Here is a 113,012-nt window from a genome sequence, read left to right on the forward strand (position 1 = left end):
TCGGGGAGTCGGCAAACAGACTTTGATCCGGAGATGTCTGAATGGGGGAACCCAGCCATCATAAGATGGTTATCTTGTACTGAATACATAGGTGCAAGAGGCGAACCAGGGGAACTGAAACATCTAAGTACCCTGAGGAAAAGAAATCAACCGAGATTCCCTTAGTAGTGGCGAGCGAACGGGGACTAGCCCTTAAGCTTCTTTGATTTTAGCGGAACGCTCTGGAAAGTGCGGCCATAGTGGGTGATAGCCCTGTACGCGAAAGGATCTTAGAAGTGAAATCGAGTAGGACGGAGCACGAGAAACTTTGTCTGAATATGGGGGGACCATCCTCCAAGGCTAAATACTACTGACTGACCGATAGTGAACTAGTACCGTGAGGGAAAGGCGAAAAGAACCCCGGAGAGGGGAGTGAAATAGATCCTGAAACCGTATGCGTACAAGCAGTGGGAGCCCACTTTGTTGGGTGACTGCGTACCTTTTGTATAATGGGTCAGCGACTTATTTTCAGTGGCGAGCTTAACCGAATAGGGGAGGCGTAGCGAAAGCGAGTCTTAATAGGGCGTCTAGTCGCTGGGAATAGACCCGAAACCGGGCGATCTATCCATGGGCAGGTTGAAGGTTGGGTAACACTAACTGGAGGACCGAACCGACTACCGTTGAAAAGTTAGCGGATGACCTGTGGATCGGAGTGAAAGGCTAATCAAGCTCGGAGATAGCTGGTTCTCCTCGAAAGCTATTTAGGTAGCGCCTCATGTATCACTGTAGGGGGTAGAGCACTGTTTCGGCTAGGGGGTCATCCCGACTTACCAAACCGATGCAAACTCCGAATACCTACAAGTGCCGAGCATGGGAGACACACGGCGGGTGCTAACGTCCGTCGTGAAAAGGGAAACAACCCAGACCGTCAGCTAAGGTCCCAAAGTTATGGTTAAGTGGGAAACGATGTGGGAAGGCTTAGACAGCTAGGAGGTTGGCTTAGAAGCAGCCACCCTTTAAAGAAAGCGTAATAGCTCACTAGTCGAGTCGGCCTGCGCGGAAGATGTAACGGGGCTCAAACCATACACCGAAGCTACGGGTATCACGCAAGTGATGCGGTAGAGGAGCGTTCTGTAAGCCTGTGAAGGTGAGTTGAGAAGCTTGCTGGAGGTATCAGAAGTGCGAATGCTGACATGAGTAACGACAATGGGTGTGAAAAACACCCACGCCGAAAGACCAAGGTTTCCTGCGCAACGTTAATCGACGCAGGGTTAGTCGGTCCCTAAGGCGAGGCTGAAAAGCGTAGTCGATGGAAAACAGGTTAATATTCCTGTACTTCTGGTTATTGCGATGGAGGGACGGAGAAGGCTAGGCCAGCTTGGCGTTGGTTGTCCAAGTTTAAGGTGGTAGGCTGAGATCTTAGGTAAATCCGGGATCTCAAGGCCGAGAGCTGATGACGAGTTACCCTTTGGGTGACGAAGTGGTTGATGCCATGCTTCCAAGAAAAGCTTCTAAGCTTCAGGTAACCAGGAACCGTACCCCAAACCGACACAGGTGGTTGGGTAGAGAATACCAAGGCGCTTGAGAGAACTCGGGTGAAGGAACTAGGCAAAATGGCACCGTAACTTCGGGAGAAGGTGCGCCGGTGAGGGTGAAGCACTTGCTGCGTAAGCCCACGCCGGTCGAAGATACCAGGCCGCTGCGACTGTTTATTAAAAACACAGCACTCTGCAAACACGAAAGTGGACGTATAGGGTGTGACGCCTGCCCGGTGCCGGAAGGTTAATTGATGGGGTTAGCTAACGCGAAGCTCTTGATCGAAGCCCCGGTAAACGGCGGCCGTAACTATAACGGTCCTAAGGTAGCGAAATTCCTTGTCGGGTAAGTTCCGACCTGCACGAATGGCGTAACGATGGCGGCGCTGTCTCCACCCGAGACTCAGTGAAATTGAAATCGCTGTGAAGATGCAGTGTATCCGCGGCTAGACGGAAAGACCCCGTGAACCTTTACTATAGCTTTGCACTGGACTTTGAATTTGCTTGTGTAGGATAGGTGGGAGGCTTTGAAGCGTGGACGCCAGTTCGCGTGGAGCCAACCTTGAAATACCACCCTGGCAACTTTGAGGTTCTAACTCAGGTCCGTTATCCGGATCGAGGACAGTGTATGGTGGGTAGTTTGACTGGGGCGGTCTCCTCCTAAAGAGTAACGGAGGAGTACGAAGGTGCGCTCAGACCGGTCGGAAATCGGTCGTAGAGTATAAAGGCAAAAGCGCGCTTGACTGCGAGACAGACACGTCGAGCAGGTACGAAAGTAGGTCTTAGTGATCCGGTGGTTCTGTATGGAAGGGCCATCGCTCAACGGATAAAAGGTACTCCGGGGATAACAGGCTGATACCGCCCAAGAGTTCATATCGACGGCGGTGTTTGGCACCTCGATGTCGGCTCATCACATCCTGGGGCTGAAGCCGGTCCCAAGGGTATGGCTGTTCGCCATTTAAAGTGGTACGCGAGCTGGGTTTAGAACGTCGTGAGACAGTTCGGTCCCTATCTGCCGTGGACGTTTGAGATTTGAGAGGGGCTGCTCCTAGTACGAGAGGACCGGAGTGGACGAACCTCTGGTGTTCCGGTTGTCACGCCAGTGGCATTGCCGGGTAGCTATGTTCGGGAAAGATAACCGCTGAAAGCATCTAAGCGGGAAACTTGCCTCAAGATGAGATCTCACTGGGACCTTGAGTCCCCTGAAGGGCCGTCGAAGACTACGACGTTGATAGGCAGGGTGTGTAAGCGCTGTGAGGCGTTGAGCTAACCTGTACTAATTGCCCGTGAGGCTTGACCATATAACACCCAAGCAATTTGCTGATCCTGCATGCAGGGCACCAGATTGCGGTGTGTGAAGACGAAACGAACCGAAAGTTCGAATCTCACAAAAACACCGAAGCTATCACATACCCAATTTGCTGAAGCGAGGCCAACTGGCCACGATTCGGTACCCGAATTTCTTGACGACCATAGAGCATTGGAACCACCTGATCCCATCCCGAACTCAGCAGTGAAACGATGCATCGCCGATGGTAGTGTGGGGTTTCCCCATGTGAGAGTAGGTCATCGTCAAGATTAAATTCCGAAACCCCTATCTGCTGACGCAGGTAGGGGTTTTGTTTTGCCTGTAGAAAAGCAAGTTTGGTGTTTCTATGCAACTGCCTTGTGCATGGCTATCATGCGGGCCTCCTTATCAGGCGCAGTTCGTATGCTTACGTTGCTAAAACTTCTGAAGGACGGCCGCTTCCATTCAGGTCAGGCGCTGGGTGCGGGGTTGGGCATCAGCCGTAGCGCGGTGTGGAAGCAATTACAGCATCTGGAGGCGGAGCTAGGATTATCTGTCCATAAGGTCCGAGGCAGGGGGTATCAGTTGGCAAGACCGCTGTTGCTTTTGGATGCGGCCGAAATTGTCTCGAAAGAAGGGTTCGAGTGGCCTGTCCAAATACATGATTCCATCGACTCCACCAATGCCGAAGCTTTGCGCGCTATAGAGCGTGGTATGGCGGCGCCCTTCTTGGTCTTGGCCGAACGCCAGATAGCGGGTCGTGGTCGTCGAGGCCGTAAGTGGGTCAGTCCATTCGCTGACAACCTCTACTATAGCTTGGTGTTGCGCATCGAAGGCGGCATGCGGCAGATCGAAGGCCTGAGTCTCGTTGTCGGACTCGCCGTCATGCAGACATTGTGCGACCTGGGCGGCATGAATGCAGGGCTCAAATGGCCCAACGATGTCCTGGTTGGTGAGAAAAAAATCGCAGGTATTCTGCTTGAATTGGTGGGAGACCCGGCCGATGTTTGTCATGTTGTCCTGGGCGTAGGAATCAATGTGAATATGCGGTCGACTGATGAGGTTGATCAGCAATGGACGTCCATGAGTTTGGAAGCAGGTCGGGATTTTGATCGAAACGAGCTGGTGGCGCGCTTGAGCGCGAAGCTCCAGCACTATCTGACACTGCACCAGGTATCTGGGTTTGCAGCGATTCAGCAAGAGTGGGAGCACTTCCACTTGTGGCAGGGAAAGGCCGTTTCGTTGATTGCAGGTGCCAATCAAATTGACGGGGTGGTGATGGGTATCGACCGTCAGGGTGCGCTGCGCTTGAAGGTGGATGGTGTGGAGAAAATTTTTAGCGGCGGTGAGCTCAGTTTGAGGTTGCGTGATGATTCTTGAGCTCGATTGCGGCAATAGCTTTATCAAGTGGCGCGTCCTTCGCTCCGATGGCGTGACGCCTGTCGAAGGGGGCGTAGTCAGTTCTGACGATGACCTGCTGGCAAGCCTGAGTGATGCTGAGAAATTTCAGCTGGAAAAGTGCCGCCTTGTAAGTGTCAGAACCCCTGACGAAACTGATTCCCTGGTTGCCTCTCTCGTGGGTGCGTTTGGGGTGTCGGTGGCTCGTGCTGTGCCCGCTCGGGACATGGCGGGTGTGAAGAACGGTTACGAGGAATATGAGCGATTAGGTCTCGATCGATGGCTAGCCTTGCTTGGCGGCTTCCATCTCGCATCCGGGGCGTGCCTTGTACTTGATTTTGGCACGGCTGTTACGGCGGACTTCGTGGCGGCGGACGGTGAGCATCTGGGCGGATTTATTTGTCCTGGTATGCCTTTGATGCGTAATCAATTGCGTACCCATACGCGGCGAATTCGGTATGACGATACTGCTGCCGAGCGAGCTCACGAGAGTCTCGCGCCGGGTAGGGCGACGGTGGAGGCGGTTGAGCGTGGCTGTATGCTGATGCTCAGGGGATTTGTCCTGACGCAACTTGAATTGGCAAAGCAATATTGGGGAAAGGATTTCGAGGTGTTTTTAACGGGAGGGGACGCCGGGCTGGTTTCCGGGGTTGTTCCTGATGCCAAGGTCGCGCCTGACCTGGTCTTTGTTGGTTTGGCGATGGCCTGTCCTTTGTCTTGAGGTTTCTATGCGGTGGCTGTTTCTTTTGTTGCTGGTTTTGAATGGCTTCTACTACATCTGGCATCAGCAAGAGGCCCCGCTTCGTGCCAAGGACGTTACTCCGCTGAGTTTGTATCGCGGTTCGCAGCAGGATATTCATCTCTTGAGCGAGACGGCAGATTCGCTTGTCCGGCGAGACACAGGCAAAACGGGTGAAGCGCGCAAGACTTGTAGTTATCTGGGCGGTTCTTTGCGCCCGGAATCAGCCAGGCTACTGGAGCAGCGGTTGGCTTCGTTGGGGGTTGCAGCGCGTCCCGTCACGTTGGCCTCCCCAGACTCGCCGGAAAGTGGGGCATTCTGGCTTCAGATTCCCTCGGAAAGCGCGGGAAAATTGAGTGACACGACGATCCAAAACCTTTCCAAAGAATTCAATGAGTTAAAACATAAAATAATGCCCTGTGAAGGGGTTGCACCTGCTGGGTAGTTTGCATAGAATGGCGCCCGCTTCGCAGCGAAGACCCTTAAGGGGTAGCGATACGAAGCGTGGTCAACGCAGCTAACCTCAGGTTTTTAATGAGAAAATGCTTGACAGAAGGCTGGCATGATATAGAATGCCGGCTCGCTTAGGAGGGGTTCCCGAGCGGCCAAAGGGATCAGACTGTAAATCTGACGTCTACGACTTCGAAGGTTCGAATCCTTCCCCCTCCACCATTTTTAGCGTGAGCTGCAAGCTCCGCGGGTATAGTTTAGTGGTAGAACCTCAGCCTTCCAAGCTGATGATGCGGGTTCGATTCCCGCTACCCGCTCCAAGTTTGCAGGTTGTGCAAAGCGTTTTGCTCTTGTAGCTCAGTTGGTAGAGCACACCCTTGGTAAGGGTGAGGTCAGCGGTTCAAATCCGCTCAAGAGCTCCATATTACAAGGCAGATATGAAAATATCTGCCTTTGTTTTAATGGCTTGTTTGACTTGCTAAATTCTTCTCCTAGGGGTGATTTCGATGGCTAAGGAAAAGTTCGAACGTAATAAGCCGCACGTCAACGTTGGTACCATTGGTCACGTCGATCACGGTAAAACCACTCTGACTGCCGCTCTGACCCGTGTCTGTTCCGAAGTATTCGGTTCGGCGAAGGTTGACTTCGACAAGATCGACAGCGCCCCGGAAGAAAAAGCTCGCGGTATCACCATCAACACCGCTCACGTTGAATACGATTCGGCCGTGCGTCACTACGCACACGTTGACTGCCCAGGTCACGCCGACTACGTAAAAAACATGATCACCGGTGCTGCCCAGATGGACGGCGCGATCCTGGTTTGCTCGGCCGCTGATGGTCCGATGCCACAAACTCGTGAGCACATCCTGCTGTCCCGTCAGGTAGGCGTTCCGTACATCGTTGTCTTCCTGAACAAGGCTGACATGGTTGACGATGCCGAGCTGCTGGAGCTGGTTGAGATGGAAGTGCGCGATCTGCTGAGCACTTACGACTTCCCAGGTGATGACACTCCAATCATCATTGGTTCGGCTCTGATGGCTCTGAACGGCCAAGATGACAACGAAATGGGTACCACTGCGGTCAAGAAGCTAGTTGAGACTCTGGATAGCTACATCCCAGAGCCTGAGCGTGCTATCGACAAGCCGTTCCTGATGCCAATCGAAGACGTATTCTCGATCTCCGGTCGCGGCACTGTTGTGACTGGTCGTGTTGAGCGTGGCATCGTCCGTATCCAGGAAGAAGTTGAGATCGTTGGTTTGCGCGATACTCAGAAAACTACCTGCACTGGCGTTGAAATGTTCCGCAAGCTGCTCGATGAAGGTCGTGCAGGCGAGAACTGCGGCGTACTGCTGCGCGGCACCAAGCGTGACGACGTTGAGCGTGGCCAGGTTCTGGTCAAGCCAGGCACCGTCAAGCCGCACACCAAGTTCACCGCAGAAGTTTACGTTCTGAGCAAGGAAGAAGGCGGTCGTCATACACCGTTCTTCAAGGGCTACCGTCCACAGTTCTACTTCCGTACAACTGACGTGACTGGTAACTGCGAGCTGCCAGAAGGTGTTGAAATGGTAATGCCAGGTGACAACATCCAGATGACTGTCACTCTGATCAAGACCATCGCGATGGAAGACGGTCTGCGTTTCGCTATCCGTGAAGGCGGTCGTACCGTCGGCGCCGGCGTCGTAGCCAAAGTCATCGAGTAAACAGTTGTAATGTCTTTTTCGGGCCGGCATAATGGTCGGCCTGATTTTGTTTTAGGTCAGTAGCTCAATTGGCAGAGCGACGGTCTCCAAAACCGTAGGTTGGGGGTTCGATTCCCTCCTGACCTGCCAGATTCACTTGGTGTGTCTGGCTTTCTTTTCACAGGATCTTCATAGATGACTCCTAAAGCTGAAGCTCAAGGCTCTCGCTTCGATCTGCTCAAGTGGCTAGTAGTAGTCGCTTTGGTGGTTGTTGGCGTTGTTGGCAATCAGTATTTTTCTGCTTCGCCGATCCTGTACCGTGTACTTGCATTGCTTGCTATTGCTGCTGTTGCTGCCTTTGTAGGGTTGCAGACGGCCAAGGGTAAGTCGTTCTTTGTACTCGCTAAGGAAGCTCGCACCGAGATCCGTAAAGTCGTATGGCCGACTCGCCAAGAAACCACGCAGACCACGTTGATCGTTGTGGCTGTTGTTCTGGTAATGGCGTTGCTGTTGTGGGGGCTTGATTCCCTGCTCGGCTGGCTTGTTTCCTTGATTGTTGGCTAAGGGTGTCCCGTGGCTAAGCGTTGGTACGTTGTGCATGCTTACTCGGGTTACGAGAAGCATGTTATGCGCTCGTTGGTCGAGCGCGTAAAGCTGGCTGGCATGGAAGATGGCTTTGGCGAAATTCTGGTCCCCACTGAAGAAGTGGTTGAGATGCGTAATGGCCAGAAGCGCAAAAGTGAACGCAAGTTCTTTCCGGGCTACGTGCTGGTACAGATGGACATGAACGAAGGGACTTGGCACTTGGTCAAGGATACCCCTCGGGTGATGGGCTTCATTGGCGGTACCGCCGACAAGCCTGCGCCGATCACAGATAAAGAAGCAGAAGCGATTCTGCGTCGTGTCGCTGATGGTAGCGATAAGCCGAAGCCGAAAACACTGTTTGAGCCGGGTGAAGTTGTGCGCGTCACCGACGGTCCATTCGCTGATTTCAATGGCACGGTTGAAGAGGTTAACTACGAAAAGAGCCGGATCCAAGTGGCAGTGCTCATTTTCGGTCGCTCTACTCCGGTAGAGCTAGAGTTCAGCCAGGTCGAAAAGGTCTGATTGAACAGGCATCCCAACCCCGCAGCCCTAGGCTGTGGGGTTTTGTCGTCACTGGGATAAACGCGCAAGCAACCGGGGAGCCTTTCGAGGCGTTAGAACCCGTAATTGGAGTGCCTCATGGCCAAGAAGATTACCGCTTACATCAAGCTGCAAGTGAAGGCCGCTCAGGCTAACCCAAGCCCACCTGTTGGTCCTGCGCTGGGTCAGCACGGCGTGAACATCATGGAATTCTGCAAGGCTTTCAACGCCCGTACCCAGGGTCTTGAGCCAGGTCTGCCGACTCCAGTGATCATCACTGTCTACAGCGACCGTAGCTTCACTTTCGAAACAAAAAGCACCCCTGCTTCGGTTCTGCTGAAGAAGGCTGCAGGTTTGACCAGCGGTTCCGCTCGTCCAAACACCGTTAAGGTTGGCACCGTTACCCGTGCTCAGCTGGAAGAGATCGCGAAGACCAAAAACGCGGATCTGACTGCAGCTGATATGGATGCAGCCGTGCGTACTATCGCCGGTTCTGCTCGTAGCATGGGCCTTAACGTGGAGGGTGTGTAATGGCTAAGCTGACCAAGCGTCAAAAGGCTATCGCCGGCAAAATCGAAGCAGGCAAGGCCTACAACTTTGTAGACGCCGCCGCTCTGCTGGCCGAGCTGTCGACTGTCAAGTTCAGCGAGTCTTTCGACGTTGCTGTGAACCTGGGTGTTGACCCACGTAAATCCGACCAGGTCGTTCGTAGCGCTACCGTGCTGCCACACGGCACTGGCAAGACCGTACGTGTTGCCGTGTTCACCCAGGGCCCAGCAGCTGAAGCTGCTCTGGCTGCTGGTGCTGACCGTGTTGGCATGGACGACCTGGCTGCTGAAATGAAAGGCGGCGACCTGAACTACGACGTAGTGATCGCATCCCCGGATGCCATGCGCGTTGTAGGTCAGTTGGGTCAGATCCTCGGTCCACGTGGTCTGATGCCTAACCCTAAAGTCGGCACCGTAACGCCAGACGTAGCCACCGCGGTTAAAAACGCCAAGGCTGGTCAGGTTCGTTATCGCACCGACAAGAACGGCATTATCCACACTTCCGTTGGCAAGATCGGCTTTGACGCCGTCAAGCTGAAGGAAAACGTTGAAGCCCTGATCGCTGATCTGAAGCGTATCAAGCCAGCTTCTTCGAAAGGTATCTACGTCAAGCGCGTTACCCTGAGCACCACTATGGGCCCAGGTCTGGTTATCGATCAGAGCTCGCTCGACGCGTAAGACTCAGGTTGGCGCAAGCGATTGCGCCAATTGAAAAATTGGGGTCCCTGCCTGGCGGGGGCTGTCCAAGACCGTAGGCGACGCAAGTCTTAAACCACAAGCCTACGCAGATGGTGCTCCCGGTTCCTTACCGAATCAGACACCAAAACGACATTCGGTTTCGACCGAATGAAACGGTAACAAGCAGGAGTTAAACCCGTGGCAATTAATCTCGAAGACAAGAAGGCCATCGTCGCTGAAGTCAACGAGGCTGCCAAAGTCGCTCTGTCCGCTGTCGTGGCTGATGCCCGTGGCGTAACAGTAGGCGCAATGACCGGACTCCGTAAAGAGGCCCGTGAAGCTGGCGTTTACGTACGTGTCGTACGTAACACCTTGCTCAAGCGCGCTGTTGCTGACACTGAATACAGTGTTCTCAACGACGTGTTCACCGGCCCGACCCTGATCGCGTTCTCCAAGGATCATCCAGGCGCTGCTGCCCGTTTGTTCAAGGAATTCGCCAAGGGTCAGGATAAGTTCGAGATCAAGGCAGCTGCGTTCGAGGGCAAGTTCCTCGCAGCTAATCAGATCGATGTACTGGCAACACTGCCGACCCGCGACGAAGCCATTTCGCAGCTGATGAGCGTGATTCAAGGCGCTACCAGCAAGCTGGCTCGTACTCTGGCTGCAGTTCGCGAGCAAAAAGAAGCTGCCGCAGCCTAAGGCTGAGCACTTTCTCTCGCGCTTTTTTGTTTATTTCGATGGCCGCGTAGGCCGTCCCCCAATTCAGGAAATACAGTAATGTCTATCTCCCAAGACGATATCCTCAACGCCGTAGCTGAAATGTCGGTTCTGCAGGTTGTTGAGCTGATCAAAGCTTTCGAAGAAAAATTCGGCGTTTCCGCTGCCGCTGCTTCCGCTGGTCCAGCTGCTGCTGCCGCCGTTGTTGAAGAGCAAACCGAATTCAACGTCATGCTGACCGAAGCTGGCGAGAAGAAAGTAAACGTGATCAAGGCTGTACGTGAACTGACCGGTCTGGGCCTGAAAGAAGCCAAGGCTGTAGTTGACGGCGCGCCTGGCGTGGTACTGGAAGCTGTTTCGAAAGACGCAGCTGACAAAGCCAAAGCCACTCTGGAAGAAGCGGGCGCTAAAGTCGAGCTGAAGTAAGCATCGACTTTGCGTCTCCAGCCCGAGCGTTAAGCGACAGGCTGATGGCTGGTGGCTCTTGCCACCGGCCTTTTTCCGTTATTGGCAGCCGACTGGGTCGGTGCTGATCGCGAGCTGTAACCACCCGATGTGGTGGCGCAAACCATGGGGTTTGCACGATTTTCTGGCTGCTCCCGTCGGGAGGGGCCAAACAAGCAGGTGACCAAGCTGGGGAACGCTGATGGCTTACTCATATACTGAGAAAAAACGTATCCGCAAGGACTTTAGCAAGTTGCCGGACGTCATGGATGTGCCGTACCTCCTGGCCATCCAGCTGGATTCGTATCGTGAATTCTTGCAAGCGGGAGCGACTAAAGATCAGTTCCGCGACGTGGGCCTGCATGCGGCCTTCAAATCCGTTTTCCCGATCATCAGCTACTCCGGCAATGCTGCGCTGGAGTACGTCGGTTATCGCCTGGGCGAACCGGCATTTGATGTCAAAGAATGCGTATTGCGCGGTGTTACTTACGCCGTACCTTTGCGGGTAAAAGTGCGCCTGATCATTTTCGACAAAGAATCGTCGAACAAAGCGATCAAGGACATCAAAGAGCAAGAAGTCTACATGGGTGAAATCCCCCTGATGACTGAGAACGGTACCTTCGTAATCAACGGTACCGAGCGTGTAATCGTTTCCCAGCTGCACCGTTCTCCGGGCGTGTTCTTCGACCATGACCGTGGCAAGACGCACAGCTCCGGCAAACTGCTTTACTCCGCGCGCATCATTCCTTACCGCGGTTCGTGGCTGGACTTCGAGTTCGACCCGAAAGACTGCGTATTCGTGCGTATCGACCGTCGTCGCAAGCTGCCTGCATCGGTACTGCTGCGCGCGCTCGGCTATACCACCGAAGAAGTGCTGGACGCGTTCTACACCACCAACGTCTTCCATGTGCAAGGTGAAAACCTCAGCCTGGAACTGGTGCCTCAGCGCCTGCGCGGTGAAATCGCGGTCCTCGATATCCTCGATGACAAAGGCAAGGTTATTGTCGAGCAGGGTCGTCGAATCACCGCTCGCCACATCAACCAGCTGGAAAAAGCCGGGATCAAAGAGCTGCAGGTGCCTCTGGACTACGTCCTGGGTCGCACCACCGCCAAGGTCATCGTGCATCCAGCCACCGGCGAAATCCTGGCAGAGTGCAACACCGAGCTGAACACTGAGATCCTGGCAAAAATCGCCAAGGCCCAGGTCGTTCGCATCGAAACTCTCTACACCAACGATATCGACTGTGGCCCGTTCATCTCCGACACGCTGAAGATCGACTCCACCGGCAACCAGTTGGAAGCCCTGGTCGAAATCTATCGCATGATGCGTCCTGGCGAGCCGCCAACCAAGGACGCAGCCGAGACCCTGTTCAACAACCTGTTCTTCAGCCCTGAGCGCTATGACCTGTCTGCGGTCGGCCGGATGAAGTTCAACCGTCGTATCGGTCGTACAGAAATCGAAGGTTCGGGCGTACTGAACAAGGACGATATCGTTGCGGTATTGAAGACTCTCGTCGACATCCGTAACGGCAAAGGCATCGTCGATGACATCGACCACCTGGGTAACCGTCGTGTTCGCTGCGTAGGCGAGATGGCCGAGAACCAGTTCCGTGTTGGCCTGGTGCGTGTTGAGCGCGCGGTCAAGGAACGTCTGTCGATGGCTGAAAGCGAAGGCCTGATGCCGCAAGACCTGATCAACGCCAAGCCAGTGGCTGCGGCTGTGAAAGAGTTCTTCGGTTCGAGCCAGCTGTCCCAGTTCATGGACCAGAACAACCCGCTGTCCGAGATCACCCACAAGCGTCGTGTCTCCGCACTCGGCCCGGGCGGTCTGACCCGTGAGCGCGCAGGCTTTGAAGTTCGTGACGTACACCCGACTCACTACGGTCGTGTGTGCCCGATTGAAACGCCGGAAGGTCCGAACATCGGTCTGATCAACTCCCTGGCGGCCTACGCGCGCACCAACCAGTACGGCTTCCTCGAAAGCCCGTATCGCGTGGTGAAAGACGCTCTGGTCACCGACGAGATCGTCTTCCTGTCCGCCATCGAAGAAGCTGATCACGTGATCGCTCAGGCTTCGGCCACGATGAACGATAAGAAAATGCTGATCGACGAGCTGGTAGCTGTTCGTCACTTGAACGAGTTCACCGTCAAGGCGCCGGAAGACGTCACCTTGATGGACGTATCGCCGAAGCAGGTAGTTTCGGTTGCAGCGTCGCTGATCCCGTTCCTCGAGCACGACGACGCCAACCGTGCGTTGATGGGTTCGAACATGCAGCGTCAGGCTGTGCCTACCCTGCGTGCCGACAAGCCGCTGGTCGGTACCGGCATGGAGCGTAACGTTGCCCGTGACTCCGGCGTTTGCGTTGTGGCGCGTCGTGGTGGTGTGATCGATTCCGTCGACGCCAGCCGTATCGTGGTTCGTGTTGCTGATGACGAAGTAGAAACTGGCGAAGCCGGTGTCGACATCTACAACCTGACCAAGTACACCCGCTCCAACCAGAACACTTGCATCAACCAACGTCCGCTGGTGCGTAAAGGTGATCGGGTTCAGCGTAGCGACATCATGGCTGACGGCCCGTCCACCGACATGGGTGAGCTGGCGTTGGGTCAGAACATGCGCATCGCGTTCATGGCCTGGAACGGTTACAACTTTGAAGACTCCATCTGCCTGTCGGAACGAGTTGTTCAAGAAGACCGCTTTACCACGATCCACATTCAGGAACTGACCTGTGTGGCCCGTGACACCAAGCTTGGCCCAGAAGAAATCACTGCAGACATCCCGAACGTGGGTGAAGCTGCACTGAACAAACTGGACGAAGCCGGTATCGTTTATGTAGGTGCCGAAGTAGGCGCAGGCGACATCCTGGTGGGCAAGGTCACTCCGAAAGGCGAGACCCAGCTGACGCCGGAAGAAAAACTGCTGCGTGCCATCTTCGGTGAAAAAGCCAGCGACGTTAAAGACACCTCCCTGCGTGTGCCGACTGGCACCAAGGGTACCGTCATCGACGTACAGGTCTTCACTCGCGACGGTGTTGAGCGTGATGCTCGTGCACTGTCCATCGAGAAGACTCAGCTCGACGAGATCCGCAAGGACCTGAACGAAGAGTTCCGTATTGTCGAAGGCGCAACTTTCGAACGTCTGCGCTCCGCACTGGTTGGCCACAAAGCCGAAGGCGGCGCAGGCCTGAAGAAAGGTCAGGAAATCACCGACGAAGTTCTCGACGGTCTTGAGCATGGTCAGTGGTTCAAACTGCGCATGGCTGAAGATGCTCTGAACGAGCAGCTCGAGAAGGCCCAGGCCTACATCGTTGATCGCCGCCGTCTGCTGGACGACAAGTTCGAAGACAAGAAGCGCAAACTGCAGCAGGGCGATGACCTGGCTCCAGGCGTGCTGAAAATCGTCAAGGTTTACCTGGCAATCCGTCGCCGCATCCAGCCGGGCGACAAGATGGCCGGCCGTCACGGTAACAAGGGTGTGGTCTCCGTGATCATGCCGGTTGAAGACATGCCGCACGATGCCAATGGCACCCCGGTCGACGTGGTCCTCAACCCGTTGGGCGTACCTTCGCGTATGAACGTTGGTCAGATTCTCGAAACTCACCTGGGCCTCGCGGCCAAAGGTCTGGGCGAGAAGATCAACCGGATGATCGAAGAGCAGCGCAAGGTCGCTGATCTGCGTAAGTTCCTGAACGAGATCTACAACGAGATCGGCGGGCGCAACGAAGAACTGGACACTTTCTCCGACCAGGAAATCCTGGATCTGGCGAAGAACCTGCGCGGCGGCGTTCCAATGGCTACTCCGGTGTTCGACGGTGCCAAGGAAAGCGAAATCAAGGCCATGCTGAAACTGGCAGACCTGCCAGAAAGCGGCCAGATGCAGCTGTTCGATGGCCGTACCGGCAACAAATTCGAACGCCCGGTCACCGTTGGCTACATGTACATGCTGAAGCTGAACCACTTGGTAGACGACAAGATGCACGCTCGTTCTACCGGTTCTTACAGCCTGGTTACCCAGCAGCCGCTGGGTGGTAAGGCGCAGTTCGGTGGTCAGCGTTTCGGGGAGATGGAGGTCTGGGCACTGGAAGCGTACGGTGCTGCATACACTCTGCAAGAAATGCTCACAGTGAAGTCGGACGATGTGAACGGCCGGACCAAGATGTACAAAAACATCGTGGACGGCGATCACCGTATGGAGCCGGGCATGCCCGAGTCTTTCAACGTGTTGATCAAGGAAATTCGTTCCCTCGGCATCGATATCGATCTGGAAACCGAATAACACGTGACGCGAATCGAGAGCGGGGCTGTTTTGCCCGCTCTCTGCTCCGCCAGGAGGAAAGGCCTTGAAAGACCTACTGAATTTGCTGAAAAACCAGGGTCAAGTCGAAGAGTTCGACGCCATCCGTATCGGATTGGCCTCGCCTGAGATGATCCGTTCGTGGTCGTTCGGTGAAGTTAAAAAGCCGGAAACCATCAACTACCGTACGTTCAAACCTGAGCGTGACGGCCTGTTCTGCGCCAAGATCTTTGGCCCGGTAAAGGATTACGAGTGCCTGTGCGGTAAGTACAAGCGCTTGAAGCATCGTGGTGTGATCTGCGAGAAGTGCGGCGTTGAAGTCGCGCTGGCAAAAGTTCGTCGTGAGCGCATGGCCCACATCGAACTGGCTTCGCCGGTTGCCCACATCTGGTTCTTGAAATCGCTGCCGTCCCGTATCGGCCTGCTGATGGACATGACCCTGCGTGATATCGAACGCGTTCTCTACTTCGAGAGCTACGTCGTTATCGATCCAGGCATGACCACCCTTGAAAAGGGTCAGTTGCTCAACGACGAGCAGTACTTCGAAGCGCTGGAAGAATTCGGTGACGATTTCGACGCCCGCATGGGTGCCGAAGCTGTCCGCGAACTGCTGCACGCTATCGACCTTGAGCACGAGATTGGCCGTCTGCGCGAAGAAATTCCGCAAACCAACTCCGAAACCAAGATCAAGAAGCTGTCCAAGCGTCTGAAGTTGATGGAAGCCTTCCAGGGCTCCGGCAACCTGCCAGAGTGGATGGTGCTGACCGTTCTGCCGGTTCTGCCGCCAGACCTGCGTCCACTGGTCCCGCTCGATGGCGGTCGCTTCGCAACTTCCGACCTCAACGATCTGTATCGTCGAGTGATCAACCGTAACAACCGCTTGAAGCGCCTGCTCGATCTGTCCGCTCCGGACATCATCGTGCGCAACGAAAAGCGTATGTTGCAAGAAGCTGTGGATGCACTGCTGGACAACGGTCGTCGTGGCCGCGCTATCACCGGTTCCAACAAGCGTCCTCTGAAATCCCTGGCTGACATGATCAAGGGTAAGCAAGGTCGTTTCCGTCAGAACTTGCTCGGTAAGCGTGTTGACTACTCCGGTCGTTCGGTAATTACCGTAGGCCCGACCCTGCGTCTGCACCAGTGCGGTCTGCCTAAGAAAATGGCTCTGGAACTGTTCAAGCCGTTCATTTTCGGCAAGCTGGAAATGCGTGGTCTCGCGACCACCATCAAAGCCGCCAAGAAAATGGTCGAGCGCGAGCTGCCAGAGGTCTGGGACGTTCTTGCCGAAGTGATTCGCGAACACCCAGTGTTGCTCAACCGTGCACCGACCCTTCACCGTCTGGGTATCCAGGCGTTTGAACCGGTACTGATCGAAGGCAAGGCTATCCAGCTGCACCCGCTGGTCTGTGCTGCGTACAACGCCGACTTCGACGGCGACCAAATGGCCGTGCACGTGCCGCTGACGCTGGAAGCCCAGTTGGAAGCGCGCGCGTTGATGATGTCGACCAACAACATCCTGTCGCCAGCGAACGGTGAGCCGATCATCGTTCCGTCCCAGGACGTTGTATTGGGTCTGTACTACATGACCCGTGAAGCCATCAACGCCAAGGGCGAAGGTCGCGTATTCGCGGATCTGCAGGAAGTTGACCGTGTGTTCCGTGCCGGCGAAGCCGCACTGCATGCCAAGGTCAAGGTGCGGATCAACGAAACCGTAAACGACCGTGATGGAGGCAGCGTCAAGAACACTCGTATCGTCGACACCACCGTCGGCCGTGCGCTGTTGTTCCAGGTTGTCCCACCTGGCCTGTCGTTCGACGTCGTCAACCTGCCGATGAAGAAAAAAGCGATCTCCAAGCTGATCAACCAGTGCTACCGCGTGGTTGGTTTGAAAGAGACCGTAATCTTCGCTGACCAGTTGATGTACACCGGTTTCGCTTATTCGACCATCTCCGGCGTTTCCATCGGCGTTAACGACTTCGTTATCCCGGATGAAAAAGCCCGCATCATCGGTGCTGCCACCGAAGAAGTGAAAGAGATCGAGAGCCAGTACGCGTCCGGCCTGGTAACCCAGGGCGAGAAGTACAACAAGGTGATCGACCTCTGGTCCAAGGCGAACGACGAAGTGTCCAAGGCGATGATGGCCAACCTCTCGAAAGAGAAAGTCATCGACCGCCACGGTAACGAAGTCGATCAGGAATCCTTCAACTCGATGTACATGATGGCCGACTCGGGCGCACGGGGTTCTGCAGCGCAGATCCGTCAGCTCGCCGGTATGCGTGGCCTGATGGCCAAGCCGGACGGCTCCATCATCGAGACCCCGATTACCGCGAACTTCCGTGAAGGTTTGAGCGTACTTCAGTACTTCATCTCTACTCACGGTGCTCGTAAGGGTCTTGCGGATACCGCGTTGAAAACGGCGAACTCCGGTTACCTGACTCGTCGTCTGGTAGACGTTGCCCAGGATCTGGTCGTGACCGAGATCGACTGCGGCACAGAACATGGCCTGGTAATGACTCCGCACATCGAAGGCGGTGACGTTGTAGAGCCGTTGGGTGAGCGCGTATTGGGGCGTGTCATCGCCCGTGACGTATTCAAGCCGGGTACCGAGGACGTCATCGTTCCTGCCGGCACCCTGGTTGACGAGAAGTGGGTCGAATTCATCGAGCTCAACAGCATCGACGAAGTGATCGTGCGTTCGCCGATCAGCTGCGAAACCCGCTACGGTATTTGCGCCAAGTGCTACGGTCGCGACCTGGCTCGTGGTCACCAGGTGAACATCGGTGAAGCGGTCGGCGTTATCGCTGCCCAGTCCATCGGTGAGCCGGGTACCCAGCTGACCATGCGTACGTTCCACATCGGTGGTGCGGCAAGCCGGACCTCCGCAGCCGACAGTGTCCAGGTGAAGAATGGCGGTACCGTTCGCCTGCATAACCTGAAGCACGTTGAGCGCGTGGACGGTCACCTGGTGGCTGTGTCCCGTTCTGGTGAGCTGGCGATTGCCGACGACTTCGGTCGTGAGCGCGAGCGCTACAAGCTGCCGTACGGTGCTGTGATTTCGGTGAAGGAAGGTGACAAGGTCGACGCTGGCGCCATCGTGGCCAAGTGGGACCCGCACACCCACCCAATCGTTACCGAAATGAAAGGTACCGTGACCTACGTGGGCATGGAAGAAGGCATCACGATCAAGCGTCAGACTGACGAATTGACCGGTATGACCAACATTGAAGTGCTCGACGCTAAAGATCGTCCAGCTGCCGGCAAGGACATCCGTCCTGCTGTGAAGATGGTCGACGACAACGGCAAGGATCTGTTGCTGCCAGGCACTGACGTAATCGCTCAGTACTTCCTGCCAGCCAACGCCTTGGTCGGTGTTGCGGACGGTGCGCGGATCGCGATCGGTGATGTTATCGCTCGTATCCCGCAAGAAACTTCGAAGACCCGCGACATCACCGGTGGTCTGCCGCGTGTTGCCGACTTGTTCGAAGCCCGTCGTCCGAAAGAAGCCTCGATTCTGGCTGAAGTCAGCGGCACCATCGCGTTCGGTAAAGAGACCAAGGGCAAGCGCCGCCTAGTCATCACCCCGAACGACGGTAGCGATCCGTACGAAGAGCTAATTCCGAAGTGGCGTCACCTGAACGTCTTCGAAGGCGAACAGGTCAACCGCGGCGAAGTTATCTCCGACGGCCCTAGCGATCCACACGACATCCTGCGTCTGCTGGGTGTGAGTGCGCTGGCCAAGTACATCGTGAACGAGATCCAGGACGTTTACCGTCTGCAAGGCGTGAAGATCAACGACAAGCACATCGAGACCATCCTGCGTCAGATGCTGCGTAAGGTCGAGATCGCTGAATCCGGCGACTCGAGTTTCATCAAGGGCGACCAGATGGAGCTGACTCACGTACTGGTGGAAAACGAGCGCCTGGGTGCGGACGACAAATTCGTGTCCAAGTTCACTCGCGTGCTGCTGGGTATCACCAAGGCGTCGTTGTCCACCGAATCGTTCATCTCGGCGGCTTCCTTCCAGGAAACCACCCGCGTACTGACCGAAGCGGCGGTAACCGGCAAGCGCGATTACCTGCGCGGCCTGAAAGAAAACGTGGTCGTGGGTCGTCTGATCCCGGCCGGTACCGGTTTGGCCTATCACAGCGAGCGCAAGCGTCGCCGTGAAGCAGACAAGCCGTTGCGCGTAAGCGCCAGTGAAGTGGAAGCTGCACTGACCGAAGCACTGAACTCGAGCGGTAACTGAGTTCGGCGCTAATTGAGAGCCTGGCCCTGGTCATTCCGTTCGGCGGATCGAGACAAGTTGTCGAGATCCGGCGGGCGAGGAGGTCGGGGCCTTGCCTTGACTGGAGACAAGATCCTCTTTAGACTCTTGATCCCCTAAATTTGGCGGGAATTCGTTCCTGCCATTTTGCTTTTCTTGTAAGACAATAGCGTCGCAAGACAACAGTGGAGCTAGTAGATGGCAACTATCAACCAGCTGGTACGTCAGCCGCGTAAGCGTATCGTCGAGAAATCCGACGTGCCTGCGCTGCAGAACTGCCCGCAACGTCGTGGCGTATGCACCCGTGTGTATACCACCACGCCGAAAAAACCTAACTCGGCACTGCGTAAAGTATGCCGTGTGCGCCTGACCAACGGTTTCGAGGTTTCCTCGTACATCGGCGGTGAAGGCCACAACCTGCAAGAGCACAGCGTCGTACTGATCCGTGGCGGCCGTGTAAAAGACTTGCCAGGTGTTCGTTACCACACCGTTCGCGGTTCTTTGGATACCTCCGGCGTCAAAGGTCGTAACCAGGGTCGTTCGAAGTACGGTACCAAGAAGCCTAAGTAGTAGTGGCTTTTTGTAAAACTGATTTTCTATTTTTTTGAGTCGATAAGAGTAAGGTCGGAGGCGTCCCGCAAGGGCACCGATTCCGAGCGAACCTGAAGACCGCTTGAGGGCTTATCATGCCAAGACGTCGCGTAGCAGCCAAACGTGAGATTCTGGACGATCCGAAATACGGAAGCCAGATTCTCGCCAAGTTCATGAACCACGTAATGGAAAGCGGCAAGAAAGCCGTTGCCGAGCGTATCGTTTATGGCGCACTGGACAAAGTTAAGGAACGCAAGAACAGCGATCCCCTGGAAATCTTCGAGAAAGCTCTCGACGCCATCGCTCCGCTGGTCGAAGTGAAGTCGCGCCGTGTAGGCGGTGCTACTTACCAGGTTCCGGTCGAAGTTCGTCCGTCCCGTCGTAACGCCCTGGCAATGCGCTGGCTGGTAGACTTCGCCCGCAAGCGCGGCGAGAAGTCCATGGCCCTGCGTTTGGCTGGTGAACTGTTGGACGCTGCTGAAGGTAAAGGTGCTGCAGTTAAGAAGCGTGAAGACGTGCACCGTATGGCTGAAGCCAACAAGGCTTTCTCGCACTACCGCTTCTAATTTTAGCGTCACTCAATTTGCGAGGGCTTTATGGCTCGTACTACACCGATTAACCGCTACCGTAACATCGGTATCGTTGCTCACGTGGATGCTGGTAAAACCACCACCACCGAGCGCGTCCTTTTTTACACCGGCAAAAGTCACAAGATGGGCGAGGTGCATGATGGCGCCGCGACCACCGACTGGATGGTGCAGGAGCAGGAGCGTGGTATTACCATCACTTCTGCTGCTATTACCGCTTTCTGGAAGGGTTCCGAGAAGCAGTACAAGGACGAGCACCGCTTCAACGTCATCGATACCCCGGGCCACGTAGACTTCACCATTGAAGTAGAACGTTCCCTACGCGTACTCGACGGCGCTGTGGTTGTTTTCTGCGGCACCTCGGGTGTTGAGCCTCAGTCGGAAACCGTATGGCGTCAAGCCAACAAATACGGTGTTCCGCGTCTTGTTTATGTAAACAAGATGGACCGTGCAGGCGCCAACTTCCTGCGCGTGATCGCTCAGATCAAGCAGCGTCTGGGTCACACTCCGGTGCCGATCCAGCTGGCTATCGGTTCCGAAGACAACTTCCAGGGTCAGATCGATCTGATCAACATGCAAGCTGTCTACTGGAACGATTCCGACAAGGGCATGGTTCCTGTTCGCAAGGACATTCCTGCCGAGTTGCTGGAAGAAGCCGAGAAGTGGCGTGGCAACATGGTTGAGGCTGCGGCCGAAGCCAACGAAGAGCTGATGAACAAGTACCTCGAGGGTGAAGAACTCACCAACGAGGAAATCAAGGCCGCTCTGCGTCAGCGTACTATCGCTGGTGAAATCGTCCTGGCTGTTTGCGGTTCTTCCTTCAAGAACAAGGGTGTTCCCCTGGTTCTCGACGCCGTTATCGACTTCCTGCCTGCGCCGACCGACATTCCTGCCATCAAGGGTACTGACCCGGATGACGAGACTATCGAGTTGGAGCGTCATGCGGACGACAGCGAGCCGTTCTCGGCTCTGGCGTTCAAGATCGCTACCGACCCATTCGTGGGTACCTTGACCTTTGTCCGGGTTTACTCGGGTGTGTTGAACTCCGGCGACGGCGTGATCAACTCTGTAAAAGGCAAGAAAGAGCGCGTAGGCCGTATGGTGCAAATGCACGCAAACGCCCGCGAAGAGATCAAGGAAGTGCGCGCTGGCGACATCGCGGCCTTGATCGGCATGAAGGACGTCACCACGGGTGAAACTTTGTGCAATGGCGACAAGCCAATCATCCTGGTTCGCATGGACTTCCCGGAGCCGGTTATTTCGGTTGCCGTTGAGCCTAAGACCAAGGACGACCAGGAAAAAATGGGTATCGCTCTGGGCAAACTTGCTCAGGAAGACCCGTCTTTCCGCGTCAAGACTGATGAAGAGACTGGTCAAACGATCATCTCTGGCATGGGCGAGTTGCACCTGGACATCCTGGTTGACCGGATGCGCCGTGAGTTCAACGTCGAAGCCAACATCGGTAAGCCTCAGGTTTCCTATCGTGAGCGCATCACGAAGAACTGTGAAATCGAAGGCAAGTTCGTTCGCCAATCCGGCGGTCGTGGCCAGTTCGGTCACTGCTGGATCCGTTTTGCACCGGCTGACGAAGGTCAGGAAGGTCTGCAATTCGTGAACGAAGTCGTAGGTGGTGTGGTTCCTAAGGAATACATCCCGGCGATCCAGAAGGGTATCGAAGAGCAGATGAAGAACGGCGTTGTTGCCGGCTATCCGCTGATCGGCCTGAAGGCAACCGTGTTCGATGGTTCTTACCACGACGTCGACTCCAACGAGATGGCGTTCAAGGTGGCTGCTTCCATGGCGACCAAGCAACTGGCCCAGAAGGGCGGTGGTGAGTTGCTTGAGCCGATCATGGCGGTAGAAGTCGTTACGCCTGAAGACTACATGGGTGATGTCATGGGCGACCTTAACCGTCGTCGTGGCATGATTCTGGGTATGGAAGATACGGTTTCCGGCAAAGTGATTCGTGCCGAGGTTCCGTTGGGTGAAATGTTCGGTTACGCAACCGACGTTCGTTCCATGTCTCAGGGTCGCGCAAGCTACTCTATGGAATTCAAAAAATACAATACAGCTCCGTCGCATATCGTCGAAACTGTTACCAAAAAACAAGGCTGATTCAGTCCTTTAGGCAAGGAGTTAATTGTCGTGGCTAAAGAAAAATTTGATCGTTCCCTACCGCACGTCAACGTTGGCACCATTGGTCACGTTGACCACGGTAAAACCACTCTGACTGCTGCTCTGACTCGCGTCTGCTCCGAAGTTTTCGGTTCGGCCGTTGTTGCTTTCGACAAAATCGACAGCGCTCCGGAAGAGAAGGCTCGTGGTATCACCATCAACACCGCGCACGTTGAGTACAACTCTTCGATTCGTCACTACGCTCACGTTGACTGCCCAGGTCACGCTGACTATGTGAAGAACATGATCACCGGTGCTGCCCAGATGGACGGCGCGATCCTGGTTTGCTCGGCCGCTGATGGTCCGATGCCACAAACCCGTGAGCACATCCTGCTGTCCCGTCAGGTAGGCGTTCCGTACATCGTTGTCTTCCTGAACAAGGCTGACATGGTTGACGACGCTGAGCTGCTGGAACTGGTTGAGATGGAAGTGCGCGATCTGCTGAGCACTTACGACTTCCCAGGTGATGACACTCCAATCATCATCGGTTCGGCTCTGATGGCTCTGAACGGCCAAGACGACAACGAAATGGGTACCACCGCTGTCAAGCGCCTGGTAGAAACTCTGGACAGCTACATCCCAGAACCAGTTCGTGTGATCGACAAGCCGTTCCTGATGCCAATCGAAGACGTATTCTCGATCTCCGGTCGCGGTACTGTTGTGACTGGCCGTATCGAGCGCGGTATCGTCAAGGTTCAGGATCCACTGGAAATCGTTGGTCTGCGTGACACCACCGTCACCACCTGCACCGGTGTTGAAATGTTCCGCAAGCTGCTCGACGAAGGTCGTGCTGGCGAGAACTGCGGCGTTCTGCTGCGTGGTACCAAGCGTGACGACGTTGAGCGTGGCCAGGTTCTGGTTAAGCCAGGTTCGGTCAAGCCGCACACCAAGTTCGAAGCTGAAGTGTACGTTCTGAGCAAAGAAGAAGGCGGTCGTCACACTCCGTTCTTCAAAGGCTACCGTCCACAGTTCTACTTCCGGACCACTGACGTGACCGGTAACTGCGAACTGCCGGAAGGCGTTGAAATGGTAATGCCAGGCGACAACATCAAAATGGTTGTCACCCTGATCAAGACCATCGCAATGGAAGACGGTCTGCGTTTCGCTATCCGTGAAGGCGGTCGTACCGTCGGCGCTGGCGTCGTAGCCAAAATCATCGAGTAAGCTCTTTTTGAGTTCGCTCTGATGGATTGAAAGAGCCCCCGCCCAGCGGGGGCTTTTTTATTGGGTTGACACCTATCGGGGGCGTCTATAGAATTGCGCCTCCTTTTAACGGGCGTATTGCGCCCGGTGGGAATAGCAGCCGGAGTCTGAAATCCAATGCAAAATCAGCAAATCCGTATCAGGTTGAAGGCTTTCGACCATCGCCTGATCGACCAATCCACCCAGGAAATCGTGGAAACCGCGAAACGTACTGGTGCTCAAGTGCGTGGTCCAATTCCACTGCCTACCCGTAAAGAGCGGTTCACCGTTCTGGTCTCCCCGCACGTCAACAAAGACGCGCGTGACCAGTACGAGATCCGTACTCATAAGCGCGTTCTGGACATCGTCCAGCCAACGGATAAAACCGTTGATGCTCTTATGAAGCTCGATCTTGCGGCCGGTGTGGAAGTGCAGATCAGCCTCGGCTAAGACTCGGTCTTAGTCGTGTAACGCTCTGAAATGGGCGGCCATAGCGGGTGAAAGCCCCGTACACTCATGAGGTTTACAACATGACTATTGGTGTAGTCGGTCGTAAATGCGGTATGACCCGTATTTTCACCGAAGAAGGTGTCTCCATTCCGGTCACGGTCATTGAGATCGAGCCGAATCGCGTCACCCAGTTCAAAACTGAAGAGACCGATGGCTATCGTGCAGTGCAAGTCACTGTCGGCGAGCGTCGCGCTTCGCGTGTTACAGCTGCTCAAGCTGGCCACTTCGCCAAGGCGAACGTTGCCGCTGGTCGTACCGTAATGGAATTCCGCCTTGAAGAAGGCGAGTACCAGGCCGGCGATCTGATCAACGCTGAAATCTTCGCCGCTGGCCAACTGGTTGATGTAACCGGTCAGTCCAAGGGTAAAGGCTTCCAGGGTACGATCAAGCGTTGGAACTTCCGCGGGCAAGATAATACCCACGGTAACTCCGTGTCCCACCGCGTTCCAGGCTCTATCGGCCAGTGCCAGACTCCTGGTCGTGTATTCAAGGGCAAAAAAATGTCCGGTCATATGGGCGCTGAGCGCGTGACCGTGCAGTCCCTCGAAGTAGTGCGCGTGGACGCTGAACGCAATCTGTTGTTGGTCAAGGGCGCTGTTCCTGGCGCTACTGGCGGCAACTTGGTTGTACGTCCAGCAGCCAAGGCTCGCGGTTAAGGGGAAGCTGACATGCAATTAAATGTAAATGACGCTCAAGCGATCGAAGTTTCCGAACTGACATTTGGCGGCGAATTCAACGAGACGCTGGTTCACCAAGCAGTCGTGGCCTACATGGCCGGCGGCCGTCAAGGTAGCAAGCAGCAAAAGACCCGTTCCGACGTTCGTGGTGGCGGTAAGCGCCCGTGGCGTCAGAAAGGTACTGGCCGTGCTCGTGCCGGTACTATCCGTAGCCCAATCTGGCGTGGCGGCGGTACCACTTTCGCAGCTCGTCCTCAGGATCACACCCAGAAGCTGAACAAGAAGATGTATCGCGCAGCAATGCGTTCCATCCTTGCTGAGCTGGTGCGTACTGATCGTCTGGTCGTGGTTCAGGACTTCGCTGTTGATGCACCGAAGACCAAAGATCTGCTGAACAAACTGACCGGCATGGGCCTGACTGACGTCTTGATCGTGTCTGAAGTAGTTGATCAGAACCTGTACCTGGCTGCTCGCAACCTGCCACACGTTGATGTACGTGACGTGCAAGGTTCCGATCCAGTTAGTCTGATCGCATACGACAAGGTGTTGATCACCGTGTCGGCCGTGAAGAAATTCGAGGAGCTGCTGGGATGAACCAGGAACGCGTATTTAAAGTTCTGCTCGGCCCGCACGTTTCCGAGAAGGCTACGGTTCTGGCTGACAAGAAAGGCCAGTTCGTTTTCAAGGTTGCAACTGACGCAACCAAGCTGGAAATCAAGAAGGCCGTCGAAAGCCTGTTCAGCGTGAAAGTAGAGCGTGTTACTACCCTGAATGTTCTGGGTAAGAGCAAGCGCACTGCTCGCGGTCTGGGCAAGCGTAATGACTGGAAGAAGGCAGTTATCTCCCTTCAGCCAGGCCAAGATCTCGATTTCAGCAGCAGTGCTGAGTAAGGAAGGGGTGCATCATGGCAATCGTTAAATGCAAACCGACTTCCCCTGGCCGCCGTTTTGTGGTCAAGGTGGTCAACCAGGAGCTGCATAAAGGCGCTCCTCACGCACCGCTGCTCGAGAAAAAATCGAAGACTGGTGGTCGTAACAACAATGGTCGTATTACCACGCGTCACATCGGTGGTGGCCATAAGCAGCATTATCGTCTGGTCGACTTCCGTCGCAACGACAAGGATGGCATCGCTGCCACCGTCGAGCGTATCGAATACGATCCAAACCGTACTGCTCACATCGCTCTGCTGCTGTACGCAGATGGCGAGCGTCGCTACATCATCGCCCCTAAAGGCGTGAGTGCTGGCGACCAGCTGATCGCAGGTGCCCTGGCACCGATCAAGCCGGGCAACGCTCTGCAACTGCGTAACATTCCAGTTGGTAGCACCGTACACGGCATCGAATTGAAGCCAGGTAAAGGCGCACAGATCGCTCGTTCCGCTGGTGCTTCGGCTCAGCTGATCGCTCGTGAAGGTGTCTACGTGACCCTGCGTCTGCGTTCTGGTGAGATGCGTAAAGTACTGGCTGAATGCCGTGCGACCCTGGGCGAAGTCTCGAACTCCGAGCACAGCCTGCGTTCGTTGGGTAAAGCTGGTGCCAAGCGCTGGCGTGGCGTTCGCCCAACCGTTCGTGGTGTTGCCATGAACCCGGTTGACCACCCACATGGTGGTGGTGAAGGTCGTACCTCTGGTGGTCGTCATCCGGTATCGCCATGGGGCTTCCCGACTAAGGGCGCGAAGACTCGTGGTAATAAGCGTACCGACAAAATGATCGTCCGTCGTCGCAAGTAAATAGAGGGATACGACAGTGCCACGTTCTCTGAAAAAAGGTCCTTTTATTGATCTTCACCTACTGAAGAAGATCGAAGTGGCGGCGGAAAAGAACGATCGCAAACCAGTTAAGACCTGGTCGCGTCGTTCGATGATCCTGCCACAAATGGTCGGTCTGACCATCGCAGTACACAACGGTCGCCAGCACGTCCCAGTTCTCGTGAACGAAGACATGGTCGGCCACAAACTGGGCGAGTTCGCCGGTACCCGCACATATCGTGGGCACGTGGCTGACAAGAAAGCCAAGCGTTAAGGGGTTAGGAAATGGAAGTAGCCGCTAAGTTGTCGGGCGCTCGAATCTCCGCCCAGAAAGCCCGCTTGGTCGCCGACCAGATCCGCGGGAAGAAGGTGGGCGAAGCGCTCAACCTGTTGGCTTTCAGCAGTAAGAAAGCCGCCGAGATCATGAAGAAAGTGCTGGAGTCGGCCGTAGCCAACGCCGAGCATAACGAAGGCGCAGACGTTGATGACCTGAAGGTCAGCACCGTTTTCGTCAACGAAGGGCGTTCGCTGAAGCGCATCATGCCACGTGCCAAAGGCCGTGCTGATCGCATCGTCAAGCGGTCTTGCCATATCACTGTCAAGGTTGCTGACAAGTAACGGAGTCGAAGAGATGGGTCAGAAAGTACATCCCATTGGCATTCGCCTGGGAATCGTCAAGGAGCACACCTCCGTCTGGTACGCAGACGGTCGGACTTATGCGGACTATTTGTTCGCTGATCTGAAGGTGCGTGAGTATCTCCAAGACAAACTAAAAAGCGCGTCCGTAAGCCGTATCGATATCCATCGTCCGGCGCAGACTGCACGCATCACCATCCACACCGCTCGTCCAGGTATCGTTATCGGGAAGAAAGGTGAAGATGTTGAGAAGCTGCGTCAGGACCTGACCAAGCAAATGGGTGTGCCTGTGCACATCAATATCGAAGAGATCCGCAAGCCGGAGCTCGACGGTATGCTGGTTGCGCAGAGCGTAGCTCAGCAGCTGGAGCGTCGCGTAATGTTCCGTCGCGCTATGAAGCGCGCTGTACAGAACGCAATGCGCATTGGTGCCAAAGGCATCAAAATCCAAGTGAGCGGTCGTCTCGGCGGTGCTGAAATCGCACGTACTGAATGGTATCGCGAAGGTCGTGTGCCTCTGCACACCCTGCGTGCCGACATCGACTATGCCAACTACGAAGCTCACACCACTTACGGTGTGATCGGTGTAAAGGTTTGGATCTTCAAAGGCGAAGTAATTGGTGGTCGCCAAGAAGAACTGAAACCACAAGCACCAGCGCCTCGTAAAAAAGCTGCTAAGTAAGGGGTACGCCAAATGTTGCAACCAAAGCGTACGAAGTTCCGCAAGCAGATGACCGGTCACAACCGTGGCCTGGCATTGCGCGGTAGCAAAGTCAGCTTCGGCGAGTTCGCGCTGAAGTCTGTTGCTCGTGGTCGTCTCACCGCTCGTCAGATCGAGTCAGCGCGTCGTGCTCTGACCCGTCACGTAAAACGTGGCGGCAAGATCTGGATCCGTGTATTCCCGGACAAGCCTGTCACCAAGAAGCCACTCGAAGTTCGGATGGGTAAAGGTAAGGGTAACGTGGAGTACTGGGTTGCCCAGATTCAGCCAGGCAAAGTCCTGTATGAAATCGAGGGTGTTTCTGAAGAGCTGGCGCGTGAGGCTTTCGCCCTGGCTGCTGCAAAGCTGCCGCTCGCCACCTCCTTTGTTAAACGGACGGTGATGTGATGAAAGCGAATGAACTTCGTGAAAAATCAGCACAGCAGCTGAACGAGCAACTGCTCGGCCTGCTGCGCGACCAGTTCAATCTGCGTATGCAGAAGGCAACTGGCCAGTTGGGGCAGTCTCATCTGCTCTCGCAAGTTAAGCGTGACATCGCTCGCGTGAAAACTGTGCTCAACCAGCAGGCAGGTAAGTAATCATGGCTGAAGCCGAAAAAACTGTCCGTACGCTGACTGGCCGTGTTGTCAGCGACAAGATGGACAAAACCATCACCGTTCTGATCGAGCGTCGCGTTAAGCACCCGATCTACGGTAAATACGTTAAGCGTTCGACTAAGCTGCACGCGCACGACGAAACCAATCAGTGCCACATCGGCGACAAAGTCACTATTCGTGAAACTCGTCCGATGGCCAAGACCAAGTCTTGGGCGCTGGTTGATGTTCTCGAACGCGCTGTGGAAGTCTAAGGGCTAGGGGTCGGAGAAATTATATGATTCAGACTCAATCCATGCTCGATGTGGCCGATAACAGCGGCGCTCGCCGTGTTATGTGCATCAAGGTGCTGGGTGGCTCCCATCGTCGTTACGCTGGTATCGGTGACATCATCAAAGTTACCGTCAAGGAAGCAATTCCTCGCGGCAAGGTGAAGAAAGGTCAAGTGATGACTGCTGTTGTAGTCCGCACTCGCCATGGTGTTCGTCGTGCTGACGGCTCCATCATCCGCTTTGATGGCAACGCTGCTGTTCTGCTGAACAACAAGCAAGAGCCAATCGGCACCCGTATCTTTGGGCCAGTGACCCGTGAACTTCGTACTGAGAAGTTCATGAAGATCGTCTCGCTCGCCCCAGAAGTGCTGTAAGGAGATCCGACATGCAAAAGATTCGTCGTGACGACGAGATCATCGTGATCGCCGGCAAAGACAAAGGTAAGCGCGGTAAGGTGCTTAAGGTTCTCGCTAACAACCGTCTGGTTATTGGCGGTCTGAACCTGGTCAAGCGTCATACCAAGCCTAACCCGATGTCGGGCGTGCAGGGCGGTATCGTCGAAAAAGAAGCTCCACTGGATGCTTCTAACGTCGCCATTTTCAACGGCGAAACCAACAAGGCTGACCGCGTTGGTTTCAAAGTAGAAGACGGCAAGAAAATTCGTGTCTTCAAGTCGACCCAAAAAGCGGTTGATGCTTGAACACTGCTAGGTAGATGAGACCATGGCACGACTAAAAGAGATTTACCGGAAGGAAATCGCACCGAAACTTAAGGAAGAACTTAAGCTTTCGAACGTGATGGAAGTTCCGCGCGTTACCAAAATCACCCTGAACATGGGTCTGGGCGAAGCGATCGGCGACAAAAAAGTCATCGAGCACGCTGTTGCCGACCTGGAAAAGATCACCGGTCAGAAAGTCGTTGTGACTTACGCTCGGAAATCCATCGCTGGCTTTAAAGTCCGTGAAGGTTGGCCGATCGGCGTCAAAGTGACCCTGCGCCGTGAGCGTATGTACGAGTTCCTGGATCGTCTGCTGTCGATCTCCCTGCCTCGGGTTCGCGACTTCCGCGGCCTGAATGCCAAGTCCTTCGATGGTCGTGGCAACTACAGCATGGGCGTAAAAGAGCAGATCATTTTCCCGGAAATCGATTACGACAAGATCGACGCTCTCCGCGGTCTGGACATTACCCTGACCACCACTGCTCGGACGGATGACGAAGGTCGCGCATTGCTGCGCGCTTTCAAATTCCCGTTCCGCAACTGATTGGAGTAGGAAAATGGCCAAGAAGAGCATGAAGAACCGTGAGCTGAAGCGTCAGCTCACCGTTGCCAAGTACGCCACCAAGCGTGCAGCGCTGAAAGCGATCATCGTGGATCTGAACGCAAGTCCAGAAGCACGTTGGGAAGCTACCGTAGCACTGCAGAAGCAGCCACGTGACGCCAGCGCCTCGCGCATGCGTAACCGCTGCCGCCTGACTGGTCGTCCGCACGGCGTGTACCGCAAGTTCGGCCTCGGCCGTAACATGCTGCGTCAAGCTGCAATGCGTGGTGACGTTCCAGGTCTGGTTAAAGCCAGCTGGTAAGCACTGTCAAAGTCGCGGCGTTCGGAATCGCAAGATCCTGACCGTCGGTGACCTTGAACTTGAATCAAGCCCCTTTTGGGGCTTGATTCATTTGTGGGGTGTGTCTAGAATACCCGGCTCGCCTGAGCCCGTGCTTTTATCGCACGGATGCGCTCGGCGACACGTACTAGCCGAGAGGCTAATTTTTTGTGTATTAGGAGCGTCTAGCCCATGAGTATGCAGGACCCGTTAGCGGACATGCTAACTCGTATCCGTAATGCCCAGATGGCTGAAAAGTCCGTCGTAAGCATGCCATCTTCTACGTTGAAGGTAGCTGTTGCCAAAGTCCTGAAGGACGAAGGTTACATTGCGGGTTATCAGATCAGCAGCGAAATCAAGCCTCTGCTGTCCATCGAGCTGAAGTACTTCGAAGGCCGTCCGGTCATCGAGGAAGTGAAGCGCGTTAGCCGTCCTGGCCTGCGTCAGTACAAGTCCGTCGATGATCTGCCAAAAGTTCGTGGCGGTCTCGGTGTGTCTATCGTCTCCACCAACAAAGGTGTGATGACGGATCGTGCTGCGCGCGCTGCCGGTGTCGGCGGCGAAGTTCTTTGCACTGTGTTCTAAGGGGGGATAAGCATGTCACGCGTCGCTAAGAACCCCGTTAAGCTGCCAGCCGGTGTCGAAGTCAAATTCGCAGGCCAACAGCTTTCGGTGAAGGGTGCCAAGGGCACTCTGCAACTGAACATCCATTCGTCCGTTGAGATCGTTGAAGAAGCTGGTGAGCTGCGTTTCGCTGCTCGCAATGGCGATCAACAGACTCGCGCAATGGCTGGTACCACTCGTGCGTTGGTAAACAACATGGTCCAAGGCGTAAGCCAAGGCTTCGAGCGCAAGCTCCAGCTGGTCGGTGTTGGTTACAAAGCGCAAGCAAAAGGCACAGTGCTGAACCTGGCTCTTGGCTTCTCGCACCCAGTGGATTATGAACTGCCGGAAGGCATCACCGCTGAGACTCCTAGCCAGACCGATATCCTGATCAAGGGCATCGACAAGCAGCTGGTAGGTCAAGTGGCCGCCGAGATCCGCGACTTCCGTCCACCAGAGCCGTACAAAGGCAAAGGTGTGCGCTACGCGGACGAAGTCGTCCGTCGTAAAGAAGCCAAGAAGAAGTAGGGCATAGCAAATGACCGACAAAAAAGTTACTCGACTGCGTCGCGCTCGCAAAGCACGCCTGAAAATGCACGAACTCGAAGTCGTGCGTCTCTGCGTGTTCCGCTCGTCGCAGCACATCTACGCCCAGGTCATTTCGGCCGACGGCAACAAAGTCCTGGCAAGTGCCTCGACTTTGGATAAAGAACTGCGTGATGGTGCCACTGGCAACATCGACGCGGCCACTAAGGTTGGCCAGCTGGTCGCTACGCGTGCTAAAGCCGCTGGCGTCTCGCAGGTGGCTTTCGACCGCTCTGGCTTCAAGTACCACGGCCGCGTCAAGGCGCTGGCTGATGCTGCTCGTGAAGCTGGGCTGGAGTTCTAAGTTATGTCAAATAACGACCAAAAGCGCGACGAAGGCTACATCGAGAAGCTGGTTCAAGTTAACCGCGTAGCCAAAACCGTTAAAGGCGGCCGTATCTTCACTTTCACCGCGTTGACCGTGGTTGGTGATGGTAAGGGCCGTGTTGGCTTCGGCCGTGGCAAGTCGCGTGAAGTGCCTGCTGCGATCCAGAAGGCAATGGAAGCTGCTCGCCGCAACATGATCCAGGTTGATCTGAACGGCACCACCCTGCAGTACGCAATGAAGTCCGCCCATGGCGCTTCGAAGGTGTACATGCAGCCTGCTTCTGAAGGTACCGGTATCATCGCTGGCGGCGCTATGCGTGCTGTCCTCGAAGTTGCTGGCGTTCAGAACGTTCTGGCCAAGTGCTACGGCTCGACTAACCCAGTAAACGTGGTTCACGCCACTTTCAAGGGTTTGAAAGCAATGCAGTCTCCTGAATCCATTGCCGCCAAGCGTGGCAAAAGCGTCAAGGAGATCTTCTGATCATGGCTACCGTAAAAGTTACGCTGATCAAAAGCATGACCGGCCGCATCCCTAACCACAGATTGTGCGTTAAGGGTTTGGGTCTGCGTCGCATCGGTCACACTGTAGAAGTCCTGGATACTCCCGAGAATCGCGGGATGATCAACAAGGCTTACTACATGCTGCGTGTCGAGGGTTAATCGATGAAACTCAATGATCTGAGTCCAGCGCCGGGTTCCCGTCGCGAAAAGCATCGTCCGGGCCGTGGTATCGGTAGTGGTTTGGGCAAGACCGGTGGCCGTGGCCACAAAGGTCAGACCTCCCGCTCCGGTGGCACCATCGCTCCAGGCTTTGAAGGCGGTCAACAGCCGCTGCATCGTCGCCTGCCGAAATTCGGTTTCGTTTCCCTGAAAGCCATGGACCGCGCAGAAGTGCGTCTGTCCGAACTGGCCAAAGTGGACGGCGACATCGTCACCGTGCAGTCCCTGAAGGATGCCAATGTGATCAACCAGAACGTACAGCGTGTGAAAATCATGCTGTCGGGCGAAGTTGCTCGTGCTGTCACCATCGGAAAGGGAATCGGCGCCACCAAAGGTGCGCGTGCGGCTATCGAAGCAGCTGGCGGCAAGTTCGAGGAATAAATGGCTAAGCAAGGTGCTCTCTCTGCGCTCGGCAAAGGCGGTATGTCTGAACTCTGGGCTCGTCTGCGTTTTCTGTTCCTGGCGATTATCGTCTACCGAATAGGCGCACACATCCCGGTTCCAGGTATCAACCCGGACCGACTCGCGGACCTGTTTCGACAGAATGAGGGGACCATTCTTAGCTTGTTCAACATGTTTTCCGGCGGCGCGCTGGAACGGATGAGCATTTTTGCACTGGGGATCATGCCGTACATCTCGGCATCGATCATCATGCAATTGATGACCGCCGTCAGCCCGCAGCTGGAGCAGTTGAAGAAGGAAGGTGAAGCTGGCCGTCGCAAGATCAGCCAGTACACCCGCTACCTCACCGTCGTTCTTGCTCTTGTCCAGGCTGTTGGCATGTCCATCGGTCTGGCGGGGCAGGGCGTAGCGTTCACTGGTGACTTTGGCTTCCATTTCGTCGCGGTAACCACTTTTGTGGCGGGTGCGATGTTCATGATGTGGCTGGGTGAGCAGATTACTGAGCGTGGTGTTGGCAACGGTATCTCGATGTTGATCTTCGCAGGTATCGTCGCCGGTCTTCCGAGGGCGATTGGGCAGTCTTTCGAGTCTGCGCGTCAGGGTGATATCAACATCTTCGCCCTGGTTGCCATCGGTTTGCTGGCAGTAGCGATTATCGGTTTCGTGGTGTTCATTGAGCGTGGTCAGCGTCGTATTGCTGTTCACTACGCCAAGCGTCAGCAGGGCCGCAAGGTATTTGCTGCGCAGACCAGCCACTTGCCGTTGAAGGTGAACATGGCCGGCGTAATCCCGGCCATTTTCGCGAGCAGCATCTTGCTGTTCCCGGCTTCGTTGGGTGCCTGGTTCGGCCAGTCTGAAGGTATGGGCTGGTTGCAGGACATCTCGCAGTCGATCGCTCCTGGTCAGCCGTTGAATATTCTGCTGTTTAGTGCAGGGATTATTTTCTTCTGCTTCTTCTATACGGCGTTGATGTTCAATCCGAAAGACGTAGCGGAAAACCTGAAGAAGTCCGGTGCCTTTATTCCGGGTATCCGTCCTGGTGAGCAGTCCGCACGCTACATTGATGGCGTTCTGACTCGTTTGACCTTGTTCGGTGCTCTTTACATGACGGCCGTCTGCTTGCTTCCCCAGTTCCTGGTGGTTGCGGCAAACGTTCCGTTCTACCTTGGCGGGACCTCGTTGCTGATCGTGGTCGTGGTTGTGATGGACTTCATGTCCCAAGTACAATCGCACCTCGTTTCGCACCAGTACGAATCCCTGATGAAGAAAGCCAACCTGAAGGGCTACGGCAGCGGCATGTTGCGCTGAGTAGCGTCCATAAGGTTCGAGGAGTTGGTGATGAAAGTTCGTGCATCGGTGAAAAAGCTGTGCCGTAACTGCAAGATTATTCGCCGCGAAGGTGTTGTTCGGGTAATTTGCAGCGCGGAACCGCGTCACAAACAGCGCCAAGGCTGAGTGTGATTGTGCTTTAAGCCCGGCAGCTAGTGCGCTGCCGGGTTGATTATTTGTTATTACAGCGATATTATCTCGCGCCCTATTTCTTGGCTTCCGGGGCGTAGGTAGCTGTCAATTGGAGTCCCACTGAATGGCCCGTATTGCAGGCGTTAACATTCCAGATAACAAGCATACTGTTATCTCGCTGACCTACATCTATGGTGTTGGTCGCACTACTGCACAGAAAATTTGTGCAGTGACTGGGGTCAACCCAGCGGCAAAGATCAAGGATCTGAGCGACGAGCAAATTGAACAGCTGCGTGGCGAAGTGGCGAAGTTCACCACTGAAGGTGACCTGCGTCGCGAAATCAACATGAAAATCAAGCGCTTGATGGACCTCGGTTGCTATCGCGGTCTGCGTCATCGTCGTGGTCTGCCAGTACGCGGTCAGCGTACCAAGACCAACGCGCGTACCCGTAAAGGTCCGCGTAAGCCGATCCGCAAGTAATCGCCCCAGCGAATCGACAGGAATTTAATCATGGCAAAACCTGCTGCTCGTCCTCGTAAAAAAGTTAAAAAGACAGTGGTTGATGGCATCGCCCACATCCATGCTTCTTTTAACAACACCATCGTGACCATTACCGACCGTCAAGGTAACGCTCTTTCCTGGGCTACCTCCGGTGGTTCGGGTTTCCGCGGTTCCCGCAAGTCCACCCCGTTCGCTGCTCAAGTAGCTGCCGAGCGTGCTGGTCAAGCTGCGCTGGAATACGGCCTGAAAAACCTCGACGTCAACGTCAAAGGTCCAGGTCCAGGTCGTGAATCCGCAGTCCGCGCTTTGAACGGCTGTGGCTACAAGATCGCCAGCATCACCGACGTGACGCCAATCCCGCACAACGGGTGCCGTCCGCCGAAGAAGCGCCGCGTGTAATCCAGGAGATTGTAAAGAATGGCTCGTTACATTGGTCCAAAATGCAAACTCGCTCGTCGCGAAGGCACCGATCTCTTTCTGAAGAGCGGCGTGCGCGCGATCGAATCGAAGTGCAACATCGAAGCAGCACCTGGTATCCACGGCCAACGCCGCGGTCGCCAGTCCGATTACGGCACCCAACTGCGTGAAAAGCAGAAGGTCCGTCGTATCTACGGCGTTCTCGAGCGTCAATTCAGCGGCTACTACAAAGAAGCTGCTGGCAAGAAAGGCGCAACCGGCGAAAACCTGTTGCAGCTGCTCGAATGCCGTCTGGACAACGTTGTATACCGTATGGGTTTCGGTTCTACTCGTGCCGAATCCCGTCAGCTGGTATCGCACAAGTCGATCAGCGTTAACGGCCAGACCGTGAACGTTCCGTCCTACCAGGTTCGTGCTGGTGACGTGGTCGCTGTTCGCGAGAAGGCAAAAAACCAACTTCGCATTGTCCAAGCTCTCGATCTGTGTGCCCAACGTGGCCGCGTAGAATGGGTAGAAGTAGACACTGAGAAGAAGTCGGGCGTTTTCAAGAACGTTCCTGCTCGCAGTGATCTGTCCGCCGACATCAACGAAAGCCTGATTGTCGAGCTCTACTCCAAGTAAGGGCTAGAAAATAGGTGCATCCATGCAGATTTCGGTAAATGAGTTCCTGACACCCCGCCATATTGATGTGCAGGTTGTCAGTCCAACCCGCGCCAAGATCACGCTCGAGCCTCTCGAGCGTGGTTTCGGCCACACCCTGGGCAACGCGCTGCGCCGCATCCTGTTGTCCTCAATGCCTGGCTGTGCAGTAGTCGAGGCCGAGATTGACGGTGTGCTCCACGAGTACAGCGCCATCGAAGGTGTACAGGAAGACGTAATTGAAATCCTGTTGAACCTTAAAGGTCTGGCTATCAAGCTGCACGGTCGTGACGAAGTTACGCTGACCTTGTCGAAGAAGGGTTCGGGGGTGGTTACCGCTGCCGATATTCAGCTGGATCATGATGTCGAGATCGTTAACCCCGATCACGTAATCGCTAACCTGGCGTCTAACGGCGCCCTGAACATGAAGCTCACCGTAGCTCGTGGTCGTGGTTATGAACCGGCAGACTCGCGTCAGAGCGATGAAGACGAAAGCCGCAGCATCGGTCGCTTGCAGCTCGACTCTTCGTTCAGCCCGGTTCGCCGTATCGCATACGTGGTGGAAAACGCCCGTGTCGAACAGCGTACCAACCTGGACAAGCTGGTTATTGATCTGGAAACCAACGGTACCCTGGATCCTGAAGAGGCTATCCGCCGCGCTGCAACCATCCTGCAACAGCAGTTGGCTGCGTTCGTCGACCTCAAGGGTGACAGTGAGCCAGTGGTTGTCGAGCAGGAAGACGAGATCGATCCGATCCTGCTTCGCCCGGTTGACGATCTGGAACTGACTGTACGTTCGGCTAACTGCCTTAAGGCGGAAAACATCTACTACATCGGTGACCTGATTCAGCGTACCGAAGTAGAGCTGTTGAAGACTCCGAACCTTGGCAAGAAATCCTTGACTGAAATCAAGGACGTTCTGGCCTCCCGCGGTCTGTCCCTCGGCATGCGCCTCGACAACTGGCCGCCTGCAAGTCTTAAGAAGGACGACAAGGCGACTGCCTGATCGTCGTAATCACCGAACGTTGTGTTTGGTAAGGAATGAACCATGCGTCATCGTAAAAGTGGACGTCACCTGAGCCGCACCAGCTCGCACCGCAAGGCCATGTTCCAAAACATGGCGGTGTCGCTGTTCGAGCACGAGCTGATCAAAACTACACTGCCGAAAGCCAAAGAACTGCGTCGCGTTGCTGAGCCGCTGATCACTTTGGCCAAGACAGACAGCCTGGCTAACCGCCGCCTGGCTTTCGACCGTACTCGTTCGAAAGCTATCGTTGGTAAGCTCTTCAACGACCTGGGCAAGCGTTATGCTACCCGTGAGGGTGGCTACCTGCGCATCCTCAAGTGCGGTTTCCGCGCTGGCGACAACGCCCCTATGGCGTACGTCGAATTGGTTGATCGTGCTACTGCTGGCGAAGCTGTAAGCGCCGAGTAAGACGACAGTCTGTAACGAAGAACCGGGCCTAGTGCCCGGTTTTTTGTGCGCGTAACAAAAGCGTTATCCATACAAGCTTTCACGCCTCAGCGGGCTTCACTATGGGCGTTGGGACTATTGGTAGAAAATATCTATTGATGACTACAATTTAATGAATTTGTAGGCGTCATGTTGTTGATCAATACTCCCCACCAGCCGATTAGCCGGCAGTTCGAAGACCGACCTAGGAAGAAATTGAGCATGAGCCAGACCAAAACGCTTACGACCGCCAGTGGCGCTCCTGTCGCCGATAACCAAAACTCTCGCTCAGCCGGCCCACGCGGTCCGCTGCTGCTCGATGACTTCCACCTGATCGAGAAGCTTGCTCATTTCAACCGTGAGAACATTCCCGAGCGTCGCGTGCACGCCAAGGGGTCAGGTGCTTACGGCACATTCACCGTAACCCGCGATATTACCGAATACACCAGCGCGAAATTGTTCGAGTCGATCGGCAAGCAGACGCCTACCTTCCTGCGTTTCTCTACGGTAGGTGGCGAACGCGGTTCTGCCGATACCGAGCGCGATCCACGCGGTTTCGCGCTGAAGTTCTACACCGAAGAAGGCAACTGGGACATCGTCGGTAACAACACGCCGGTATTTTTCATTCGTGATCCGTTGAAATTCCCGGACTTCATTCACACCCAGAAGCGCCTCCCACAGAGCAATCTGAAAAGCGCGCAAATGATGTGGGACTTCTGGTCGCACTCGCCTGAGGCACTGCACCAAGTCACCATCCTGTTTTCCGATCGCGGGATTCCTGACGGCTACCGCCACATGCACGGCTTCGGTAGCCACACTTACAGCCTGATCAACGCCCGGGGCGAGCGTCACTGGGTGAAGTGGCACTACAAGACCAAGCAGGGGATCAAAAACCTCGCACCGGCTGAAGCCGCGCGTCTGGCGGGCACCGATCCGGATTACGCCCAGCGTGACTTGTTCAACGCCATCGAGCGCGGCGACTTCCCGAAATGGAGTGTGTGCATTCAGGTCATGACCGAAGCTCAGGCCGCCGCTCATTACGAAAACCCGTTTGATGTGACCAAGACCTGGTCGCAAAAAGAGTTTCCACTGATCGAAGTCGGCGAGCTCGAACTCAACCGCAACCCGTTGAATTACTTCGCCGAGGTCGAGCAGGCGGCATTCGGGCCAAGCAACATGGTGCCGGGCGTGGGCCTTTCGCCTGACCGCATGCTGCAAGGCCGTGTATTTGCCTATGCCGATGCACACCGCTACCGCGTAGGCACCAATCACCAGCAATTGCCAGTGAATGCCCCGCGCAGTCCGGTCGATACCTATCAGCGCGACGGTGCGATGGCGTTCGGCAGCAACGGCGGCGCAGCGCCGAACTACGAGCCTAACAGTTATGTTGAAGCACCCAAGCAGGCTCCCCGTTATGCGGAGCCGGCGTTGACCCTCAGTGGTGCGGCGGATCGTTACGATCATCGCGAGGACACCGATTACTACAGCCATGCCGGTGCGCTGTTCCGCTTGATGAGCGATGAGCAGAAAGCCCTGCTGATCAGCAATATCGCTGGTGCGATGGCCGGTGTATCGGCGGATGTTGTCGATCGCCAACTGCAGCATTTCTTCAAGGCAGACGCTGCTTATGGAGACGGTATCGCAAAGGCGTTGGGCGTACAGCTTAACTAAGTCTAAACGAGAAGCAGAACCGCCCTCATTTGGGCGGTTTTTGCGTTATTTAACCTGCTTTTCTCGGATTTTCTTCACTTTTATTGCGATCAGCGAGTGACCTCCAAGTCAGCTTGGTTCAAACTAGGGCCTTTCAAAGCTTGTGGAGATGTAGGGCGATGCAAGGTCACCCAGACGTAATCGATTACCTCAACACGTTGCTGACCGGCGAGCTGGCAGCCCGTGATCAATATTTCATCCACTCGCGGATGTACGAGGATTGGGGTTTTACCGAGCTCTACGAACGTATCAACCACGAGATGGAAGAAGAAGCTCAGCACGCCGATGCATTGATGCGCCGCATCCTCATGCTTGAAGGTACGCCACGCATGCGCCCGGATGACTTGGACATCGGCACCACCGTGCCCGACATGCTCGCTGCTGACCTGCGCCTGGAATACAAAGTCCGCGCAGCGCTGTGCAAGGGCATCGAGCTGTGCGAGCAGCACAATGACTATGTGACCCGCGAGATTCTGCGAGTCCAGCTCAACGATACTGAAGAAGATCACACCTACTGGCTGGAGAAGCAGTTGGGCCTGATCAAGCTGATCGGGTTGGAAAACTACCTGCAATCGCAGTTCTGATTGCAGGAAACGCAGAGCGTCCTGAGCTGTATTCCCACGCAGAGCGTGGGAACGAAAAAGCCCCTGTCATCGTGAGATGGCAGGGGCTTTTTGTTGAACGGGCGAAATCAGTCCCGATCACGTTCCAGCAATGGCTTGAGGTAGTAGCCGGTGTATGACTGCTTCATCTCGGCCACCTGCTCCGGCGTACCCACGGCAATGATCTGACCGCCCTTGGAACCGCCTTCCGGGCCCAGGTCCACCAGCCAGTCAGCAGTCTTGATCACGTCCAGGTTGTGCTCGATTACCACCACGGTGTTGCCGTGGTCGCGAAGGCGATGCAGCACGTCGAGCAACTGTTGGATATCGGCGAAGTGCAGACCTGTGGTCGGCTCGTCGAGGATATACAAAGTCTTGCCGGTATCGCGCTTGGACAACTCGCGTGACAACTTGACCCGCTGCGCTTCACCGCCAGACAAGGTCGTCGCCGACTGCCCGAGCTTGATGTAGGAAAGCCCTACGTCCATCAACGTCTGGAGCTTGCGGGCCAGCGCCGGTACCGCGTCGAAGAACACCCGGGCTTCCTCGATGGTCATTTCCAGGGTTTCGTGGATGTTCTTGCCCTTGTATTTGATCTCCAGGGTCTCGCGGTTGTAGCGCTTGCTCTTGCACACGTCGCACGGGACATAGATGTCGGGCAGGAAATGCATTTCCACCTTGATCAAGCCGTCGCCCTGACAGGCTTCGCAGCGTCCGCCCTTGACGTTGAACGAGAACCGACCAGGGCCATAGCCCCGTGAGCGGGATTCCGGTACCCCGGCGAACAGTTCGCGGATCGGCGTGAACAACCCGGTGTAGGTCGCAGGGTTGGAACGCGGCGTCCGACCGATCGGGCTCTGGTCGATGTCGACAACTTTGTCCAGGTGCTCCAGGCCCTTGATACTGTCGTGAGCGGCAGCTTCAAGCGTGGTGGCGCCGTTCAAGGCTGTGGCGCTGAGAGGAAACAGCGTGTTGTTGATCAGCGTCGACTTGCCGGAGCCGGAGACACCGGTAACGCACGTCAGCAGGCCGATCGGGATTTCCAGGTCGACGTTGCGCAGGTTGTTGCCGCGAGCCCCTTTAAGGGTCAGCGACAGCTTCTTATTGCGCGGGGTGCGCTTGGCCGGCACTTTGATCTTCACCCGGCCCGACAGGTATTTGCCTGTCAGCGAGTCCGGGTGCGCCATGACTTCGGCTGCGGTGCCTTGAGCGACGATATGCCCACCGTGCACGCCGGCGCCTGGGCCGATGTCCACCACGTAATCGGCCAGGCGAATCGCGTCTTCGTCATGCTCGACCACGATTACTGTGTTGCCGATGTCCCGTAGGTGTTTCAGCGTTCCGAGCAACCGGTCATTGTCGCGTTGGTGCAGCCCAATGGACGGTTCGTCGAGGATATACATCACCCCCACCAGGCCCGCGCCGATCTGGCTGGCCAGGCGGATACGCTGGGCTTCGCCGCCGGATAGGGTGTCTGCGCTGCGGTCGAGGGTCAGGTAGTCCAGGCCGACGTTCACCAGGAACTGCAAGCGCTCACGGATTTCCTTGAGGATCTTGTCGGCGATTTCGCCACGGCGGCCAGTGAGCTTAAGGCCGCCGAAGTAAACGGTGGCATCGCCGATTGGCAGGCTGGTCACCGCCGGTAGGGTTTTTTCACCGACCCACACATGTCGTGCTTCCCGGCGCAAACGGGTGCCACGGCAATCCGGGCAGGGCTGGGTACTGAGGAACTTCGCCAGTTCTTCGCGCACGCTGGCCGACTCGGTCTCGCGGTAGCGACGCTCCAGGTTCGGCACGATGCCTTCGAACGGGTGGGAGCGCTTGACGATATCGCCGCGGTCATTCAGGTATTTGAAATCGACGTTCTGCGAGCCGCTGCCGTGCAGGATGGATTTTTGCTGGTCGGCGGGCAGCTCGTTGAACGGTTTGTCCAGGCTGAACTTGTAGTGGGCCGCCAGCGAACCGAGCATCTGAAAGTAATAGACGTTGCGCCTGTCCCAGCCGCGAATCGCCCCCTCGGCCAGGGTCAGCTCGCCGTTGACCAGTCGCTTGGTGTCGAAGAACTGCTTGACCCCCAAGCCGTCGCAGGTCGGGCAGGCGCCGGCCGGGTTGTTGAAGGAGAACAGCTTGGGCTCCAGTTCGCTGATGGCGTGGCCGCAGATCGGGCAGGCGAAGCGTGCGGAGAAGATGATCTCTTCGCCGGGCTCGTCGTCCATCGGGGCTACCAGTGCTATGCCGTCGGCCAGTTTCAGCGCGGTTTCGAAGGACTCCGCCAGGCGCTGTTGCAGGTCGGCCCGGACCTTGAAGCGGTCGACCACGACATCGATCGAATGCTTCTTCTGTTTATCCAGCTTCGGCAGCTCGTCCAGCTCGCACAACTTGCCGTTGACTCGCGCACGAACGAAACCCTGGGCGCGCAGCTCTTCGAAAACCATCAGGTGCTCGCCCTTGCGCTCGCGAATCACCGGTGCGAGCAGCATCAGCTTGCTGCCTTCCGGCTGGGCCAGCACCAGGTCGACCATCTGGCTGACGGTCTGGGCTTCCAGCGGGGCGTCGTGATCTGGGCAGCGCGGAATACCGACTCGCGCATACAGCAAGCGCAGGTAATCGTAGATCTCGGTAATGGTGCCGACCGTCGACCGCGGGTTATGCGAGGTCGACTTCTGTTCGATGGAGATCGCCGGCGACAAGCCTTCGATGGTGTCGACGTCGGGTTTTTCCATCATCGACAGGAACTGCCGGGCATAGGCCGACAGCGATTCGACATAGCGTCGCTGGCCTTCGGCGTACAAGGTGTCGAAGGCCAGGGAAGATTTGCCGGATCCGGACAGGCCGGTGATGACGATCAGTTTGTCCCGTGGCAGGGTCAGGTCGATGTTCTTCAGGTTGTGGGTACGGGCCCCACGAATCAGGATCTTGTCCAAAAGTGGCCTCGCTCGGCGGGCGTCGAAAACGTAGGAGTATACGGGTAAACACTGGATGGATGCACACTATCGCAAGCCCTGCATGAAGACTGCGCGGCAAACGGTCGCCCTATACCCCCTCAATCGATGGGACTGGTAGAATCCCCGCCGGTTCACACGAGGTTTTTCCATGCAAGATCCCCACAGCGAGCGCATGAGTAGCGGCGAGACCCGCGCGGCAAGCGGCCTGGCCCTGGTGTTCGCCTTCCGCATGCTGGGCATGTTCATGGTGTTGCCGGTGCTGGCGACCTATGGGATGGACCTGGCGGGCGCGACCCCGGCCCTCATCGGCTTGGCGATCGGTGCCTACGGCCTGACCCAGGCGATTTTCCAGATTCCGTTCGGGATGATTTCCGACCGTATCGGCCGACGGCCTGTGATTTACCTGGGGCTCATTGTGTTCGCTCTCGGCAGTGTCCTGGCGGCGAATGCGGACTCGATCTGGGGCGTGATTGCCGGACGGATCCTACAAGGAGCGGGTGCTATTTCCGCAGCGGTCATGGCCTTGTTGTCAGACTTGACCCGCGAACAGCATCGGACGAAAGCCATGGCCATGATCGGCATGACGATTGGCCTGTCGTTTGCGGTCGCCATGGTTGTAGGCCCACTGTTGACCCGGGCTTTCGGCCTGTCGGGCCTGTTCCTGGCCACCGGCGCCATGGCCTTGGTCGGCATCCTGATCGTCGCGTTCATCGTGCCACGCTCCACCGGGCCGTTGCAGCACCGTGAATCCGGCGTGGCTCGCCAGGCGCTACTGCCAACGCTCAAGCACCCGGACCTGCTGCGCCTGGACCTGGGCATCTTCGTGCTCCATGCGATGCTGATGTCGAGTTTCGTGGCGCTGCCGCTGGCATTGGTCGAGAAGGCCGGCCTGCCCAAGGAACAGCACTGGTGGGTCTACCTGACTGCGCTGCTGATTTCATTCTTCGCCATGATCCCTTTCATCATCTATGGCGAGAAGCGACGCAAAATGAAACGAGTTTTGCTCGGCGCCGTCGTGACGCTCATGCTCACTGAGCTATTCTTCTGGCAGTTCGGCGACAGCCTTCGAGCGCTGGTAATCGGCACGGTGGTGTTCTTCACCGCGTTCAATCTGTTGGAAGCGTCGCTGCCGTCGTTGATCAGCAAGGTTTCGCCAGCGGGCGGCAAGGGCACGGCCATGGGGGTTTATTCCACCAGCCAGTTCCTCGGTTCGGCGCTGGGCGGCATCCTCGGCGGCTGGCTGTTCCAGCATGGCGGTTTGTCGGTTGTGTTCCTGGGTTGTGCCGCGCTGGCTGCACTTTGGCTGCTCTTTGCTGTTACCATGCGCGAACCTCCGTATGTGACGAGCCTGCGCTTGCCGTTGTCGCCCGAAGCCATCCGCGAAGCAGGCCTGGCCGAGCGCCTCAGGGCCGTCGTTGGAGTAACCGATGCAGTGGTGGTCGCCGACGAAGCGGCCGTATATATCAAACTGGACACCGAATTATTGGATCGTGCGACGCTCGAGCGCCTGGTGAACAACCCGGCCCCGGCAGCGTGCGAAGCCTAGGAGAACGTTATGGCCCGTGGGGTTAACAAAGTCATATTGGTCGGTACTTGCGGCCAGGATCCAGAAGTTCGCTACCTGCCGAATGGCAACGCCGTGACCAACCTGAGCCTGGCGACCAGCGAACAATGGACCGACAAGCAGACCGGGCAGAAGGTCGAGAAGACCGAATGGCACCGCGTGTCGATGTTCGGCAAGGTGGCTGAGATTGCTGGCGAATACCTGCGCAAGGGTTCGCAGGTGTACATCGAAGGCAAGTTGCAGACCCGCGAGTGGGAAAAAGACGGTATCAAGCGCTACACCACCGAAATCGTCGTCGACATGCAAGGCACCATGCAATTGCTGGGCGGCCGTCCGCAGGGCGACCAACAGCAAGGTGGCAACAACTACCAGCAGTCGGCTCCGGCTCCGCGTCAGCAGGCGCCTCGTCCGCAGTCGGCGCCACAGCCACAACGCGAGCGCCCGGCCGCTCCGCAACAGGCCGCGCCGCAACCGGCTCCGGATTTCGACAGCTTTGATGACGATATTCCGTTCTAAAGCAGCTCATAGCTTCAAGTCGCAAGCTTCAAGCTAAAGACAAAACCGCGCTTCGGTTTCCGAGGCGCGGTTTTTTTTCGCTTGAGGCTTATGGCTGCGTCCGACTGCCAGCCAAAAACTGCTCGGTACTCACCACACTCGCATAAGCAAACCCCAGCGCCGACATGAAGGCCGCATGTGCTTGGGCGGCTGGGACGATCACGCCATTGAATTCAAGATCGCGAGTCGCGCAAGCGTCATGAATCACCGTGACGCCGTAGCCCAGGTCCGCCGCTGCACGAGCGACGCCATCGATACACATATGGCTCATGCTGCCGACCACGACCAGTTGCTTGATGCCGTGCTGGTCGAGGATGGCTTGCAGTTCGGTTTCGCGAAACGAATTGACGAAATGCTTGAGGACCACCGGTTCGTCCGGGCGGTTGAGCACCTTGGGATGCAACTGCGCGCCTTCGGAGCCGGGCGTGAAGAATGGCGCTTCGTCGGAAGTGAATTCGTGGCGAATGTGCACCACTTGCTTTGCGGCCTGACGAAACGCTTCGATCAACCGAGCGGCGTTATCGGCGGCGGCTTGGACGCCAACCAATGGCCATTTTCCCTGGGGGAAGTAGTCGTTCTGGATATCGACTACGATGAGCGCTTGCTTGGACATGAGGCTTCCTTGATCAGGTGGGGTAGGGCGCCAGTATTGGCGTTTACCGCCGGGCCGAGGATTGGCCGCAACGACAATAAGCGAGGGAAAACTGACAATGGCGCAGCAAACGGCAATCTCCGAGCTTGGGGTACTCATCTATCCCGGCGCGCAAATGGCCGCGGTGCATGGCTTGACCGACCTGTTCGCCGTGGCACAGCGGATCGCGGCCGAGCATGCCGGCGCAGCGTTGCCGCGGTTACGAGTGAGTCATTGGCAGACCGACAACAATGAGGCGCCACGGCGGGTGTTCGACAGCGAGACCGGCCCGGCGGGCCCGTTGCTGGCATTGCTCATCCCGCCATCCATCGCCGGCTTCAACGAAGACTTGGTCTCGCCGACGCTAATGGATTGGCTGCGCACGCTCCATGCCAGCGGCACGGTGCTGGGCGGGGTGTGCATCGGGTCTATCCTGCTGGCCGAAAGCGGCTTGCTGGATGGGCGCAGCGCCACGACCCACTGGACCTCGACGAAGACGTTTGCGGCGCGTTATCCGAAGATCAAGCTCGACGCCGATAAACCCATTGTCGACGACGGCGACCTGATCACCACGGCCGGGCTGATGGCTTGGTCGGAGCTTGGACTGCGCCTGGTCGATCGTCTGCTTGGGCCCAGTATCGCCACGCGCACGGCGCAGTTCCTGGTGATTGAGCACAGCGACAGCGCGAGCCAGTGCGGCAGCAATTTCGCGCCGATCCTCGGGCACGGTGACGGGGCGATCCTCAAGGTCCAGCATTGGCTGCAACGCAGCGGCGCGGTGGACGTTTCCCTTGGCGCGATGGCTGAGCAGGCCGGGCTGGAAGAGCGCACTTTCCTGCGCAGGTTCCGCGCGGCGACCGGGCTCAAGCCCACCGAATACTGCCAGCACCTGCGAGTGGGCAAGGCCCGGGAAATGCTTGAGTTTACCAACGGCACCATCGATCACATTGCCTGGACCGTCGGTTATCAGGATCCCGGCGCCTTTCGATCGACCTTCAAGAAAATCACCGGGCTGGCGCCGAGTGACTACCGTACGAGATTTGGGGTTAGCCCAAAGGGCTGACCTCATCCTTGGATTTTGTGCCCTGCGTCGTGCAATTTGCCGGATGCCGACTGGCGGTCGTGCAGAATGAAACAGGCCCTGTGCCACAGGGTCGAACGTTTGTGCCCGTTTCCTTGACCGTTCGTCCCCCAACACGCCGTTGGCCTGATCTCTGCAATCCTTATAGCTACAGCTATTGAGCGCAGTTAAGAAGGACAACGCATGACGTCCATCCATCGCAACAAAATGGTAGTGGCCCATTCGGTCAATCCCCACGCACCGCAGCATGAAGTCGAGACCAATCGGGCGCTGGCCCGCTGGCTGGCGAACATCCTGGGCTTGGAGTACGGCGGCAGTCATGACAGCCGCGAGCATGCAGGACGGGACCTGTATCTGTTGCCCACGCAAACGCTGATCGGTGCCGAGGCCGCATTGCGCCTTGGCATCAAGGGGCCAGAGGACTTGTGGGGCGGCTACGTCGACCATGATTTTATCTGCACCAAGGCGATCGCCCATGGTCTCTTGAATAAGGATGCGGTTGCGCCGAAGGGGTGGTCGCCGCTGTTCGCCAAACTGACCCGTGGCGTGGTGCTCGACGGGGTCAGCGTGTTCTCGCTCAAGGATGCGCGCCCAGCCGCTGAACATCTGCTTTATGCGGGGCCGATTCGCTTCAAGCCGATTCATGCCTGCGCGGGACGCGGTCAACGGGTGATCAGCAGCCTCGCCGAGTTTGATGAAATTGTCGCTGCGCCTGACGCCCAGTCAGTGTTTCGCGACGGTGTGGTGCTTGAGCAGAACCTCAGCGGAGTCAGGACCCAGAGCGTCGGCCAGAGCTTCATCAATGGCAAGGTCATGAGCTATTGCGGGGTGCAACACCTCACCCACGACAATGAAGGGCTCGAGGTCTACGGCGGCTCGGACCTGTTGGTGGTGCAGGGTGGCTACATCGAGTTGCTCGGCCTGGAGCTTCCGGACGATGTGCGTGAGGCGGTGCGGCTGGCGCAAGTATTTGATGACGCGGCCAACCAGGCATTTCCGACCTTCTTTGCCTCGCGGCGCAATTACGACATCGCCCAGGGCGTCGACACCGGCGGACAACCACGCGGCGGTGTGCTGGAACAATCCTGGCGCATGGGCGGCGCCAGCAGCGCGGAAGTGGCGGCACTTCAAGTGTTTGTCGAAGACCCTTCGACCCGCGCGGTTCGCGTCTCTTCGGTGGAAACCTACACCGACCAGCCGCTGCCGGCCGGCGCCACTGAAATCTATCGCGGCACGGCGGAAAACAGTGATTTCCTACTCAAATACGTAACGGTTCAACCCTATGACGGCTAGAAGCGAAACGATCCAGATTGCAATAGATGACGAGCACATGAACGGGACCTTCCTGAGCCCAAAATCGAAGGTTCCCGGCGTGTTGTTCGTACACGGTTGGGGCGGCAGCCAGGAGCGTGACCTGGAACGGGCCAAAGGCATCGCCGGCCTGGGCTGCGTGTGCCTGACCTTCGATTTACGCGGGCACACGGGCGGGACCGGAATCCCGCTGTCGCGGGTCACGCGCGAGGACAATCTGCGGGACCTGTTGGCGGCCTACGACCGGCTGCTTGCCCACCCTGCGTTGGACACCTCGGCGATTGCCGTGGTCGGCACCAGTTACGGCGGCTACCTGGCTTCGATCCTGACCGCGCTGCGACCGGTGCGCTGGTTGGCCTTGCGGGTGCCGGCGCTGTACCGCGACGAGCAATGGCACACGCCCAAGCGCGACCTGGACAAGGCCGACCTGCTCGATTACCGCAGTACGCTGGTACACGCCGACACCAACCGCGCTTTGCAGGCCTGCTCGCAGTTCACCGGCGACGTGTTATTGGTGGAATCCGAGACCGACGACCACGTGCCCCACGCGACCATCATGAGTTACCGAGCCGCCTGCCAGCAGACTCATTCACTGACTCATAGGATTATCGACGGCGCCGACCATTCCCTGAGTGACCCCATATCACAGCAGGCTTACACCTCGATCCTGGTGGGCTGGATCACGGAAATGGTGGTGGGCGAACGCTTGAGCATCATTCAGGAGCGGTAATTTCCAGCATTAATAAGGCCCGGCCCCGCACGCCTGTCCGTGCAGGGGCCAACCCAGCCAATCCCTCACTTGGTGCCAGGCTTGACCCGCAGCGCCTTGGCCTTCGCCTCGATCACCAGGTACATCACCACGGTCACCAACAGCGGCAGGATGAAGTAGATCGCCCGGTAGGCAATCAATCCCGCTAACAGGCTGCCCCGCGATACCTCGTGTTGCAGCAGCGCAATGAACACCGCCTCCAACACCCCGAGCCCCGCCGGAATGTGTGTAATCACCCCGGCAATGCTGCTGATCATCAACACCCCGAGCACCACCGGATAATCCAGTTTGCCAGGCAGCAGTGTGAAGATCACCGCGGCCATCAACGACCAGTTAAGCGCCCCCAGTGCCAATTGCAACACGGCCATGCGCAGGGACGGCAGGTTGATTTCCATGCCGCGAACGGTCCAGGCCCGGCGCTTGGAAAAGCGGCACGCCACCAGGTATCCGGCGCTGATCAGCAACAGCAGCACGCCGACGCCTTGCAGTGCGTTGCTGCTCAACTTCCAACCCGGCGGCATCGTCACCAGGCCGCTGCTGAATACCACGCCGGCCAAGGTCATGTAGCCGAACCAGTTGGTGGCCAAGCTCAGGCCGAGGATCTTGGCGATATTGCCGTTACTGACCCCGAGTCGCGAGTACAGCCGATAACGCATGGCGATGCCACCGACCCAGGCGCTGAGATTGAGGTTGAAGGCATAGCTGATCACCCCCACCGGCAAGATCTGCCGCCAGCCGAGTTTTTGCCGGATGTACGTACGGCCGATCAGGTCGAAACAGGCGTAGGTGATGAAACTGGCCACCGTCAGCGCGGCGGCGATGAGCAAGGTACGCAGCTTGAAGTCGGCCAGGGTGGTGAACACCTCCGACCAGTCGATACGTCGGGCCAATGCCGTAAACAGGACGATCAGCAGCAGGAAGAAGGCCAGCGTCAGCGGCCGTTTCCAGCGGCTCCAGCGGGATTTTGGCTTGGCCTGTTCCGGCGCATGGGCATCATCTCTCGGCGCGGTGTGCGCTTCAGAGTGGTTCATGGGGTTCGCTCCGGACCGCCGTCGGCGGTGAGAAAGGTTTCAAACGGGGTTTATGAGCCGGCAGCCATCCGGCCCAGGCCGGGAAGTGACGCAAGAAGTGGAACACCATGAAGCCGATGGTCATGCGCCACAGCAGCCCACGCGGGGCGTGGTTCTCGGGCATGACCGTGCAATGGTTGCGACTCAGGTGATCGAGGCGCTCGAACAGCTCGCGGTTGAACGCCCGGTCGCGGATCAGCACGTTGGCTTCCAGGTTCAACGACAGGCTCAACGGGTCGAGATTGCTCGAGCCCACTGTGCTCCAATCTTCATCCACCAAGGCGACCTTGCCGTGCAATGGTCGCTCGCAATATTCGTAGATCGTCACACCGGCCTTGAGCAGATAGTCATAGAGCATCCGCGCGGCGAGCTTGGCGATCATCATGTCCGGCTGCCCTTGCAGGATCAGCCGCACTTCGACGCCACGCCGGGCGGCGTTGCGGATCTCACGCAGCAAGCGATAACCGGGAAAGAAGTAGGCGTTGGCGATCACCACCCGGCGCTGGGCGCTGCGCAGCACCTGCAGATAGACCTCCTCGATGTCAGTCTGGTGCTCATGGTTATCGCGATAGACCAGGCGCACCTGGCCGTCATGGTCATTGAAGGCCAGCTCGGAGCGACGGTTGCGGCGACGTTGCCACCAATACTTGGCCCGAGCCGGGCGGCCGCTTTGCAGCAGCGCGAAGTGATGGATATCCACCACCGCCGGGCCTTTGATCTCCACCGAGTAGTCCTGCTTGGCCTCGGGACCGAAGTCGCCGAGGTGATCGGCGGAAAAGTTGATCCCGCCAATAAACGCGATGACACCGTCCACCACCACGATCTTGCGGTGCAGGCGGCGGAACCAGTTGGTGCGGATCCCGAGGTGTCGGGGCGCCGGGTCGAACATCTGCAAGCGCACCCCGGCATCGCTCAACGATGCGAGAAATTCGGTAGTCAACTCGCCGCAGCCGAAACCGTCCAGGTTGACTGTGATGCGCACGCCGCGCCGGGCGGCATCGACCAGCAAGTCGCGTAGTTCAACGCCGACCTTATCCTCGAACAGAATGAAGGTCTCCAGGAGAATTTCCTCTTGGGCGCGGCGAATGGCCTCGAAAACCCTTGGGAAATATTCCTCGCCATTTTCCAGCAGCGTGACGCGGTTGTTGCCGTGCCAGCCGTATTCGATATCGGCCAGCGCCGGGTTGCGTTCGGTCGGCGGGACTTCAATCTTTTCCACCGTCGCCTTGTTCATCGTCGCGCTCATAATTCGATCTCCACCGACAGCGGTGCGTGGTCGGAAAGGTGCGACCAGGGACGTACATTCAATACCTGGGCATGGTGGGCCTTGAGGTTGCGCACGTAGATACGGTCCAGGCGCAGGATCGGCAGGCGCGCAGGGAAACTGCGCGCCGGTTTGCCCCATTGTTCGGCAAACACTTCCCGCAGGCCGCAAGGCTCGAGCAGATCATTGGCTTTGCCGCGCCAGTCGTTGAAGTCGCCCGCGACAATCACCGGGGCGCCGGCGGGCAATTCGCTCAGGCGCTGGCAAAGCAGTTTCAGCTGTTCGATGCGATGGCCTTCGCGCAGCCCCAAATGCACGCAAATCGCGTGGACTTCTTGCCCTTCGCCGCCCGGCAGGCGCAGCACGCTGTGGAGCATGCCGCGGCTTTCATGGCCGCTGATGGAGACGTCGAGATTGTCATGGCGAATGATCTCGAATTTCGACAGCAACGCGTTGCCATGGTCGCCCGCCGGGTACACCGCGTTGCGCCCATAGGCGAACTGCGGCCAGAGGGTGTCGGCGAGGAATTCGTATTGCGGCATGCTCGGCCAGTTGCTGTAGCGCTGGGGATGGTGTTCGTGGGTCCCATGCACTTCCTGCAGGAACACCACGTCGGCGGATACGCTGCGTACCGCTTCGCGCAGTTCCGGCAGGATGAAACGTCGATTCAACGCCGTGAATCCCTTATGTGTATTCACCGTGAGCACCGTGAAGCGGTTTACCCGATCAAGGTCTTGCGCCACGTCTGGGATCGGCTCGCGGGTGGCTTCGCTGGATTCTGGCGTGGTCATGGCAAGACCCCTTCGGCCGGGCGCACGCCGGGAGCGGTGGCGAGGTTCTTGTCCAGGTCAAAACGCTCCAGCAGATGGCGCGCGTCATACGGCGCGCGAACTTTGATGTCGTTGTCGAAATAGCAGAACACCTCCCGGCTCTTGCGGGCCCGGGGTTTCTTTTTCGGGTCGATCAGGTGCGCGTCGCCCGGTTGGCTGCCGTGGCTCCAGGCTTCGATTCGATCGCCCCAGCGTTGCAGCGCCTCGTCGGAGTAGCCACTGGCATACAGCTCTTCGGCACCGTGCAGGCGCAGATAGACGAAATCGCTCGTGACGTCTTCGCGATAGGGCCACTTGCCGGCAGTGTCGGCGACCACCAAGGCGACGTCGTAGCGCTTGAGCAGGGCGACGAAGCGAGGGTCGATGAAGCTTTCATGACGGATCTCGACCGCATGGCGCAGCTGACGCTTTTTGTCCGCCTCGGTGCTGGCGTGGCCATCCAGGCGCGGCTCGTGCTCGCGGGCCAGCGCGGCGGCGGCTTCGGTGTCGTGGGGCAATTGCTTGAGAAAATCCTCAAACAGTTCGGGGTCGAATTTAAAGCTGGGCGGAAACTGCCAGAGAATGGGGCCGAGCTTTTCCTTGAGCTCCAGCACCCCGGAAGCGAAGAAATTTGCCAACGGCTTATGGATGTCTCGCAGGCGCTTGATATGGGTGATGAAGCGCGGCGCCTTGACGCTGAAAACGAAGTCGGACGGCGTCTCGGCGTACCACTGGGCATACCGTTCGGGACGTTGCAGGGCGTAGAACGATCCATTGATTTCGATGCTGTTGACCGCTCGCGAAGCAAATTGCAATTCCCGTTTCTGAACCAGCCCCTTGGGGTAGAAATCTCCCCGCCAAGGCGTGTAGCGCCAACCGGAAATGCCAATGTGGATCGCCGTCATGTATCCCTCCCGTGCCAATGACCTCGTACCGCCTGTGTCTTTTGATGACTGCCGCGCGGGCTGGAAAGTTTCGCTGGTCTTACCGATGGTGAAGTGATGCTCTGATCATTCCCACGCTCTGCGTGGGAACGCCTCTACGGACGCTCCGCGTTCGGCCGCGAGAGGGACGCAGAGCGTCCCGGGCGGCATTCCCACGCGGAGCATGGGAACGATCACTGCCCGCCAAAACCGAACTTGCCGGCCCATTATCGATCAGTTCCTTACCGACCCTGCCCGAAGGAGCCTCGCGCTTTGTCTCGATTGAGTACTGCATTGCTGCTGGTCTTGTTGACGTTGACCGGTACCAGCGCCTACGGGACCGCCGCTGTCCCTGGCACCGCTGCGCCCAGTGAGGCTCCCGCCGAACCCGAGCCGCTGGTCCAGGGCGGCTTGCTCGGGGCAATCAGCTCGAGCATCGACGATGTCCAGGACAAACTCGATCTCAACCAGAGCCTGGTCGATGCCTGGCGCCTGCGTGCGGACCGGGCGGCGGACGAAGTGGATCGCCTGGTGGACCAGACCTCTCGTTCCACGTGGCGCGTGGCGGGGGATTTCCTCTTGCTCTCCGGCGTCTGGCTAGGGGCGTTTGCGCTGATCTGGGCCAGCGCGCGATTGCTGGTGCGGCGCCTGGGTCGCCGCCGCTGGTTGCGCACCCGCCAGCGTGTGCGAGACCTGCTCGGTTACCTGCTGCCCTACACCTTGCCTGCCGTGGCTTGCCTGCCGTTGACCCTTTACGTCAGCCATTTCCTGCAAGTTTCAGTCGGCCGGGCATTGGCGCTTTGCTTTGCCTACGCCACCAGTAGCGGCATCGTCTCGACATCGGTGCTGCTCTGCGTGATCGTCATGTTCAACGCCGGCCACAAACGGCGGGCGGTAGCGATGATTCGACGTTTCAGTCCGCGTCCGCTGTTCATGATCGGTTTTCTGGCTGCCCTCAGCGATGCCTTGACCAGCCCGCAGATCGCTCGGCAACTGGGCGGCAACATTACCAGTAGCGTCGCGGTATTTACCGGGCTGTCGGCCTCGATGATTTTCGGCTGGCTGGTGATTCACATGCGCCGACCGGTGGCCCACCTGATCCGCAACCGCCCGCTGGCCCAACGCCTGAAACAGCCGGCGCTGCAGGAATCGCTGCGGATTTTCTCCGGGCTCTGGTACTGGCCGATCCTGCTGATGGTGCTGGTCTCGGCGGTGAGCTTGATCGGGGTTGGCGAAGACAACCAGAAAGCCCTGCGTTGCGCCTTGTTCACCACCCTCCTGCTGATCGCGACGGTGTTCCTCAGTACCGTGTTCCAGCACATTTTCAAATCCCCCAAGGCCGAGGTCATCCAGCGCAACAGCGCTTACAAGGGGCGGCTGTTGAGCTTGCTCCACGCGTTGTTGCGCATCGTCATGGCGGTGGCATTCATAGAGATCCTTGGACGGATCTGGGGCATTTCCCTGTTCGAGTTCGCATCGCGCAATGCCCTTGGCCGGGCAATCAGCGATTCCTTGAGCCGCATCGGCCTGATCTTCCTGGTGACGTGGCTGATGTGGGTCGTGCTGGATACGGCGATCCAGGAAGCCCTGAAACCGCCGCTCAACAAGCGCGGTGCCCGCCAACCCAGCACACGGGTCAAGACCATCCTGCCGTTGTTGCGCAACGCCGCGAAAATCATCCTGGTGGTGATCTGCGCAATCACCACCATGGCCAACCTTGGCATCAACGTCGCGCCGTTGCTGGCCGGTGCCGGAGTGGTGGGGCTGGCGATCGGCTTTGGTTCGCAGCAACTGGTGCAGGACGTCATCACCGGACTGTTCATCATCATTGAAGACACGCTGTCCATCGGCGACTGGGTGGTGCTGAGCTCCGGCCATGCCGGCACCGTGGAGGGCCTGACCATCCGCACCCTGCGCCTGCGCGACGGCAAGGGCTTCGTGCATTCGGTGCCGTTCGGCCAGATCAAGGCCGTAACCAATCAGTCCCGGCAATTTGCCTTTGCGTTTTTCTCGGTACAGTTCACCTACGACACCGACGTGGACCGCGCCATTGAATTGATCCGCGAAGCCGGGGATTCAATCTCCGAAGACCCGTTCCTCAAATTCAACCTGCAAGGGCCGCTGGATGTGTTCGGGGTGGACAAGATGGACCTCAACGGCGTGGTACTGACGGCCCAGTTCCGCACCGTGTCGGGCGGACAATACGCGGTCAGCCGGGCGTTCAACCAACGACTGAAAAAGCTTGTGGATAACGACCCTGCGGTGCATTTCGCGCAGATTTATCCCCAGCAGGTGATGATGCCGAAGCGGTTGGTCGAGGAGCCGAAGTCGGGGGATGAGCTGCCTGATCAAGCTCAATCTTGATCGTTCCCACGCTCTGCGTGGGAATGCCTCTACGGACGCTCCTGTGCCCGGGCTAAAGGTGTTGAATCAGCTTGGTGCGAATCTCAGCCATCCCCTGGGCATCCAACTCCACCCAAAAATGCGGCTTGCCGGCAATCTGCGCTGCGACTGGCAACCCATCGCGGTACACCAGTCGATTATTCACTAGCGCCGGTACTTTCGCCCCCGGCAGCAAAGTGCCGGCGAGGTTCAGCGGATCAACGCCGCATACCGCGACCAGGCTGCCATCGGTGGGGCGGCGGCGTACTTCGCGCAGCAATGGGATGGCTTCGGGCAAGGCAAACTGTTCGCCGGCCAGCCCGCTGACGAAACGCCCGCCACGAATCTCGCCCCGTGCTTCCAGGCGATGAAAAGTGCGCAGTAGTTCGCGCCAGCTCGGCAACCAATCGGCTTCGCGCTCCAGCAGCCGCCAGAACACCACGCCGTAGCGGCGCAACAGGGTCATGGCGATGTGTTCCAGGGTCTCGGGCGGCGTCGGCGCGGGCCGGTTATCCGGCGCTGGGGTTGGTGAGCTGCGGCGCAACAAGGCCCAGCGCCCGGCGTCGTCCATGCCGCCGACAAACGCCCCACGCCCGCGCCGGCTGCTGCGGGCCTGGCGCTTGCTGGCCGGCGTGATCAAGGCTCGCAGCCCGGCGAAGCTGTCGGCATTCACCCGCCCGGCGCCCACCAGTTCCTGCAGGGCGATTTCCAGTTCGCTGCGCAGCAGGTGGGCTTCGTGCAGCAGCTCATCGAAAAACAGCGCGCCATGTTCGCTGAGGGCTTGATGGACTTTTTGCGTCTTGAGAGACAGTTCGCTGACTGGCGTCTGCTCGGTCAGGTTGCTCCACAGCGCGACCCTGGCGCGCGGCAGCAAGACAATCGGCGTGCTGCGCAAGGCGCTGGCGGCCAGCTTCTGGCGGGCACTGAGGCGCGTCCAGACGAACTTGCCGCTGCGACAGAGTTCGTCGAGCCAGCTCGGCGAATAATCCTTGATCCGTGCCGGGAGCAAGTCGCTGTCCCAGGCCGAGGCGGCGGCCGGATAGCCCTCGAACTGGCTGATAATCGACGGCAACACGGCGCTGCCCCGGCCTTGGGTCGACGGCGCCAAGTGCTGCCAGTCGAACAGGAAGCGCATGAAGTCCTGCAACATCACCGGCTCGATTTCCCGCCGCAGACGCTTGACGGTGTAACGGTGGATACGCGCCAACAGATGCCGCTCGCACCATTCTTCCTGGCCAGTGCCCGGCGTGAACCGCCCGCGCAACACGTACCCTTGTTGTTCCAGCTGGGCCAGGGCCTGGGTCGCTTGTGCCGTTGACAGCCCCAGTGGATAGGCAATCGCCGTCAAAGGCTGCGGGCCAAAGGCACTGAGCCGCGCACGGAGTATTTCCACTATGGCGTCGTCGGCGTCCCACTGTTCATCGAATCCTGGCAGCGGTGTCAGCGCTGGCTGCCATTGGGCCTGTGGATAAATCGCTTGCAGGCAGGTCAGCCGTTCCAGCGGCACCCACAGGCCACGCTCATCGCTGATCTGGAGATGACTGGCGCGACCCTGCTCGGCCAGGGTCCGCAACCCCTCCAGCCACGCCGGCTCGGCGCGGGCTTCGCTGTCGGCGATGCACGCCAGGCTCATGAGTGCTTCATGGATTTCATCGAGGTTGGTCGGCGTCGGCCAGGCCTCGTCCCGCACGGCCTGGATGGCATCGGCGTCGAGCGCGCCCAGGTCGTCGGTGGACTGCGGATCGCTCCAGCGACGGTTGATCACCGCTTGGGTGCGGCGCTCTTCCAGCGGTGCGTCGTCAAGAAAGGTGTAGGGGCGGGCGCTGAGAATTTCCGCCGCCAGGGGCGAGGGCGCTGGCAGGTCGCGGCTGACCAGGCGAACCTCGCCTGCTTCCATGCGCCGCAACAGGGCCAGCCAGCCTTCGCTGTCCATGGCTTCGTGCAGGCAATCGTCCAGGGTTTGTTCAACCAGCGGATGGTCGGGAATCTCGCGCTCGCCGGCGAGGTTTTCCAAGCAGGCGATCTGATCGGGAAAGACGCTGGCGATCAGGTCCTCGCTCTTCATGCGTTGGATCTGCGGCGCGACTTTGCGCCCGCCGGTATAGCGCGGCAAGGCCAGGGCCACGCCGGCGTTCCAGCGCCAACGAACGCCGAACAGCGGCGCATCCAGCACCGCTTGGACGAGAATCTGCTCGGCGCTGTGACTGTTGAGGTAGCGCCAGACCTCGTCCAGCTCGAAGCTGTGGCTGGTGGACAGCGAAAGCACGATGGCGTCCTCGCTGGCGGCGGCCTGCAGTTCGAAGTTGAAGGTGCGGCAGAAGCGCTTGCGCAGCGCCAGGCCCCATGCGCGGTTGATCCGGCTGCCGAACGGCGTGTGGATGATCAGTTGGGTGCCGCCGGACTCATCGAAGAAGCGCTCCATCAGCAGCGTTTCCTGGGACGGCAAGGCGCCGAAGGCCAGGCGCGCCGGGGCCAGGTAATCAATTAATTGTTCGGCGCTGGCGAGGTTCAGTTGCAAGGTGCCGGTCAGCCAGTCCAGGGCCGGTTGCAGGTTGCCCGGCGTGGCGCCGAGCAGCTGGTCCAGTTGGGCTTGCAGGCGGGCGACGGCCAGGGACAACTCGGCGCTGCGCCCCGGGGCCTCGCCGAGCCAGAATGGAATGGTCGGCGGCTGGCCCTGGGCGTCCTCGACCCGCACGCGGCCGGTCTCGACGCGGATGATGCGATAAGAGGTATTGCCCAACTGGAACACGTCGCCGGCGATGCTTTCGACCGCAAAGTCTTCGTTGACGCTGCCGATGTTCAGGCCCTGGGGTTCGAGCAGCACGCTGTAGTCGGCGTTGTCCGGAATCGTCCCGCCGCTGGTCACGGCCGTGAGCTTGCTGCCCCGACGGCCGCGCAAAGTCCGTGTCACGGCGTCCCGGTGCAGGTAAGCGCTGCGCACGCCCTGCCTGCCATTCAGGCCTTCAGCGAGCATTCGCAGCAGCGCCTGGTAATGATCTTCGTCGAGTTCGGCGTAAGGCGAGGCTCGGCGAAACATATCCAGCAGGGCCTGTTCGTGCCATTCCTGGCAACTGACCTCGGCGACGATCTGCTGGGCCAACACGTCCAGCGGCGCCTTGGGGATGTGCAGGATGTCGAGTTCGCCTCGGCGCACGCAATCGAGCAGGGCGGCGCATTCGATCAGGTCGTCGCGGGTGGTGGCGAACAGGCGACCCTTGGGCGTGCCGCCGACCTGGTGGCCGGAGCGGCCGACTCGTTGCAGGAACGCCGAGATCGAACGAGGCGAGGCGATCTGGCAAACGAGGTCGACATCGCCGATATCGATGCCCAGCTCCAGGGACGCGGTGGCGATCAAGATTTGCAGTTCGCCGCGCTTGAGACGCTGTTCGGCGTCGAGGCGAAATTCCTTGGCGAGACTGCCGTGGTGGGCGGCCACGGCGTCCTTGCCCAGGCGCTCGCTCAAATGACGGCTCAGGCGTTCGGCCAGGCGCCGGGTGTTGACGAACACCAGCGTCGTGCGGTGCTCGCGCGCCAGTTCGGCGAGGCGGTTGTAGACCAGTTCCCACACATCGTTGGCCATCACCGCCGAGAGCGGCACCGGCGGCACCTCGATGTCCAGGTCTCGCGGACGGGCGTGGCCGATGTCGACGATCTCACAGGTTCGGCCATGGCCCACGAGAAAGCGCGACACCGCCTCGATGGGTTTTTGCGTGGCGGACAGGCCGATGCGCACCAGCGGCTCGGCGCACAGCGCTTGCAACCGTTCCAGGCTCAAGGCCAGGTGGCTGCCGCGCTTGCTGGCGGCGATGGCGTGGATCTCATCGACGATCACCGTGCGGGTGCTGGCGAGCATTTGCCGGCCGGAATCGGAGCCGAGCAGCACGTAGAGTGATTCAGGCGTGGTCACGAGGATATGCGGCGCGGTCTTGCGCATTGCCGTGCGCTCTTTTTGCGGAGTGTCGCCAGTGCGCACGGCGGTGGTGATGGGCAAGGGCGGCAAGCCCATTTGCTGCAATTGCTCGGTGATACCAGCGAGGGGATTTTGCAGGTTGATCTGGATGTCGTTGCTCAAGGCCTTGAGCGGCGAGACGTAGACCACCAGCGTTTCGTCCGGTAGAGCGCCTTGCTCCAGGCCGCGATGCACCAAGTCATCGAGCACCGCCAGGAACGCCGTCAGGGTCTTGCCCGAGCCCGTGGGCGCCGCGACCAACACCGAGCGGCGCTGGCCGATCAACGGCCACGCCCGGGCCTGGGCGGCCGTGACCGCCGGGAATGTCTGATTGAACCAGGCGCGAACGGCAGGGTGAAAGCCTGCCATGGCGTGGTCGGCTGCAAGGGGCAGATTCATGGGGGCAGTTTAGGCGGGTGGGGTGGGGGAGGTGCAAGTACCGCTTGAGCCTCCCATTGACGGCCCCAAGGCCTGCACAAACCCGGCGATCTACACTTTACGGATGACGGTTGCGCACTAAACCCGCAAAATGCAACGATTCCGGCGACGCCCACGGGCGTTGTCGACCAAATTCTTGTGCCAACAGACTGGGCCTGCTGACTTTATGCGAATGCGCCTTATGTTACTGGGCGGCGGAAATGCCCTTGGGCAGGCGCTGATTCGCCTCGGTGCAGAAGAAGACATCGGTTTTCTTGCCCCCCGCCCACCCGAAGACGGCTGGGATGCCGCGAGCCTGACTCAATTGCTCGACGACACCCGGCCGGACGCCTTGATCAACCTGGCGTACTACTTCGACTGGTTCCAGGCCGAGGCTGTCAGCGAGCAGCGCCTGGCCAGCCAGGAGCGGGCGGTCGAGCGCCTGGCCGAACTGTGCCAGCATCACAATATCGTCTTGCTGCAACCGTCGAGCTACCGCGTGTTCGATGGCTCCCGCGCCACCGCCTACAGCGAAAAAGACGAGCCCGTGCCCCTGGGTTTGCGTGGCCAGGCATTGTGGCGCATCGAGCAAAGTGTGCGCGCCACTTGCCCGCAGCACGTGTTGCTGCGTTTCGGCTGGCTGTTGGATGACAGCCCCGACGGCATCCTCGGGCGTTTCCTGGCCCGGGCCGAGCAGCCCGAAGAATTGCTGCTGGCCGATGACCGGCGGGGCAATCCGACGCCAGTGGACGATGCCGCGCGGGTAATCATCTCGGTGCTCAAGCAACTCGACTGCGCGGCACCGCTGTGGGGCACCTATCACTACGCGGGCCACGAGGCGACCACGCCGCTGGCGCTGGGGCAGGCGATCCTCACCGAAGCCCGCGCCCTGCATCCTCTGGCCATCGAGTCGCCCACGCCCCAGGCCCATGCCGCAAGGCCGGACGCGGCGGAAGAACCGCAGCACGCGGTCCTGGCCTGCAAGAAAATTCTGCACACCTTCGGGATCAAGCCCCGCGCCTGGCGCGCGGCACTCCCGGGCTTACTGGATAGGTTTTATCGCCATGGCTGAAGGCCCTGTTTTAATCACCGGCGGCGCGGGTTTCATTGGTTCGCACCTGACCGACGCCTTACTCGCCAAGGGGCATTCGGTGCGCATCCTTGACGACTTGTCCACCGGCAAGCGCGGCAATCTGCCGCTGGACAACCCCGCGCTCGAATTGATCGAGGGCGATGTCGCCGATGCCGCGCTGGTCGCCCGGGCCATGCTCGGTTGCAGCGCCGTGGCGCACTTGGCGGCCGTGGCTTCGGTGCAAGCTTCGGTGGATGACCCGGTGCGCACGCACCAGAGCAATTTCATCGGCACCCTCAATGTTTGCGAGGCCATGCGCCAGGCCGGCGTGAAGCGTGTGTTGTTCGCCTCCAGTGCGGCGGTCTATGGCAACAACGGCGAAGGTCAGTCCATCGACGAGGACACGCCCAAGGCTCCGCTGACGCCCTATGCCTCGGACAAACTGGCCAGCGAGTTCTACCTCGATTTCTACCGTCGCCAGCATGACCTGGAGCCGGTGGTGTTCCGCTTCTTCAACATTTATGGTCCGCGCCAGGATCCGTCTTCGCCCTATTCCGGGGTGATCAGTATCTTCAGCGAACGGGCACAGAAAGGCTTGCCGATCAGCGTATTCGGCGATGGCGAGCAGACCCGCGATTTCGTCTATGTCGAAGACCTGGTGGACGTGCTGGTGCAGGCCATTGAAAAAACTGAAGTGGACGCAGGCGCGGTGAATGTCGGCTGGAACCAGGCCACCAATCTCAAGCAGATGCTCCAGGCCCTGGCCGAGGTCGTGGGTGACTTGCCGACGATCAGCTATGGCCCGGCGCGCTCCGGCGACATTCGTCATTCGCGGGCCGATAACCGTCGGTTGCTGGAGCGTTTCCAATTGCCAGCGCAGACGCCAATGAGCGTCGGGCTGGCGCGGTTGCTGGGGCGCTGAGTTTCCATCGGCCAAAAAAAAGGCGCCTTTCGAGGCGCCTTTTTTGTGCGTCATGCATCGCTATTGTGGCAAGTGAAACCTGTGGCGAGGGAGCTTAGAACTTGTAGCCCAAGCCCACCATGTAGACGAACGGGTCCACGTCGACGTCTACCTTGGCCCGGGTGCCGCCGGCCACGGCGTTGTTGTCGACATAGGCGGTGGTGTCGATGTCGATGTAGCGAACCTGGCCGTTGATCATGATGTTATCGGTCAGCATGTAGTCGGCGCCGACTTGCCACGCCATGCCCCAGCTGTTTTTCGCCCGGAAATTGCTGAAGCCGTTGGCGCTGGCTTCGCTGCCGACGTGTTCATCGTAGATCCAGGTGTAGTTGATGCCAGCGCCGACGTAAGGCTGGAAGGCCGACTTGGCGTCGAGCGGGTAGTAAACCACGCTCAGGGTTGGCGGCAGATGCTTGAGGGTGCCGAGCTTGTTATTGGCCGCGCCCAAGGCGGTGCCTTTGATTTTGACGTCGTGCTCGAATGGCGAGGCCGCCAGCAATTCGATACCCCAGTTGTTGGTGAGCATGTAGGCGAAGTTCAGGCCCAACTGAGTGTCGCTGCTCATGGTTGCCTTACCGCCCAGGTCAGTGCCGGCCAGCGGGCCACGGTCGACCTTGACGCTGGAGCTGTCGGCATCCGGATTGACGGTGATGGCGCCCGCGCGAACGATGATATCGCCGGCGGTATGGGCCTGGGCGAGCGGGGCAGCGAGCGCGAGGGCAACGAGGGAAGCGCTGAGCAAAGACTTGTTCATGAGGGCTCCAGAGGGCATCGAAAATTGATGTCCCATGGTACGAAGCCGTCTAGTCCGGTCTTTTGATTCAGCTCAATGAAAGTGTGATGAGCACGGATTCACTCCGGCAGCTCATACACATAGATTTTCTCGGCCTCCATCTGATATCCGGCATCGGCCAGTTCACTGCTGGACGGCTTGACCTGCATCGGCCCTTCGACCCAATACGGCTGGTACAACTCGTCGAGCTTGACCCCGACCTCGCTTTTCACATGCACGATCTGGTTCGACGGCGGTGGCGGCACGTGGATGCAGGCGCCGAAATACGGCACCAGCAGGAAGTCGGTGGTGCGGCCTTCCTCGCTGACTTCCAGCGGCACGATATAACCCGGCAAGCGAATCTGCTGGCCGTCCAGCGTCTTGACCACCGGGGCGTTGGGCAGGTCTTGCTTGGCCGCAGGCGCGGATTCGGCCGCCAGGGCATCGCTCATCTTCGACAGGTCGTGCAGGGGTGTCATGTTCGGCACTTCCGGCGGCGCGTCCGGTGGGATCATTTCCGACCAGGCCAAATCCCTCGGTTCGGCCGCCCACAGCGGCAGGGCGACCAGCAACAACAGCGCAAGCAGGGCGCGGGGCATTTTCAACGTCCTCATAAACGGATCGACAGGCCATCGGCCAGCGATTGGCGATAGGCGCGCCAGGCCGGCACGCTGCCCATCAGCAGGGCGGCGACCAGAATGCCAGCCAGCAGCGTCCATTCATACTCGCTCGGCCAACTCAATGGCAGGTACAAGCCATAGGCCGACTGCACGTAACCCTGGGCGGCGGCAATGCCAACGTAAAGCAGCGCCAGCCCGGCGACCACCCCGGCCAACGCCAGGGCAAAGGCTTCGAGCACCAGCAGGCTTGCGATGTGCCACGGCCGCGCGCCCACCGAGCGCAGGATCGCCATCTCCCGACGACGCTCGTTGAGGCTGGTGAGGATCGCCGTGAGCATGCCAATCAACCCGGTCAGCACGACGAACAACGAAATCACGAACAAGGCTTTTTCGGCCGTGCCCATCAGGCTCCAGAGTTCCTGGAGTGCCACGCCGGGCAGGATGGCCAGCAGCGGTTCGCCACGGAATTCATTGATCTCGCGCTGCAGGGCAAAGGTTGAAATCTTGCTGTTGAGGCCAAGCATGAACGCAGTGATCGCCTGGGGCGTGAGGTCCATGTTGCGGGCCTGGTCGGCGCTGATGCGCCCATTGCCCTGGGCCGGCACGCCGTTTTTCCAGTCAATGTGGATCGCCTCCATGCCGCCGAGGCTGATGTGCAGCGTGCGGTCCACTGGGGTGCCGGTGCGCTTGAGAATCCCGACCACGGTGAAGGGCTTGTCGTCATGCTTGACCAGGCTGATCGCCGCCACGCCATGGGCCAACACCAGTTTGTCGCCGAGCTTGTAGTGCAACGCTTCGGCCACTTCGGCGCCGAGCACGACTTCGAATGGATCGGTGGCGAACGCCCGGCCATCCGCCAGCGCCAGGTGTTGCTGGCGGCCGTACTGGTAGTGCTCGAAGTAGGCTTCGGTGGTGCCCATCACTCGGTAGCCGCGATGGGAGTCGCCGAGGGACATGGGGATCGCCCATTTTACTTTCGGGTTGTTGGCGAAGTGTTCGAAGCTGTCCCAGCGGATGTTGTTGGTGGCGTTGCCGATGCGAAACACCGAGTACAACAGCAGGTTCACCGAGCCTGAGCGAGCGCCGACGATCAGGTCGGTGCCACTGATGGTGCTGGCGAAACTGGCCCGCGCCTCGGTGCGCACCCGCTCCACCGCCAGCAGCAGGCACACCGAAAGGGCGATGGCGAACGCGGTCAGGATCGCGGTGAAGCGGCGGTTAGCCAGGCTGGCCATGGCTAGACGGAACAAGTACATCTCAGACCTCGAGTGGCGTGGCGGCGCGATTGAGATCGGCCAGCGACAGATTGCGGTCGAACAGCGGCGCCAGGCTCTGGTCATGGCTGACGAACAACAGGCTTGACCCGGCTTCGCGGCATTCGGCGAAGAGCAACCGCAGGAAATTTTCCCGGGCATCGTAGTCAAGCGCTGACGTCGGTTCGTCGGCGATCACCAGTTCCGGTTGGCCGATCAAGGCGCGGGCGGCGGCGACCCGTTGTTGCTGGCCGATGGACAGGGAATCGGCGCGGCGCTCCAGCAGGCTCGAGTCGGACAGCCCAAGGTGGGCCAGCAGCGTGGCGGCGGCCTGGTCGACACTGCCGTGGCGCTGGATGGCACGTTGCGCACGCAGCTTGGAAAAGTGGCAAGGCAACTCGACGTTCTCGCGCACCGAGAGAAACGGCAGCAGGTTGAACTGCTGGAAAATGTAGCCGGTGTGATCCACGCGAAAGCGGTCGCGACTGCCGGCGCCCAGTTCGGTGAGTTCCTGGCCGAGCAGGCGGATACTGCCGCGATCCGGCGTCTGCACGCCGCCCAGCAGGCCCAGCAGCGTCGTTTTCCCGCTGCCGCTGGGACCTTTCAGGAACAAGGTTTCGCCGGCTTCCAGGCGAAACGCCGGAATATCCAGCAACAGCGGATGCCCGGGCCAGCTGAAGCCCAGGTCGGACAGTTGGATGAGTGCTTGGGTCATGTTTGCCGCTTCAACAAATAATGGAGCCCTGTGGAAGCGAACACGCTTCCCACAGGGTTCTTACAGTGAATCAGAATTTCAGGGCTGGCGCCTTGGCCGTGACCTCAACGCCTTGCTGGCCGCTCGGGCTGATCAGCTGTACCTGGATTTTCTGGGTCGCGGGGAAGCTTTTGAACAGGGTCGCCAAGTCCAGGTTCTTCAACGCGCCAGGCGCTGCGCAGGTGAACTGGTAGTGCGCGTGGATCTCACTGTGTTCGCCGTGGTGCTCGTCGCCATCGGCGTCTTCGTCGTGGTCTTCGTGGTCCGGCTCGTCGCCGAACAACGGGCTTTCCAGCTCTTGCTGGGCCACGGTGCACTTGGCGGCGGCCGGCAGGTTGAACAGCGCCAGGGGTTTTTCCAGCTTCGCCCGCGCGGCGGCGACCTTGGCTTTGTCGGCATCGCTGGTGGCGGCGTGTTCAAAGCCCACCAGGTTCATCGCTGGGCTTTCCAGTTCCAATTCAAGGGTCTGGCCATCCAGCGCGGCGTTCAGCCGAGCGACGCCGTGTTCATGGGCGCTTAGGCTGCCGTGTTCATGGTCATGGTCGTGATCATGCTCGACAGCCGCATGAGCGACAGCCAGCGGCAGCAGGGCGAACGGCAAAGCGAGAAGCAGACGACGCATGACGAGTCTCCGAAAGGTTATGTAATCTTATAACGAAAGTGCGCAGAGTTTGACCGTCTGCTTGGCGTCGCGCAAGGCCCATGGGAGCATGCGCAGATGAAATCTTCAGGAGCACGGTATGTTGCGGATACGCGGAACCGTCGGCGAATGGCCGGTGGACTTGTCGATCGAAATGGATGAGGGCGACTGGGCGCAGCTCGGCGCGCAGTTGCAAGCGGTCAAATACGAAGGCGCGGCGGCACCGGCGGCCAATCCGACGGCCAGACCAGTGAACCCGGACGACGCCCAGTGGCAGATCGCCCGGGAATTGCTGCGCAAGGCGGGGCAATTGAGCGGCCCGGACCTGCTGGAGCAACTCGAAGGCCTGACCGGCAGCGCTTCGGCAGGCAAGCGCCTGTTGGTGCGCCTGCGCCATAGCGCCGAGGTCAAAGTGTTGAGCGGCGGGGATACGCCGCTCTATAGCTGGGTCGGTCAGTAAAGCGCGGCGAACAGCTTGCGGCGATAGGTCGTTACCAGCGGGTGGTCATTGCCCAGCAGCTCGAACACCTGCAGCAAGGTCTTGTGAGGCAGGCCTTCGCTGTAGCTGCGATTGCGGACGAACAGCTTGAGCAGCGCATCGAGCGCCGGTTCGTACTGCTGGCGCGCCAGTTGTTGGATTGCCAGTTGATAGGTCGCTTCGTCGTCCTGCGGATCTTTCGCCAGGCGCGCCTTGAGGTCAGCGGCGTCCGGTAGATCCTTGGCCAGGCCGAGGAATTGGATCTGTGCCTTGGCGCCGGCCAGGGCCGCCTTGTGCTCATCGCTTTTCACAGCGTCCAGGACAGTCTGTGCCTCACCCAACTCGCCGCGCTCGGTCAGGCAGCGCGCGTAGAGGATCAGCGCCTTGGCGTTGGTATTGTCTTCGCCCAGCAGCACCTTCAGCACGGCTTCGGCATCGGCGAAACGGCCCTCGTCGAACAGTGCCTGAGCCTGTTCGAACGGGTCGGCGGCGGCCGGAGGCGGCATCTGCACATGCGGCTCGAGCAGCGCTCGCACCGCCGATTCCGGTTGGGCCCCGGCAAAACCGTCGACCGGTTGGCCGTCCTTGAACAGCACCACCGTCGGCAGGCTGCGAATGCCGAAGCGGGCGACGATGTCTTGCTCGGCGTCGCAATTGACCTTGGCCAGCAGCAATTCGCCCTGATAACTCTCGGCGATGCCTTGCAGCATTGGCATCAACGCCTTGCACGGTGCGCACCACTCGGCCCAGAAATCCACCAGCACCGGTTTGTGGAAGGAGTTGGCGATCACCGACTGGTCGAAATCGGCGGTAGTGGCGTCGAAAATGTAGGGCGTGTCCTGGGTCATGGGAATCTCGTAGAACGCTTGAATAGCGCAACTATACGGCTTGGTGTGGGGTGGCTGAAAGGCCAGGTGCTCGCGGCGCCTGAGGTCAGCGACGGGCGTGATACAGGCTCACATGCCGAAACTCCTCGGGCTCGGCCAGGTCCGGCAAGGTCATGGCTTCGAGCATTTCGATGCGCCGGTACAACGGATGCTGGAAATCCCGCACCCGCGAGTCGGCCACCAGGGCCTCGCGGCCACGGCTGAGGAACTGGTCGAGTAACGGCAGGTTGGCGCGGTCATAGAGCACATCGGCAACCAGGATCAGGTCGAAGCGATCGGCTTCGGCGAAAAAATCCGTTGAATAATTCAGCGCTGCGCCGTTAAGCGAGGCATTCGCCCGTGACGCGGCAAGCGCCAGCGGATCCAGGTCGCAGGCCACCACCTCCAGCGCCCCGGCCTTGGCCGCCGCGATCCCCGCCACGCCGGAACCGGCGCCGAAATCCAGCACCCGCTTGCCCTTGACCCACTGCGGATGTTCGGCCAAGTAGCGGGCCATCGCCAGGCCGCTGGCCCAGCAGAAGCTCCAATAGGGCGGTTCGTGGAGGATGCGGCGGGTTTCTTCCGAGCTGAAGGCACGGGCCATGTTGTCCCCGTCGATCAGCCATAACGTCAGCTCAGTGCCGGGTAACGGGCAAGGCACCAGGCGTGCGTCGCCAAGCAATTCGCCCAAGGCGTGTTGCAGGTCGTGCGGTGCATTCATGGTGCTTTGACAAATTGCAGCACGCCCAGCGCCTGGGTGGTCGGTTGGGTGATGCGTTGTTCCGGCAGATGCAAGATCAATTGGCCCGACTGGCTGGCGCGACCGCGCAGTTCCACGCGGGCACCAACCGGAAAGGCTTCGGGGTTGAAACGCAAGCGGAAAGGCAGTGCCTGGTTGGTGCCGATCAGACTGGAGCTGGCGAGCAATTGTTGCGGACGGTCCTTGTCGTCGATCACCAGCAGCGCCAGTTCGACTTCGGCCCCGGCCGGCACGCCTTGCAAGGTTCCACTCAGCTCGCGCTGATGGGCCGGCAGCGGCCCCAGTTCGGTGGCCTGCCGGGCTTTTTCCTGGGCCTGTTTCGGCGCCGGGGCCGGGGCGGGCGCGGCGGGTTTGGGGGCGTCGCTGCTGCACGCCATCAGCAGGCTGAAAAAACTGAGCAAAACGAGCGATCGTAGCGGCATGTGTGGCTCCAGCAAGGTGAATTCCATGGATCTGACGGTAAGCCCGTCTGTATACCGTAAACCCTATGGCTTGTCTTGCCAGTGGGATGCGCTACCATGGCCCTCCCTTTTTTTGTTGCCTGCCACCATGCACTGTCCCTTCTGCGGTGCCAACGACACCAAGGTCATCGACTCGCGACTGGTCGCCGAAGGCGAACAAGTCCGCCGCCGCCGCGAATGCCTGGCCTGCGGCGAGCGTTTCACGACGTTCGAGACCGCTGAACTGGTGTTGCCGCGCCTGATCAAGACCGACGGCAGCCGCCAGCCGTTCGACGAAGAAAAACTGCGCGCCGGCATGCAGCGCGCCCTGGAAAAACGCCCGGTGAGCGTCGAGCGCCTGGAAGCGGCGCTGGTGCACATCAAGCACAAGCTGCGCGCCACCGGCGAACGCGAGGTCAAGTCCCTGGTAGTCGGCGAGTTGGTGATGGCCGAGCTGCAGAAGCTCGATGAAGTCGCCTACATTCGCTTTGCCTCGGTGTACCGGCGCTTCCAGGATCTCAACGAATTCCGCGAAGAAATCGACCGCCTGGCCCGCGAACCGGTGAAACAATGACCGGCCCCGCGCAGCAAGCCATCCTCGACGCCCACTACATGGCCCGTGCCCTGGAACTGGCGCGGCGTGGGCATTACACCACCCACCCCAACCCCCGGGTCGGCTGCGTGATCGTGCGGGACGGGCAGATTGTCGGCGAAGGCTGGCACATCCGTGCCGGCGAACCCCATGCCGAAGTCCATGCCCTGCGCGCCGCCGGTGCTAACGCCCGGGGCGCCACCGCCTACGTGACCCTTGAGCCCTGCAGCCACCACGGGCGCACGCCACCCTGCGCCGATGCGTTGGTCAACGCCGGCGTGAAGCGGGTAGTCGCGGCGATGCAGGACCCCAATCCGGAGGTCGCCGGACGTGGTTTGCAACGGCTGGCCCAGGCCGGTATCGCCACCGAAAGCGGTGTGCTGGAGGGCGAGGCACGCAAGCTCAACGAAGGCTTCCTCAAGCGCATGGAGCTGGGCCTGCCGTTCGTGCGGGTCAAGCTCGCCATGAGCCTCGATGGCCGCACCGCCATGGAAAGCGGCGAAAGCCAGTGGATCACCGGTCCGGCTGCACGTTCGGCGGTGCAACGCCTGCGAGCCCAGGCCAGTGTGGTGCTGACGGGCGCCGATACGGTGTTGGCGGACAACGCCCGGCTGACCGTGCGCGCCGACGAACTCGGGTTGGACGCCGAACAAACCGCGCTGGTCATGAGCCGTCCGCCGCTGCGGGTGCTGGTCGACGGCCGCCTGCGGGTGCCGCTCGATGCCGCGTTCTTCAAGGCCGGCCCGGCGCTCGTCGCTACCTGCATGGCGGTGGAAGAACAATACGCCAACGGTCCCGAGTGCATGATCGTCGCGGGTGATGACGGCCAGGTCGATTTGCGGCGCCTGCTGGTTGAGCTGGCGAACCGTGGCGTCAACGAAGTGCTGGTGGAGGCCGGTCCGCGCCTGGCGGGGGCATTCGCCCGACAAGGGTTGGTGGACGAATTCCAGATTTTTGTCGCCGGCAAGTTCCTCGGTTCTACGGCGCGGCCATTGCTTGATTGGCCGCTGGCGCAGATGAAAGACGCGCCGCAGCTGAAAATCACCGACATTCGCGCTGTGGGCGATGACTGGCGAGTCATCGCCGTCCCCGTTCCGCTGGCCAGCGTATAATTCCCGGCTTTCGCCCAAGCGACGGCCTGTTCTCGAGGAGGACTCCATGTTTACCGGCATCATCGAATCCATCGGCAGCATCCGCGCACTCACCCCCAAGGGCGGCGATGTGCGGGTCCATGTCGAAACCGGCAAGCTCGACCTGAGCGACGTCAAGTTGGGCGACAGCATCGCCGTGAACGGCGTCTGCCTGACGGCCGTTGAGCTGCCGGGCGATGGCTTCCTGGCGGATGTCAGCCGCGAAACCCTCGACTGCACGGCGATGAACGATCTCAAGAGCGGCAGTCCGGTCAACCTGGAAAAAGCCCTTACGCCGACCACCCGCCTGGGCGGGCACCTGGTCAGCGGCCATGTCGACGGCGTCGGTGAAGTGGTCTCGCGCACCGATAACGCCCGTGCCGTGGAGTTTCGTATCCGCGCCCCGAAAGAACTTGCCAAGTACATCGCCCACAAAGGCTCGATCACCGTCGACGGCACCAGCCTGACGGTCAATGCGGTGGATGGCGCCGAATTCCTGCTGACGATCATTCCGCATACCCTGAGCGAAACCATCATGGCTTCGTATCGGCCTGGGCGCCGGGTGAACCTGGAAGTCGACTTGCTGGCCCGTTACCTGGAGCGCCTGTTGTTGGGCGATAAGGCCGCGGAGTCCGGCGCCTCGCAAAAGGGCGGCAACATCACTGAAAGCTTTCTGGCCGCCAACGGCTACCTCAAATCCTGACCCAAGGGGGTGCCGCGTGGCGCTCAATAGCATCGAAGAACTGGTTGAAGACATCCGCCAAGGCAAGATGGTCATCCTCATGGATGACGAAGACCGCGAGAACGAAGGCGACCTGATCATGGCCGCCGAATGCTGCAAGGCCGAACACATCAACTTCATGGCCAAGCACGCCCGTGGGCTGATCTGCATGCCGATGACCCGCGAACGCTGCGAACTGCTGAAGCTGCCGCTGATGGCGCCGCGCAACGGCTCCGGGTTCGGTACCAAGTTCACCGTGTCGATCGAGGCCGCCGAAGGCGTCACCACCGGTATCTCCGCCGCTGACCGGGCGCGAACCGTACAGGCTGCCGCTGCTGCCGCCGCCAAGGCTGAAGACATTGTCAGTCCCGGCCACATCTTCCCGCTGATGGCCCAGGCCGGCGGCACCCTGGCCCGCGCCGGCCACACCGAAGCGGCGTGCGACCTGGCGCGCATGGCCGGTTTCGAGCCCGCCGGTGTGATCTGCGAAGTGATGAACGACGACGGCACCATGTCCCGCCGTGCGGAACTGGAAACCTTCGCCGCTGAGCACAACATCAAAATTGGCACCATCGCCGACCTGATCCACTACCGGATGATCCACGAACGTACCGTTCAGCGGATTGCCGAGCAGCCACTGGACAGCGAGCTGGGCCAGTTCAACCTGGTGACCTACCGCGATTCGGTGGAAGGCGACGTGCACATGGCGCTGACCCTGGGCACCGTATGCGCCGAAGAGCCGACCCTGGTTCGCGTGCACAACATGGACCCGCTGCGCGATTTGCTGATGGTCAAGCAGCCGGGCCGCTGGAGCCTGCGCGCCGCCATGGCCGCCGTGGCCGAGGCCGGCAGCGGCGTGGTGCTGTTGCTCGGGCATCCGCTCGACGGCGACGTGCTGCTGGCGCATATCCGCGAAACCACCGAGCAGCAACCGGTGAAAAAGCCGACCACCTACAGCATCGTCGGTGCCGGTTCGCAGATCCTGCGGGACTTGGGCGTACGCAAAATGCGTCTGATGAGCGCACCGATGAAATTTAATGCGATATCCGGTTTCGATCTGGAAGTTGTAGAATACGTGCCCTCCGAATAATGGCCTGCGGATTCCGGCATCGACGGGATTTGCGGCGCTGTATTCGAGACTAATATCACTGAGGAGTGCGTATAGAACGCGCTCCGGCTCTTTAAGAGATCTGACGAATGACCCTGAAGACCATCGAAGGTACCTTCATCGCCCCCAAAGGCCGCTACGCTTTGGTAGTAGGCCGTTTCAACAGCTTTGTGGTTGAGAGCCTGGTCGACGGTGCGGTCGATGCCCTGGTTCGCCACGGCGTGAGCGAAGGCGACATCACCATCATCCGCGCGCCTGGCGCCTTCGAAATCCCGCTGGTTGCGCAGAAAGTCGCTCAAAAGGGCGAATATGCGGCGATCATCGCCTTGGGCGCGGTCATTCGCGGCGGTACTCCGCATTTCGAATACGTGGCCGGCGAATGCACCAAGGGCCTCGCCCAGGTGTCCATGGAATTTGGCGTACCGGTCGCCTTCGGCGTGCTGACCGTTGATTCCATCGAGCAAGCCATCGAACGTTCCGGCACCAAGGCCGGTAACAAAGGTGCCGAAGCTGCCCTGTCCGCCCTGGAAATGGTCAGCCTGCTGGCGCAGTTGGAGGCCAAGTGATTAGCGACGAAAGCGATCGTTTCAATCCGCGCGATCCGAAGCCGGCCGATGCCGGCAAACCTTCGAAGAGCGTCAAGCGCCGCGAAGCCCGTCAGCTCGCGACCCAGGCCCTGTACCAATGGCACATGGCCAAGCAGTCGCTGAACGAGATCGAAGCGCAGTTTCGCGTCGATAACGATTTCAGTGATGTCGATAGTGCGTACTTCCGCGAGATCCTCCATGGCGTCCCGGCGCACAAGAGCGAAATCGATATCGCCCTGGCACCTTGCCTGGACCTGACCATCGATGAGCTGGACCCGGTTGAACTGGCCGTGTTGCGCCTGTCCACCTGGGAACTGATGCAGCGCGTCGACGTACCGTATCGCGTGGTAATCAACGAAGGGATCGAACTGGCGAAAGTCTTCGGTTCCACCGATGGCCACAAGTTCGTCAACGGCGTCCTCGACAAGCTTGCCCCGCGCCTGCGTGAAGCTGAAGTGAAGGCGTTCAAGCGCTGATTGCGCTTGAAATCCCATGGGGGAGTTTGAGCTGATCCGTCATTACTTCGCCGCCGCGCCCTGTGCGCAAGGCGGCGAAGCAGTAGCGCTCGGAATCGGCGACGATTGCGCCTTGCTGGCCGTTCCTCCCGGGGAACAGCTGGCGGTTTCCACCGACACGCTCGTGGCCGGTGTGCATTTTCCAGACCCTTGCGACCCGTTCCTGCTCGGCCAGCGCTCGCTGGCCGTGGCGGTGAGCGACCTGGCCGCGATGGGCGCCAACCCGCTTGCCTTTACCCTTGCCCTGACCTTGCCAACGGTGGCCGCCGATTGGCTGCAGGCCTATGCTCGCGGTTTGAGCCAGATGGCCCAGGCCTGCGGCGTGGCATTGGTCGGCGGCGATACCACGCGGGGGCCGCTGAGCCTGACCCTGACCGTTTTCGGCCGCGTGCCGTCCGGTCAGGCCTTGACCCGCAACGGCGCGCAGCCCGGCGATCTGCTCTGCGTCGGCGGGGAGTTGGGCAATGCCGCTGGCGCGTTGCCGCTGGTTCTTGGCGAGCGTAGCGCCGAGCCTGACGTCGCCGAGCCGCTGCTGGCGCATTACTGGTCACCGCGACCGCAGATCGACTTGGGCCTTGCGCTGCGAGGCAAGGCCAGCGCGGCGATGGATATTTCCGATGGCCTGTTGGCCGACTGTGGGCATATCTCATTGGCGTCCGGCGTGGCACTGACGGTTGAACGGGACCGGTTGCCGCTGTCCATGCCACTGGTGACGCTGCTTGGCCAATCGGGCGCGGAACACGCCGCCCTGAGCGGTGGCGACGATTACGTGCTGCTGTTCACATTGCCGCCGGTCCGATTGTCGAGGCTTCTGGTCGAAGGCTGGCCGATCCATGTGGTCGGCAGTGTCACGGCGGGGCAGGGCGTCACGCTGGTCGACAGCCTCGGACGTGACATTACCCCACAGATCCGGGGCTACCAACATTTTCGGGAGACACCGTGACAGATCATCCCAATCAGGTTCCGGCAGAATTTGTTCCGCCTTCGGTCTGGCGTAATCCCTGGCATTTCCTGGCGTTCGGCTTCGGTTCGGGTACCTTGCCCAAAGCGCCAGGCACCTGGGGCTCGCTGGTTGCGCTACCCTTCATACCGTTGTGGCAGATGTTGCCCGATTGGGGCTACTGGCTGATGCTCGGCATCACCATGCTGTTCGGCTTCTGGCTGTGCGGCAAAGTGGCGGATGACCTGCGAGTGCACGACCATGAAGGCATCGTCTGGGACGAGATGGTCGGCATGTGGATTACCCTGTGGCTGGTGCCGGAAGGCTGGTACTGGTTGTTGACGGGTTTCCTGGTATTCCGCTTCTTCGATATCCTCAAGCCGTGGCCGATCCGCTGGATCGATCGGCAGGTACACGGCGGTGTCGGCATCATGCTCGACGACGTACTGGCCGGCGTCTTCGCCTGGTTGGCAATGCAAGGGTTGGTGTGGTGTTTCACCTGAGGGATCGAGGCATGGGCGTAAGCCGCGCACTTCTGCTGTTGCTGTGTTTCGGGGCCTTGCTCGGCTTCCGGGTGGCCGAAGCGGCGCCGCTGCCGGGCAAGATTCGCGCGGCCAGCGAGGAGTGGGCCGATTACACCCAGGCCGATGGCCAGGGCATGGGCTGGGACATCTTGCGCGCGGTGTTCGAGCCTGAAGGCGTCAAGCTGGAAATCCGCAGCGTGCCCTACACCCGCTCGATCGGGTTGGTGCAGCGCGGCGAGGTCGACGTGCAGGTCGGCGCCTATCGGGATGAGTCCGAAGGCGTGCTGTACCCGAAGTGGCACTACGACGTCGATCACATCTATGCCTTGGGACTGGCGTCCAAGCCGACGCCCACCCTGGCGACGATTGGCAACTATCGGCTGGTATGGATGCGTGGGTACGAATACAACAACTACCTGCCTAACATCCGGCGTTTCAATGAGATCCACCGGTCGGTGGGTATCTTGCCGATGCTGATTCACGAGCGAGCGGATTTTTACATCGATGCGTCGATGGAAATCGAAGAAGTGCTGGCCAAGGCCGACGATCCCAAGCAATTCAAACTCTCGCCGTTGATTAACTTGCCGCTGTACCTGGGCTTCGCCAACAACGAAAACGGTCGTGTGTTGCGTGCGCTGTTCGACCGACGCATGGAAGTGCTGGCGAAGAGCGGCGAGTTGAAACCGATTTTCGAACGCTGGAAGCAACCCTATCCCTTCGACGAGCACGGTAAACCACCGAAGCCGTGATCAAACTTTTTGATGTTTATGGCCGATAATTCAGCCTAAGCGTCTGCGGGAGCCTGCTGTTACAATGCCCGCCTCTGCGAAACTCCAGTACTAGATCAGGAGCACACCGGTGCCTGTCGTTTTTGTTGCCGCTTCCAAGCTGCCAACGCCCTTTGCGCAATTCACCATGCATGGTTTCCTCGATGAAACCACCGGTCGCGAGCACGTCGTGCTGAGCTTGGGCGATTTCGCCGACGGTGCTCCGGTGCTCGGTCGCCTGCACTCCGAATGCCTGACGGGCGATGCCTTGTTCAGCCAGCGTTGCGATTGCGGCTCGCAACTCGAAGCCGCGCTGCAGGCCATTGCCCGCGAAGGCCGTGGCGTGCTGTTGTACCTGCGCCAGGAAGGGCGCGGCATTGGCCTGCTGAACAAGATCCGCGCCTATGAACTGCAAGATGGCGGCGCCGATACCGTGGAAGCCAACGAACGCCTGGGGTTTGCCGCCGACATGCGCGACTACAGCATTTGCCAGCCGATGCTCGAACACCTGGGTATCAAGTCGTTGCGGTTGATGACCAATAATCCGCGCAAGGTCAAGGCATTGACCGACATGGGCATCGTGGTGGCCGAGCGTGTGCCGTTGCACACCGGGCATAACCCGCACAACAAACTGTACCTGGCGACCAAGGCCAGCAAGCTCGACCACATGATGGGCAACGAGCACCAGGGCGAGGTTGACCGGGCGTGACGCGCGGTCAGGTTCGGCGGCGGCTGTCCGTCAGTTGGTGGCAATACTTGGCGCTGGCCTTGCTGCCGCTGTTCGTGATCAACGCGGTGTTTGGCCAGGGCGAAGCGATTCTGCCGGTGCTGGCGATGCCATTGTTCATCGCCGGCGTGGCGTCGATGTTTGTCAGCCTGCGGTTTTTCGGTGGCTATAAAAAAGCCCTGATCGCCACGCAAAAATCCCTCGATACACCTGAAGAGCCTCAGGCCTGGATCACCCTCGCGGCCCGGCGTCGCGCAGCCTTCCTGGCCGCCGGCTTGCCGGCCTGGATTGGCGCATTGGCAGTATTTGTCGGTCTGGAAGCCGTGCCGCTGATGCTGTTGGCGCTATCCACCGCCGTGCTGTTCTACCTGTATCGCATTCCGCGCCAGCTCGGCTGATGCGCCTTTGGCTGGCGGTCCTGCTGCTGGCCGCCAGCGCCTCGACGGCGGCGGCTTCCCGCGTCGTCAGCCTGGCGCCGTCGCTGTCTGAAATCGTCGTCGAACTGGGTTCTACCGACCTGTTGGTGGGCGTGCTGGACGGCGGCGATCGCCCACCAGCCCTCAAGGACCTGCCTTCGGTGGGGCGCTACGGCCAACTGGATATGGAGCGCTTGCTCAGCCTCAAGCCTGATTTGCTCCTGCTCTGGCCTGGCAGTGTCGGCCCGGCCCAGCGCGAGCAGCTCAAGGGTTTGCACATCCCTGTCTACGTCGCCGAACCCCGCAGCCTCGACCAACTCATTACGCAAATCGAAGAAATCGCCCAAACACTCGGCCGCCCGGAACGGGGTGCTCAGCGGGCCGCGCAGCTGCGCGTGCGTCTTGAGGCACTGCGCCTGCGCTATCGGCGGGACACGCCATTGGCGGTGTTTTATCAGGTCTGGGACCGGCCGTTGTACACCGTGGGTGGCGGGCAGATCATCAGCGATGCGCTGGCCACCTGCGGTGCATACAACGTCTTTGCCGACCAGGACCTGCCGGCGCCACAGGTGAGCGTGGAGTCGGTGTTGCAGCGTAAACCGCAAATGATCCTGGCCACGGACCAGGCGCAGCTCGATGCCTGGAAAGCCTGGCCGGTGGCGCAGGGGCGGCTGTTGCTGGTCACTGACAAGGGATTGGAGCGGCCCAGCGGGCAGATGATCGAAGCCGTTGCCCGGTTGTGTGAGCTGATCGCGCCGCACCGGTAGGCCGCGACGTCGTCATCGCGGTGCACGGGTTCCGATCAGAGGCTCGGTGTCCACGTCACGCCAAGCAACCAGGTCCGTCGCTCTTCGCGATAACCATATTGCGCCCCGTCGTGGCTATACAGCGCCCGGCTGTAATCCTTGCCCAGCAGGTTATCCACTTTCATTTCCAGCTTCACCTCCCGGGTCCACGCCCAACTTGCACGCAACCCGAGCAGGGCATAGCCGCCCAGGCCATTGCGGTTGTTTTCATCATCGTAGCTGCCGCTCACCGCTTGCCAGCTTGCGCCGAGGCCCAGGCGATCGAATTGCCGGTCCAGATCCAGGCTCAAGGTCCGGCGGGCGCGGCGGGCAAGGGTGTGGCCGCTGTCATGATCGCGTGGATCGATAATGGCCAGGCCCAGGTTGCCCTGCCAGCCGAACAACTCCTGTCGCAAGGCCGCTTCGAACCCGTTGATCCGTGCTGAGGCAACGTTCTGCGGACGCGAGTTGCTGCCAAAGATGATCGCGTCTTCCAGGTCGGTGCGGTACAGCGACATTTCCAGGCGGGCGCTGTCGCTCAGTTGGCTGCGCCATTGCAGCTCATAACTCCTGGCGGTTTCGGGCGCAAGGTCCGGGTTGCTGAAGTCCGGGTAGTACAGGTCGTTGAAGGTCGGCGCGCGGAAGCTTTCGCTGTAGGTCAGCAGCAGATCGTTATCCGGGTTCAACGGCAGCGTGAGGGTGCCGCTCCAGCTATTCTGGCCGCCAAATTGCTGGTTCTGGTCGCGGCGCAGACCCAGTTCGGTGGAGAATTTTTCGCCCTGGAAGCGATGCTGGATAAAGGCCGCGCGGTTCCAGCGGCTGTCTTCGTCGAACGGCGTGCTGCTGTTGACGCGGTCTTGATACCAGTCGCCGCCGACGACCAGGCTGTTGCGCGCGTCCAGCGTCACGTCGTTCTGCCAGGTCAGCGAATCACGGTAGGTGTTGAAGGTTTCGCGTACATCGCTGAGCTTGTCGAAGGTTTTCTCCCGGTTCTCGCTATGGCCGAGTTCGAGGCGCGATTTCCATCCGTTGTTGATCCGTCCATCCACATAGCCGCTGAAACTGCTCACTGCAAATTCACTGTAGGGCTGTTGGGGCAGGGACGCGAAGGTGTTGAGGTCGAAACGGCCGAACGGATTGTCGTATTCGCTTTTGCCACGGTTATCCAGCAGGTTCAGGCCCACTTCCAGGTCATCGCTGGGCGCATGACTCAGGCTCAGGCTGAAGGACTGGTTGCGGTTGGCATCGGCGTCCCGGTCGCTGGCGTAGGATTGGTGAGTGCGATTGCTCCCCTCGGTTTCGTCCAGGCTCGCACCGAGGTTGAAACGGGTCTGCTGGTCACCGCCGGACAGGCCGAGGCTGCGTTCCCAAGTCTGCTGGCTGCCAACACCCAGGTGCAGGCGCGGTTGCAGGCCTTGTTCGTTGCTGCGCCGAGTGAAAATCTGAATCACGCCGCCCACCGCATCGGCGCCGTAGATCACCGAGCGCGAACCGCGCAACACTTCCACCCGTTCGATCTGGTTGATGTTCAGGCGCTGCAAGTTACTGTCGCCGGACGTGGCGTTGCCGATACGCTGGCCATCCACCAGCACCAGGCTCTGGGCCGATTTTGTGCCGCGAATGTAAATCCCCGGCAGGCTGCCGCGTCCGCCCAGCGGCGCCACCTGCACGCCGGGCACGCGGCTGAGCAGATCGGTGACGCTGGCGGGTTGCAGGCGTTCGATGTCGTCGCGGGTGAAAACGGTATTGGCGGCGCTGCTGTCGTTGCGGGCTTCGACCTGGCGGTTGGCGCTGATCACGATGTCGGGCAGCTTCAGGGCTTGGTCGCGTTCGAAGGTGTCCGCCAGCAGATCGGGGGCGGGTAGCAGAAGGGTGAGGGCGAGACGGAGTTTCATGGGGGTTCCGCAATGTCGGGTCTGCACCGACCTTGTGGGGCAGACCCGCCCCCACAAGGTCGTGCGCTGGATGAACTTACAGACCCAGCAACTGCAACCGCAGACGCACCGACGCTTCGAGCCCAACCTCGTCCAGCCCACATTCGGCCAGCATCTGTGCAGGCTTTGCGTGCTCGACATAGGTGTCCGGCAGGCCCAGGTGCAGTACGGGCTTGAGGATGTTGTCCCTGGCCAGGTATTCGCTGACCGCCGAGCCGGCGCCGCCCATGATGGCGTTCTCCTCGATGGTCACCAGCAAGTCATGGCTGCCGGCCATTTCGCGTACCAGGGCTTCGTCCAGGGGTTTGACGAAGCGCATGTCCACTACGGTCGCATCGAGTTTTTCCGCGACTTTAAGCGCCTCGGCCAATTGCACGCCGAACACTAGCAGGGCAGTTTGCTTGCCTTGGCGACGGATCACGCCCTTGCCGATCTCGATCGGTTCCAGGTCAGTTTCGATCGTCGCGTTCGGGCCGTTGCCGCGAGGGTAGCGCACCGCCGCCGGACCATTGAACAGGTGGCCGGTGGTGAGCATTTTGCGCAATTCGTTTTCATCGCTCGGCGTCATTACCAACATGCCGGGGACGCAGCGCAGGTAAGACAAGTCGAAACTGCCGGCGTGGGTCGGACCGTCTTCGCCGACCAGGCCCGCGCGGTCGATGGCGAACAACACATCGAGGTTCTGCACGGCCACGTCATGCACCAGCTGGTCGTAAGCCCGTTGCAGGAAGGTCGAATAAATCGCCACCACCGGTTTCGCGCCTTCGCAGGCCATGCCGGCAGCGAAGGTCACGGCGTGCTGCTCGGCAATCGCCACGTCGAAATAACGTTGCGGGTAGCGTTCGCTGAAGGCCACCAGGTCCGAGCCTTCCTTCATCGCCGGGGTGATGCCCACCAGGCGCGGGTCGGCGGCGGCCATGTCGCACAGCCACTGGCCAAACACGCCGGAATACTTCGGTCCGCCGGCCTTTTTCGGCGCGGCGGCCGGGGCATCGAGCGGTTCGAGCTTGGTGATGGCGTGGTAGCCGATCGGGTCGACTTCCGCCGGGGCGAAACCCTTGCCCTTCTTGGTCACTACGTGCAGGAACTGCGGGCCCTTGAGGTCACGCATGTTGCGCAGGGTGGCGATCAGCGTGGGCAGGTCATGGCCGTCGATGGGGCCGATGTAGTTCCAGCCCAGCTCTTCGAACAGCGTGCCGGGGACCAGCATGCCCTTGGCATATTCTTCGGTGCGCCGGGCGATTTCCCAGGCGCCGGGCAGGCGCGACAACACCTTCTTGCTGCCCTCGCGCATGCTCGCGTAGGTGCGGCTGGAAAGGATCTTCGCCAAGTAGTTGGACAGCCCGCCGACGTTGCGCGAGATCGACATGTCGTTGTCGTTGAGGATCACCAGCATGTTGGCGTTGACTTCGGGAGCGTGGTTAAGCGCCTCGAACGCCATGCCCGCGGTCAGTGCCCCGTCGCCGATCACGGCAATCGCCTTGCGCTCGCTGTCCTGCAGGCGGGCGGCAATCGCCATGCCCAGGGCGGCGCTGATGGAGGTGCTGGAATGGCCGACGCCAAAGGTGTCGTATTCGCTCTCGGAACGGCGCGGGAAGGCCGCGATCCCGTCTTTCTGGCGCAGCGTGCCCATGCGGTCGCGGCGGCCAGTAAGGATTTTGTGCGGATAGGCCTGATGCCCGACGTCCCACACCAGCCGGTCATCCGGGGTGTCGAAGACGTAATGCAGCGCGATGGTCAGCTCGATGACGCCCAGGCCCGCGCCGAAGTGCCCACCGGTCTGGCCGACCGTGTAGAGCAGTTCCAGGCGCAACTCATCGGCCAGGGTTTCCAGCTCGGCTTCACCCAGGCGACGCAGGCCGTCCGGCGTGTTGGCGCGGTCCAGCAGTGGCGTGCTCGGGCGTGTGCGGGGGATCTCTTGGAACGTCGTCGGCATCAGGCGAATCGTTATAGGTATAGAAAGAGGCGGCAGTTTACCTTATGCATCGCAAGCTGCCCACGCGTTGGCCGGAACTTGGCCGATACGCAGTCTGAAAGGTTGACCCTGTATCAGCTGCGTCGTTCGACGATATAACGCGCCAGCTCGCGCAGCGGCTCGGCCGCCGCGTCAAACGGTCGCAGCGCGGCCAAGGCCTGGTCACGCAGCTCCAGGGCGTAGGCCTTGGCGGCGTCGAGCCCGAGCAGGGCCGGGTAGGTCGGCTTGTCCCGCGCGATATCGGCGCCCTGGCGCTTGCCCAGGGTCTGGGTATCGCTTTCGACGTCGAGGATATCGTCCTGCACCTGGAACGCCAGGCCGATGGCCCGGGCATAGGTTTGCAAGGCTTGCAGTTGTTCAACCGTTGCCCGGCCACTGGCCAACGCGCCGAGCCGGACGCTGGCTTCTATCAGGGCGCCGGTCTTGTGCCGGTGCATGTATTCCAGGGCGTCCTGGTCCAGCTTCAAGCCCACCGAGCCGAGGTCGATGGCCTGGCCGCCGACCATTCCAGCGGGACCAGCGGCCAACGCCAGCGTGCTGACCATGTCCAGGCGAATCTGCGCCGGGCAGTTACTCAGGACAGGGTCGAGCAGGGCGCTGAACGCCAGGCTCTGCAAGCCATCGCCGGCCAGGATCGCGCAGGCTTCGTCGAATTGCTTGTGGGTGGTGGGTTGGCCGCGCCGCAGGTCGTCATCGTCCATGGCCGGCAGGTCGTCGTGTACCAGCGAATACGCGTGGATCAGTTCAACCGCGCAGGCGGCGCCGTTGGCCTGCTCGGCCTTGCCGCCAAGGGCTTCGCACGCTGCGTAGGCCAACAGCGGACGCACGCGCTTGCCGCCGTTCATCACGCTGTAGCGCATGGCTTCGTACAGTCGCGCCAGTTCCGGGCTCGGGGCGCTGAACAAGGTGTCCAGCGCGGCATTGACCCGGGCCTGGCTGCTGGCCTGATACGCGCCGATCATTCAGGCTGTTCCGCGTCGAAAGGCTCTTCGGTCAGCTCGCCGTCACGTTCGAGCAGCAATTGCACCTTCTGCTCGGCCTGGGCCAGCGCCGCCTGGCAGTCGCGAGTCAAGCCGATACCTTGCTCGAAGGCGGTCAGCGAGTCTTCCAGCGACAATTCGCCGTTCTCCAGCCGTTCGACCAGCGTTTGCAGGTCGGCCAGAGATTGTTCGAAATCCAGTGCAGCTTTTTTGCGGGCCATGGCGGCTATTCCGGTTGACTATTAAACCGGCGCGACACTAGCAGACATGGGGTTTTGGGGCAAATCAGGGCCGCCAGGCTGCAACCCCTATCAGCAAGGAGGTAAACCTGTGGCGAGGGGATTTATCCCCGCTGGGTTGCGAAGCAGCCCTAAAAGCTGACACCTCGGAGTGTCAGCTGGATTGAGTCCTCAGCTTTGGGGTCGCTTCGCAACCCAGCGGGGATAAATCCCCTCGCCACAAATGATCTCAAACAGCGGGATAGTTGATTCTGTACCGGGTACTGCGTCCGCCACCGGGCATCCGCGCCAGGCAGCCTTTTTCCAGCAGCTCCGCCAGGTGTCGCGTTGCCGTCGCCTTTGAGACCTTGGCCACGGCCTGGTATTGAGCGGCACTGATCCCCTGTTCGAACCCTTTTTCACCTCCATCGAGTAGCCGGTTAAGCACTTTGGTCTGTTCAGGGGTGAGAGCTGAGGCGCGATGGGCCTGCCAGAACCGTGTCTTGCCCAGATGAATGAGCCGAATAAATCCTCTATTCGGCTCACGCCTTTCTCAGTACGTGATTTCCCACACAGAATCGCGTGTTCCCCGATTGTGAAAAATCCGTCAAATGGCTACTCTTCGCGCCATCTACGGCCCCGTGCGACGGGGCCTCCAGACGAAACCCGAATAATGACAATCAGCGCCGAGGAAGGGCGCCGGGTTGCGTCGTGCATGGCAGGAGGCATACGTGCGTTTTCTTTCTCTATTGATCGGGTTGCTCGGTGCGCCGCTGGCGTGGGCCGCGCCTTCGGCTGAGTTGTCGGAGCCGGTCGGCGGCTGGCGCTACAGCGGCTTGCTCGATCGTACGGAAAACCCGCAAGTCGCCTACCCCACGCCGCCCATCGACCGCGGCGTGCAGCGCAATCGCACGATGATCGAGGGTCGGATCAAGGACATGGGCACGGCGCGCCAACCCCATAGCCTGGCGGTCAACGGCAATCCACTGAATCTCTATACCGACGACGAGGGGCGTTTCGCCCGGCCGTATGCGTTTGGCGCCGGCTCCAACAGCGTCGAGGTGCGCAGCTCCGAAGGCCAGTCCCTCAAGCGCGTGCAATTCTATGAAGCCAATAACCTGCGCACCCCCGCGCAGATCCGCGTGGTGCTGGGCTGGGACGATCCAAAAGCCGAGCTCGACCTGCATATCGTCACACCCGACGGCCAACATGCCTTCTTCGGCCAACCGGCGCTGAGCAATGGCGGCGGCCTCGACCCGGACGGCGTCGATGGTCCCGGCCCCGAGATGTTCACCATGACCGCGCCGATGCACGGCACCTATTTGGTCTACGTGAACTATTGGGGCAACTACGGCAGCGGCGGCTACAACTTCGATGAAACCAGCAACCAGAACGAGGTGATCACCTCGCAGATCAACCTGGTGCTCAACGAAAACACCGTCGATGAAAAACGCGAGACCTTTGTCGTGCCCCTGCGCGCCATTGGCGATCTGTTGCTGGTCAAGACTTTCAACTACTAAGTATCCGCTCCACGGATGAACAGGCCCTAGTGAATATGAGCGACAACACTGCTTCCCCGACCACGCCGACACCTGTCGCCAAACCTGTGCGCCGCTGGCCGGCGATACTGATCGGGCTGTGCCTGGTCGCCGGTGTGGCCGCCGGGTTGGGCTGGTTCATGACCAAGCCCAAGGCGCCGCCGATGGAGCTGGCACTGGAAAAGCTCGGCGTGAGCCGCCCCGACGGTTTGCTCGAAGCGCATTCCCTGAGCCAGTTGCCCAAGGACTTGCTGGCAGTGCCGTTCCTCAAGGCCACGCTCACCGAGGATTTCGTCTTCTATTACGAAGCCCACGCCGACCGCCTCGGGTTGATCGGCAGCCTGCGCCGGATCATCTACGAGCATGACCTCAAGCTGCAGGACAGCCTGATCGAGGCGCTTTTCGACCAACCGGCGGACGTGGCGCTGTGGCGCGGTGCGGACGGTCGGCTCAAGGATTTCCTGTTGGTGATGGATCGCGGCGGCCTGGCCAAGGTGCTGGAGCCGTTGGCGAAAGTCGCCTTGGACGACACCCAGTTGAGCAAGCTCGGCGACTTGAAAGTGGGCGGCGATGAAGTCGCGCTGTACCAGCTCAGTTATAACGCCAGCAAATCCCTGGTCTTCGCCTCCCATGGCGACAAGCTCGTCGTGCTGTCCAACCCGACCAAGCTTTACGACAAGGGCAACGGCCCTACCGATGAACCGGGCATGGTCTCGACCCAGGCCATCGAGGCCTTGCTGGCCGGTGAAAAACTCTTCCCCGAAGCTTTCGGCCTGCCGCCCAAGGCGCCTGAGACCAAGCAACGCATCTCGGTCAATGCCAGCGTGCTTGCCATGGGCTACCAGCGTTTCATCCCGAACTTCGCCGGGTTGCGTTTCGATATGGATGACAAGGGCTGGCACAGCTTCCTGGCCATGGACGAATTGGAAAACCAGCCGGACTTCGACTTCAAGCCAATCTGGCAAGCCATGCCCATGGGCGCCAGCGCCTGTGTCGCCTTGCCGCTGGCGGCGGAGCAGCAGAAGCCGCTGCTGGTTAAACTCGGCGCCGACGACAAGGCCGCCCAGGCCATGGTCGACCACATGGCCGGCGCGGCGGGCCTGTGCTGGTACGCCGACTCACGCCTGTACACGCCGCTGCTGGTGGCAAGTTTGAATGACGACGACGGTAAGCTCGACGCCGACCTGGGCAACCTGTTCGGTTCGATGGTGGGCGCCTACGAAAACAATGTTGCCGAGCACGCGTTCCCGGTGGTCGAGAAGCAAGAAGGCTCGACCCACCATTGGCAGCGCCAGGTCAGTTCCAACTTCGGCCCTTACCTGGCCAAGGACGCCGCGCAACCTGAGTCCATCACCGGCAAGGCGTTCATGCGCGTGAGCCTGGCGCGCCACGGCTCGACGTTGCTGTTCTCCCTCGATGACAAGCTGGTGGACAAGGCCCTCGGCACCCTCGACAAGCGCTTCCCGCCCATGGCCGACGTCGTGCCCAAGGACGTGCTGATGCCGATCTACTTCGGCCCCGATTCCATGGCGCAACTGATGCAGCGCGAAACCCTCGACAGCTTGCCCCAGGACATGGAACCGGTGTTCTACAACGCTGCGCAAACCTACCTGATTCCGAAACTGCGCACCCTCGGCGGCTACGGCAAATACGCCCTGACGTTGCCTGAAGGCAGCGAGCCGGACGGCCATTGGCAGTGGCTGCCGCTGGAATGGAAAGCGCTGTGACAGCACTGATCCGCAACCCGGCGTTGGCGTTGCTACTGGCGTTGCTGCTCGGCGGGCCTGCGCTTGCCGTCGAGGCGCCGCCGCTGGACGCCCAGCAATCCCAGGTCTTTCGCGCCTGGTTCGTGCGCATCGCCCAAGAGCAACTGACCAAAGGCCCGAGCCCGCGATGGTATCAGCAGGATTGCGCCGGGCTGGTGCGTTTCGCCGCCAACGAAGCGCTGAAGGTCCACGATGACAAATGGCTGCGCAGTAATGGCTTGTCCAATCGCTACCTGCCGCCGGAATTGCCCCTGAGCGATGCGCAACGGCGCCTTGCCCAGCAATGGCAGCAGGGTGGCGGCAAGGTCGGGCCCTATGTCAACGCGATCAAGCTGATCCAGTTCAACAGCCGCCTGGTGGGTCGCGATGTCACCCAGGCCCGGCCCGGCGACTTGATGTTCTTCGATCAGGGCGACGACCAGCACCTGATGATCTGGATGGGCCGCTACATCGCCTATCACACCGGCACCGCTACCCCAACTGACAACGGCATGCGCTCCGCAAGCCTGCAACAACTCATGAACTGGAAGGACACCCGATGGATACCCGACGCAGCCAACCCCAACTTCATCGGCGTCTATCGACTCAACTTTCTCACCCAATGACCGGTGCCCGCATGCTGCGCTTGTGTTCGAAACTGCCCCTGCTGTTTGCCTTGTTGCTGGCCCCCCTGGTGAACGCCGAAGACAGCGTGGAGCCCAGCGGCTACACGCCGGTGTCCGGTGAAAGCTTCTTCCTGCTGGCCGACAGCAGCTTTGCCAGCGACGAGCAGGCGATGGTCCGTCTCGAAGCGCCGGGTCGCGATTACCGCCGGTTCCGCATGGAGCCCTACGGCGGCGCCGACATCCGCGTCTATCGCATCGAAAAGCCGCTGGACTTCCTCAAGCGCCAGAAGAACCTGCACCGCGTGGTCAGCGACGGCCAGTTCAAGGGCGAAGGCCTGTCCAACACCCTCGCTTACCTGTGGGACAACTGGTACCGCAAGTCTCGTCGAGTGATGCAACGGGCGTTCTCCTACGAGTCCCGCCAGCAGGTCACCGAAGAAGTGCCGGAACTGAAGATCGGCAATGCCCTGGTTGCGCCGACACCGTACGACGCACCGGCGCAATTCGCCTTGATCCCCGGTTTGCCGGTGGTCAGCCAGTTCCGTTATCCGCTGTGGCAGGCCAAGCCAATCCAGCCGCCAGCCGGGGTCAACCTGGCGGGTTCGTCCAGTGAGTTCGTCAGCGTCGCCCCGGGCAACGTCTATGTGCCGCTGGGCCAGTTGAAGCCAGGCCTGTACCTGGTGGAAGCGCTGATCGGTAAATATCGCGCGACCACCATGGTCTTCGTCTCCAACACCGTGGCCGTGAGCAAGATTGCCGGTGACGAGTTGCTGGTCTGGGCCGCGCGCAAGCATGAAGGCCGTTCGGTGCCCAAGGTCAACGTGTTGTGGACTGACGGCCTGGGCGTGATGAGCAGCGGAGCCACCGATGAAGACGGCCTGCTGCGCCTCAAGCACGTCAGCCCGGAGCGTTCGTTCGTCATCGGTGAAGATGAAGAGGGCGGGGTCTTCGTCTCGGAAAACTTCTACTACGACAGCGAAATCTACGACACCAAGCTCTACGCCTTCACCGACCGGCCGCTGTACCGGCCGGGGGATTGGGTGTCGCTGAAAATCGTTGGCCGTGAGTTCAAGAACGCCCGTGAATCGGTGCAACCGACCGCCGCCGACGTCAACGTCAGCGTGCTCGACGCGACCGGCACCGCGTTGCAAACCCTGGCCTTGAAGCTGGACTCCAAGGCCGGCACCCAGGGCCGTTTCCAACTGCCGGAAAACGCCGTGGCCGGCGGTTATGAGTTGCGCTTGCGCTACAAGGACCAGCTCTACAGCAGCGCCTTCCGCGTGGCTGAATACATCAAGCCGCACTTCGAGATCGCCCTGAACCTCGCCAAGCAGGATTACCGCACCGGTGAGCCGGTCAAAGGCAACCTCGTGTTGCTTTACCCCGACGGCAAGCCGGTGGCGAATGCCAAGGTCAGCCTGAGCCTGCGCGCCCAGCAACTGTCGATGGTCGATAACGAGCTGCAATACCTGGGGCAATTCCCGGTTGAACTGACCAGCAGCGAAGTGACCACCGACGGCAAGGGCAATGCGACCCTCGACCTGCCAGCCGCCGACAAACCGAGCCGCTATACCCTCACGGTGTTCGCCAGCGATGGCGCGGCGTATCGGGTCAAGACCACCAAGGAAATCCTCATCGACCGTGGCGCGGCGAATTTCCGCCTGAGCGCCCCCCAGCGGTTCAGCGCCGCCGGCCAGAAAGTGTCGTTCAGCTACGCCAATGAAGGCGCCAGCGAGCAGAGCAAAGCCGTGACGCCGGGCAGCTATGCCTGGGTACGTTTGGAAGACCAGACCACTGGCGAGGGCAAACTCGCCGCCAAGGACAAGGGCTTCACGCTTACGTTTGACCGTCCCGGCACCTACAACCTGACACTCAAGGACGACCACGGCCGGGTCATCGGCGCCGCGGCCCATGCGGTGACCGGCGAAGGGATCAAGGCGGTACCGGGCACGGTCGAGATCGTCTTCGACAAGCCCGAATACCACACGGGTGACGAAGCGCTGGCGCTGATCACCTTCCCCGAGCCGGTCAGCGACGCGCTGCTGTCCCTGGAGCGGGACAAAGTCGAGGCCACGGCCCTGCTGACCAAGGGCGCCGACTGGCTGAAGATGGAAAAGCTCAGCGATACCCAGTACCGCGCGCGCATTGCCGTGAAAGATAACTTTGCGCCGAACCTGACCTTCTCCGTGCTGTACACCAAGGGCGGCCAGTACAGCTTCCAGAACGCCGGCATCAAGGTCGTTGCGCCGCAGATCGACGTGGCCATCACCACCGATAAAGCCACCTACCGGCCGGGCGACACCGTGACCGTGGACCTGGGCACCCAGTTCGCCGGCAAGGCGATCCCGGCGCACCTGACCGTCAGCGTGGTCGATGAAATGGTCTACGCGCTGCAACCGGAAGTCGCGCCGACCATCGACCAGTTCTTCTATCACCCGCGTCGTAACAACGTGCGCACCAGCGCCAGCCTGTCGTTCATCAGCTACGACGTAGCGCTGCCGGGCAGCTCCGGCGCGCCGGGCAAGGCCAACCGCAGCGAGCGCGGGGTCAAGGTGCTGGAACGGCCGCGTCGTGAAGACGTCGACACCGCCGCATGGCAACCGGAGCTGGTCACCGACGCCAACGGCAAGGCCCGCTTCACCTTCAAGATGCCGGACTCGCTGACTCGCTGGCGCATCACCGCCAAGGCGATCGCCGACGACGGCCAAGTGGGCCAGAAGAAGCAGTTCATCGCCTCGGAAAAACCGCTGTACCTGAAGTGGAGCGGCCCGACCCGTTTCCGCGTGGGCGACAAGCCGCAACTGGGCCTGTTCGTTTTCAGCCAATCGGAAAAGCCACTGAAGGCCGAGCTGCTGATCCGTTACGCCGGCGCCGAACAGCGCGTCGTCGCGGACCTGAAAAGCGGCATCAACTACGTGGCGTTGCCTGCCATGGAGCTGAGCAATGGCGACTTGACCGTGCAGTTGCAATTGAACGGCGAAACCCAGGACGCCCTGGCCATGCACTTGAACGCCAGCGGCAACGGCTGGCAAGTCACCCAGAGCCAGCGCCTTGACGTGGCCAGCGGCGACACCCCGCTGACCCTGCCGGCCGACGCCAGCGATATTCGCCTGCGCCTGGATGACAGCCCGCAAGCGCTGTTCCGTTCGGCCCTCGATGATCTGCTGAGCTACCCGTACGGCGGCGTCGAGCAGACCGCCAGTCGCCTGTTGCCGTTGAGCATCGCCTACCCGACCCTGGCGTCAAACCCGCAGATCCGCGACCGCTTGCGGTTGATCATGCAGAACAGTCGCCTGCGCCTGGTGCAAATGGCCGGTCCATCGGCAAGCTTCACGTGGTGGGGCCAGGACGGTGAGCCGGATGCATTCCTCACCGCGTACGCCTATTACGCCGACTGGCACGCCAGCCAGGCGCTGGACCTGAGCCTGCCGCCGGAACACTGGCAGCGGGTGCTGGAGGTCTACGCCAAGCAGGCCGGTGATACGCCGCTGTTGCAACGTGCGCTGATCCTGTCGTTCGCCAAGCAGATGCAACTGCCGGTGAACACCTTGCTCAGTGGCTTGATGGATGATCTGGCGAAGGCCAGCGAAGACAGCACCGAGAGCGTGCTGGACAGCGGTGAAGACAGCCTGGTCATGTACGCGCCGGATTCAGCCCTTGGCCTGGCCAGCGCGCGTGTCCTGACGGCATCGCTGGCCAAACAGGCGAAAGTGCCATTACCCGCGGCCTTCAGTCGCCAAGCCGACGCCGCGCAACAGCAGTTGGAGCTCAGCTCGCAACCGTTTGTCGAGGCCTTGCTCTTGTCGTTGCAAAGCTTCGACCAGGCGCGCGCGACTGCATTGTTGGAACGAGTGCTGCCGCAACAGTCCACCCTCGAACGAGCCCTGGCCCTGACCTGGCTGCAACGCAGCATCGAACAGGCCGCACCGGCCGTGGCTTTGGCGCCGGGCGAAGGCTGGAAAGCCAAGCAAGGCGCGACCGGTGAAACCTACTGGCAATGGCAGGGCGCGCAGCTTCCAACGATGCTGACCCTGACCGGCGCCCAGGAGCGTCCATTGCAAGCGGCGTTGAGCTTCCAGAGCCAGCAAGCGCCCTTGGCGCCGATGGCCGTGTCCATCACCCGACGCCTGTCGCGCCTGGTGCCGGGCGACGAGGCCTTCACCTTCAAGCTCGAAGCGGTGGGCAACAAACCGTTGTCCAGTGACAGCCTCTATCTGGATGAAGTGATCATCAACAGCAAGGCCCCGACCCCGCTGCGCTACGGCATGCTCGAAGTGCCGCTGCCGCCGGGCGCCGATGTGGAACGCACGACGTGGGGCATTCAGTTGATGGGCAAAGCCGACAGTGAGCCGACGTCCCTGGAAAAGGCTCGTTTCGAGCCGGGCCAGATGGCCTACGCGGTGCCGGTGGATGCCCTCAGTGGCGAGCTGCGCTTGCGACACTTGGTGCGCTTCTCCCAGAAGGGCCAGTTCAGCGTGCCGCCGGTACGTTTCACTCAGGTCTACGCGCCACAGAACCAGGCTCGGGAGCAGAAACCGGCCCTCGGTCAGGTCACGGTCGACTGACATGCGCAAGCGGTGGGGCTGGTGGTGGCTGTGCTTGATTCCTGCGCTGGCGACAGCGCAGGAGGAACCGTTGCGCCTGGCCTTCGACGGCGAACTGCTGCGAGTGAGCCAGACTCAAGTGCTGGACCGCCAGCCACTGCCCGATTCGTTGCAAGCGCCGCTGGGCAGTCTGTGGAAACTCTTCGTCTACGCCTGGCTGGTGGACACCGATGCCCGCGAGCCGGTGTATGAATGTCGCGGTGAATCGAAAGAGGAAGTCTATTGCTGCACCGCCGGAAAGAGCATTGGCCGCGACCAGGCGCTGGTGAAGTCCTGCGGCTTGTATTTCGAACCGCAACGCCTCGGGCTTTCGGCCGCGAGCTGGCGTGATTACTGGCAGGTCCGCCAAGCACCGAATTGGTTGTTGGACTTGCCGGCCTTGCAGCCGCAAACCCAAGTGCCTGTCGCGCAATTGCTCAAGGCGCTGGCCACGCTGCCGGCCCAGGATCAAGCCCGCCGGGTGTTACTCGACGTCGTGCTTGGCGCGGCAGACGGGCGAGTGGTCGGCCAGTTGGGCGGGCGTTTGCGGGTCAAGACCTGGAGTTGGCTGGGCGACCAGGGACCTGCGTCGCGACAGGGCGGTTTCGCCGGTTGGCTGGTTGACGGTACGCCGGTTTGGGCCGGTGGTCGCGGCACCAGCCAGCAAATCCTGAAGAACTATGGCGATGGCCTGGCCACGGCCTTGCCATCCCGCTGGCCGGCGGAAACCGGGCGCTGCGTGGAGGTGGGGCTGTTTGCCCGCTATCCCTTGCAACGGGTGATGTCCGGCGATCACCCGGCCACGGTGGGTCAACTGCGGGGCGACTACCGCGTCGAGTTCACCAACGGTAATCAACTGGACATCCACAGCGACGGCGAACTGTTCCTGATGCCCGGCAAACTGGTGGCGCGCCTGGACCGGGAGGAATACGTCGCTCGGGTCTTGCAACGCGAAGCCAAGGCCGAGCCCGTCGAAGCCGCCAAGGCGTTGGCCGTGGCGATCCGCACCTACCTGCTGCAAAACGCCCAGCGCAATGGCGATTGCCTGAGCATCGACGACAGCAGTCATCGCCAGCGCGTCGCGCCGCGTCCGGCAGCGCCTGAAACCCGTGCCATTGCGGCTTGGACCAGCGACCTGGTGCTGGCCGGCACCGATATCACTTACCACTCCGACCAGGCCGGCCCGGACAAATTGTCCTGGGCCCAAGCCGTCGAGCAGGCCAACGGCGGCCAGCGTTATGACGCCATTCTGTTGCATGCCTATCCGCGCGCCAGCCTTAGCCGCTGGGACAATCCGGTGGCGTCCTGCGAAGCGCTGCCCGCCGCCCAGGAATGGCTGCTGAAACAGCGACGGGGCTGGCGTGAGCGGCTGGAAAGCGAAGTGGGCTACAACGAAATCAGCGCTTTCGCCGTCTGCCGCGTTGCCTTCGGCCGGCCTTACGTTGACCGCGAGCGCCAGCGCATTTATGTGCGCGGCGTACTGACGCTGCAAGACCGTCTCGACCTCACACATGAATACCTGCACCTGGCCTTTGAAGCTCATCCCAACGGCCAGGACGAAACCTATATCGAAGGGCTTGCCCGTCACCTCTTGCTGGAATAGACCATGACACTCCGTTATCCACAGGTCTTGCTGTTGCTCTGCGCCCTGACCGCGTTGCCACCGGCCATGGCCGCCGACTCCATCAAGCTCGACACTCCCGTCGGCGGCTGGCGCAGCGGTGCGCCGGGCGGCGAGGGCGAAAGCTTCAGCCAGACCGTCAACTACCCGGCCTCGTCGGTCAACACACCTGCGGGCCAGGCCGACACGGCCCGCATCAGCGGCCAGATCAAAGGGGCGCCCAAGGACAGCAGCGCGCCGGGCCAGCTCATCGTCAATGGCGTCAGCCTGCCGCTGAAAGTGGATGAAGAAGGCCGTTTCGACCGCCCGTTCTCATTCCCCAACGGCAGCAACAGCGTTGAAGTGCGCAGCGCCGACGGCCAGCAGCGCCACCGCACGCAATTCCTCAACACCAGCGGCGGCGCCACCCCGGCCAAATTGCGGGTCCTGCTGACCTGGGACAGCGACGGCACCGACCTCGACCTGCACCTCGTCACTCCCGACGGCGCCCACATCTGGTACGGCGACCGCGCCGTGGCCAACGGCGCCGCGCTCGACGTCGACGTCACCACCGGCTATGGCCCGGAAATCTTCGCCATGCCCGCGCCTATCAAAGGCCAGTACCTGGTGTACGTGAATTACTACGGCGGCGGTTATCGCAGTGACGAGGACGAAGAGGGCGACGGCGAACAAGTGGAGCAGGCGCAACAAGCCCTGACCACGGCCCAGGTCACCGTCATCACGGAAGAGGGCACGCCGAGCGAGAAGATGGAAACGTTCGTGGTGCCGATGCGCGCCGTCGGCGAGCTGACGTTGGTCAAGAGCTTCAGCTACCCCTGAAGCCGACGCGATCCATGGCGCGAGGGAGCTTGCTCTCCCGCTGGGCGTAAAGCGCCCTAAACCATGCGACACGGAGGGTCAGGCTGATCGCATTGAAGCCTGATGGGGCTGCTGCGCAGCCCAGCGGGAGCAAGCTCCCTCGCCACGAAGAGCGCTGGTGGCGCCCCCACGAATAGCGCCAGTCAATCTTTCAGGGCACGTCGATCAAACTCCAGGCTATAGGTCATCCAGGCTTACCTTAACCCTTTGAGGGTTAGCGAGACGTTCCGTCACAACGGCAATGAGCGCCTCATCTTCCTCGCTGAGTAGCGCAGCTTTGAAAGGCAGCATGCCTCGCCACAGGTGGTTCACTTTATTCCCCCTCGCCAGGCACTGCACTAAGCGGCCGCCCGTCGCCTTCTCGGAATTCCCCCAGCTACCCGCCAGTCGATTCCCCAGAGTCCGTTAAAAAACCTGCAACAAAAGCCCTGCCCGGGAAAGGAGGCCAGCCATGCGCATCCATCATTTGAACTGCGGTTGCATGTGCCCGGTGGGTGGTGCGCTGTTCGATGGCTACAGTCGAGGGCTGACCGCGTGCCTGGTGTGCCATTGCCTGCTGATTGAAACCGACACCAACGGCTTGGTCCTGGTAGACACCGGTTTCGGCCAGCGGGATGTGCAGACGCCCGAGCGGCTGAGTCGTTTTTTTCGCGTGTTCAACAACATCAAGTTCGAGCATCGCCTCACGGCTTTGGAACAAGTGCGGCGCCTGGGCTTCGATGCGAATGACGTGCGGCATATCCTGCTGACGCACCTGGATTTCGATCATGCCGGCGGGCTCCAGGATTTTCCCCAGGCCCGGGTGCATGTCATGCGTGACGAGATGGCGGCGGCGCGTTCCGCTGACGGCTGGATCAGTCGGCGACGGTTCCAGGCGCGGCAATGGCAAGGCGTCGACAGTTGGGAGTTCTACAATACCGAAGGCGACACCTGGTTTGGTTTTGACTCGGTGCGCGCGCTGGTCGGCGCCGAAGAAGAGGATATTTTCCTGGTGCCGCTCCAAGGCCACACCGCCGGCCACGCCGGGATTGCCCTGCGCACCGCCAATGGCTGGATGCTGCACGCCGGCGACGCGTATTTTTTCCACGATGAAGTGCATCGACCCGAGCGCCACTGTCCTGCGGGCCTGAAGTTCTATCAATACATGATGGACACCCACCGCCCGGCACGAATCCGCAATCAGAATCGCCTGCGGGAGTTGGCACGGACCCAGGACGGGCACGTCGAGATTTTTTGCAGCCATGACGCCAGGGAGTGGGAGCGCGCCACCCTCCAGGCTCGCACGGTCCGGGTGGACTCCACGGCCATGCCCTCGGCAGCGGGCAGACAGTCTTCCTGACCCGATCCAACCTGAAACAGCTTTCCCTTTGCCCACGTCTCGTGGGCTTTTTTTTGTCAGCGCTGCCGTTCGTCACCGTTTCCAGATGTTTCTTTCAACTTAGCCGTGGGGGCCAATTCTAAAAATCGTGTACCCCAATATCACTGCTTAAGGAGAAGGCCATGCCTGCTTCTCACGATCTTTATCAGGATTTGAATTGCGGCAAAGAGGCGGTTCAACAACGTCGTCAACAAGACCCGGAGCTTGATCGCCTGCTCGATGAATACACGGACGTGGATAACCAAGTGTTGGCAGCCGAATCAATTTCGGCGGGCAACGTCGAGGATGACGACATCCGCAGACTCAAGGAACAGCGCCTGGCGATCAAAGACAAGATCAGTCAGCAACTGGCAAACACTCAATAAGCGAAGCGTTAGACATGCGAACTCGACTGCCTTGTTACTGGATGAGGTTGTTGCTGGTCGGCGGGATGCTGTTGCTCGGTGGTTGCGACATGGTGTTGTTCAATCCCAAGGGACAGGTCGGCGTTGACCAGCGCAACTTGATCATCCTCTCGACGTTATTGATGTTGCTGGTGGTGGTACCGGTCATCGTCATGACGTTCGTTTTCGCAGTGAAATACCGCGCCTCCAACGAAAAGGCCAAGTACACGCCGGAGTGGGCCCACTCGCGCAAGATCGAAACGGTGGTCTGGGGCGTTCCGTTGGTGATCATCATCATCCTGGGCGTGGTGACCTGGAAGTCCACCCATGCCCTGGACCCGTACCGGCCGTTGGACTCGGACGTGAAACCGATCGTGGTGCAGGTCATCGCGGCAGACTGGAAATGGGTGTTCATCTACCCGGAACTGGGCATCGCTTCGGTCAACGAACTGGCCATGCCATTGGATACACCGGTGAACTTCAAGGTGACGTCCGACGGCGCCATGACCTCGTTTTTCATCCCGGCCCTCGGCGGGCAAATCTATGCCATGGCCGGCATGCAGACGCAGTTGCACCTGATCGCCAACGAGGCCGGGGAATACCGGGGCATCGCCGCCAATTACAACGGGCCGGGTTTCTCTGACATGCACTTCCAGACCCTGGCCACCGATGCGGCGGGCTTCGACAAGTGGGTCGCCGATGTGCGGGCGGGGCACAAGCGCCTGGACAAGGACAGCTACGCCCAACTCGCCCGGCCCACGGTCAAGCATCCGGTGGAACATTACGCGTCGATCCAGCCGGACTTGTTCCAGAGCATCATCGATAAATACGAAGGCATGAACCGTTCCCGTGAAGTCGAGCATCGCATGCACGACATGCAGGGCAGCATCGAGCCTCCCGTCGGGGCTCAACGGAAAGCGCAGGAGTAAGGCATGTTTGGAAAACTGACGCTAGAGGCGATCCCGACGGATGAGCCGATCATCATGTGGACCCTTGCGGTGGTGGGCCTGGTCGCCTTGGCCGGCATGGGCGCCATTACCTATTACCGCAAATGGACCTACCTGTGGAAAGAGTGGTTTACCTCGGTGGACCACAAGCGCATCGGCGTGATGTACATCGTCGTGGCGCTGGTGATGTTGCTGCGCGGTTTCTCCGACGCGATCATGATGCGCACGCAACAGGCCATGGCGTCCGACGGCTCGCCCGGCTATCTGCCACCGGAGCACTACGACCAGATCTTCACCGCCCACGGCGTGATCATGATTTTCTTCATGGCGATGCCGTTGGTGGTGGGCTTGATGAACATCGTCGTGCCCTTGCAGATCGGCGCCCGGGACGTGGCGTTCCCGTTCCTCAATGCGTTGAGTTTCTGGCTGTTCGTCGCCGGTGCGATGCTGGTCAATATTTCCTTGGCGGTGGGGGAGTTCGCGCGTACCGGTTGGGTCGCTTACCCGCCGTTATCGGGCTTGTCCTATAGCCCCGGGGTCGGGGTGGATTACTACATCTGGTCATTGCAGATATCCGGCGTCGGGACGTTGCTCACTGGGGTGAATTTCTTCGTCACCATCCTGAAAATGCGTACACCGGGCATGACCCTTTTCCGCATGCCGGTGTTCACCTGGACGGTGCTGTGCACGGCGGTGCTGATCCTCGCGTCATTCCCGATCCTCACCGCGACGCTGTTCATGCTCAGCCTCGACCGTTACCTGGACATGCACTTTTTCACCAACGAGCTGGGCGGTAACCCGATGATGTACGTCAACCTCATCTGGGCCTGGGGCCACCCGGAGGTGTACATCCTGATCCTGCCGGCGTTCGGTATCTTCTCCGAGGTGGCGTCCACTTTCAGCCGCAAGCGCCTGTTCGGCTATCACTCGCTGGTCTGGGCGACGATTGCGATCACGATCCTGTCGTTCATCGTCTGGGTGCACCACTTCTTCACCATGGGCTCGGGGGCGAACGTCAACGCCTTCTTCGGCATCATGACCATGATCATCGCCGTGCCCACCGGGGTGAAGATCTTCACGTGGCTGTTCACCATGTACCGCGGGCGGGTGCGCTTTGAAACGCCGATGCTGTGGACGGTCGGCTTTATCGTCACCTTCAGCATCGGCGGCATGACCGGCGTGCTGCTGGCGGTGCCCGGGGCGGATTTCCTGCTGCACAACAGCCTGTTCCTGATCGCCCACTTCCATAACGTGATCATCGGCGGCGCCGTGTTTGGCTACCTGTGCGGCCTGACGTATTGGTTCCCCAAGGCCTTTGGCTTCAAGCTTCATGATGGTCTGGGGCGGGCAGCGTTCTGGTGCTGGATCATCGGTTTCTACTTCGCCTTCATGCCGTCCTACTTCCTTGGCTTCATGGGCATGACCCGGCGCTTGAACCATTTCAACGTGCCCGAATGGGAGCCATGGTTGCTGGCGGAGTTGTTCGGCGTCGGCATCATTCTCTGCGGCGTGGTCTGCCAGATCCTGCAGTTCTACTTCAGCATCCGCCAGCGCCACCAGAACCGCGACCTCACGGGCGACCCGTGGGACGGCCGCACGCTGGAGTGGTCCACCGCCTCGCCGCCGCCGTTCTACAACTTCGCCCAGCAACCGGTGGTGGAGGGCATCGACGCCTACTGGGGCATGAAGGAGCGCGGCCAGAGAACCGTCGTCGAAGCCGATTTCCAGAGCATCCGCATGCCGCGCAACACGGCGATGGGACTGGTCATCAGCCTGTTCAGCCTGATCATGTGTTTCGCCCTGGTCTGGCATATCTGGTGGCTGGCCATCGTCGGGCTGGTCGCAACCATCGGTGGCGTGATCTGGCGCAGCGCCGATGACGACATCGATTACTACGTACCCGCCGAAGAGGTGGCGCGGATCGAAAATCAACGCATCAAGGCATTGGCGGAGGCTTGATCCATGTCCAATCTCGTCCAGCCAAACGCCACGGCACCGGAATCCGAACACGGGCACTCGGACGCCAGCTCCATGACCCTGTTCGGCTTCTGGGTCTACATGATGACCGACTGCATTTTGTTCGCAACGCTGTTTTCGACCTATGCGGTACTCGGTCAGAGCGTCGCCGGCGGCCCTGGCTCCGCCGACATTTTTGAATTGCCCTACGTGCTGACGGAAACGTTCATCCTGCTGTTCAGCAGCATTACCTACGGCTTCGCCATGCTCGCCCTGAGCGCCGGCCAGAAGCAAAAGGTATTGGCCTGGCTCGGCCTGACGTTCGTTCTCGGCCTGGCGTTCATCGGCATGGAAGTCCATGAGTTCCACAAACTCATCGCCGAAGGCTACGGCCCCAACCGCAGCGCGTTCCTCACCGGCTTCTTCACGCTGGTGGGCACTCACGGCCTGCACGTCACCACCGGCCTGATCTGGATGGCCGTGGTGATGTTCCAAGTGCAACGCAACGGTTTGACCACCGTCAACGCCACCCGCATGGGGTGCCTGAGCCTGTTCTGGCACTTCCTCGACGTGGTGTGGATCTGTGTGTTTACCGTGGTCTATCTGTTTGGAGTGATGTAAATGAGCAATCTTCAGAGCAGCGTCGATGCCAGCCACGGCAGCGCAAAATCCTACCTCACCGGGTTCGTTCTGTCGGTCATCCTCACCGTCATTCCGTTCGCGCTGGTGATGTATCCCACGCTGCCAAAACCATTGACGGCCGGGATCGTGGCGGTATTTGCAGTGATCCAGATCGTCGTGCACCTGATCTATTTCCTGCACCTCGACTTCTCACCGCAACAACGCTGGAACCTGACGGCGCTGGTGTTCTCGACGGTGGTGATTGCGCTGTTGGTGGGGCTGTCGCTGTGGATCATGTACAGCGTGCATCACAACATGTTGGCGCATTGAGCCAGAGGTAAACCTGTGGTGATGGGATAAATTCCCTCACCACAGGCAAGAGGCCGTCAGGCCTGGCTTGATCTCAAGTCCACCAATACCGAACCAGATGAAAGAAGATCGGCGCGGCGAAGCACACCGAGTCCAACCGGTCGAGCATGCCGCCGTGGCCTTCGATCATGTGCCCCCAATCCTTGACGCCGCGGTCGCGCTTGATCGCCGACATGACGATGCCGCCAGCAAAGCCCAGCAGGTTGATCAGCAAAGCGATGAGGAACGACTGCCACGGGTTGAACGGCGTGATCCACCACAACGCGCCACCAATCAGCGAGGCCAGGAAAATCCCGCCGACAAAGCCCTCGACGGTTTTCGACGGCGACAGGTTCGGCGCGATCTTGTGCTTGCCGAACAACTTGCCGCAGACGTATTGCAACACATCCGACAACTGCACCACGATCACCAGGTAGGCGATCAGCAGCAGGTTGCGCCCTTCGAAACCAACAATGTCCAAGGTCAATAAGGCTGGCACGAAGGAGATGCAGAACACCGCGATCATCAGCCCCCACTGGACCTTGGACGCGCGCTCGAGGAAGTGCGTGCTGTCGCCGCCCAAGGACGCGAGGATCGGCAGCAGCAGGAACACGTACACCGGGATGAAAATCGAAAACAGTCCGTACCAGTCGAAGTAGATCAGCAGGTATTGCAGCGGCAACGCCAGGTAGAACGCCGCTACCAGGGCCGGGTAGTCACTGCGCCGCGTGGGCGTGAGCGTAAGGAATTCCCGCAGGGCATAGAACGATACCGCGTAGAACAACAGGATCACCGCCGCGTTGCCGAGCCAGAACGCGATGCCGATCACCAGCACCATGATCCACCAGGCATTGATCCGGGCGTTGAGGTTCTCGATGACCGAGTTCGGCGCGCCTTTTGTCCGCAGCTTGAGAATGAAACCGACCAGCGAAGCCAGCAGCAGAATCGCGCCGATCCCGCCAAACAACATCAAGGTATATCGATCCATGTCAGACGTGCTCCGGGGCCAGCGCCAGCAGTGCGGCGCGGCTGCGTTCAAGAAATTGCTCTTTGCTTTCGCCGTCCTCGATGCGCAGCGGCGCACCGAAACTGGTGGTGCACAGCAGCGGCAGCGGCAGCACCCGGCCCTTGGGCATGACGCGGTTGAGGTTGGCGATCCACACCGGGATCACTTCGACCTCGGGGTGGCTTTTCATCAAGTGGTAGATCCCGCTCTTGAACGGCAGCAGGCCTTCCTCTGGATTGCGCGTGCCCTCCGGGAAGATGATCAGCGAGTCGCCGTTTTCCAGTGCTTCGAGCATCGGCTGCAAGGGGCTGTAGGACGGATCCTTGCGCTCACGATCCACCAGCACGCCGTTGAACACCCGGTTGATGATGTAGCGACGCATCGGGCTGGTTTGCCAATAATCGGCCCCGGCAACCGGGCGAGTGAGCTTGCGCAGCGCCGGTGGCAGCGAGGCCCAGAGCAGCACGAAGTCGCCGTGGCTGCTGTGGTTGGCGAAGTAGATCCGCTGCACCGGCGTCGGCGCGCAGCCGAGCCACAGGCTGCGAGCGCCGGTGACCATGCGCGCGGCGGAGGTGATGAGATTGGCGACCACGGGTTCGAACATGAGGATTCCTTGTCCTGAGAAACATAAGTATCTGCACAACGTTTACTGGCCGGCACCGATAACTGTGGCGAGGGAGCTTGCTCCCGCTGGGCTGCGCAGCAGCCCCAAGAGGCCTGTATTAAACACCCAGACCCGAGAAAACCAGCCAGGGACTCGCCAGGACGAAGCTCACCGTCAACAGCGCCTGAATAGCCACCACCCAGGCTTGGCGGCGAAGCAGTCGCATCGAACCATGGCTGCGCTCGGGCCATGACCGCCCGCCGCGCTCGACCGGTTGCAGGCCGAGATTGGCCAGGGCCGTGTCCAGCGCCTGGGTGCGTTCGGTCAGCGGTTTGCCGGCATCCGCGACGATCTGAAACAGATCGGCATCGAACGCCACGCGAAACGCCAGATATTTTTCCTGCATGCCGAGGACGAACACGCCGAAGCTCAGCAGCAATAGCCACGGATCGATGCTACCCACCAGCCATTGACCCAGGCCGATCAGTGCCGCCAACAGGGTCAAGCCGGTGGAAAACTGGTCCAGTGACTGACCGCGCCGCAACAGGCTCGCCACGGTGTGCAGTTCCATGTCGCTGCTCATGACCATGCCCCGAATCCCTTGGATAGTTGTTCCAACGCCTGGCGATGGGCCGGGTACAACACGATGCCCGGCCGGGCTTGGCGAATCTGGGCGATGGCCGCGTCGACACTCTCGGCGCGACCGCTGTCCAGCAACCACGCCGCCACGGCGGTGGCACTGCGCGAATACCCCAGGGCGCAGCAGACCAGCACCGGCCCGTGCTGACGCAGGCTTTCGATGGTCTGCGCGGCATTCAGGCACTGCTCGGCCGTCGGTGCCGTCAGGTCGAGCACCGGCAAGCTGCGATAGGCGATTGCCGTACTGTCCATCGATAACTCGGCGCAGAGGTCGAGCACGCCAGTAAACGGGCTGCTTTTAAGCGTCGTCGACGTAGGAATCCGTCCGAGCCAGACGTCATCCGCCACCTGATCCGGCTGCGGATGCTTGCGCGTCCACACGCGGGAATTGATCCAGGCCGCCGCCAGATAGGGCGCCAACAACCAACGCACCGCCGGGCTCAACCGGCCATCTTCACGCTTCTGGAACCCGCTCGCGCCGAACACCAGGTAGTTCAGCGCGACCATGAGCACCGCCACCGCCGGCCAGATCAACCAGAGCCACGTGCCACCGAAAGCAAACGCCAAGGTGAAAAACGCCACGGCGCCCAGGCCATAACGCAAGGCCAGTTTCCGGCGGGCGGGGTCGTTCGTCAGCTGGACACTTCGCAGCGGACTCGGCCGGTCCAGCGGCCACAGCCACACGCACAACCAACCGGCCAACGCGCCCGTGGGCACGTCGACAAAGTGATGTTGATACGTGGTCAGCACCGACACGCCAATCAAGGCGAACCAGCCGTGCATCAACCAGCGCCAAATACCTTGCAGGTGGCGTTGATAGCAGACCCAAAGCACCACCAGCAGCGCAATGTGCAGCGACGGTGCTTGGTTGAACGGCTTGTCGAAGCCCGCCAGCACGTCGAACATCCAGCCGAACACGCCATCCATTTCTGGCCGTGGGAAGGTAAACGTCAGCGGCCAGAGCAGGAAACAGCTGACCGCAATCACCTGGGCCGTGAGCAGCCGCAAGGCGTGGCGCTTGAGTTCGTCGCGGCTGTTGGGCAGCAGCAGGGACAGGCCGTACAGCAGATCAATCGACCAGTACGGCACGATGGTCCACGCCATGAACGGCATGTGGCTTTCCCACGCGAACACCAGGCTGCCAACGTCGTCGCGCTGGGACGTGATCCAAGTGGCGAAGCCGTAGGTGCTGAAGAACAGCGGCGCCAGCAACAGCAGCCAGAGCACCGCCGGTTTCAGCAGTGCCGGTTCGCGGGCCGGAGCAATGACGGCGCTCATTACTGCACTCGCTGAGCCAGGGAAACGCTGAAAATGCCCCATTCATCGACCCGCAGGGTGATCTTGCGGAAACCCGCCGCCTCAACCAGTTGATCCATTTCCGCTTGCGTACGTCGGCGCATCACCCAGGCCTGGCCGGCGCGGTGGCTGGTCAGGGCGCGGGCGATCAATTCCAGTTGCGGGTGCCATGGCTGGCCGGTGTAGATCAGGAATCCGCCAGGCTCAACGGCTTCGGCCAGACCGGCGAGGGAAGCGCCGACCATCTGGTTGTCGGCAAACAATTCGTACAAGCCGGACACCACGGCCAGGGTCGGCTTGGGCTCCAGCGCCGCCAGGTCCTGACGATCGAAGGCATCGCCTTTGACGAACTGCGCAATGTCACCCAGGCCTTTTTCAACAATCAGCGCACTGCCGTCGCGCACGTTGATGTCGCTGTAGTCGCGCAGCAGGATCGATTCCGGCAGCGGACTGACGCCTTGCAGCGCTTCAAGAATGTAACGGCCATGGCCGGCGGCGATGTCGACGATGCGCACCTCGCGGTCCTGCTCGCGCAACTTGCCCATGGCCAGGCGCAGCAACTCCTCGACGTGCAATTTGCGCTGGCGAATGCCGCGCCAGCCGATGGAGTTCAGGTAGTTCTGATCGATGACTTTGCCCAGCGCCGAAGTGCCGGTGGGGCGATTGCGGTAGACGTAATCCAGGGTGCTACCGGAGTCGAACCCGGTGTCGAAACCCAACTTCACGCCAGCCGACAACTTGCTGCCAAAGCGCATGCTGGCGCGGGTCATGCGCCAGTAAAGGTCACGCAGCGAATTGTGCGGCAGCGGCGTGGCCAGGGTTTCCGCTTCGGCGCAGGTCACGCCCAGGCGATCGGCATCCAGCAGGGAAGGGCGGTCCAGCGGGCGGGCAAAGTTTTGCAGGATGAAACGGCGGGCGCTGGCAATGGCCGGAGCACGATTCTTCTCGCCCAGGGTGTCGTGGAAGAACCCTGGCAGGATGTGCTTTTCCTTGTGCAGGCTGCCCAGTCGCTCGAAGAACTGTTCCTGGGGTTTGCGATGCACGACGAAGTCGGAACCGGAGATCAACAGCTGCGTCGGCACCTGGATCGCCTGGGCATCGGCGACAACCCGGTCGGCCGCTTCGTACAGGCCCAGCAGCACGTTTACCGAGATCGCCTTGGTGATCAACGGGTCGCTGTCGTAGGACGCCACGCGCTCCGGGTCATGGCTGAGGAACTTGGCCTTGACGTAACTGTTGACGAAAAAATTGCCACGAAACTTGCGCATCAGCGCCAGGCCCGGACGGGCAAACGGCACGTAGAGCTTGACCTTGAAAGCCGGCGACGCCAGCACCAGCGAGCGAATGCGCGGCGCGTAGTCGTGGACCCAAGTGGACGCGATCACCGCGCCGACGCTTTGCGCCACCACGGCAATGTTCTGTTCGTCGATCTGATGCGTGGCGCCGATGTGATCGCAAAACGTCTGCACATCCCGCGCGCTGGTGGCGAAACTCGGGCTGTCGCCGCGAGCGCCCGGCGACTGGCCATGACCGCGCGCGTCCCAGGCGAAAAATTCGAACCCGGGCAAATCCAGTTCATCCACCAAGTGCGCAATGCGCCCGGAGTGTTCATGACCACGATGAAACAACAACACCGCCTGACGGGGTTCACCCGCAACAGTGTCGAGAGCCGGCCAGTGCCGGTAGAACAACTCCACGCCATCATGGGTGGTGAACGTCAATTCCTGGGCTTCGCGCATTGCAACTTCCTTATGCTGAGGGGGCGTTTTCCGACACTTGGCTCAGGCCATGACGGACCCGATTGACCAAGGTATAAACCAGCAGGGCGGCAACCACCGCCATCACACCATTCACCCAGAGCGCCCCGAGCCAACCCAGGGCAATACCGGTCGCCAGCACGCCGAATACAAAGGCGCGATCACTCTTGCCCATCGGCCCGTCATAGCGCCGCGAAGCCCCGACCATCGCCCCCAGCACGCCGGCGTATTCGCTGAACAACGCCAACAGCGCGACCAACAACACGAGCAGAAGACTGGTATCGGCAAACAAGGCAAAAGGCAGGATCAGGGCGGCGTCGGCGATGATATCGCATAGCTCATTCAGGTAGGCGCCCAGATGCGATTGCTGGCCAAACTCCCGCGCCAGCATGCCATCCACCGCATTCAATGCCATGCGCAGGAACATCCAGACTGGCACCAGGACGAAAATCCACGGATGGCTGGCGAACCAGGCAACCACCGCTCCCACCAACACGGACACGATGCCGGCCAGGAGCGTGACCTGATTGGCGGTAACGCCGTTGTTGTAAAGGCGTTGGACGGTGGGGCGGAGCAGATTCTGGAAGGCGGGTTTGAGTTGATAAATGGAAGGCATCTGGAGTGAGATCTCGGCCGGATTCAGGAGCTGGGCTTGTTCAGGTGCGAGATTACGATAGGTTAGGGCTTTGCTGGTGGGTATTTGCTGGGAATGAGCGCGGGTAGGCATCTGGATGGGTCTTCGCGCTGGAAAATTGACTGCATAAGGACCGTTCACATGCTGCGAGTAGATTGGCTCGTCAACCACATGGATAAATGCAACCTGATGGCCGAGTGGCTTTATCGGGAGTTCAGCTATGAATTCGCGCACCAGTCGCTTGTCAGCTGGCAGGAAGAATTCTGTGCGGGGCAGCGTAATGGCCGGTGGAAATGCCTGATCGCCTTGGAGCACGATCAGCTATTGCGCGGTGCCTCGCTGGCAAGTGACGACCTGCCTGAGCGCCCCGAACTCGGCCCTTGGCTGGCCTGCGTGTTCGTCCACCCGGATGCCCGACGCAGGGGACTGGCCGCGCAGTTGATCGAAGGTATCTGTCGCCATGCGAAAGAGGCGGGGTCCAATACCTTGTTCCTGCACACTCACAGCCAACGGGATTACTACGCCAAGCTTGGCTGGGAAGTGCTGGAGCGCTTCGAGGCTTGGGGCAAGGAACAGTGGCTGATGTCGCGGTATTTGTGATCGCGGTATGCGCGCTAGCCTCCAGCCCGCAACGGACCGCCGACCGGGACATACTCGACCGGCGCTTCCCCGGGCAGGTTTTTTATGGGGTCTTCGGCGTAACCGTAGCCTTCTTCCTTCAGGTTGATGGAATGCACGCTGTGCTCACGGGCGGTGCTGTCGGTGAGCTTGGTGAACAGACGGTGGTCGGCGGGGAGGGTGAAGCGGTCGCCGGGGTGGAGTTGGGCGAAGGTGAGGGTGGGGTGGTTCATGGTGGCGGGCTCCGAGGTTTGGTTGCTCTCTTTAGAATTGAGGGGATGTGCCGGGATTGGGTTCCGTTTTCTTACAGCCGTCGTCCTGAAATCCGCAGCATCGATACCTGGCCGACATCGTCTTGCGCCTTTGCCTACAACTACGCCAGAATCCGCCGGCTTGTGCGCCTGGGGCCGCGTCGGTAGCTTGAGTCCTGTCACTGCTCATCAGTGATCGGGTTTAGCAGCTCGTGGCGAAACAGGTTGTGCAAGGCGTCATCCAGTCAGGATTCCCAATCCTGCACTTGATGGTAGCTGTGCGCAGGGCGTCCTCGGACGCGCCGGTTTCTTGTTTCCCCGGTCTGCTAACCTGCGTACAGCTGCCTCCCATCGTTTAGCAGCGAGCGGGTGATGGCTCCAATGACAGGAAGCAAGACAATGGCAAAAGTTACTCCGAATCCTCCGGACGCAGACGGACATGTCTCCCGCGCCCAGTCCGCTCGCAACAAGAAAATCGACGATGCTGCCACTCGCGCTTTGGATTTCTATCTGAAACCTAAGCCCAAAAACGAAACGTCCGACAAGCCCAACACCATTTTTCGTATTGATCCTGAGGTCGATTCTGAGTGTTTGCTTGCGAATCTGAGTGAAAACCTGGCTTCGGCTAATGCAATGATCAGCGATCTGGCGTTTGATCTGGATGGGTCAAGGCGACATATTGCGTTGGGGATTTTGCAAGTGATTGAGGTGAGTGAATTGTTGGCGAATCGGGTGTTGGATATTGTTGAGGTGAGGTAGAGGAAAAGCGTTACGCGTAAAAGATCTTCTTAGTAAGATCTTTTACGCGGCTAGAGTTCTACTTGAGATTCCAGTCTGCATAATGATCTGCCGAGACTCTATGCATTTGGTTTTCATGTGGAGCTGTCGAGTTGGTTGATCATAATATCCAGTCTACTAGCAATATGTAGTAGCCAGTGCTCACCGGTTCCCCATTCGTTCCAGTAACAGTAATAGCAGCTAAGCTCCTTCAGGAGGTACTCCCTTAATTTTTGTTCATCTTTGTTGTCTCTGATAAGTAAGTTGATTTCCTGTTGAACGAGTCTCAGGACGTCAATGTCGGATTCGGTTAAAAAAGCACTGATAACCTCTTCTGCACTTTCATGCTCTATCGTCCAATCTTGATGAAAGTAAGCGCCAAAAAAATCATGTAACTCTTCAAATTTTGTGTTCACGGTTCAGGGAATCCTGTAAGTAAAAAATATCCTTCTGGTTTTTTAGGGTCTTTTATCAATACGAAGAGGGCTTTGTATGCTGGTGCGTAATCATCGTGGCCGCGTATTAAACTAACTCCCACCGGTTGGGCGTAGGTATGTGTGATAGTCGTCTTCCCTTTTTTGCTGTTTAAGAATTTTTCAATTTTCTTTTCGTTCGATGCAATTGCTCTTGCAGCAGACGACTCAGCAGTCGCTCTGTCAGGAAATGTGGAGGCCGCTGGGACATTCGGCTCTGCTTCTATCCTTTGGGCTAGCTGCGCATCTGTTCTGCCTATGTGCTTCCGAATCAAATGCCCACCTCGAGCCTCATGCGCAGCCAAACCTCCCCCCGGCACAATTTCGCTGAACGGCCCATCCGCCTCAATATCACCAGGACACTGACAGGCTAACCCCAACGGATCCACCCACCCCGTCGGGTTCAGGGTATACCGATACCCATTGAGCCCACCCGCCAGCTTGCTCGGATCCGCCGTCAGGTACCGCCCCGTCTCCGGATTGTAGTATCGGTGGCGGTTGTAGTGCAGGCCGCTTTCCCGGTCGTGGTATTGCCCTTGGAAACGTAGCGGTTGATGCAGTCGGGGGCCGTCGCCGTGGCGCAGTTCGGTGAGTTTGCCGTAGCCGTTGTAGCGCGCTGCCCAAACCACTTCGCCTTGATGACTGGTCAGTTCCTGGGGCGTGCCGAGATGGTCGAGGTGGTAGTAGAACGGCGTGGCTTTTTCTGGGCCTTCGCCTTCGAGCAGGGCGAGGGGGCGGAAGGTGCCGGGCTCAAAGATGTAGCTTTGGTAGTGCTGGTCGCTGCTTTCGGCGACGACTTGGTCGCCTTGCCAGATAAATTCGCTGGTCTGGTCGTCCACGGTCTTGCTGATGCGTCGGCCGAAGGCGTCGTAGCGGTAGGACGTTTCGCTGCCGTCCGGGCCGGTGACGCCGATGAGGCGGTGTTGGCTGTCGTAGCGGTATTCGGTGACCAGGCATTGGGCCGTGCCGCGGCGTTCGCGGACGAGGTTGCCGTAGGCGTCGTAGTCGTAGTGGCGGTCGCCCTCCATCAAGAGTCGGTTGCCCTTGAGGGTGGTCGGGCCGGGGCGATCCTGCATCAGCAGGTTGCCGGCCGGGTCGTGGGCGAAGCGTTCCGGGGCTTGGTTGTGGGCGTAGTCGATGCGCAGCAGGCGATCTTGCTTGTCGTATTGGTAGCTGCGGCGGTTTCGTGTGTCGGACAGCGCGGCGAGGTTGCCGCCCGCGTCGTAGGAATAGTCGCGCCAAAACAATTGCTGTTGCTGGGTCTGCCACACGGTCTGGGCCTTGAGGCGGCCTTGTTCGTCGTAGCTGTAGTCGCTGAGCAGCAGGCCCTGTTGGCGTTGGGTTTCGCGTCCGCCTTTGAAACGGTGCTCGGTCAGGCACGTGCCGTTGAGGTCGATGGCGATCAGCGCGCCGCCCGGGAGGTGGCGATAGTCGAGGGTGCTGCGATCGGGCAGGCGGCAATGGATCAGCCGGCCCGCGCTGTCGTAGCGATAACGCAGGGTGGCCCAGCCCTGGTGTTCGGCGACGAGGCGGTCTTGCGCGTCGTATTCGTAGGCCAGCGGCCAGTTGCCGTCGTCGACGCTGACCAAGCGCCCGAGGGCGTCGTAGCGGTACTCGACCGTTTCGCCGTCGGGCAAGGTCTTGCGCAGCAAACGGCCGGCGGTGTCGCGTTGGTATTGGGTGACCCGCTGGCTGCCGTCGGCACCAAATTCGGTCTTTTCCAGCAGGTGGCCGTTGAGGTCGTAGGCGTAGCCGGTGCGCTGGCCGTCGAAGCCGGTTTCCTGTCGGATCAGTCCGTTGGGCGTGTAGTCCAGCTGATATTTTTCACCGGACTCGTTCTCGATTTCCGTCAGCAACAGCCGCGCCGAGTCGTAGCGGTATTTCAATTCGCTGCCGTCGGGGTTGAGGCGGCGGCTGATCAGGTGCAGGTCGTCGGCGTATTCGTAGCGGGTGATGCGCCCCAGTTCGTCGCGTTCGGCGGTGACCTTGCCGTAGGCGTTGTAGCTCCAGGCGCGGGTCGCGCCGGTGGGCAGGGTGGTTTGCAGCAAGCGGCCGACGGCGTCCCATTGGTAATGGGTGATGGCGCCGTGTTCGTCCTGGCGGGTCAGCAAACGCCCGAGGGCGTCGTAGGAAAAGATCCGCTGGCTGTCGTCGGGCAGGATTTCTTCGGTCAACTGGCCCAGGCGATTACGGACAAAGGCGTGTTGGCTGCCGTCCGGGTAGCGGATGGAGATCAGTTGGCCTTGGGTGTCGTAGGAGTACCAGGTGCTGTGGCGATCCGGGTCGATGGCCTCGATCACATCGCCCTGTTCATTGCGCCGGTAGGTCCACACCGCGTTACCGCGCTGCCGAGCGTGCAGGAAACCGTTGCGGTACTCGTAGGACGTGGGCTCGCCTTCGGGCGGAATCAGCGCCGCCAGCCGTCCGACTTCGTCGTAGCGGTATTCGGTCACCGCGCCGAGCGGGTCTTGTTCGGCGACCAGCCGACCCTGTTCGTCATAGGCCTTGAGGTGCTCACCGCCATCAGGATCGACCTGGCGCACCAGCCGCGCCCGGTCGTCATGGACGTACACTTCCCGGCTGCCGTCGAGGTTCTGGACCGTGACGCTGCCGTCCTCGCCCCAGCTGTAGCGGCTGTCCATCTGCGCGAACGAAGCCCAGTGCCGCACACAGCGGGCTGCCGGACCGAGGCCTTGCCATTCCCAATAAAAACTCGCGCCGCCGGCCAGTTGCCGTTGGAGGATGACGTGCTGGTCGTCGTAGTCGTAGCGTTCACTTTCGCCGGCGGCGTTGGTCGCTTCGATCAACCGGAAACGGGCGTCGTAGCGGTAGGTCACCAGCGTCTGTTCGGTGCGCCAGGCTTCGTCCGGATGCAGTTCCGGGTGAAAACCCTGGTAGTCGATGGCGACCAGATGACGATGTTCGTAGCGCAGGCGCAGGCAGCGTCGAGCGCCGTTGTCCAGGCGGCTGATGTCGCCGTAGATGTTGCGCTGGATCGTCAGGCGGTTGTCGTACCGATCGCTCAGGGCGATCAGACGTCCGTCGCGAAAGTGTAGGAAAGGCGCACCGTCGCCGGGTTGGGCGATGATCAGTTCGTCCGGCTCGCTGCTCAGGTAGATCGCCGCACGGGCCAGGCTGTTGTGGATCGCAGGGCGTTGCAGGCTCGGTCGGGGAAACGTGGTGCGGCGGTTTTCCTGGTCGATCCAGATGACCTGCTCGCCTTCAATCAAAAGGCGATGGGCCAGGGCATGACTCCAACCGCGACCGAGCCCAATGTCCAGGTCGGCGGCGCTGGTGCGATAAAGGCGGGTGAAGACGAAGGGCATGCGCCCGTCGAGGGTGCCATCTTCCAGGGTCAGCAGTTCTTCGCCGGTGACCATCGACACCGGGCAGCCGTGGGTGCGGGTCTGGTCGGCGCTGTCGGCGGGGTCGCCGTTGGGGTTTTTCGATTGGGCGGGGGCGTCGTCGTGGGGTTCGTATCTGCTTAGCTGCGTGGAAGGCAGGGATTTTTCCCGCACGACCGGGAGCGGATTACTGACCGACAGCGGTGGGGAATCTCCCGTGGTGATCTGCAAAGGCGTGACCGGTGCTGGTCCCGCCGACGTTCCTCGGCCACTGACCACCAGTGGTTTGAGAACATCGGCGTGTTTGTCGAGGCTGTCGCCGCCGAGTTGTCCCAGGCGTTGGCTGGATGCCTGCAACCACTCCCGGGCTCGTTCCGAACGGATCAAGTTCAGCGCCTTGCCACTCACGCGCAGACCCAAGCCCAGGCCACCGGTAATGGCCGTCAGGAGAAAGTTGATCAGCACCGAGGCGCGCATTTCGCCCATGACTTCGGCAACGTACTGCGGCGGCAGCATCTGCAGCCAACTGGTGAAGGCCGCGGTGTAGACGAAGAGCAAAGGCTCGTCACTCAAGATCATCAGGGCCTTGGCAATCGCCTGCGATGAAGCTTCCACCAATTGCTCAAGCTCGACCTCGGTGAGGTATTCCAGCAACTTTTCACTGTTGGCCTGCAGGTCCGCCAACAGATCAAAGATCTGTTTGACGTTGTCCCACAGTCCATACACGGCTCTTTCAAAACCGCGCTGCTCGGCTTCTTGCAACACGTTAAAACGCTTCACGAAGCCGCTTTCGGAGAACTCTTTCCACAGCGGTTGAAACTCGTCCCACTCGGCTTTCAGCCAACCTTCGAGTTCGGCGATCACGAGGTGGTAGGAGGCGTACAGAGCCTTCACATGATCGGTCGTGACATCAGGGAAAAAGGTGATGCGGTAGCGCTGCCCGCGATCGCACTTGGGGATTTCCAGGATGCCGCTGGGGCCGATAACGTGACGGACTGGCTCGCCAAATACTTCCTTCCCCTGCTCGCCCCCAATGATCGGTTCGAGCATCACCGGCGTGTCGCCGATCGGCACGAAACGCGCGGCCTGGAACATGTGCACCAGCGTCAACGGGCCTTGGGCCGGGCAGGCCGCCACTAAGGCGCTGACCTGTTTGCCGCCATTTTTTGCTGGCGCGAGCGACACCTCGTTGCCCACCTTGAACATCTGTTCGATGTCCAACGCCCGACCAGTCCAGAAACGCTCCGCCCAACTGTCGTAGTCGTTCAGGCAGTGGCGAAAGTCCTGCAACATCGCCTCGACATCCGGCTGGTCAGAGTCCATGGCTGCCATTACCAGCGAACCAATGATGTTGCCCTGGGCAAGGATTTTGTCGTAGTTGGACATGCAGACATCTCGCAACACAGAAGTGGGCGCGAGACTGTGCCGGGGTTGGCTGAAGAAATAAGTCAGGGAAGGTGACAGTACGTGTAGGGCAAATCCCTAATTCATCCAGCCATTAAAAAAACCGCCCCTTTGGCACCGATAACATCGTTTCTCGGCGGCACGGCTTTTCCCTATATTGGCCCACAGATCCGGCGGATGGCTCAACGTCCGCCCCCTCAGTGCGAGTAGTCACAATGAACAAAAAACCTGACAGCGCAGGGCTGATCAACGCAGGAGCGGGCACCCGGGCGGTGTGGGGAGGGGAGCAAGTCAGGCATCCCTACAACGCCACCCAGACCCCCATCGTGGTCAGCGCTGCATACGGTTACGACGACATCGACGTCTGGTACGACGTCGCGCTGGGCAAGGCCCCCGGCTTCATCTATAGCCGCATGAGCAATCCGACTGTCGAGACCGTCGAAGCGAAGATTCGCGAATTGGAAATGGCTGAGTCCGCCGTCGCCTTCAGCAGCGGCATGGCGGCGATCAGCAGCGTGCTCTACACCTTCCTCGCCAATGGCGATCGCGTGGTCTCGACCAAGGACAGCTACGGCGGCACCAATAAAATCTTCGAAGAATTCCTGCCCCGTACCGGCGTCGCGGTGACTTTGTGCGAGACCTTTGATCACGAGGAAATCGAGCGTGAGATCGCCAAGGGCTGCCAAGTGCTGTACCTGGAAACGCCGACCAACCCGACCTTGAAAATACTCGATATCCGCCGTCTGGTCGCCGCCGCAAAACGCGTCGGCGCGGTGGTGGTGGCGGACAATACCTTCGCCACGCCGCTGAACCAAAACCCGATGGCGTTGGGCGTGGACGTGGTGATCCACAGCGCGACCAAATTCCTCAGCGGCCACGGCGATGTGCTCGGCGGCCTGGTGTGCGGCAGCGAAACCTTGATGGCGAAGGTGCGTCACTACCGGGAAATCAACGGCGCGACACTCGATCCGTTCTCGGCCTACATGATCATCCGTGGCATGAAGACCCTGGCCCTGCGCATGCGCCAACAGCAGGCCAGCGCCCGCGCCCTGGCCGACTATCTCTGCACCGAACCCTTGGTGGAATCGGTCAACTATCCCGGCCTGCCGAGCCATCCGAATCACGCCGTGGCCTGTGCGCAAATGTCCGGTTTCGGCGCCATCGTCAGCTTTGTCCTGAAGGGCGGCATGGACACGGTCAAGGTGCTGTTGCCGCGCCTACGGTTTGCCCATTGCGCGGGCAATCTTGGCGCGGTGGAAACCATCTACGGTCCGGCCCGCACCACCAGTCACGTCGAAAATACTTTAGAGGAACGCCTCGCCCTGGGCATATCCGAAGGGCTGGTGCGGGTCTCGGTCGGCATCGAAGACACGGACGATCTGGTGGACGATCTGAAACAGGCATTCGCCTTCGTCAGAAAGACCCTTGATCCGCAACTCAATGAAGTCCACAGCGAGACCGCAAGCTGAAGTTTGCACGTTGATACTCCGCAACAAGGCCGTTAGCGGGGCGTTCATGAATAGGAATAATAATAAAAGCTCAGCGGCGCTT

The 113,012-nt window shown here is 59.8% G+C and carries 110 protein-coding genes, 4 tRNA genes, 2 rRNA genes and 2 pseudogenes (1 of these 118 cut by a window edge); 88 read left to right on the forward strand and 30 right to left on the reverse strand.

Going from position 1 to position 113,012, the window contains the following annotated elements; genetic code table 11:
- From HU742_RS02125 to bfr, 52 genes are all read left to right on the forward strand, one after another.
- Positions 1–2,815, forward strand: a 23S ribosomal RNA gene (locus HU742_RS02125); it begins 77 nt to the left of the window's first position.
- A 161-nt stretch (positions 2,816–2,976) separates the two neighbouring features.
- Positions 2,977–3,092, forward strand: a 5S ribosomal RNA gene (gene rrf / locus HU742_RS02130).
- A 133-nt stretch (positions 3,093–3,225) separates the two neighbouring features.
- Positions 3,226–4,182, forward strand: coding sequence for a bifunctional biotin--[acetyl-CoA-carboxylase] ligase/biotin operon repressor BirA (gene birA, locus HU742_RS02135; RefSeq protein WP_186641007.1), 957 nt, complete (start codon positions 3,226–3,228; stop codon positions 4,180–4,182).
- Entirely contained in the window at positions 4,172–4,921 is a 750-nt protein-coding gene (locus tag HU742_RS02140) for a pantothenate kinase (RefSeq protein WP_186641009.1), read from the forward strand. Before birA ends, HU742_RS02140 begins: the two co-directional genes overlap by 11 nt.
- A 7-nt stretch (positions 4,922–4,928) precedes the next feature.
- Positions 4,929–5,384: a hypothetical protein gene (locus HU742_RS02145; protein ID WP_186641011.1), complete on the forward strand. Its 456-nt coding sequence runs from the start codon at positions 4,929–4,931 to the stop codon at positions 5,382–5,384.
- A 142-nt stretch (positions 5,385–5,526) separates the two neighbouring features.
- Positions 5,527–5,611: transfer RNA gene (locus tag HU742_RS02150), tRNA-Tyr, on the forward strand.
- Between the two features lie 24 nt (positions 5,612–5,635).
- Positions 5,636–5,709, forward strand: a tRNA-Gly gene (locus HU742_RS02155).
- Between the two features lie 26 nt (positions 5,710–5,735).
- Positions 5,736–5,811, forward strand: a tRNA-Thr gene (locus HU742_RS02160).
- 84 nt (positions 5,812–5,895) lie between these two features.
- The gene (gene tuf / locus HU742_RS02165) at positions 5,896–7,089 is read left to right on the forward strand and encodes an elongation factor Tu (RefSeq protein ID WP_003186103.1); all 1,194 of its coding nucleotides are present in this window, start codon (positions 5,896–5,898) and stop codon (positions 7,087–7,089) included.
- Between the two features lie 53 nt (positions 7,090–7,142).
- Positions 7,143–7,218 (forward strand) — tRNA-Trp (locus HU742_RS02170).
- A gap of 45 nt (positions 7,219–7,263) precedes the next feature.
- On the forward strand, positions 7,264–7,632 hold the full coding sequence (gene secE / locus HU742_RS02175) for a preprotein translocase subunit SecE (protein ID WP_024776457.1): 369 nt from the start codon (positions 7,264–7,266) through the stop codon (positions 7,630–7,632).
- Positions 7,633–7,641: 9 nt separating this feature from the next.
- On the forward strand, positions 7,642–8,175 hold the full coding sequence (nusG, locus tag HU742_RS02180; RefSeq protein WP_003186097.1) for a transcription termination/antitermination protein NusG: 534 nt from the start codon (positions 7,642–7,644) through the stop codon (positions 8,173–8,175).
- Positions 8,176–8,292: 117 nt separating this feature from the next.
- Positions 8,293–8,724: a 50S ribosomal protein L11 gene (gene rplK, locus HU742_RS02185; RefSeq protein ID WP_003176435.1), complete on the forward strand. Its 432-nt coding sequence runs from the start codon at positions 8,293–8,295 to the stop codon at positions 8,722–8,724.
- Positions 8,724–9,419, forward strand: coding sequence for a 50S ribosomal protein L1 (gene rplA, locus HU742_RS02190; RefSeq protein ID WP_003186095.1), 696 nt, complete (start codon positions 8,724–8,726; stop codon positions 9,417–9,419). Before rplK ends, rplA begins: the two co-directional genes overlap by 1 nt.
- 198 nt (positions 9,420–9,617) lie before the next feature.
- The gene (gene rplJ, locus HU742_RS02195) at positions 9,618–10,118 is read left to right on the forward strand and encodes a 50S ribosomal protein L10 (RefSeq protein ID WP_047230484.1); all 501 of its coding nucleotides are present in this window, start codon (positions 9,618–9,620) and stop codon (positions 10,116–10,118) included.
- A gap of 78 nt (positions 10,119–10,196) precedes the next feature.
- The gene (gene rplL / locus HU742_RS02200) at positions 10,197–10,562 is read left to right on the forward strand and encodes a 50S ribosomal protein L7/L12 (protein ID WP_186641013.1); all 366 of its coding nucleotides are present in this window, start codon (positions 10,197–10,199) and stop codon (positions 10,560–10,562) included.
- Positions 10,563–10,782: 220 nt separating this feature from the next.
- Positions 10,783–14,856: a DNA-directed RNA polymerase subunit beta gene (gene rpoB / locus HU742_RS02205; protein WP_186644996.1), complete on the forward strand. Its 4,074-nt coding sequence runs from the start codon at positions 10,783–10,785 to the stop codon at positions 14,854–14,856.
- A 64-nt stretch (positions 14,857–14,920) separates the two neighbouring features.
- On the forward strand, positions 14,921–19,120 hold the full coding sequence (gene rpoC, locus HU742_RS02210) for a DNA-directed RNA polymerase subunit beta' (RefSeq protein WP_186641017.1): 4,200 nt from the start codon (positions 14,921–14,923) through the stop codon (positions 19,118–19,120).
- A gap of 216 nt (positions 19,121–19,336) precedes the next feature.
- Positions 19,337–19,708, forward strand: coding sequence for a 30S ribosomal protein S12 (gene rpsL, locus HU742_RS02215; protein ID WP_002555494.1), 372 nt, complete (start codon positions 19,337–19,339; stop codon positions 19,706–19,708).
- A 116-nt stretch (positions 19,709–19,824) separates the two neighbouring features.
- Positions 19,825–20,295 carry a 30S ribosomal protein S7 gene (rpsG, locus tag HU742_RS02220; RefSeq protein WP_003186074.1) on the forward strand — a complete coding sequence of 157 codons (471 nt, stop codon included), beginning with the start codon at positions 19,825–19,827 and terminating at the stop codon, positions 20,293–20,295.
- A 30-nt stretch (positions 20,296–20,325) separates the two neighbouring features.
- Complete coding sequence (gene fusA, locus HU742_RS02225) at positions 20,326–22,431, forward strand: elongation factor G (protein WP_186641019.1); 2,106 nt, start codon at positions 20,326–20,328, stop codon at positions 22,429–22,431.
- A 30-nt stretch (positions 22,432–22,461) separates the two neighbouring features.
- Complete coding sequence (gene tuf / locus HU742_RS02230) at positions 22,462–23,655, forward strand: elongation factor Tu (protein WP_003186071.1); 1,194 nt, start codon at positions 22,462–22,464, stop codon at positions 23,653–23,655.
- Positions 23,656–23,811: 156 nt separating this feature from the next.
- A complete protein-coding gene (gene rpsJ, locus HU742_RS02235) occupies positions 23,812–24,123 on the forward strand; it encodes a 30S ribosomal protein S10 (protein ID WP_003186070.1) in 312 nt (103 codons plus the stop codon).
- A gap of 80 nt (positions 24,124–24,203) precedes the next feature.
- Positions 24,204–24,839 (forward strand): 50S ribosomal protein L3, encoded by a 636-nt coding sequence (gene rplC / locus HU742_RS02240; RefSeq protein ID WP_003186059.1) that lies wholly within the window; start codon positions 24,204–24,206, stop codon positions 24,837–24,839.
- A gap of 12 nt (positions 24,840–24,851) precedes the next feature.
- A complete protein-coding gene (gene rplD, locus HU742_RS02245) occupies positions 24,852–25,454 on the forward strand; it encodes a 50S ribosomal protein L4 (RefSeq protein WP_007896707.1) in 603 nt (200 codons plus the stop codon).
- Positions 25,451–25,750: a 50S ribosomal protein L23 gene (rplW, locus tag HU742_RS02250; RefSeq protein WP_002555488.1), complete on the forward strand. Its 300-nt coding sequence runs from the start codon at positions 25,451–25,453 to the stop codon at positions 25,748–25,750. Before rplD ends, rplW begins: the two co-directional genes overlap by 4 nt.
- A gap of 14 nt (positions 25,751–25,764) precedes the next feature.
- The gene (gene rplB, locus HU742_RS02255; protein WP_003210080.1) at positions 25,765–26,589 is read left to right on the forward strand and encodes a 50S ribosomal protein L2; all 825 of its coding nucleotides are present in this window, start codon (positions 25,765–25,767) and stop codon (positions 26,587–26,589) included.
- Positions 26,590–26,605: 16 nt separating this feature from the next.
- Positions 26,606–26,881: a 30S ribosomal protein S19 gene (gene rpsS, locus HU742_RS02260; RefSeq protein ID WP_002555486.1), complete on the forward strand. Its 276-nt coding sequence runs from the start codon at positions 26,606–26,608 to the stop codon at positions 26,879–26,881.
- 11 nt (positions 26,882–26,892) lie between these two features.
- Positions 26,893–27,225, forward strand: coding sequence for a 50S ribosomal protein L22 (rplV, locus tag HU742_RS02265; RefSeq protein ID WP_003103908.1), 333 nt, complete (start codon positions 26,893–26,895; stop codon positions 27,223–27,225).
- A 13-nt stretch (positions 27,226–27,238) separates the two neighbouring features.
- On the forward strand, positions 27,239–27,925 hold the full coding sequence (gene rpsC, locus HU742_RS02270) for a 30S ribosomal protein S3 (protein ID WP_003176422.1): 687 nt from the start codon (positions 27,239–27,241) through the stop codon (positions 27,923–27,925).
- A 12-nt stretch (positions 27,926–27,937) separates the two neighbouring features.
- Positions 27,938–28,351: a 50S ribosomal protein L16 gene (rplP, locus tag HU742_RS02275; RefSeq protein WP_003186052.1), complete on the forward strand. Its 414-nt coding sequence runs from the start codon at positions 27,938–27,940 to the stop codon at positions 28,349–28,351.
- Complete coding sequence (gene rpmC / locus HU742_RS02280) at positions 28,351–28,542, forward strand: 50S ribosomal protein L29 (RefSeq protein WP_002555481.1); 192 nt, start codon at positions 28,351–28,353, stop codon at positions 28,540–28,542. Before rplP ends, rpmC begins: the two co-directional genes overlap by 1 nt.
- Positions 28,543–28,544: 2 nt before the next feature.
- The gene (rpsQ, locus tag HU742_RS02285; RefSeq protein WP_003194644.1) at positions 28,545–28,811 is read left to right on the forward strand and encodes a 30S ribosomal protein S17; all 267 of its coding nucleotides are present in this window, start codon (positions 28,545–28,547) and stop codon (positions 28,809–28,811) included.
- Positions 28,812–28,834: 23 nt separating this feature from the next.
- Complete coding sequence (gene rplN, locus HU742_RS02290) at positions 28,835–29,203, forward strand: 50S ribosomal protein L14 (protein WP_002555479.1); 369 nt, start codon at positions 28,835–28,837, stop codon at positions 29,201–29,203.
- Positions 29,204–29,214: 11 nt separating this feature from the next.
- A complete protein-coding gene (gene rplX / locus HU742_RS02295; protein WP_003176416.1) occupies positions 29,215–29,529 on the forward strand; it encodes a 50S ribosomal protein L24 in 315 nt (104 codons plus the stop codon).
- Between the two features lie 22 nt (positions 29,530–29,551).
- Complete coding sequence (gene rplE / locus HU742_RS02300) at positions 29,552–30,091, forward strand: 50S ribosomal protein L5 (protein ID WP_003186044.1); 540 nt, start codon at positions 29,552–29,554, stop codon at positions 30,089–30,091.
- A 13-nt stretch (positions 30,092–30,104) separates the two neighbouring features.
- On the forward strand, positions 30,105–30,410 hold the full coding sequence (gene rpsN / locus HU742_RS02305) for a 30S ribosomal protein S14 (protein WP_003186042.1): 306 nt from the start codon (positions 30,105–30,107) through the stop codon (positions 30,408–30,410).
- Between the two features lie 210 nt (positions 30,411–30,620).
- On the forward strand, positions 30,621–31,013 hold the full coding sequence (rpsH, locus tag HU742_RS02310) for a 30S ribosomal protein S8 (protein ID WP_003186040.1): 393 nt from the start codon (positions 30,621–30,623) through the stop codon (positions 31,011–31,013).
- Between the two features lie 12 nt (positions 31,014–31,025).
- Positions 31,026–31,559, forward strand: a complete 534-nt coding sequence (rplF, locus tag HU742_RS02315) for a 50S ribosomal protein L6 (protein ID WP_003186039.1) — start codon at positions 31,026–31,028, stop codon at positions 31,557–31,559.
- A 10-nt stretch (positions 31,560–31,569) separates the two neighbouring features.
- Complete coding sequence (gene rplR, locus HU742_RS02320) at positions 31,570–31,920, forward strand: 50S ribosomal protein L18 (protein WP_003186037.1); 351 nt, start codon at positions 31,570–31,572, stop codon at positions 31,918–31,920.
- A 3-nt stretch (positions 31,921–31,923) separates the two neighbouring features.
- Positions 31,924–32,424, forward strand: coding sequence for a 30S ribosomal protein S5 (gene rpsE, locus HU742_RS02325; protein WP_003186035.1), 501 nt, complete (start codon positions 31,924–31,926; stop codon positions 32,422–32,424).
- A 2-nt stretch (positions 32,425–32,426) separates the two neighbouring features.
- Complete coding sequence (rpmD, locus tag HU742_RS02330; protein ID WP_010438202.1) at positions 32,427–32,603, forward strand: 50S ribosomal protein L30; 177 nt, start codon at positions 32,427–32,429, stop codon at positions 32,601–32,603.
- 3 nt (positions 32,604–32,606) lie between these two features.
- Positions 32,607–33,044, forward strand: coding sequence for a 50S ribosomal protein L15 (gene rplO, locus HU742_RS02335; protein ID WP_003186032.1), 438 nt, complete (start codon positions 32,607–32,609; stop codon positions 33,042–33,044).
- Positions 33,045–34,373 carry a preprotein translocase subunit SecY gene (secY, locus tag HU742_RS02340; protein ID WP_047229771.1) on the forward strand — a complete coding sequence of 443 codons (1,329 nt, stop codon included), beginning with the start codon at positions 33,045–33,047 and terminating at the stop codon, positions 34,371–34,373.
- Between the two features lie 30 nt (positions 34,374–34,403).
- A complete protein-coding gene (rpmJ, locus tag HU742_RS02345; RefSeq protein WP_002555468.1) occupies positions 34,404–34,520 on the forward strand; it encodes a 50S ribosomal protein L36 in 117 nt (38 codons plus the stop codon).
- A gap of 130 nt (positions 34,521–34,650) precedes the next feature.
- A complete protein-coding gene (rpsM, locus tag HU742_RS02350) occupies positions 34,651–35,007 on the forward strand; it encodes a 30S ribosomal protein S13 (protein ID WP_003186020.1) in 357 nt (118 codons plus the stop codon).
- A 30-nt stretch (positions 35,008–35,037) separates the two neighbouring features.
- A complete protein-coding gene (gene rpsK, locus HU742_RS02355; RefSeq protein ID WP_002555466.1) occupies positions 35,038–35,427 on the forward strand; it encodes a 30S ribosomal protein S11 in 390 nt (129 codons plus the stop codon).
- An 18-nt stretch (positions 35,428–35,445) separates the two neighbouring features.
- The gene (rpsD, locus tag HU742_RS02360; RefSeq protein ID WP_003176404.1) at positions 35,446–36,066 is read left to right on the forward strand and encodes a 30S ribosomal protein S4; all 621 of its coding nucleotides are present in this window, start codon (positions 35,446–35,448) and stop codon (positions 36,064–36,066) included.
- Between the two features lie 22 nt (positions 36,067–36,088).
- On the forward strand, positions 36,089–37,090 hold the full coding sequence (locus HU742_RS02365; protein ID WP_003186012.1) for a DNA-directed RNA polymerase subunit alpha: 1,002 nt from the start codon (positions 36,089–36,091) through the stop codon (positions 37,088–37,090).
- Positions 37,091–37,132: 42 nt separating this feature from the next.
- The gene (rplQ, locus tag HU742_RS02370; protein WP_003176402.1) at positions 37,133–37,519 is read left to right on the forward strand and encodes a 50S ribosomal protein L17; all 387 of its coding nucleotides are present in this window, start codon (positions 37,133–37,135) and stop codon (positions 37,517–37,519) included.
- Between the two features lie 240 nt (positions 37,520–37,759).
- Positions 37,760–39,208: a catalase gene (locus tag HU742_RS02375; RefSeq protein ID WP_186641020.1), complete on the forward strand. Its 1,449-nt coding sequence runs from the start codon at positions 37,760–37,762 to the stop codon at positions 39,206–39,208.
- Positions 39,209–39,366: 158 nt separating this feature from the next.
- Positions 39,367–39,831, forward strand: coding sequence for a bacterioferritin (gene bfr / locus HU742_RS02380; RefSeq protein WP_024778335.1), 465 nt, complete (start codon positions 39,367–39,369; stop codon positions 39,829–39,831).
- A 107-nt stretch (positions 39,832–39,938) separates the two neighbouring features.
- Here bfr and uvrA read toward each other — a convergent pair whose 3' ends face one another.
- Positions 39,939–42,773, reverse strand: coding sequence for an excinuclease ABC subunit UvrA (gene uvrA / locus HU742_RS02385; RefSeq protein ID WP_186641022.1), 2,835 nt, complete (start codon positions 42,771–42,773; stop codon positions 39,939–39,941).
- Between the two features lie 169 nt (positions 42,774–42,942).
- On the opposite strand from uvrA, the gene HU742_RS02390 reads away from it, so the two are divergent.
- Entirely contained in the window at positions 42,943–44,340 is a 1,398-nt protein-coding gene (locus tag HU742_RS02390; protein ID WP_186641024.1) for an MFS transporter, read from the forward strand.
- A gap of 9 nt (positions 44,341–44,349) precedes the next feature.
- On the forward strand, positions 44,350–44,874 hold the full coding sequence (locus tag HU742_RS02395) for a single-stranded DNA-binding protein (protein WP_186614519.1): 525 nt from the start codon (positions 44,350–44,352) through the stop codon (positions 44,872–44,874).
- An 88-nt stretch (positions 44,875–44,962) separates the two neighbouring features.
- Here HU742_RS02395 and HU742_RS02400 read toward each other — a convergent pair whose 3' ends face one another.
- The gene (locus tag HU742_RS02400; RefSeq protein ID WP_186644998.1) at positions 44,963–45,526 is read right to left on the reverse strand and encodes a cysteine hydrolase family protein; all 564 of its coding nucleotides are present in this window, start codon (positions 45,524–45,526) and stop codon (positions 44,963–44,965) included.
- Between the two features lie 97 nt (positions 45,527–45,623).
- Between HU742_RS02400 and HU742_RS02405 the strand changes: the two genes are divergently transcribed.
- The 3 genes from HU742_RS02405 to HU742_RS02415 all read left to right on the forward strand — a co-directional run bounded on the left by HU742_RS02405 (position 45,624) and on the right by HU742_RS02415 (position 48,666).
- Positions 45,624–46,607, forward strand: a complete 984-nt coding sequence (locus HU742_RS02405) for a GlxA family transcriptional regulator (protein WP_186641027.1) — start codon at positions 45,624–45,626, stop codon at positions 46,605–46,607.
- A gap of 201 nt (positions 46,608–46,808) precedes the next feature.
- Positions 46,809–47,918, forward strand: a complete 1,110-nt coding sequence (locus tag HU742_RS02410) for a DUF3182 family protein (protein WP_186641029.1) — start codon at positions 46,809–46,811, stop codon at positions 47,916–47,918.
- A complete protein-coding gene (locus HU742_RS02415) occupies positions 47,908–48,666 on the forward strand; it encodes an alpha/beta hydrolase family protein (RefSeq protein WP_186641031.1) in 759 nt (252 codons plus the stop codon). Before HU742_RS02410 ends, HU742_RS02415 begins: the two co-directional genes overlap by 11 nt.
- Before the next feature lie 65 nt (positions 48,667–48,731).
- On the opposite strand, the gene HU742_RS02420 is transcribed toward HU742_RS02415, so the two are convergent.
- Genes HU742_RS02420 through HU742_RS02435 form a run of 4 tightly spaced genes read right to left on the reverse strand, consistent with a single transcriptional unit; the run spans position 48,732 to position 52,753 of the window.
- A complete protein-coding gene (locus HU742_RS02420) occupies positions 48,732–49,736 on the reverse strand; it encodes a lysylphosphatidylglycerol synthase domain-containing protein (protein ID WP_186641033.1) in 1,005 nt (334 codons plus the stop codon).
- Positions 49,723–51,021 carry a cardiolipin synthase ClsB gene (clsB, locus tag HU742_RS02425; protein ID WP_186641035.1) on the reverse strand — a complete coding sequence of 433 codons (1,299 nt, stop codon included), beginning with the start codon at positions 51,019–51,021 and terminating at the stop codon, positions 49,723–49,725. Before clsB ends, HU742_RS02420 begins: the two co-directional genes overlap by 14 nt.
- Positions 51,018–51,830 carry an endonuclease/exonuclease/phosphatase family protein gene (locus HU742_RS02430; protein ID WP_189664496.1) on the reverse strand — a complete coding sequence of 271 codons (813 nt, stop codon included), beginning with the start codon at positions 51,828–51,830 and terminating at the stop codon, positions 51,018–51,020. The genes clsB and HU742_RS02430 overlap by 4 nt, the downstream gene beginning before the upstream one ends.
- Positions 51,827–52,753: a DUF72 domain-containing protein gene (locus tag HU742_RS02435; RefSeq protein ID WP_186641037.1), complete on the reverse strand. Its 927-nt coding sequence runs from the start codon at positions 52,751–52,753 to the stop codon at positions 51,827–51,829. The genes HU742_RS02430 and HU742_RS02435 overlap by 4 nt, the downstream gene beginning before the upstream one ends.
- A gap of 291 nt (positions 52,754–53,044) precedes the next feature.
- Between HU742_RS02435 and HU742_RS02440 the strand changes: the two genes are divergently transcribed.
- Positions 53,045–55,135: a mechanosensitive ion channel family protein gene (locus tag HU742_RS02440; RefSeq protein WP_186645000.1), complete on the forward strand. Its 2,091-nt coding sequence runs from the start codon at positions 53,045–53,047 to the stop codon at positions 55,133–55,135.
- A gap of 52 nt (positions 55,136–55,187) precedes the next feature.
- Here HU742_RS02440 and HU742_RS02445 read toward each other — a convergent pair whose 3' ends face one another.
- On the reverse strand, positions 55,188–59,501 hold the full coding sequence (locus tag HU742_RS02445; protein WP_186645002.1) for a DEAD/DEAH box helicase: 4,314 nt from the start codon (positions 59,499–59,501) through the stop codon (positions 55,188–55,190).
- A gap of 205 nt (positions 59,502–59,706) precedes the next feature.
- On the opposite strand from HU742_RS02445, the gene HU742_RS02450 reads away from it, so the two are divergent.
- The gene (locus HU742_RS02450; RefSeq protein WP_186641043.1) at positions 59,707–60,591 is read left to right on the forward strand and encodes a sugar nucleotide-binding protein; all 885 of its coding nucleotides are present in this window, start codon (positions 59,707–59,709) and stop codon (positions 60,589–60,591) included.
- Complete coding sequence (locus HU742_RS02455) at positions 60,584–61,513, forward strand: NAD-dependent epimerase/dehydratase family protein (RefSeq protein ID WP_186645004.1); 930 nt, start codon at positions 60,584–60,586, stop codon at positions 61,511–61,513. The genes HU742_RS02450 and HU742_RS02455 overlap by 8 nt, the downstream gene beginning before the upstream one ends.
- A gap of 94 nt (positions 61,514–61,607) precedes the next feature.
- Here the strand turns inward: HU742_RS02455 and HU742_RS02460 are convergent, their stop codons facing one another.
- The 5 genes from HU742_RS02460 to HU742_RS02480 form a co-directional block, all read right to left on the reverse strand.
- Positions 61,608–62,306, reverse strand: coding sequence for an OmpW/AlkL family protein (locus tag HU742_RS02460; protein ID WP_186645005.1), 699 nt, complete (start codon positions 62,304–62,306; stop codon positions 61,608–61,610).
- 98 nt (positions 62,307–62,404) lie between these two features.
- Positions 62,405–62,923, reverse strand: a complete 519-nt coding sequence (locus HU742_RS02465) for a DUF3299 domain-containing protein (protein ID WP_186645006.1) — start codon at positions 62,921–62,923, stop codon at positions 62,405–62,407.
- Positions 62,924–62,934: 11 nt separating this feature from the next.
- A complete protein-coding gene (locus tag HU742_RS02470; protein ID WP_186641051.1) occupies positions 62,935–64,200 on the reverse strand; it encodes an ABC transporter permease in 1,266 nt (421 codons plus the stop codon).
- 1 nt (position 64,201) lies between these two features.
- Positions 64,202–64,912 (reverse strand): ABC transporter ATP-binding protein, encoded by a 711-nt coding sequence (locus tag HU742_RS02475; RefSeq protein WP_186641052.1) that lies wholly within the window; start codon positions 64,910–64,912, stop codon positions 64,202–64,204.
- 70 nt (positions 64,913–64,982) lie between these two features.
- Positions 64,983–65,573, reverse strand: coding sequence for a DUF2796 domain-containing protein (locus HU742_RS02480; protein WP_186641053.1), 591 nt, complete (start codon positions 65,571–65,573; stop codon positions 64,983–64,985).
- A 118-nt stretch (positions 65,574–65,691) separates the two neighbouring features.
- Between HU742_RS02480 and HU742_RS02485 the strand changes: the two genes are divergently transcribed.
- Positions 65,692–66,051 carry a hypothetical protein gene (locus HU742_RS02485; RefSeq protein ID WP_186645007.1) on the forward strand — a complete coding sequence of 120 codons (360 nt, stop codon included), beginning with the start codon at positions 65,692–65,694 and terminating at the stop codon, positions 66,049–66,051.
- Here HU742_RS02485 and trxA read toward each other — a convergent pair.
- The 3 genes from trxA to HU742_RS02500 all read right to left on the reverse strand — a co-directional run bounded on the left by trxA (position 66,045) and on the right by HU742_RS02500 (position 68,117).
- A complete protein-coding gene (gene trxA / locus HU742_RS02490) occupies positions 66,045–66,917 on the reverse strand; it encodes a thioredoxin (RefSeq protein WP_186641055.1) in 873 nt (290 codons plus the stop codon). The two genes, HU742_RS02485 and trxA, sit on opposite strands and share 7 nt — an antisense overlap.
- A gap of 85 nt (positions 66,918–67,002) precedes the next feature.
- On the reverse strand, positions 67,003–67,656 hold the full coding sequence (locus HU742_RS02495; RefSeq protein ID WP_186645008.1) for a class I SAM-dependent methyltransferase: 654 nt from the start codon (positions 67,654–67,656) through the stop codon (positions 67,003–67,005).
- Positions 67,653–68,117, reverse strand: a complete 465-nt coding sequence (locus tag HU742_RS02500) for a YbaY family lipoprotein (protein ID WP_186641057.1) — start codon at positions 68,115–68,117, stop codon at positions 67,653–67,655. Before HU742_RS02500 ends, HU742_RS02495 begins: the two co-directional genes overlap by 4 nt.
- A gap of 127 nt (positions 68,118–68,244) precedes the next feature.
- On the opposite strand from HU742_RS02500, the gene nrdR reads away from it, so the two are divergent.
- From nrdR to HU742_RS02560, 12 genes are all read left to right on the forward strand, one after another.
- Positions 68,245–68,709 (forward strand): transcriptional regulator NrdR, encoded by a 465-nt coding sequence (nrdR, locus tag HU742_RS02505; protein ID WP_163006734.1) that lies wholly within the window; start codon positions 68,245–68,247, stop codon positions 68,707–68,709.
- A complete protein-coding gene (ribD, locus tag HU742_RS02510; RefSeq protein ID WP_186645009.1) occupies positions 68,706–69,839 on the forward strand; it encodes a bifunctional diaminohydroxyphosphoribosylaminopyrimidine deaminase/5-amino-6-(5-phosphoribosylamino)uracil reductase RibD in 1,134 nt (377 codons plus the stop codon). The genes nrdR and ribD overlap by 4 nt, the downstream gene beginning before the upstream one ends.
- 46 nt (positions 69,840–69,885) lie before the next feature.
- Positions 69,886–70,560 (forward strand): riboflavin synthase, encoded by a 675-nt coding sequence (locus tag HU742_RS02515; protein ID WP_186645010.1) that lies wholly within the window; start codon positions 69,886–69,888, stop codon positions 70,558–70,560.
- 16 nt (positions 70,561–70,576) lie between these two features.
- Positions 70,577–71,668: a bifunctional 3,4-dihydroxy-2-butanone-4-phosphate synthase/GTP cyclohydrolase II gene (ribBA, locus tag HU742_RS02520; RefSeq protein WP_186641063.1), complete on the forward strand. Its 1,092-nt coding sequence runs from the start codon at positions 70,577–70,579 to the stop codon at positions 71,666–71,668.
- Positions 71,669–71,775: 107 nt separating this feature from the next.
- Positions 71,776–72,252: a 6,7-dimethyl-8-ribityllumazine synthase gene (ribH, locus tag HU742_RS02525; protein WP_181288414.1), complete on the forward strand. Its 477-nt coding sequence runs from the start codon at positions 71,776–71,778 to the stop codon at positions 72,250–72,252.
- Positions 72,249–72,749, forward strand: a complete 501-nt coding sequence (gene nusB, locus HU742_RS02530) for a transcription antitermination factor NusB (RefSeq protein WP_186641065.1) — start codon at positions 72,249–72,251, stop codon at positions 72,747–72,749. The genes ribH and nusB overlap by 4 nt, the downstream gene beginning before the upstream one ends.
- Before the next feature lie 16 nt (positions 72,750–72,765).
- Positions 72,766–73,731: a thiamine-phosphate kinase gene (gene thiL / locus HU742_RS02535; RefSeq protein WP_186641067.1), complete on the forward strand. Its 966-nt coding sequence runs from the start codon at positions 72,766–72,768 to the stop codon at positions 73,729–73,731.
- Positions 73,728–74,231, forward strand: a complete 504-nt coding sequence (locus HU742_RS02540) for a phosphatidylglycerophosphatase A family protein (RefSeq protein WP_186614572.1) — start codon at positions 73,728–73,730, stop codon at positions 74,229–74,231. Before thiL ends, HU742_RS02540 begins: the two co-directional genes overlap by 4 nt.
- A gap of 11 nt (positions 74,232–74,242) precedes the next feature.
- The gene (locus tag HU742_RS02545) at positions 74,243–75,001 is read left to right on the forward strand and encodes a substrate-binding periplasmic protein (protein ID WP_186641069.1); all 759 of its coding nucleotides are present in this window, start codon (positions 74,243–74,245) and stop codon (positions 74,999–75,001) included.
- A 109-nt stretch (positions 75,002–75,110) separates the two neighbouring features.
- A complete protein-coding gene (gene ribA / locus HU742_RS02550; RefSeq protein WP_186614576.1) occupies positions 75,111–75,728 on the forward strand; it encodes a GTP cyclohydrolase II in 618 nt (205 codons plus the stop codon).
- A complete protein-coding gene (locus tag HU742_RS02555; protein WP_186645011.1) occupies positions 75,725–76,144 on the forward strand; it encodes an MFS transporter in 420 nt (139 codons plus the stop codon). The genes ribA and HU742_RS02555 overlap by 4 nt, the downstream gene beginning before the upstream one ends.
- On the forward strand, positions 76,144–76,929 hold the full coding sequence (locus tag HU742_RS02560; RefSeq protein ID WP_186645014.1) for a cobalamin-binding protein: 786 nt from the start codon (positions 76,144–76,146) through the stop codon (positions 76,927–76,929). Before HU742_RS02555 ends, HU742_RS02560 begins: the two co-directional genes overlap by 1 nt.
- Positions 76,930–76,964: 35 nt before the next feature.
- Here HU742_RS02560 and HU742_RS02565 read toward each other — a convergent pair whose 3' ends face one another.
- From HU742_RS02565 to HU742_RS02585, 5 genes and pseudogenes are all read right to left on the reverse strand, one after another.
- Positions 76,965–78,842 (reverse strand): TonB-dependent receptor domain-containing protein, encoded by a 1,878-nt coding sequence (locus HU742_RS02565; protein ID WP_186641075.1) that lies wholly within the window; start codon positions 78,840–78,842, stop codon positions 76,965–76,967.
- 76 nt (positions 78,843–78,918) lie between these two features.
- The gene (gene dxs / locus HU742_RS02570; RefSeq protein WP_186641076.1) at positions 78,919–80,817 is read right to left on the reverse strand and encodes a 1-deoxy-D-xylulose-5-phosphate synthase; all 1,899 of its coding nucleotides are present in this window, start codon (positions 80,815–80,817) and stop codon (positions 78,919–78,921) included.
- A gap of 113 nt (positions 80,818–80,930) precedes the next feature.
- Positions 80,931–81,818 carry a (2E,6E)-farnesyl diphosphate synthase gene (ispA, locus tag HU742_RS02575; protein WP_186641077.1) on the reverse strand — a complete coding sequence of 296 codons (888 nt, stop codon included), beginning with the start codon at positions 81,816–81,818 and terminating at the stop codon, positions 80,931–80,933.
- The gene (locus HU742_RS02580) at positions 81,815–82,057 is read right to left on the reverse strand and encodes an exodeoxyribonuclease VII small subunit (protein ID WP_003185917.1); all 243 of its coding nucleotides are present in this window, start codon (positions 82,055–82,057) and stop codon (positions 81,815–81,817) included. The genes ispA and HU742_RS02580 overlap by 4 nt, the downstream gene beginning before the upstream one ends.
- Before the next feature lie 247 nt (positions 82,058–82,304).
- Positions 82,305–82,565, reverse strand: a pseudogene (locus HU742_RS02585) (DUF4172 domain-containing protein); the annotation flags it as partial.
- 220 nt (positions 82,566–82,785) lie between these two features.
- On the opposite strand from HU742_RS02585, the gene HU742_RS02590 reads away from it, so the two are divergent.
- The 6 genes from HU742_RS02590 to HU742_RS02615 are packed head-to-tail and all read left to right on the forward strand — an operon-like array spanning position 82,786 to position 92,986.
- Positions 82,786–83,574 (forward strand): YfaP family protein, encoded by a 789-nt coding sequence (locus HU742_RS02590; protein ID WP_186645015.1) that lies wholly within the window; start codon positions 82,786–82,788, stop codon positions 83,572–83,574.
- Between the two features lie 35 nt (positions 83,575–83,609).
- Positions 83,610–85,319, forward strand: coding sequence for a DUF2138 domain-containing protein (locus tag HU742_RS02595; RefSeq protein WP_186645016.1), 1,710 nt, complete (start codon positions 83,610–83,612; stop codon positions 85,317–85,319).
- Entirely contained in the window at positions 85,304–85,963 is a 660-nt protein-coding gene (locus HU742_RS02600; RefSeq protein ID WP_186641080.1) for a DUF1175 domain-containing protein, read from the forward strand. The genes HU742_RS02595 and HU742_RS02600 overlap by 16 nt, the downstream gene beginning before the upstream one ends.
- A complete protein-coding gene (locus HU742_RS02605) occupies positions 85,960–90,528 on the forward strand; it encodes an alpha-2-macroglobulin family protein (protein ID WP_186645033.1) in 4,569 nt (1,522 codons plus the stop codon). Before HU742_RS02600 ends, HU742_RS02605 begins: the two co-directional genes overlap by 4 nt.
- A gap of 1 nt (position 90,529) precedes the next feature.
- Positions 90,530–92,149, forward strand: coding sequence for a DUF2300 domain-containing protein (locus tag HU742_RS02610; RefSeq protein ID WP_186645017.1), 1,620 nt, complete (start codon positions 90,530–90,532; stop codon positions 92,147–92,149).
- 3 nt (positions 92,150–92,152) lie between these two features.
- Positions 92,153–92,986 (forward strand): YfaP family protein, encoded by an 834-nt coding sequence (locus HU742_RS02615; protein ID WP_186641084.1) that lies wholly within the window; start codon positions 92,153–92,155, stop codon positions 92,984–92,986.
- A gap of 216 nt (positions 92,987–93,202) precedes the next feature.
- Here the strand turns inward: HU742_RS02615 and HU742_RS02620 are convergent.
- Positions 93,203–93,322, reverse strand: a pseudogene (locus tag HU742_RS02620) (type II toxin-antitoxin system RelB/DinJ family antitoxin); the annotation flags it as partial.
- Between the two features lie 154 nt (positions 93,323–93,476).
- Here HU742_RS02620 and HU742_RS02625 point away from each other — a divergent pair.
- The 6 genes from HU742_RS02625 to cyoD all read left to right on the forward strand — a co-directional run bounded on the left by HU742_RS02625 (position 93,477) and on the right by cyoD (position 98,640).
- Positions 93,477–94,364, forward strand: a complete 888-nt coding sequence (locus HU742_RS02625; RefSeq protein WP_186641090.1) for an MBL fold metallo-hydrolase — start codon at positions 93,477–93,479, stop codon at positions 94,362–94,364.
- Between the two features lie 161 nt (positions 94,365–94,525).
- A complete protein-coding gene (locus HU742_RS02630) occupies positions 94,526–94,768 on the forward strand; it encodes an HP1242/YdcH family protein (RefSeq protein WP_186645018.1) in 243 nt (80 codons plus the stop codon).
- 14 nt (positions 94,769–94,782) lie between these two features.
- Positions 94,783–95,715 (forward strand): ubiquinol oxidase subunit II, encoded by a 933-nt coding sequence (gene cyoA, locus HU742_RS02635; RefSeq protein ID WP_186645019.1) that lies wholly within the window; start codon positions 94,783–94,785, stop codon positions 95,713–95,715.
- Positions 95,716–95,718: 3 nt separating this feature from the next.
- Positions 95,719–97,692 (forward strand): cytochrome o ubiquinol oxidase subunit I, encoded by a 1,974-nt coding sequence (cyoB, locus tag HU742_RS02640; RefSeq protein ID WP_186645020.1) that lies wholly within the window; start codon positions 95,719–95,721, stop codon positions 97,690–97,692.
- Positions 97,693–97,695: 3 nt separating this feature from the next.
- A complete protein-coding gene (cyoC, locus tag HU742_RS02645; protein WP_186645022.1) occupies positions 97,696–98,310 on the forward strand; it encodes a cytochrome o ubiquinol oxidase subunit III in 615 nt (204 codons plus the stop codon).
- The gene (cyoD, locus tag HU742_RS02650; RefSeq protein ID WP_186645023.1) at positions 98,311–98,640 is read left to right on the forward strand and encodes a cytochrome o ubiquinol oxidase subunit IV; all 330 of its coding nucleotides are present in this window, start codon (positions 98,311–98,313) and stop codon (positions 98,638–98,640) included.
- 73 nt (positions 98,641–98,713) lie between these two features.
- Here the strand turns inward: cyoD and HU742_RS02655 are convergent, their stop codons facing one another.
- The 6 genes from HU742_RS02655 to HU742_RS02680 all read right to left on the reverse strand — a co-directional run bounded on the left by HU742_RS02655 (position 98,714) and on the right by HU742_RS02680 (position 104,576).
- On the reverse strand, positions 98,714–99,646 hold the full coding sequence (locus HU742_RS02655; RefSeq protein WP_186641101.1) for a phosphatidate cytidylyltransferase: 933 nt from the start codon (positions 99,644–99,646) through the stop codon (positions 98,714–98,716).
- 1 nt (position 99,647) lies between these two features.
- Positions 99,648–100,268, reverse strand: a complete 621-nt coding sequence (locus tag HU742_RS02660; protein ID WP_186641103.1) for a lysophospholipid acyltransferase family protein — start codon at positions 100,266–100,268, stop codon at positions 99,648–99,650.
- Positions 100,269–100,386: 118 nt separating this feature from the next.
- On the reverse strand, positions 100,387–100,851 hold the full coding sequence (locus tag HU742_RS02665) for a hypothetical protein (protein ID WP_186641114.1): 465 nt from the start codon (positions 100,849–100,851) through the stop codon (positions 100,387–100,389).
- Positions 100,848–102,185 (reverse strand): phosphatase PAP2/dual specificity phosphatase family protein, encoded by a 1,338-nt coding sequence (locus tag HU742_RS02670; RefSeq protein ID WP_186645024.1) that lies wholly within the window; start codon positions 102,183–102,185, stop codon positions 100,848–100,850. Before HU742_RS02670 ends, HU742_RS02665 begins: the two co-directional genes overlap by 4 nt.
- Complete coding sequence (locus HU742_RS02675; RefSeq protein WP_186645025.1) at positions 102,185–103,942, reverse strand: bifunctional alpha/beta hydrolase/class I SAM-dependent methyltransferase; 1,758 nt, start codon at positions 103,940–103,942, stop codon at positions 102,185–102,187. The genes HU742_RS02670 and HU742_RS02675 overlap by 1 nt, the downstream gene beginning before the upstream one ends.
- A gap of 10 nt (positions 103,943–103,952) precedes the next feature.
- Positions 103,953–104,576, reverse strand: coding sequence for a CDP-alcohol phosphatidyltransferase family protein (locus HU742_RS02680; RefSeq protein WP_186645026.1), 624 nt, complete (start codon positions 104,574–104,576; stop codon positions 103,953–103,955).
- A gap of 159 nt (positions 104,577–104,735) precedes the next feature.
- On the opposite strand from HU742_RS02680, the gene HU742_RS02685 reads away from it, so the two are divergent.
- Positions 104,736–105,194: a GNAT family N-acetyltransferase gene (locus HU742_RS02685; RefSeq protein ID WP_186645027.1), complete on the forward strand. Its 459-nt coding sequence runs from the start codon at positions 104,736–104,738 to the stop codon at positions 105,192–105,194.
- Between the two features lie 14 nt (positions 105,195–105,208).
- Here the strand turns inward: HU742_RS02685 and HU742_RS02690 are convergent, their stop codons facing one another.
- On the reverse strand, positions 105,209–105,445 hold the full coding sequence (locus HU742_RS02690; protein ID WP_045157348.1) for a hypothetical protein: 237 nt from the start codon (positions 105,443–105,445) through the stop codon (positions 105,209–105,211).
- A 417-nt stretch (positions 105,446–105,862) separates the two neighbouring features.
- Here HU742_RS02690 and HU742_RS02695 point away from each other — a divergent pair, with 417 nt between their 5' ends.
- Positions 105,863–106,222, forward strand: coding sequence for a DUF6124 family protein (locus tag HU742_RS02695; RefSeq protein ID WP_186645028.1), 360 nt, complete (start codon positions 105,863–105,865; stop codon positions 106,220–106,222).
- Between the two features lie 113 nt (positions 106,223–106,335).
- On the opposite strand, the gene HU742_RS02700 is transcribed toward HU742_RS02695, so the two are convergent.
- The gene (locus HU742_RS02700) at positions 106,336–106,656 is read right to left on the reverse strand and encodes a contact-dependent growth inhibition system immunity protein (RefSeq protein ID WP_186645029.1); all 321 of its coding nucleotides are present in this window, start codon (positions 106,654–106,656) and stop codon (positions 106,336–106,338) included.
- A complete protein-coding gene (locus tag HU742_RS26945; protein WP_217828365.1) occupies positions 106,653–111,443 on the reverse strand; it encodes an RNase A-like domain-containing protein in 4,791 nt (1,596 codons plus the stop codon). The genes HU742_RS02700 and HU742_RS26945 overlap by 4 nt, the downstream gene beginning before the upstream one ends.
- A gap of 233 nt (positions 111,444–111,676) precedes the next feature.
- Between HU742_RS26945 and HU742_RS02710 the strand changes: the two genes are divergently transcribed.
- Positions 111,677–112,930 (forward strand): cystathionine gamma-synthase family protein, encoded by a 1,254-nt coding sequence (locus HU742_RS02710; protein ID WP_186645345.1) that lies wholly within the window; start codon positions 111,677–111,679, stop codon positions 112,928–112,930.
- Positions 112,931–113,012: the final 82 nt, after the last annotated feature.

Origin of the sequence: Pseudomonas marvdashtae (genome assembly GCF_014268655.2) — a bacterium.
In the GTDB taxonomy this organism is placed as follows: domain Bacteria; phylum Pseudomonadota; class Gammaproteobacteria; order Pseudomonadales; family Pseudomonadaceae; genus Aquipseudomonas; species Aquipseudomonas marvdashtae.

Coding starts and splice junctions, on each gene's coding strand:
- birA (WP_186641007.1), top strand. CDS start 3,226: ATGCTTACGTTGCTAAAACTTCTGAAGGACGGCCGCTTCCATTCAGGT.
- HU742_RS02140 (WP_186641009.1), top strand. CDS start 4,172: ATGATTCTTGAGCTCGATTGCGGCAATAGCTTTATCAAGTGGCGCGTC.
- HU742_RS02145 (WP_186641011.1), top strand. CDS start 4,929: ATGCGGTGGCTGTTTCTTTTGTTGCTGGTTTTGAATGGCTTCTACTAC.
- tuf (WP_003186103.1), top strand. CDS start 5,896: ATGGCTAAGGAAAAGTTCGAACGTAATAAGCCGCACGTCAACGTTGGT.
- secE (WP_024776457.1), top strand. CDS start 7,264: ATGACTCCTAAAGCTGAAGCTCAAGGCTCTCGCTTCGATCTGCTCAAG.
- rplK (WP_003176435.1), top strand. CDS start 8,293: ATGGCCAAGAAGATTACCGCTTACATCAAGCTGCAAGTGAAGGCCGCT.
- rplA (WP_003186095.1), top strand. CDS start 8,724: ATGGCTAAGCTGACCAAGCGTCAAAAGGCTATCGCCGGCAAAATCGAA.
- rplL (WP_186641013.1), top strand. CDS start 10,197: ATGTCTATCTCCCAAGACGATATCCTCAACGCCGTAGCTGAAATGTCG.
- rpoB (WP_186644996.1), top strand. CDS start 10,783: ATGGCTTACTCATATACTGAGAAAAAACGTATCCGCAAGGACTTTAGC.
- rpsL (WP_002555494.1), top strand. CDS start 19,337: ATGGCAACTATCAACCAGCTGGTACGTCAGCCGCGTAAGCGTATCGTC.
- rpsG (WP_003186074.1), top strand. CDS start 19,825: ATGCCAAGACGTCGCGTAGCAGCCAAACGTGAGATTCTGGACGATCCG.
- fusA (WP_186641019.1), top strand. CDS start 20,326: ATGGCTCGTACTACACCGATTAACCGCTACCGTAACATCGGTATCGTT.
- rpsJ (WP_003186070.1), top strand. CDS start 23,812: ATGCAAAATCAGCAAATCCGTATCAGGTTGAAGGCTTTCGACCATCGC.
- rplC (WP_003186059.1), top strand. CDS start 24,204: ATGACTATTGGTGTAGTCGGTCGTAAATGCGGTATGACCCGTATTTTC.
- rplD (WP_007896707.1), top strand. CDS start 24,852: ATGCAATTAAATGTAAATGACGCTCAAGCGATCGAAGTTTCCGAACTG.
- rplW (WP_002555488.1), top strand. CDS start 25,451: ATGAACCAGGAACGCGTATTTAAAGTTCTGCTCGGCCCGCACGTTTCC.
- rplB (WP_003210080.1), top strand. CDS start 25,765: ATGGCAATCGTTAAATGCAAACCGACTTCCCCTGGCCGCCGTTTTGTG.
- rplV (WP_003103908.1), top strand. CDS start 26,893: ATGGAAGTAGCCGCTAAGTTGTCGGGCGCTCGAATCTCCGCCCAGAAA.
- rpsC (WP_003176422.1), top strand. CDS start 27,239: ATGGGTCAGAAAGTACATCCCATTGGCATTCGCCTGGGAATCGTCAAG.
- rplP (WP_003186052.1), top strand. CDS start 27,938: ATGTTGCAACCAAAGCGTACGAAGTTCCGCAAGCAGATGACCGGTCAC.
- rpmC (WP_002555481.1), top strand. CDS start 28,351: ATGAAAGCGAATGAACTTCGTGAAAAATCAGCACAGCAGCTGAACGAG.
- rpsQ (WP_003194644.1), top strand. CDS start 28,545: ATGGCTGAAGCCGAAAAAACTGTCCGTACGCTGACTGGCCGTGTTGTC.
- rplN (WP_002555479.1), top strand. CDS start 28,835: ATGATTCAGACTCAATCCATGCTCGATGTGGCCGATAACAGCGGCGCT.
- rplX (WP_003176416.1), top strand. CDS start 29,215: ATGCAAAAGATTCGTCGTGACGACGAGATCATCGTGATCGCCGGCAAA.
- rplE (WP_003186044.1), top strand. CDS start 29,552: ATGGCACGACTAAAAGAGATTTACCGGAAGGAAATCGCACCGAAACTT.
- rpsN (WP_003186042.1), top strand. CDS start 30,105: ATGGCCAAGAAGAGCATGAAGAACCGTGAGCTGAAGCGTCAGCTCACC.
- rpsH (WP_003186040.1), top strand. CDS start 30,621: ATGAGTATGCAGGACCCGTTAGCGGACATGCTAACTCGTATCCGTAAT.
- rplF (WP_003186039.1), top strand. CDS start 31,026: ATGTCACGCGTCGCTAAGAACCCCGTTAAGCTGCCAGCCGGTGTCGAA.
- rplR (WP_003186037.1), top strand. CDS start 31,570: ATGACCGACAAAAAAGTTACTCGACTGCGTCGCGCTCGCAAAGCACGC.
- rpsE (WP_003186035.1), top strand. CDS start 31,924: ATGTCAAATAACGACCAAAAGCGCGACGAAGGCTACATCGAGAAGCTG.
- rpmD (WP_010438202.1), top strand. CDS start 32,427: ATGGCTACCGTAAAAGTTACGCTGATCAAAAGCATGACCGGCCGCATC.
- rplO (WP_003186032.1), top strand. CDS start 32,607: ATGAAACTCAATGATCTGAGTCCAGCGCCGGGTTCCCGTCGCGAAAAG.
- secY (WP_047229771.1), top strand. CDS start 33,045: ATGGCTAAGCAAGGTGCTCTCTCTGCGCTCGGCAAAGGCGGTATGTCT.
- rpmJ (WP_002555468.1), top strand. CDS start 34,404: ATGAAAGTTCGTGCATCGGTGAAAAAGCTGTGCCGTAACTGCAAGATT.
- rpsM (WP_003186020.1), top strand. CDS start 34,651: ATGGCCCGTATTGCAGGCGTTAACATTCCAGATAACAAGCATACTGTT.
- rpsK (WP_002555466.1), top strand. CDS start 35,038: ATGGCAAAACCTGCTGCTCGTCCTCGTAAAAAAGTTAAAAAGACAGTG.
- rpsD (WP_003176404.1), top strand. CDS start 35,446: ATGGCTCGTTACATTGGTCCAAAATGCAAACTCGCTCGTCGCGAAGGC.
- HU742_RS02365 (WP_003186012.1), top strand. CDS start 36,089: ATGCAGATTTCGGTAAATGAGTTCCTGACACCCCGCCATATTGATGTG.
- rplQ (WP_003176402.1), top strand. CDS start 37,133: ATGCGTCATCGTAAAAGTGGACGTCACCTGAGCCGCACCAGCTCGCAC.
- HU742_RS02375 (WP_186641020.1), top strand. CDS start 37,760: ATGAGCCAGACCAAAACGCTTACGACCGCCAGTGGCGCTCCTGTCGCC.
- bfr (WP_024778335.1), top strand. CDS start 39,367: ATGCAAGGTCACCCAGACGTAATCGATTACCTCAACACGTTGCTGACC.
- HU742_RS02390 (WP_186641024.1), top strand. CDS start 42,943: ATGCAAGATCCCCACAGCGAGCGCATGAGTAGCGGCGAGACCCGCGCG.
- HU742_RS02395 (WP_186614519.1), top strand. CDS start 44,350: ATGGCCCGTGGGGTTAACAAAGTCATATTGGTCGGTACTTGCGGCCAG.
- HU742_RS02400 (WP_186644998.1), bottom strand. CDS start 45,526: ATGTCCAAGCAAGCGCTCATCGTAGTCGATATCCAGAACGACTACTTC.
- HU742_RS02405 (WP_186641027.1), top strand. CDS start 45,624: ATGGCGCAGCAAACGGCAATCTCCGAGCTTGGGGTACTCATCTATCCC.
- HU742_RS02410 (WP_186641029.1), top strand. CDS start 46,809: ATGACGTCCATCCATCGCAACAAAATGGTAGTGGCCCATTCGGTCAAT.
- HU742_RS02415 (WP_186641031.1), top strand. CDS start 47,908: ATGACGGCTAGAAGCGAAACGATCCAGATTGCAATAGATGACGAGCAC.
- HU742_RS02420 (WP_186641033.1), bottom strand. CDS start 49,736: ATGAACCACTCTGAAGCGCACACCGCGCCGAGAGATGATGCCCATGCG.
- clsB (WP_186641035.1), bottom strand. CDS start 51,021: ATGAGCGCGACGATGAACAAGGCGACGGTGGAAAAGATTGAAGTCCCG.
- HU742_RS02430 (WP_189664496.1), bottom strand. CDS start 51,830: ATGACCACGCCAGAATCCAGCGAAGCCACCCGCGAGCCGATCCCAGAC.
- HU742_RS02435 (WP_186641037.1), bottom strand. CDS start 52,753: ATGACGGCGATCCACATTGGCATTTCCGGTTGGCGCTACACGCCTTGG.
- HU742_RS02445 (WP_186645002.1), bottom strand. CDS start 59,501: ATGAATCTGCCCCTTGCAGCCGACCACGCCATGGCAGGCTTTCACCCT.
- HU742_RS02450 (WP_186641043.1), top strand. CDS start 59,707: ATGCGAATGCGCCTTATGTTACTGGGCGGCGGAAATGCCCTTGGGCAG.
- HU742_RS02455 (WP_186645004.1), top strand. CDS start 60,584: ATGGCTGAAGGCCCTGTTTTAATCACCGGCGGCGCGGGTTTCATTGGT.
- HU742_RS02460 (WP_186645005.1), bottom strand. CDS start 62,306: ATGAACAAGTCTTTGCTCAGCGCTTCCCTCGTTGCCCTCGCGCTCGCT.
- HU742_RS02465 (WP_186645006.1), bottom strand. CDS start 62,923: ATGCCCCGCGCCCTGCTTGCGCTGTTGTTGCTGGTCGCCCTGCCGCTG.
- HU742_RS02470 (WP_186641051.1), bottom strand. CDS start 64,200: ATGTACTTGTTCCGTCTAGCCATGGCCAGCCTGGCTAACCGCCGCTTC.
- HU742_RS02475 (WP_186641052.1), bottom strand. CDS start 64,912: ATGACCCAAGCACTCATCCAACTGTCCGACCTGGGCTTCAGCTGGCCC.
- HU742_RS02480 (WP_186641053.1), bottom strand. CDS start 65,573: ATGCGTCGTCTGCTTCTCGCTTTGCCGTTCGCCCTGCTGCCGCTGGCT.
- HU742_RS02485 (WP_186645007.1), top strand. CDS start 65,692: ATGTTGCGGATACGCGGAACCGTCGGCGAATGGCCGGTGGACTTGTCG.
- trxA (WP_186641055.1), bottom strand. CDS start 66,917: ATGACCCAGGACACGCCCTACATTTTCGACGCCACTACCGCCGATTTC.
- HU742_RS02495 (WP_186645008.1), bottom strand. CDS start 67,656: ATGAATGCACCGCACGACCTGCAACACGCCTTGGGCGAATTGCTTGGC.
- HU742_RS02500 (WP_186641057.1), bottom strand. CDS start 68,117: ATGCCGCTACGATCGCTCGTTTTGCTCAGTTTTTTCAGCCTGCTGATG.
- nrdR (WP_163006734.1), top strand. CDS start 68,245: ATGCACTGTCCCTTCTGCGGTGCCAACGACACCAAGGTCATCGACTCG.
- ribD (WP_186645009.1), top strand. CDS start 68,706: ATGACCGGCCCCGCGCAGCAAGCCATCCTCGACGCCCACTACATGGCC.
- HU742_RS02515 (WP_186645010.1), top strand. CDS start 69,886: ATGTTTACCGGCATCATCGAATCCATCGGCAGCATCCGCGCACTCACC.
- ribH (WP_181288414.1), top strand. CDS start 71,776: ATGACCCTGAAGACCATCGAAGGTACCTTCATCGCCCCCAAAGGCCGC.
- thiL (WP_186641067.1), top strand. CDS start 72,766: ATGGGGGAGTTTGAGCTGATCCGTCATTACTTCGCCGCCGCGCCCTGT.
- HU742_RS02545 (WP_186641069.1), top strand. CDS start 74,243: ATGGGCGTAAGCCGCGCACTTCTGCTGTTGCTGTGTTTCGGGGCCTTG.
- HU742_RS02560 (WP_186645014.1), top strand. CDS start 76,144: ATGCGCCTTTGGCTGGCGGTCCTGCTGCTGGCCGCCAGCGCCTCGACG.
- HU742_RS02565 (WP_186641075.1), bottom strand. CDS start 78,842: ATGAAACTCCGTCTCGCCCTCACCCTTCTGCTACCCGCCCCCGATCTG.
- dxs (WP_186641076.1), bottom strand. CDS start 80,817: ATGCCGACGACGTTCCAAGAGATCCCCCGCACACGCCCGAGCACGCCA.
- ispA (WP_186641077.1), bottom strand. CDS start 81,818: ATGATCGGCGCGTATCAGGCCAGCAGCCAGGCCCGGGTCAATGCCGCG.
- HU742_RS02580 (WP_003185917.1), bottom strand. CDS start 82,057: ATGGCCCGCAAAAAAGCTGCACTGGATTTCGAACAATCTCTGGCCGAC.
- HU742_RS02595 (WP_186645016.1), top strand. CDS start 83,610: ATGAGCGACAACACTGCTTCCCCGACCACGCCGACACCTGTCGCCAAA.
- HU742_RS02600 (WP_186641080.1), top strand. CDS start 85,304: ATGGAAAGCGCTGTGACAGCACTGATCCGCAACCCGGCGTTGGCGTTG.
- HU742_RS02605 (WP_186645033.1), top strand. CDS start 85,960: ATGACCGGTGCCCGCATGCTGCGCTTGTGTTCGAAACTGCCCCTGCTG.
- HU742_RS02610 (WP_186645017.1), top strand. CDS start 90,530: ATGCGCAAGCGGTGGGGCTGGTGGTGGCTGTGCTTGATTCCTGCGCTG.
- HU742_RS02615 (WP_186641084.1), top strand. CDS start 92,153: ATGACACTCCGTTATCCACAGGTCTTGCTGTTGCTCTGCGCCCTGACC.
- HU742_RS02625 (WP_186641090.1), top strand. CDS start 93,477: ATGCGCATCCATCATTTGAACTGCGGTTGCATGTGCCCGGTGGGTGGT.
- HU742_RS02630 (WP_186645018.1), top strand. CDS start 94,526: ATGCCTGCTTCTCACGATCTTTATCAGGATTTGAATTGCGGCAAAGAG.
- cyoA (WP_186645019.1), top strand. CDS start 94,783: ATGCGAACTCGACTGCCTTGTTACTGGATGAGGTTGTTGCTGGTCGGC.
- cyoB (WP_186645020.1), top strand. CDS start 95,719: ATGTTTGGAAAACTGACGCTAGAGGCGATCCCGACGGATGAGCCGATC.
- cyoC (WP_186645022.1), top strand. CDS start 97,696: ATGTCCAATCTCGTCCAGCCAAACGCCACGGCACCGGAATCCGAACAC.
- cyoD (WP_186645023.1), top strand. CDS start 98,311: ATGAGCAATCTTCAGAGCAGCGTCGATGCCAGCCACGGCAGCGCAAAA.
- HU742_RS02655 (WP_186641101.1), bottom strand. CDS start 99,646: ATGGATCGATATACCTTGATGTTGTTTGGCGGGATCGGCGCGATTCTG.
- HU742_RS02660 (WP_186641103.1), bottom strand. CDS start 100,268: ATGTTCGAACCCGTGGTCGCCAATCTCATCACCTCCGCCGCGCGCATG.
- HU742_RS02665 (WP_186641114.1), bottom strand. CDS start 100,851: ATGAGCAGCGACATGGAACTGCACACCGTGGCGAGCCTGTTGCGGCGC.
- HU742_RS02670 (WP_186645024.1), bottom strand. CDS start 102,185: ATGAGCGCCGTCATTGCTCCGGCCCGCGAACCGGCACTGCTGAAACCG.
- HU742_RS02675 (WP_186645025.1), bottom strand. CDS start 103,942: ATGCGCGAAGCCCAGGAATTGACGTTCACCACCCATGATGGCGTGGAG.
- HU742_RS02680 (WP_186645026.1), bottom strand. CDS start 104,576: ATGCCTTCCATTTATCAACTCAAACCCGCCTTCCAGAATCTGCTCCGC.
- HU742_RS02685 (WP_186645027.1), top strand. CDS start 104,736: ATGCTGCGAGTAGATTGGCTCGTCAACCACATGGATAAATGCAACCTG.
- HU742_RS02690 (WP_045157348.1), bottom strand. CDS start 105,445: ATGAACCACCCCACCCTCACCTTCGCCCAACTCCACCCCGGCGACCGC.
- HU742_RS02695 (WP_186645028.1), top strand. CDS start 105,863: ATGGCAAAAGTTACTCCGAATCCTCCGGACGCAGACGGACATGTCTCC.
- HU742_RS26945 (WP_217828365.1), bottom strand. CDS start 111,443: ATGTCCAACTACGACAAAATCCTTGCCCAGGGCAACATCATTGGTTCG.
- HU742_RS02710 (WP_186645345.1), top strand. CDS start 111,677: ATGAACAAAAAACCTGACAGCGCAGGGCTGATCAACGCAGGAGCGGGC.